Annotated in this window: 96 protein-coding genes and 4 pseudogenes (2 of these 100 only partly in view); 65 read left to right on the top strand and 35 right to left on the bottom strand. The window is 34.8% G+C overall.

Going from position 1 to position 115,343, the window contains the following annotated elements; all coding sequences use genetic code 11:
- Positions 1–371: pseudogene (locus A9G07_RS12010) on the top strand (hypothetical protein); its annotated part reaches 118 nt to the left of the window's first position; the annotation flags it as partial.
- Here A9G07_RS12010 and A9G07_RS07140 read toward each other — a convergent pair.
- Complete coding sequence (locus A9G07_RS07140; RefSeq protein WP_065734609.1) at positions 368–1,393, bottom strand: glycosyltransferase; 1,026 nt, start codon at positions 1,391–1,393, stop codon at positions 368–370. The pseudogene A9G07_RS12010 and the gene A9G07_RS07140 overlap by 4 nt on opposite strands.
- Before the next feature lie 305 nt (positions 1,394–1,698).
- Here A9G07_RS07140 and msbA (A9G07_RS07135) point away from each other — a divergent pair, with 305 nt between their 5' ends.
- From msbA (A9G07_RS07135) to A9G07_RS07125, 3 genes are all read left to right on the top strand, one after another.
- On the top strand, positions 1,699–3,435 hold the full coding sequence (gene msbA / locus A9G07_RS07135) for a lipid A export permease/ATP-binding protein MsbA (protein WP_065734608.1): 1,737 nt from the start codon (positions 1,699–1,701) through the stop codon (positions 3,433–3,435).
- A gap of 12 nt (positions 3,436–3,447) precedes the next feature.
- On the top strand, positions 3,448–5,217 hold the full coding sequence (gene msbA / locus A9G07_RS07130; RefSeq protein ID WP_065734607.1) for a lipid A ABC transporter ATP-binding protein/permease MsbA: 1,770 nt from the start codon (positions 3,448–3,450) through the stop codon (positions 5,215–5,217).
- Positions 5,218–5,284: 67 nt separating this feature from the next.
- Positions 5,285–6,406, top strand: a complete 1,122-nt coding sequence (locus A9G07_RS07125; RefSeq protein WP_065734606.1) for a glycosyltransferase family 9 protein — start codon at positions 5,285–5,287, stop codon at positions 6,404–6,406.
- A 495-nt stretch (positions 6,407–6,901) separates the two neighbouring features.
- On the opposite strand, the gene A9G07_RS07120 is transcribed toward A9G07_RS07125, so the two are convergent.
- Positions 6,902–7,858 carry a glycosyltransferase family 8 protein gene (locus A9G07_RS07120; RefSeq protein ID WP_065734625.1) on the bottom strand — a complete coding sequence of 319 codons (957 nt, stop codon included), beginning with the start codon at positions 7,856–7,858 and terminating at the stop codon, positions 6,902–6,904.
- A gap of 150 nt (positions 7,859–8,008) precedes the next feature.
- Here A9G07_RS07120 and A9G07_RS07115 point away from each other — a divergent pair, with 150 nt between their 5' ends.
- From A9G07_RS07115 to tsaB, 4 genes are all read left to right on the top strand, one after another.
- The gene (locus A9G07_RS07115) at positions 8,009–8,986 is read left to right on the top strand and encodes a glycosyltransferase family 8 protein (RefSeq protein ID WP_065734605.1); all 978 of its coding nucleotides are present in this window, start codon (positions 8,009–8,011) and stop codon (positions 8,984–8,986) included.
- Between the two features lie 11 nt (positions 8,987–8,997).
- Complete coding sequence (locus tag A9G07_RS07110; protein WP_065734604.1) at positions 8,998–9,972, top strand: glycosyltransferase family 8 protein; 975 nt, start codon at positions 8,998–9,000, stop codon at positions 9,970–9,972.
- Positions 9,973–10,254: 282 nt separating this feature from the next.
- Positions 10,255–12,183: an ATP-dependent DNA helicase gene (locus tag A9G07_RS07105; RefSeq protein WP_065562578.1), complete on the top strand. Its 1,929-nt coding sequence runs from the start codon at positions 10,255–10,257 to the stop codon at positions 12,181–12,183.
- Entirely contained in the window at positions 12,180–12,860 is a 681-nt protein-coding gene (gene tsaB, locus A9G07_RS07100; RefSeq protein ID WP_065734603.1) for a tRNA (adenosine(37)-N6)-threonylcarbamoyltransferase complex dimerization subunit type 1 TsaB, read from the top strand. The genes A9G07_RS07105 and tsaB overlap by 4 nt, the downstream gene beginning before the upstream one ends.
- Positions 12,861–12,906: 46 nt before the next feature.
- Here tsaB and A9G07_RS07095 read toward each other — a convergent pair whose 3' ends face one another.
- Positions 12,907–13,173, bottom strand: a complete 267-nt coding sequence (locus tag A9G07_RS07095) for a GrxA family glutaredoxin (protein ID WP_065734602.1) — start codon at positions 13,171–13,173, stop codon at positions 12,907–12,909.
- Between the two features lie 279 nt (positions 13,174–13,452).
- On the opposite strand from A9G07_RS07095, the gene A9G07_RS07090 reads away from it, so the two are divergent.
- The 4 genes from A9G07_RS07090 (at position 13,453) to A9G07_RS07075 (ending at position 16,364) form a co-directional block, all read left to right on the top strand.
- The gene (locus A9G07_RS07090) at positions 13,453–14,145 is read left to right on the top strand and encodes a DUF2884 family protein (protein WP_065734601.1); all 693 of its coding nucleotides are present in this window, start codon (positions 13,453–13,455) and stop codon (positions 14,143–14,145) included.
- Between the two features lie 63 nt (positions 14,146–14,208).
- Entirely contained in the window at positions 14,209–15,060 is an 852-nt protein-coding gene (folD, locus tag A9G07_RS07085) for a bifunctional methylenetetrahydrofolate dehydrogenase/methenyltetrahydrofolate cyclohydrolase FolD (protein WP_065562574.1), read from the top strand.
- Positions 15,061–15,127: 67 nt separating this feature from the next.
- The gene (gene ppiB / locus A9G07_RS07080) at positions 15,128–15,619 is read left to right on the top strand and encodes a peptidylprolyl isomerase B (protein WP_065562573.1); all 492 of its coding nucleotides are present in this window, start codon (positions 15,128–15,130) and stop codon (positions 15,617–15,619) included.
- Entirely contained in the window at positions 15,612–16,364 is a 753-nt protein-coding gene (locus A9G07_RS07075; protein ID WP_065562572.1) for a UDP-2,3-diacylglucosamine diphosphatase, read from the top strand. The genes ppiB and A9G07_RS07075 overlap by 8 nt, the downstream gene beginning before the upstream one ends.
- Here A9G07_RS07075 and modC read toward each other — a convergent pair.
- Genes modC through modA form a run of 3 tightly spaced genes read right to left on the bottom strand, consistent with a single transcriptional unit; the run spans position 16,343 to position 18,471 of the window.
- Positions 16,343–17,023 (bottom strand): molybdenum ABC transporter ATP-binding protein, encoded by a 681-nt coding sequence (gene modC / locus A9G07_RS07070; protein ID WP_065734600.1) that lies wholly within the window; start codon positions 17,021–17,023, stop codon positions 16,343–16,345. The genes A9G07_RS07075 and modC overlap by 22 nt on opposite strands.
- 5 nt (positions 17,024–17,028) lie before the next feature.
- A complete protein-coding gene (modB, locus tag A9G07_RS07065; protein WP_065562570.1) occupies positions 17,029–17,718 on the bottom strand; it encodes a molybdate ABC transporter permease subunit in 690 nt (229 codons plus the stop codon).
- Between the two features lie 12 nt (positions 17,719–17,730).
- Positions 17,731–18,471: a molybdate ABC transporter substrate-binding protein gene (gene modA / locus A9G07_RS07060; protein ID WP_218058406.1), complete on the bottom strand. Its 741-nt coding sequence runs from the start codon at positions 18,469–18,471 to the stop codon at positions 17,731–17,733.
- A gap of 208 nt (positions 18,472–18,679) precedes the next feature.
- Between modA and A9G07_RS07055 the strand changes: the two genes are divergently transcribed.
- The 9 genes from A9G07_RS07055 (at position 18,680) to amtB (ending at position 28,794) form a co-directional block, all read left to right on the top strand.
- Complete coding sequence (locus A9G07_RS07055; protein ID WP_065734599.1) at positions 18,680–19,456, top strand: TOBE domain-containing protein; 777 nt, start codon at positions 18,680–18,682, stop codon at positions 19,454–19,456.
- A gap of 15 nt (positions 19,457–19,471) precedes the next feature.
- Complete coding sequence (modF, locus tag A9G07_RS07050) at positions 19,472–20,932, top strand: molybdate ABC transporter ATP-binding protein ModF (RefSeq protein WP_065734598.1); 1,461 nt, start codon at positions 19,472–19,474, stop codon at positions 20,930–20,932.
- Positions 20,933–21,328: 396 nt separating this feature from the next.
- Positions 21,329–23,332 carry an excinuclease ABC subunit UvrB gene (gene uvrB / locus A9G07_RS07045; RefSeq protein WP_065734597.1) on the top strand — a complete coding sequence of 668 codons (2,004 nt, stop codon included), beginning with the start codon at positions 21,329–21,331 and terminating at the stop codon, positions 23,330–23,332.
- 24 nt (positions 23,333–23,356) lie between these two features.
- Positions 23,357–23,707, top strand: coding sequence for a RidA family protein (locus tag A9G07_RS07040; RefSeq protein WP_065562565.1), 351 nt, complete (start codon positions 23,357–23,359; stop codon positions 23,705–23,707).
- A gap of 152 nt (positions 23,708–23,859) precedes the next feature.
- Positions 23,860–24,360: a 5-(carboxyamino)imidazole ribonucleotide mutase gene (gene purE / locus A9G07_RS07035; protein WP_065562564.1), complete on the top strand. Its 501-nt coding sequence runs from the start codon at positions 23,860–23,862 to the stop codon at positions 24,358–24,360.
- A 7-nt stretch (positions 24,361–24,367) separates the two neighbouring features.
- Positions 24,368–25,426 carry a 5-(carboxyamino)imidazole ribonucleotide synthase gene (purK, locus tag A9G07_RS07030; RefSeq protein WP_065734624.1) on the top strand — a complete coding sequence of 353 codons (1,059 nt, stop codon included), beginning with the start codon at positions 24,368–24,370 and terminating at the stop codon, positions 25,424–25,426.
- Between the two features lie 24 nt (positions 25,427–25,450).
- The gene (dgt, locus tag A9G07_RS07025) at positions 25,451–26,929 is read left to right on the top strand and encodes a dGTPase (RefSeq protein WP_065734596.1); all 1,479 of its coding nucleotides are present in this window, start codon (positions 25,451–25,453) and stop codon (positions 26,927–26,929) included.
- 225 nt (positions 26,930–27,154) lie between these two features.
- Positions 27,155–27,493 (top strand): P-II family nitrogen regulator, encoded by a 339-nt coding sequence (gene glnK, locus A9G07_RS07020; protein WP_065562562.1) that lies wholly within the window; start codon positions 27,155–27,157, stop codon positions 27,491–27,493.
- Between the two features lie 20 nt (positions 27,494–27,513).
- Positions 27,514–28,794, top strand: a complete 1,281-nt coding sequence (gene amtB, locus A9G07_RS07015) for an ammonium transporter AmtB (RefSeq protein WP_065734595.1) — start codon at positions 27,514–27,516, stop codon at positions 28,792–28,794.
- Positions 28,795–28,876: 82 nt separating this feature from the next.
- On the opposite strand, the gene A9G07_RS07010 is transcribed toward amtB, so the two are convergent.
- From A9G07_RS07010 to fdhD, 5 genes are all read right to left on the bottom strand, one after another.
- Complete coding sequence (locus A9G07_RS07010; protein ID WP_065562560.1) at positions 28,877–29,347, bottom strand: hypothetical protein; 471 nt, start codon at positions 29,345–29,347, stop codon at positions 28,877–28,879.
- 1,244 nt (positions 29,348–30,591) lie between these two features.
- Positions 30,592–31,485, bottom strand: coding sequence for an EamA family transporter (locus A9G07_RS07005; protein ID WP_065734594.1), 894 nt, complete (start codon positions 31,483–31,485; stop codon positions 30,592–30,594).
- Between the two features lie 178 nt (positions 31,486–31,663).
- On the bottom strand, positions 31,664–32,890 hold the full coding sequence (locus A9G07_RS07000) for a nucleoside permease (protein ID WP_065734593.1): 1,227 nt from the start codon (positions 32,888–32,890) through the stop codon (positions 31,664–31,666).
- 47 nt (positions 32,891–32,937) lie between these two features.
- Entirely contained in the window at positions 32,938–33,756 is an 819-nt protein-coding gene (locus tag A9G07_RS06995) for a purine-nucleoside phosphorylase (protein WP_065562557.1), read from the bottom strand.
- A gap of 259 nt (positions 33,757–34,015) precedes the next feature.
- Positions 34,016–34,825 carry a formate dehydrogenase accessory sulfurtransferase FdhD gene (gene fdhD, locus A9G07_RS06990; RefSeq protein ID WP_065734592.1) on the bottom strand — a complete coding sequence of 270 codons (810 nt, stop codon included), beginning with the start codon at positions 34,823–34,825 and terminating at the stop codon, positions 34,016–34,018.
- A 177-nt stretch (positions 34,826–35,002) separates the two neighbouring features.
- On the opposite strand from fdhD, the gene A9G07_RS06985 reads away from it, so the two are divergent.
- Positions 35,003–35,533, top strand: a complete 531-nt coding sequence (locus A9G07_RS06985) for a DedA family protein (protein ID WP_065734591.1) — start codon at positions 35,003–35,005, stop codon at positions 35,531–35,533.
- Here the strand turns inward: A9G07_RS06985 and mscM are convergent.
- Positions 35,530–38,148 carry a miniconductance mechanosensitive channel MscM gene (mscM, locus tag A9G07_RS06980; protein ID WP_065562554.1) on the bottom strand — a complete coding sequence of 873 codons (2,619 nt, stop codon included), beginning with the start codon at positions 38,146–38,148 and terminating at the stop codon, positions 35,530–35,532. The two genes, A9G07_RS06985 and mscM, sit on opposite strands and share 4 nt — an antisense overlap.
- Before the next feature lie 7 nt (positions 38,149–38,155).
- A pseudogene (gene asd / locus A9G07_RS06975) lies at positions 38,156–39,001 on the bottom strand (archaetidylserine decarboxylase); the annotation flags it as partial.
- Between the two features lie 210 nt (positions 39,002–39,211).
- On the opposite strand from asd, the gene rhaB reads away from it, so the two are divergent.
- From rhaB to rhaM, 6 genes are all read left to right on the top strand, one after another.
- Complete coding sequence (gene rhaB / locus A9G07_RS06970) at positions 39,212–40,612, top strand: rhamnulokinase (RefSeq protein WP_065734589.1); 1,401 nt, start codon at positions 39,212–39,214, stop codon at positions 40,610–40,612.
- 40 nt (positions 40,613–40,652) lie between these two features.
- Positions 40,653–41,906, top strand: a complete 1,254-nt coding sequence (locus A9G07_RS06965) for an L-rhamnose isomerase (RefSeq protein WP_065734588.1) — start codon at positions 40,653–40,655, stop codon at positions 41,904–41,906.
- 10 nt (positions 41,907–41,916) lie between these two features.
- Entirely contained in the window at positions 41,917–42,741 is an 825-nt protein-coding gene (gene rhaD, locus A9G07_RS06960) for a rhamnulose-1-phosphate aldolase (RefSeq protein WP_065562550.1), read from the top strand.
- A gap of 53 nt (positions 42,742–42,794) precedes the next feature.
- The gene (gene rhaT / locus A9G07_RS06955; protein WP_065562549.1) at positions 42,795–43,829 is read left to right on the top strand and encodes an L-rhamnose/proton symporter RhaT; all 1,035 of its coding nucleotides are present in this window, start codon (positions 42,795–42,797) and stop codon (positions 43,827–43,829) included.
- Positions 43,830–43,841: 12 nt separating this feature from the next.
- A complete protein-coding gene (gene fucO / locus A9G07_RS06950) occupies positions 43,842–44,996 on the top strand; it encodes a lactaldehyde reductase (protein WP_065734587.1) in 1,155 nt (384 codons plus the stop codon).
- A 73-nt stretch (positions 44,997–45,069) separates the two neighbouring features.
- Positions 45,070–45,384: an L-rhamnose mutarotase gene (rhaM, locus tag A9G07_RS06945; protein WP_065562547.1), complete on the top strand. Its 315-nt coding sequence runs from the start codon at positions 45,070–45,072 to the stop codon at positions 45,382–45,384.
- 63 nt (positions 45,385–45,447) lie between these two features.
- Here the strand turns inward: rhaM and A9G07_RS06940 are convergent, their stop codons facing one another.
- Positions 45,448–46,296, bottom strand: coding sequence for a helix-turn-helix domain-containing protein (locus tag A9G07_RS06940; protein ID WP_065562546.1), 849 nt, complete (start codon positions 46,294–46,296; stop codon positions 45,448–45,450).
- A 29-nt stretch (positions 46,297–46,325) separates the two neighbouring features.
- On the bottom strand, positions 46,326–47,144 hold the full coding sequence (gene rhaS, locus A9G07_RS06935) for an HTH-type transcriptional activator RhaS (protein WP_081303373.1): 819 nt from the start codon (positions 47,142–47,144) through the stop codon (positions 46,326–46,328).
- Between the two features lie 289 nt (positions 47,145–47,433).
- Between rhaS and A9G07_RS06930 the strand changes: the two genes are divergently transcribed.
- A complete protein-coding gene (locus A9G07_RS06930) occupies positions 47,434–48,234 on the top strand; it encodes a DUF1266 domain-containing protein (protein ID WP_065734586.1) in 801 nt (266 codons plus the stop codon).
- 78 nt (positions 48,235–48,312) lie between these two features.
- Here A9G07_RS06930 and A9G07_RS06925 read toward each other — a convergent pair whose 3' ends face one another.
- Entirely contained in the window at positions 48,313–49,119 is an 807-nt protein-coding gene (locus A9G07_RS06925) for a helix-turn-helix domain-containing protein (RefSeq protein ID WP_065734585.1), read from the bottom strand.
- A gap of 249 nt (positions 49,120–49,368) precedes the next feature.
- On the opposite strand from A9G07_RS06925, the gene A9G07_RS06920 reads away from it, so the two are divergent.
- The 3 genes and pseudogenes from A9G07_RS06920 to A9G07_RS12200 all read left to right on the top strand — a co-directional run bounded on the left by A9G07_RS06920 (position 49,369) and on the right by A9G07_RS12200 (position 53,495).
- On the top strand, positions 49,369–50,937 hold the full coding sequence (locus A9G07_RS06920; RefSeq protein ID WP_065734584.1) for an alpha-L-rhamnosidase-related protein: 1,569 nt from the start codon (positions 49,369–49,371) through the stop codon (positions 50,935–50,937).
- Positions 50,938–50,962: 25 nt separating this feature from the next.
- Complete coding sequence (locus A9G07_RS06915) at positions 50,963–52,318, top strand: MFS transporter (RefSeq protein ID WP_065734583.1); 1,356 nt, start codon at positions 50,963–50,965, stop codon at positions 52,316–52,318.
- Between the two features lie 26 nt (positions 52,319–52,344).
- Positions 52,345–53,495: pseudogene (locus A9G07_RS12200) on the top strand (carbohydrate porin).
- Between the two features lie 75 nt (positions 53,496–53,570).
- On the opposite strand, the gene A9G07_RS06905 reads toward A9G07_RS12200, so the two are convergent.
- Positions 53,571–54,938 (bottom strand): sodium:proton antiporter, encoded by a 1,368-nt coding sequence (locus A9G07_RS06905; RefSeq protein WP_218060029.1) that lies wholly within the window; start codon positions 54,936–54,938, stop codon positions 53,571–53,573.
- A 247-nt stretch (positions 54,939–55,185) separates the two neighbouring features.
- Between A9G07_RS06905 and rlmF the strand changes: the two genes are divergently transcribed.
- The 4 genes from rlmF (at position 55,186) to A9G07_RS06885 (ending at position 62,792) form a co-directional block, all read left to right on the top strand.
- Complete coding sequence (gene rlmF / locus A9G07_RS06900) at positions 55,186–56,136, top strand: 23S rRNA (adenine(1618)-N(6))-methyltransferase RlmF (RefSeq protein WP_065562539.1); 951 nt, start codon at positions 55,186–55,188, stop codon at positions 56,134–56,136.
- Between the two features lie 580 nt (positions 56,137–56,716).
- Entirely contained in the window at positions 56,717–58,036 is a 1,320-nt protein-coding gene (locus A9G07_RS06895) for a hypothetical protein (RefSeq protein ID WP_065734581.1), read from the top strand.
- 1,054 nt (positions 58,037–59,090) lie between these two features.
- Positions 59,091–60,419 carry a hypothetical protein gene (locus A9G07_RS06890; RefSeq protein ID WP_065734580.1) on the top strand — a complete coding sequence of 443 codons (1,329 nt, stop codon included), beginning with the start codon at positions 59,091–59,093 and terminating at the stop codon, positions 60,417–60,419.
- Positions 60,420–61,466: 1,047 nt separating this feature from the next.
- A complete protein-coding gene (locus A9G07_RS06885; RefSeq protein ID WP_141677487.1) occupies positions 61,467–62,792 on the top strand; it encodes a hypothetical protein in 1,326 nt (441 codons plus the stop codon).
- Between the two features lie 343 nt (positions 62,793–63,135).
- Here the strand turns inward: A9G07_RS06885 and A9G07_RS06880 are convergent, their stop codons facing one another.
- The gene (locus A9G07_RS06880) at positions 63,136–63,990 is read right to left on the bottom strand and encodes an AraC family transcriptional regulator (protein ID WP_065734578.1); all 855 of its coding nucleotides are present in this window, start codon (positions 63,988–63,990) and stop codon (positions 63,136–63,138) included.
- Positions 63,991–64,222: 232 nt separating this feature from the next.
- Between A9G07_RS06880 and fsa the strand changes: the two genes are divergently transcribed.
- From fsa to A9G07_RS06865, 3 genes are all read left to right on the top strand, one after another.
- The gene (gene fsa, locus A9G07_RS06875) at positions 64,223–64,885 is read left to right on the top strand and encodes a fructose-6-phosphate aldolase (RefSeq protein ID WP_065734577.1); all 663 of its coding nucleotides are present in this window, start codon (positions 64,223–64,225) and stop codon (positions 64,883–64,885) included.
- A gap of 137 nt (positions 64,886–65,022) precedes the next feature.
- Positions 65,023–65,805, top strand: coding sequence for a siderophore-interacting protein (locus A9G07_RS06870; protein ID WP_065734576.1), 783 nt, complete (start codon positions 65,023–65,025; stop codon positions 65,803–65,805).
- A gap of 2 nt (positions 65,806–65,807) precedes the next feature.
- A complete protein-coding gene (locus A9G07_RS06865) occupies positions 65,808–66,395 on the top strand; it encodes an acyl carrier protein phosphodiesterase (RefSeq protein ID WP_065734575.1) in 588 nt (195 codons plus the stop codon).
- Between the two features lie 53 nt (positions 66,396–66,448).
- Here the strand turns inward: A9G07_RS06865 and A9G07_RS06860 are convergent, their stop codons facing one another.
- Both A9G07_RS06860 and ilvY read right to left on the bottom strand, forming a co-directional pair.
- Positions 66,449–68,482 carry a 3-hydroxybutyrate oligomer hydrolase family protein gene (locus A9G07_RS06860; protein ID WP_065734574.1) on the bottom strand — a complete coding sequence of 678 codons (2,034 nt, stop codon included), beginning with the start codon at positions 68,480–68,482 and terminating at the stop codon, positions 66,449–66,451.
- Positions 68,483–68,549: 67 nt separating this feature from the next.
- On the bottom strand, positions 68,550–69,449 hold the full coding sequence (ilvY, locus tag A9G07_RS06855) for an HTH-type transcriptional activator IlvY (RefSeq protein WP_065734573.1): 900 nt from the start codon (positions 69,447–69,449) through the stop codon (positions 68,550–68,552).
- 193 nt (positions 69,450–69,642) lie between these two features.
- Between ilvY and prfC the strand changes: the two genes are divergently transcribed.
- Positions 69,643–71,235 (top strand): peptide chain release factor 3, encoded by a 1,593-nt coding sequence (gene prfC, locus A9G07_RS06850; protein ID WP_065561949.1) that lies wholly within the window; start codon positions 69,643–69,645, stop codon positions 71,233–71,235.
- A 46-nt stretch (positions 71,236–71,281) separates the two neighbouring features.
- Here the strand turns inward: prfC and A9G07_RS06845 are convergent, their stop codons facing one another.
- From A9G07_RS06845 to A9G07_RS06830, 4 genes are read right to left on the bottom strand one after another with little or no spacing between them, the layout of a single operon-like run.
- Positions 71,282–72,394, bottom strand: a complete 1,113-nt coding sequence (locus A9G07_RS06845) for a hypothetical protein (RefSeq protein WP_065734572.1) — start codon at positions 72,392–72,394, stop codon at positions 71,282–71,284.
- Complete coding sequence (locus tag A9G07_RS06840) at positions 72,384–73,799, bottom strand: glycosyltransferase family 2 protein (RefSeq protein WP_081303371.1); 1,416 nt, start codon at positions 73,797–73,799, stop codon at positions 72,384–72,386. Before A9G07_RS06840 ends, A9G07_RS06845 begins: the two co-directional genes overlap by 11 nt.
- 33 nt (positions 73,800–73,832) lie before the next feature.
- On the bottom strand, positions 73,833–74,717 hold the full coding sequence (locus A9G07_RS06835) for a hypothetical protein (RefSeq protein WP_065734571.1): 885 nt from the start codon (positions 74,715–74,717) through the stop codon (positions 73,833–73,835).
- Positions 74,705–75,895, bottom strand: coding sequence for a YaiO family outer membrane beta-barrel protein (locus A9G07_RS06830; protein ID WP_065734570.1), 1,191 nt, complete (start codon positions 75,893–75,895; stop codon positions 74,705–74,707). The genes A9G07_RS06835 and A9G07_RS06830 overlap by 13 nt, the downstream gene beginning before the upstream one ends.
- A gap of 294 nt (positions 75,896–76,189) precedes the next feature.
- Between A9G07_RS06830 and ptrA the strand changes: the two genes are divergently transcribed.
- From ptrA to A9G07_RS06780, 11 genes are all read left to right on the top strand, one after another.
- The gene (gene ptrA, locus A9G07_RS06825; RefSeq protein ID WP_176713957.1) at positions 76,190–79,069 is read left to right on the top strand and encodes a pitrilysin; all 2,880 of its coding nucleotides are present in this window, start codon (positions 76,190–76,192) and stop codon (positions 79,067–79,069) included.
- Positions 79,070–79,169: 100 nt separating this feature from the next.
- Positions 79,170–80,042 (top strand): helix-turn-helix domain-containing protein, encoded by an 873-nt coding sequence (locus tag A9G07_RS06820; RefSeq protein ID WP_065734569.1) that lies wholly within the window; start codon positions 79,170–79,172, stop codon positions 80,040–80,042.
- A 30-nt stretch (positions 80,043–80,072) separates the two neighbouring features.
- Positions 80,073–81,353: a 3-phosphoshikimate 1-carboxyvinyltransferase gene (gene aroA, locus A9G07_RS06815; RefSeq protein ID WP_065734568.1), complete on the top strand. Its 1,281-nt coding sequence runs from the start codon at positions 80,073–80,075 to the stop codon at positions 81,351–81,353.
- A gap of 1 nt (position 81,354) precedes the next feature.
- Positions 81,355–82,035 carry a (d)CMP kinase gene (gene cmk / locus A9G07_RS06810; RefSeq protein ID WP_065734567.1) on the top strand — a complete coding sequence of 227 codons (681 nt, stop codon included), beginning with the start codon at positions 81,355–81,357 and terminating at the stop codon, positions 82,033–82,035.
- Between the two features lie 120 nt (positions 82,036–82,155).
- A complete protein-coding gene (gene rpsA / locus A9G07_RS06805; protein ID WP_065561941.1) occupies positions 82,156–83,838 on the top strand; it encodes a 30S ribosomal protein S1 in 1,683 nt (560 codons plus the stop codon).
- Between the two features lie 99 nt (positions 83,839–83,937).
- On the top strand, positions 83,938–84,228 hold the full coding sequence (gene ihfB / locus A9G07_RS06800; RefSeq protein WP_065561940.1) for an integration host factor subunit beta: 291 nt from the start codon (positions 83,938–83,940) through the stop codon (positions 84,226–84,228).
- Positions 84,229–84,427: 199 nt separating this feature from the next.
- A complete protein-coding gene (locus A9G07_RS06795; RefSeq protein WP_065734566.1) occupies positions 84,428–86,725 on the top strand; it encodes a DNA internalization-related competence protein ComEC/Rec2 in 2,298 nt (765 codons plus the stop codon).
- A 67-nt stretch (positions 86,726–86,792) separates the two neighbouring features.
- Complete coding sequence (gene lpxK / locus A9G07_RS06790) at positions 86,793–87,806, top strand: tetraacyldisaccharide 4'-kinase (RefSeq protein WP_065734565.1); 1,014 nt, start codon at positions 86,793–86,795, stop codon at positions 87,804–87,806.
- On the top strand, positions 87,803–87,961 hold the full coding sequence (locus A9G07_RS11895; RefSeq protein ID WP_081303369.1) for a Trm112 family protein: 159 nt from the start codon (positions 87,803–87,805) through the stop codon (positions 87,959–87,961). Before lpxK ends, A9G07_RS11895 begins: the two co-directional genes overlap by 4 nt.
- Positions 87,962–88,007: 46 nt before the next feature.
- On the top strand, positions 88,008–88,772 hold the full coding sequence (kdsB, locus tag A9G07_RS06785) for a 3-deoxy-manno-octulosonate cytidylyltransferase (RefSeq protein WP_065734564.1): 765 nt from the start codon (positions 88,008–88,010) through the stop codon (positions 88,770–88,772).
- Positions 88,773–89,462, top strand: a complete 690-nt coding sequence (locus A9G07_RS06780; RefSeq protein ID WP_065734563.1) for a DUF2461 domain-containing protein — start codon at positions 88,773–88,775, stop codon at positions 89,460–89,462.
- Between the two features lie 25 nt (positions 89,463–89,487).
- On the opposite strand, the pseudogene A9G07_RS06775 reads toward A9G07_RS06780, so the two are convergent.
- Positions 89,488–90,125: pseudogene (locus A9G07_RS06775) on the bottom strand (MarC family NAAT transporter).
- Positions 90,126–90,238: 113 nt separating this feature from the next.
- Positions 90,239–91,126, bottom strand: coding sequence for a DMT family transporter (locus A9G07_RS06770; RefSeq protein ID WP_065734562.1), 888 nt, complete (start codon positions 91,124–91,126; stop codon positions 90,239–90,241).
- 124 nt (positions 91,127–91,250) lie between these two features.
- On the opposite strand from A9G07_RS06770, the gene A9G07_RS06765 reads away from it, so the two are divergent.
- The gene (locus tag A9G07_RS06765) at positions 91,251–92,036 is read left to right on the top strand and encodes an AraC family transcriptional regulator (RefSeq protein ID WP_065734561.1); all 786 of its coding nucleotides are present in this window, start codon (positions 91,251–91,253) and stop codon (positions 92,034–92,036) included.
- Between the two features lie 99 nt (positions 92,037–92,135).
- Here A9G07_RS06765 and ssb read toward each other — a convergent pair whose 3' ends face one another.
- Positions 92,136–92,657: a single-stranded DNA-binding protein gene (ssb, locus tag A9G07_RS06760; protein ID WP_065734560.1), complete on the bottom strand. Its 522-nt coding sequence runs from the start codon at positions 92,655–92,657 to the stop codon at positions 92,136–92,138.
- A 206-nt stretch (positions 92,658–92,863) separates the two neighbouring features.
- Here ssb and corA point away from each other — a divergent pair, with 206 nt between their 5' ends.
- From corA to A9G07_RS06740, 4 genes are all read left to right on the top strand, one after another.
- Entirely contained in the window at positions 92,864–93,805 is a 942-nt protein-coding gene (gene corA, locus A9G07_RS06755) for a magnesium/cobalt transporter CorA (protein ID WP_065734620.1), read from the top strand.
- Between the two features lie 187 nt (positions 93,806–93,992).
- Complete coding sequence (locus tag A9G07_RS06750; RefSeq protein WP_065734559.1) at positions 93,993–94,952, top strand: glucokinase; 960 nt, start codon at positions 93,993–93,995, stop codon at positions 94,950–94,952.
- Positions 94,953–94,974: 22 nt separating this feature from the next.
- Positions 94,975–95,223, top strand: coding sequence for a YcgL domain-containing protein (locus tag A9G07_RS06745; RefSeq protein ID WP_081299438.1), 249 nt, complete (start codon positions 94,975–94,977; stop codon positions 95,221–95,223).
- Entirely contained in the window at positions 95,220–95,642 is a 423-nt protein-coding gene (locus A9G07_RS06740) for a YcgN family cysteine cluster protein (RefSeq protein ID WP_065561932.1), read from the top strand. Before A9G07_RS06745 ends, A9G07_RS06740 begins: the two co-directional genes overlap by 4 nt.
- Positions 95,643–95,669: 27 nt before the next feature.
- Here A9G07_RS06740 and A9G07_RS06735 read toward each other — a convergent pair whose 3' ends face one another.
- Both A9G07_RS06735 and A9G07_RS06730 read right to left on the bottom strand, forming a co-directional pair.
- A complete protein-coding gene (locus A9G07_RS06735; protein WP_065734558.1) occupies positions 95,670–96,227 on the bottom strand; it encodes a YggT family protein in 558 nt (185 codons plus the stop codon).
- A 36-nt stretch (positions 96,228–96,263) separates the two neighbouring features.
- A complete protein-coding gene (locus A9G07_RS06730; protein WP_065734557.1) occupies positions 96,264–96,965 on the bottom strand; it encodes a YggS family pyridoxal phosphate-dependent enzyme in 702 nt (233 codons plus the stop codon).
- A 36-nt stretch (positions 96,966–97,001) separates the two neighbouring features.
- Between A9G07_RS06730 and A9G07_RS06725 the strand changes: the two genes are divergently transcribed.
- The 4 genes from A9G07_RS06725 (at position 97,002) to A9G07_RS06710 (ending at position 99,845) form a co-directional block, all read left to right on the top strand.
- Positions 97,002–97,940, top strand: a complete 939-nt coding sequence (locus tag A9G07_RS06725) for a type IV pilus twitching motility protein PilT (RefSeq protein ID WP_256122104.1) — start codon at positions 97,002–97,004, stop codon at positions 97,938–97,940.
- A gap of 108 nt (positions 97,941–98,048) precedes the next feature.
- Positions 98,049–98,858 (top strand): pyrroline-5-carboxylate reductase, encoded by an 810-nt coding sequence (proC, locus tag A9G07_RS06720; protein WP_065734555.1) that lies wholly within the window; start codon positions 98,049–98,051, stop codon positions 98,856–98,858.
- A 293-nt stretch (positions 98,859–99,151) separates the two neighbouring features.
- Complete coding sequence (gene cspE / locus A9G07_RS06715; protein WP_034909833.1) at positions 99,152–99,361, top strand: transcription antiterminator/RNA stability regulator CspE; 210 nt, start codon at positions 99,152–99,154, stop codon at positions 99,359–99,361.
- 202 nt (positions 99,362–99,563) lie between these two features.
- Positions 99,564–99,845 (top strand): DUF5339 domain-containing protein, encoded by a 282-nt coding sequence (locus A9G07_RS06710; RefSeq protein WP_065561927.1) that lies wholly within the window; start codon positions 99,564–99,566, stop codon positions 99,843–99,845.
- Positions 99,846–99,864: 19 nt separating this feature from the next.
- On the opposite strand, the gene A9G07_RS06705 is transcribed toward A9G07_RS06710, so the two are convergent.
- From A9G07_RS06705 to A9G07_RS06695, 3 genes are all read right to left on the bottom strand, one after another.
- On the bottom strand, positions 99,865–100,335 hold the full coding sequence (locus A9G07_RS06705) for a thermonuclease family protein (protein ID WP_065561926.1): 471 nt from the start codon (positions 100,333–100,335) through the stop codon (positions 99,865–99,867).
- A 99-nt stretch (positions 100,336–100,434) separates the two neighbouring features.
- Positions 100,435–100,956, bottom strand: a complete 522-nt coding sequence (gene fabA, locus A9G07_RS06700) for a bifunctional 3-hydroxydecanoyl-ACP dehydratase/trans-2-decenoyl-ACP isomerase (RefSeq protein ID WP_065561925.1) — start codon at positions 100,954–100,956, stop codon at positions 100,435–100,437.
- 138 nt (positions 100,957–101,094) lie between these two features.
- A complete protein-coding gene (locus A9G07_RS06695) occupies positions 101,095–102,870 on the bottom strand; it encodes an AAA family ATPase (protein ID WP_141677486.1) in 1,776 nt (591 codons plus the stop codon).
- A gap of 178 nt (positions 102,871–103,048) precedes the next feature.
- On the opposite strand from A9G07_RS06695, the gene A9G07_RS06690 reads away from it, so the two are divergent.
- Positions 103,049–104,815 (top strand): DUF3413 domain-containing protein, encoded by a 1,767-nt coding sequence (locus A9G07_RS06690; protein WP_065734554.1) that lies wholly within the window; start codon positions 103,049–103,051, stop codon positions 104,813–104,815.
- 25 nt (positions 104,816–104,840) lie between these two features.
- On the opposite strand, the gene lipA is transcribed toward A9G07_RS06690, so the two are convergent.
- Positions 104,841–105,794, bottom strand: coding sequence for a lipoyl synthase (lipA, locus tag A9G07_RS06685; protein WP_065734553.1), 954 nt, complete (start codon positions 105,792–105,794; stop codon positions 104,841–104,843).
- Positions 105,795–105,804: 10 nt separating this feature from the next.
- Positions 105,805–106,425 carry a lipoyl(octanoyl) transferase LipB gene (gene lipB, locus A9G07_RS06680; RefSeq protein WP_065734552.1) on the bottom strand — a complete coding sequence of 207 codons (621 nt, stop codon included), beginning with the start codon at positions 106,423–106,425 and terminating at the stop codon, positions 105,805–105,807.
- Between the two features lie 374 nt (positions 106,426–106,799).
- On the opposite strand from lipB, the gene aceE reads away from it, so the two are divergent.
- The 3 genes from aceE to lpdA are packed head-to-tail and all read left to right on the top strand — an operon-like array spanning position 106,800 to position 112,511.
- Positions 106,800–109,466, top strand: coding sequence for a pyruvate dehydrogenase (acetyl-transferring), homodimeric type (gene aceE, locus A9G07_RS06675; protein ID WP_065734551.1), 2,667 nt, complete (start codon positions 106,800–106,802; stop codon positions 109,464–109,466).
- 12 nt (positions 109,467–109,478) lie between these two features.
- Positions 109,479–111,071, top strand: coding sequence for a pyruvate dehydrogenase complex dihydrolipoyllysine-residue acetyltransferase (aceF, locus tag A9G07_RS06670; RefSeq protein ID WP_081303367.1), 1,593 nt, complete (start codon positions 109,479–109,481; stop codon positions 111,069–111,071).
- Between the two features lie 15 nt (positions 111,072–111,086).
- Positions 111,087–112,511, top strand: a complete 1,425-nt coding sequence (lpdA, locus tag A9G07_RS06665; RefSeq protein WP_065734550.1) for a dihydrolipoyl dehydrogenase — start codon at positions 111,087–111,089, stop codon at positions 112,509–112,511.
- Between the two features lie 523 nt (positions 112,512–113,034).
- Here lpdA and A9G07_RS06660 read toward each other — a convergent pair.
- Entirely contained in the window at positions 113,035–114,213 is a 1,179-nt protein-coding gene (locus A9G07_RS06660; protein ID WP_065734549.1) for a carbohydrate porin, read from the bottom strand.
- A 347-nt stretch (positions 114,214–114,560) separates the two neighbouring features.
- On the opposite strand from A9G07_RS06660, the gene prfA reads away from it, so the two are divergent.
- On the top strand, positions 114,561–115,343 hold the 5' portion of the coding sequence (gene prfA / locus A9G07_RS06655) for a peptide chain release factor 1 (RefSeq protein ID WP_065561918.1). The gene runs 303 nt beyond the window's last position; the window shows 783 of its 1,086 coding nt (coding positions 1–783); the start codon lies at positions 114,561–114,563; its stop codon lies off the right edge, out of view.

The raw sequence follows: 115,343 nt of genomic DNA, 5'->3' as shown, positions 1-115,343 counted from the left end.
AAACAACCAATATTGAAAGTTTATCTCATATATCAGATTATTATAAACTTGGTAATAAAATTAGTTATTTAGATAATATTAAGAAAGTAAAACAGAGTGATATCATCTTAGAAATAGGACAAATGGGTCAAACAGGTGTAACCTTAAGAGCTATTGAAGCAATATTATTAAATAAAAGATTGATTACTACAAATAAATCTATAAAAAAATATGATTTTTATTCACCAGAGCAAATTTTTATCCTTGATGAAAATAATTACCATCAAATTAAAAAATTCTTAGAATCTCAATTCATTCCAATCAGTTTAGATAAATTATACAAATATAGTTCTAATGCAATGTTAGAAACAATTACAGATGCTTTCGATTAAAAATATAATTTTAATTTTTTCAAGCAATAAATTAAATAACTAATTAAACCCTCAATGACTTTATTTTGATGTAACTTATGTTTAGCACAATATCTCATTTGCCCCGAAGTGGTAGCTAATAATAAAGGTGTCGTTTGCCATGGAGAATTGTTTTTTACATCCAAAAAATATTTTGAACATTTATAATGTTCAGCCCATTTATGCCAAGGCTTTGTAGGTCCAATATAATGAATTAATATAGTTTCGTCCGTTACAGGGTATTTGCGAACTTTATTTGATTTATACTTTAACTCGTAATTAATGCTAATTTGTTGATTATACTTTCTATCAAGATACTTAACTTCATCCAATAATAATAGATTTAACACATCTTGATCTAAATGAGTAAATTTCATACGTAAGTTTTCGTTTGTCAGCAATTTTAATGCTTTTTCATTTATATTATTCTCTTTCCATTTTTTTAGATTAACTAGTAGAAAACCTGCGTTAAAATAACCATTCAATAATTTATTTTCATTAAGCCTTTTTGCACATTTTTCCCACCATATTGGGTCTTTTTCAGTAACTACATAAGCAATATTGTTATCAAATTCTAAGTTGAGCAATTCAACTAGGGACCCTTTACATACAATATCAGCATCCAAATAAAGAATTTTGTCTATTTTATTGTAAAAATAATCTGCGACAATGAAACGGAAATACGTAGCTAATGTCCAGTTTTTTGTGGTTGGTAAATTAGTAAAATAAGAATCTTCCACTAAATATATAGTTATCTGGGTTTTATATTTGTCTGTTAATTGTTGTAATTTTTGCTGAAAATCATCATTAATAGAATTTGTGAAAATATGAAAATTAAAATTGAGTTCTGAATTAGTTAATAAGATAGACGTAATTGAAATCGCACAGCCTAAAAAAAAGTTTTTATCAATTCCATAAGCAATGTTTAACTGATTGATATTAATATCACTAGTGGTTCCAATTGTAATTTTTTTTTTAATAACACTACTCGCATTAAAATACATTGCTAGTTTCCTGTTGCATTATTTGAACTAAATTAACTTCTATCTAATTTATTATTATTGTTATTGAGTTATAATAAATCATGTTTATTACTTATTGAAAAATCCACGAAAATCGATGTGTCTGTTCTTTTTAACTTAATATTATCTGTTGATCAGTTTAAATAGTGATAGTTAATTTAGATATTCTTTACATTATTATATAGGTTATAGAAATTATTTCTAGTTGAAAAAGAATTGCAATTAAATTTAAATTCACAAAGTATGTATAGTATAATTCGACTTCAAATAAACTTATTTACTTTCTTATGTCAAATAAATATAGCTCTCTGAATACCATTAAACAATTGTGGCCTTTTATTTATCCCCATAAAAAAGCTTTAATTGTTGCAATTTTTGCTCTTTTATTGAATGCCGCAACTGATGCAACATTAATTTCATTAACTAAACCTTTATTAGACAATGGATTAATGGATAAAAATTATGAATTACTTATTCTTTTTTCAGTTGGTATTATTGCATTAATCGCATTACGTGGTTTGTCTAACTACTGTTCAACCTATTGTCTTTCTTGGCTTTCAGGTAAAGTAGTAACTAAGTTTCGGCAATTAATTTTTGATCATTTAGTCAAAAGTCCTATTAATTTTTTAGACAAAAACCCAGTTGGTGAGCTTGTTACTGTTATTACATATAACACACAGCTGTTATCTAAAGCATCTTCTGATGCGCTTATCATATTAGTAAGAGAAATAGCTTATGCTATCGGGTTATGCATAGTGATGTTTTATGGGAATTGGAAATTGGCACTAGTCCTTATTATTGTCGTACCTTTAGTTATTTTTATTGCTCAATTTATTGCAAAAAAATTCCGAAATTCACTTCTTTCTATGCAAAAAGGGATAGGGAATATCACAACAGCTGCCGATGAAATGTTAAAAGGTCATAAAGAAATACTAGTTTTTAATGCTCAAAAACACGAAAAAAACAATTTTTATACAATCAATAAAATTTTTAGACGAAGCTTATTAAAAATCGTATTAGTGTCTGGATTGTCAACTCCTATAATTCAACTAGTAGCCACATTAGCGTTAGGTTTTATTTTATTTCTTGTGGCAAACCAAACTATAGATATTACTCCTGGATCTTTTACTGTTGTTTTTTCTGCTATGGTTGCTGTTATGAGACCTTTAAGAGAATTGACGAGTGTTCATCTTGAATTACAAAAAGGCTCTGTGGCCTGCGAATCGCTTTTTGGGCTTTTAAATTCCCCTTTAGAGGAAGATAATGGAACAATTGAGTTGCAGCGGGCAAATGGGGAAATTGAATTTCATCAAGTAACCTATACTTATCCTTCAAGAACTACTCCTTCTTTAAATAATATAAGTTTTAAAATCAAGCCAGGTGAAACAGTAGCATTGGTCGGTCGTTCTGGTGCAGGAAAATCAACTATAGCAAGTTTGATTCCAAGATTTTATGATGTAGAAAAAGGGGAAATATTGCTTGATGGTATAAATATTAAAAATTACACGCTAAAATCGCTACGTAATCAAATTGGATTTGTATCACAAAAAGTGCATTTATTTAATGGTACTATAGCTGACAATATTGTGTATGGTGCCAAAAATAAATATAAGAAACAAGATATTATTAATGCAGCAATTCAGGCTAATGCGATAGAATTTATCGAAAAATTAGAACATGGCTTTGATACAGAAATTGGCGATAATGGTATTTTACTTTCAGGTGGGCAACGACAACGAATTGCGATCGCCAGAGTGCTTTTGCGTAATAGCCCAATATTAGTTTTCGATGAGGCTACTTCAGCGTTAGATAATGAATCTGAAAGATTAGTTCAACAAGCAATAGAAAATTTACAAAAAAATCGAACTTCTATAATTATTGCTCATCGATTATCAACTATTGAACAATCTGATCGTATATTAGTTATTGATGATGGAAAAGTAGTCGAAGAAGGTCCACATAATAAGCTGGTACTTGAAAATGGTATTTATGCCAAAATGTACCAAATGCAATTTAATTCTTAATAAAAAAATTTTATGAAAAAAAATATTCAATCAGCTCATAGTGATATCGATAAAGATGCTTCAACATGGCAAACTTTTTCCAAGTTATGGCCTTATATTGCCAAACATAAATTAATTCTTTTATTATCAATAATTTTACTCGTTATTAGTGCTTTTGCTGATACTTCATTGATTGGTATGCTACAACCTTTATTGGATAAGGGATTTGTTGAAAACGATCAGCAATTTTTAATTATGGCTCCCTTCTATATTTTTGGGTTAGTTCTTCTGAGAGGAGTTGCTAATTATGGATATTCATTCTTTTTATCTTTTATTTCCACAAAAATCGTACTTAAAATTCGTCAACAACTTTTTAACCATTTTGTTGATGCACCAGTAAGTTTTTATGATAAAAACTCAACAGGAAGATTACTTTCACGTATAACCTATGATACCGACCAAGTCGCTTCATCTTCTTCTGATGCATTAATTACAATTGTTCGAGAGTCAGCCTTTATTTGTGGGCTTTTTTATACAATGTTTATCAATAGTTGGGAGCTATCTTTATCATTAATTATCATTACTCCCATTGTGATAGGTTTAATAACTTTTATATCGGTAAAATTTAGGAAATTAGCTAAAAACATGCAAAATTCGATGGGTGGGGTAACTATGTCCGTCGAGCAAATGTTGAAAGGGCATCGTGAAATCATTCTTTTTGGTGCGCAAGATGAAGAGTCTAAAAACTTCAATAAAGTAAATAATAAATTTCGGCGAGATGGTATGAGACTAGTCTCAATATCAGCTTTATCAACACCTATAGTTCAACTTATAATTTCCTTTGCCATTGCGTTTGTTCTATTAATGGCGAGTAACCCTGATTTGAATATTACACCAGGTCAATTTACAGTTGTTTTTTCTTCACTAGTTGCGTTGATGCAACCAATAAAAAGTCTAACGAGTGTTAATGCTGATTTTCAAAAAGGTATGGCTGCTTGTCAAACTCTATTTGCTATTTTTGAACAACCAATTGAAAAAGATGATGGCAAAATAAATATTCAACGGGTACAAGGCGCCATTGAATTTAAAAATGTCAGTTTTACTTACGAAAGCAGACAAGAACCAGCTTTACAAAATATTAGTTTTTCAGTCGAACCATGTAAAACCATTGCTTTGGTTGGTCGTTCTGGCTCAGGAAAAAGTACAATAGCAAGTTTGCTTACTCGCTTTTATGATATCAGTAACGGTGAAATTTTGATTGATAACCATAATATTCAAGACTTAACACTAAGTTGTTTACGCAATCAAATTGGTTTGGTTTCACAAAATGTACACTTATTCAATGATACTGTTGCAAATAATATTGCTTATGGCCGAGTTGGAGATTATTCACAAGAGCAAATAGAGGAAGCAGCTAAACAAGCCTATGCCTATGATTTTATAATGGGACTTGAAAACGGATTCGAAACTATTGTTGGTGAGAGTGGTGTATTATTATCTGGTGGTCAACGCCAAAGGATTGCTATAGCAAGAGCGTTATTACGAAACACTCCTATTTTAATTCTTGACGAAGCAACTTCAGCCTTAGATACAGAATCAGAACAAGCAATACAAAAAGCTTTAGATGATTTACAAAAAGGACGAACATCGCTCGTTATTGCACATCGCTTATCCACCATTGAAAATGCTGATAAAATATTAGTTATAGACAGTGGTAAAATTATAGAGCAAGGTACCCATAAAGAGTTGTTGTCATTAAATGGATTGTATGCAGACTTGTATCAAATAAATTTCACTAAATAGTATCAAAAATTAATAATAAATAATAAATAATTTGCTAAATTTTTCACTGTAGGATATTAAAAGGAAGATGATAAATAAATTTTTGGAGTTTATTAAATTCTTAAATAGGCAGCGGAATTTAAAAATTAAACCAATAAAACTAGCTGTTAAATTAGCTCTTTTAAATCGAAAAAAAAAGGTAAGATCGCAGTTAACTCCGAAACAGTACCATTCAGCAGCTATTTTAATGAATGATCAAGGTATTGGTGATGCAATCGTTACCTCTTATTTGATTAAATCTTTACGAGAAAATGGATTAAAAGTTTATGTTGTAGTCGAAAAAAGAATTGCATTTCTATTTGAACGATTTATTACTGTTGATGGTGTTTTATTGTATGATAAAAAGAAAGGGATAAAACAATTTAAAAAACAACTTAATAGTTTATCTATTGATGTTACTATTGATCTTGTTGATAAAGGTCATAATAGTATAAGACGTTCTCAAATAATTTTAGCCATTAATCCTTTACATACTATTGGTTTTAATCAAGAAAAATATAAATTGTATGATACATCGATTTTTTATGATCAATATACATCACATATTTCAAAGAGAAGTAAACAAATTTTAAAACTATTAAATATAGAAGCTGATTCAATTAAATATCATGTAAATCTTCCTGATGAAGCTCATGAATCTGTAGAAAAATTTATTAGGCCCTATTTATTATCAGGTAAAAATATTATTATTTTTAACCCTTATGGTTCCAATATAGCAAGAAGCTTTTCTGATACACAAATTGAAACTATTTTATCTTTTCTATCTCATTATGATAATTGTGTAACTATAGTAGTTGGGGAACCGAATAAAATAAAACATATTAAGACCTCAACAAATATCATTATTAATCCGTTAGGCTCATTTTTTGAAACTGTAGCTTTGATTGAGTTCGCAACTTTAGTTATTACCGTTGATACTTCAATTGTACATGTTGCATCGATATATGATAAAAAAATGCTTTGTATTTATAATAATCGAATAATTGACAATAAATTTATCAATAATTTTGTATGGGGACCGAACTACTCCAATGCTTTGCAGATCTTCACTGAAGATAATCTTGGTACAGGGCTTGGTGATCCAATTGCAAATCTTAATGCAAACATTGTACTTGAAAAATTAAAAGAAGAATTAATAAAATTAGAATGAAATAACGCTTTAAATAGAGATAATTTTAAATGGATTGAAATATAAATTTCAAGAATTCAATTGGAAATATAATTTTTTCCTAAAAATTAGGATATTCATCTAATTTAAATTTATTTCTATTTTAATTTTCTTATTTGTCAAAAGAAAGAATCAACTAAATCCTAAATTTGTTAAAAAAAATTTTTAATCTGAAATGATTATATTGGCGATATGATGGTCATAACTATTTTTAACATTAAGCATTTTCGGACATATTTAAAAATTCAAAGTCTTTTTATGTTTAATTATCAAATAATTTCAAATAGTTATAATAAAATTTGTTTTCAGATAAAAAATATATAAAAGATATCATTCAAATATGGAATTGTGAATAGATAAATATATTTGGTTACCAAATAATAATATGAGTAAACAAATAATTTTTTATGTTAGTAATATTAATACATTTAAGCCTGATAGATTAATGACAACTATGCATAAATATATTTAATTAAATTAAGACTGTTTCTTTATTTTCAAAACTAAATAAAGCAAATAATACTTTAAGCTACTAATCAAATTTTTATCTTTAAGATGAGATTTGGCATAAATACGATAATCATTTACCCGCATTTTATACTTATAACTTTTAAGAGGGGTATTTGCCCAAGGGGTGAAGTGTTTATAAAAATTATACAAATTTTGTGCAAGTCCAGTGTGTTCTTGATACCACATCTTTCTTGCACCAGTAAAATGAATTATGTATGGTAACGACTTTTTGTTGTAAAAAAATGTCTCTTTTTGTTTGTCATTTATCCAGGTAAATAAATAATTCCATTTAGGATCTATCCATAAAACTTGATTTTGTAATACGACATTTAAAGCATCTTGATCAGGATAGATTAGATGTTTTTTTTCAGACGATAGTAATATTTGATTAACTTTATTTTCAGTATCAAACTCAATCCAATTATTAACATTAATATACAAAAAACCAGAGTTAAAATAATTGTTTGAATTAAGTTTAAGCCTTTCCTGGTTTTTCAACATATTTTGTTTGTCTAATGAATCGGGCGTTACACCACAAACCACCGAATCTATATTAATATCCGAAATTGAAGAAATATCAGCAAAACATAAGGTATCAGCATCAAGATAAATAAATTTATCAACAACACCATTTAATAGTCTGGGAACGGATAGTCGTATATACATCGACCGATTGATATGTTTGACTTTGTTATTTTGAGTATCAGAATATTTTGTCAACTCCTCTACAGGAATTAAATATAGGGTAATTGAAGAGCTAAGTTGCTGTAACTTCTGTTGTTCTGCTTGCGAAACATCATACAAAAAAACATGAAAATGAATATTATTATTGAGATTATTATGCACTATAGAGCTTATCGACACGCCTACATGTTCAAGATAATTTGAATCAGTACAATATGCGATATTAATAATATTATTCATTTCAGACACTCTTAAATAACCTATCATGATATTTAGTCATTACCGAATTAATATGTCAATATAAAATTGATTATTACTTCATTGTTTAATTTAACGTATGTTACAATGTTATTTCAAATTTTCTAAAATCATCCTTAACTATTAGTAAAAATGAAAGAAAATCTTTTTATCAAAAAAATCACTACATTATTTGAAAATGCTCAAGCATCTTTAGAAACCACACATATTGCATTTTGTTTTGATGACAATTATGCAATGCCAGCAGGAATAGCGATGTCCTCAGTTATCTCAAATAATATGGATAAAAATCTGGTATTCCATTTATTTGCTAATAATGTAACTAATGAAAAAATATCAATGTTTAATCAACTAAACAACGATAATGTTAGCATAATTTGTTATGAAATAGGGGATGATTTTTCGATTAATCCTGATACATTAGTATTGCATGTGTCTGCCTCAACCTGCTTACGATTTGTCGTTCCTCAGATATTAAATAAAGTGACTTCGCGAGTTTTGTATTTAGATTGCGATGTACTTTGTACAAATAATCTTAATGAATTAATTCACACTGATTTAAATGATAAATATGCAGCAGTGGTACCTGATGTTGATAAAACGCAAGAAAAACAATGCCCAGCTTGTGATATCCCTTACGGTGAATATTTTAATGCCGGAATGATCTATATTAATACTGATATGTGGGTAGATAATAATCTTACTGATAAAGCGTTTGCTATGATAAATAGCGGTAAAGTATATAAGTTTGCTGATCAAGATGTTTTAAATATATTAATGCAAGGTAAAACTGTTTTTCTTCCTAAAATTTATAATCAACTTACATCACTTACCGTTGGTGGTAATGAAGATAATTTGTTAAGCGAAGATACTTTTATTATTCATTATGTTACCGGCAATAAACCATGGTATCAGTTATATTTAACTCCACTTTATCAAACTTATATTGCTTCTTCACCATGGGCTAATCAAAAATTATCATTGGCTAATGAAAATGCGCCTTCAACTACAAGACGGTATGCAAAATTGTTAGCTAGTCAGAAAAAGTATTTTTCGGCGTTCAAATATTATTTACTTTATCTTAAGCACAAAGTTACTAAAAAACGATAAGGATGTTCGTCGTGATTCAAGTTGATAGATTTATTAACAAAAGAAATGAATTACTGTCACATAATTTTGACAATAACCAGTCTGTTTTGCATATTTTATTATGCTTTGATGATAATTATGCATTATCAGCAGGTGTAAATATTTTATCTATTTTTGAAAATAATCCTTTAAGACCGATTCATTTTCATTTATTTACTCATAATCTATCTGATGAAAATAGACTTAAATTTAGTGAAATAAAGTTCGATACTATATCAATAACTGAATATATTATTAATGATCAGTTTAAAGTCGATCAAAAAAATACCGAACAATTTCCTCTTTCAGCCTGTGTTCGTTTAATAGCACCAATATTATTAAAAAATACTACTGATAAATTACTTTATGTTGATAGTGATACTTTATGTATTAATAGTTTATCAGAAATTGATAGTATTGATTTAAGTGGTATTTTAGTCGCCGCGGTTGCTGACGAACCATATATGCAACAATCTCAATGTACTAAATATCATATAGTTGAAGGCTCTTATTTTAATTCTGGTGTTATGCTGATTAATATTCCTCTTTGGTGCGAAGACGAACTTACTGATAAGACATTAGAACTATTGAATAGTGGTGAAAAGTACCAATATCCAGACCAAGATGTTTTGAATATTTGTGTCGGAGAAAAACGATTAATATTGCCAAGAAAATTTAATAATTTATTAGCATTATCGGTTAATGGTAATGAAGATGCAAATGTCCCTAGCGAAACTATTTTTATTCATTATATAACGAAAAATAAACCTTGGCATGAGCCTTATCGCTCTAAATTATTTGATGCTTATTTAGAAAAATCACCATGGCAGAATGACAGTTTACCTTTGTATAATCCTAAAAAAACTTCTTCAATTCGTGCTTATTCAAAGTTAATGTTTAAGCAAAAAAAATATTTATTAGGAATAAAGCATTATCTAATTTATCTAAAAACTAAGTTTAAAAAGTAATACTAAAATATATACGGTTAATAGATATAAGCTTATTTAGTCAATAGATTTGAAACTTAATCTATTTCTAACTAAGCTTTTTCTTTATAGTGAATATTCATGTATATATTTTTGTCTGGGTTATTGCTATAGTATAGCTTGTAATTTAGATAACTGTTTATTTATAATTTCATCTCAACTTTATGAATATTTTATTTTTTTCAAACGTTAGCTTATTTCTTAAATAAATTTTCCAATATACATAGACAAATTGGGCTTATCTTCTAATTAGGTGCATTTTAAGTGATTAATGATTTTGCAGAAAATGGTTTGCTTGCGACAGCTATAGATGGTTTTGTTGCTAGAGAACCACAAAGACATATGGCAAATAAGGTCACTGAAGCAATAAATGCACAAAAGTCATTGGTGGTCGAAGCGGGTACTGGAACGGGTAAAACATTTGCTTATTTAGTTCCTGCATTACGCAGTGAGAAAAAAGCAATAATCTCGACAGGCTCCAAGAATTTACAAGAACAGTTATATAGTAAAGACTTACCCATTATCAAAAAAGCTTTAAACTATACTGGTAAAATTTCACTTCTTAAAGGTCGAGCCAATTATCTCTGTTTAGAGCGCATGTATCATCAATATGCTGCTGCCGGAGATTTAGATAAGAATTTACGAACTGATCTGGTTCGGGTTAAAAATTGGTCAATCAAAACAAAAGATGGTGACATTAGTAAATGTACAACTGTTACCGAAGATAATCCAATTTGGCCAATTTTAACTAGCACAAACGATAATTGTTTGGGTAGTGATTGTGAACATTACAACGATTGTTATGTGGTTAAAGCTCGTAAAAGAGCCATGAACGCTGATATTGTTGTTGTTAATCATCATCTATTTTTAGCTGATGTTGTTGTGAAAGATACCGGATTTGGTGAACTAATTCCTAAAGCTGATGTGATGATATTTGATGAAGCGCATCAACTTCCTGATCTTGCGTGTCACTATTTTGGTGAGCAGTTAACAAGTCGACAACTGTTCGACTTAGCTAAAGAGATAAATTTGGCTTATCGAACAGAAGTCAAAGACATGTCACAACTCCAGCAGTGTGCTGATAAACTACAAAAATGTACACAAGATTTAAGATTGTTGATAAGCCAGCAAAATAATAAAGGAAATCTTCGTTATCTATTTAATCAAACCAATATTAAACAAGAATTATCTTATTTATTTGATGCGCTTGATTTTTGCAAAGAAGTTCTGTTATTAGCGATAGGGCGATCCACAACTTTAGATAATTGTTATGATCGAGTTAACCAATACCAGCAATTATTAAAAAAATTGTCCGAAACTCATGTACCAGGTTTCAGTTATTGGTATGAAAGTTCATACAGCTCTTTCCTCTTTGCATTAACTCCATTGTCGGTAACGGAAAAATTTGAGGAATTATTAATCCAGCGTAAAGGTGCCTGGATTTTCACATCTGCAACATTATCAGTTGATAATCAATTAGATTATTTTACCAAACGTTTAGGTTTAACTAATGCAGAATCATTAATTTTAGAAAGCCCATTTGATTATATCAATCAGACTATTTTGTGTGTACCACGTTATATACCATCACCAAATGAAAGGGGCAATGCTGAAAAACTTGTCAATATTTTATTACCGGTTATTGAGGCAAACAAAGGGCGTTGTTTTTTCCTTTGTACATCTTATGCAATGATGAATGCATTAGCTGAACATTTTCGCTTACATACCGAGTTACCGGTTTTAGTTCAAGGTGAAACAAGCAAATCAAAACTTCTTGAACAGTTTATTGAAAGTGGTAATGCGCTATTAATCGCAACTAGCAGTTTTTGGGAAGGGATTGATGTTAGGGGAGATACTTTATCTTGTGTTATTATAGATAAATTACCGTTTACCTCACCAGATGATCCCTTAATGAAAGCGAGAATGGAAGATTGCCAAATGCAAGGTGGCGATGCCTTTAATGAAGTGCAATTACCTGAAGCCGTTATTACCTTAAAACAAGGTGTTGGGCGATTAATCCGTCATCATAATGATCGAGGAGCAATTATTATTTGCGATAATAGATTAGTTATGCGACCTTATGGGGCAACGTTTATAAATAGTTTACCACCATCGCCAAGAACCCGAGATGTTAACAAGGTAATCAATTTTTTATTATCTAACAACCAATCAGATAATCTGGAAACCAAATGAGTACTATTTTAGCCATTGATACTTCGACAGAAGCTTGTTCCGTAGCTCTATTTTTTCAAAATGAAATCACTCATGATTTTATGATTTCGGCACGTGATCATACTAAAAAGATCTTACCAATGGTTGATAAAATTTTAAGTCAATCAGGTTGCACGCTTTCACAACTTGATGCTATTGCTTTTGCTCAAGGTCCTGGTAGCTTTACTGGAGTAAGAATAGGTATTGGTGTAGCTCAAGGATTAGCATTAGGAATTGATAAACCGATGATAGGTGTCTCAACTTTGATGACCCTAGCGCAAGGCGCTTATAGGAAAACAGAGGCAAAGAAAGTCATACCTGCGATAGATGCTAGAATGGGCGAAGTCTATTTAGGACAATATGAGTATCAAAACCAAAATTGGCAAACGATCATTCCAGAATGTGTCGTCAAACCTGAAAATGTAATAAATAAAATTCAAAAAAGTCATAATGATTATTACTCAGCAGGTACAGGTTGGCAAACTTATCCTGAAATGTTAACAGGAACTAAGCCTAGTGAAGTATTCTTACCAGAAGCACAAGATTTGGTGGTTATCGCTCATCAAAAATGGTTAAGAAATGAAGTGGTTAAAGTTGAAGATGTCGAGCCAACTTATTTGCGTAATGAAGTTACATGGCAAAAATTGCCGGGGCGTTAAGATAAACCACCGAAATGGTTTATCTGTATTTGATGTGCAAAAGTGTTTAGTCTTGAAATAATCCCAAATTAGCTTTGGCATATGCTTCAAAATCAGTACAGCCACCAATTGGTTTTTCATCAATAAAAATTTGTGGTACGGTTTCAACCGGTTTACCAACACTTTTAGAAAGATCTTCCTTGGTAATACCTTCTGCATTTATATCTACATATCGATATGAAAAATCATCACGTTTTTGAGATAACTTCTCGGCAAGCTCTTTAGCTCGCACACAATATGGACATCCTTGACGTCCAAAAATAACAGCGTACATATTTCACCTCTATGAGTTAAATTGAATAAAATTACTATACTTTAGTTTTGAATAAAAAAAAGTAGATAAATCTAGTTGATATAATAGATTATATCTATTGATATTACATCCGCATAGCGTGTAAGGTATACGTTTTAATCATTTAAATGATTAATTGATTATTTTATAGCTACTTTTATTAAAAAAAGTTGAGGAACGGGGTTTTTTAATTCTTTAAATTGATGCTAATTTGATATTACTCGCTATAATTTAAATTTCAACCATTAAATGGATGTCAAAATGCTAAAAAAAATAATAGTTATTTTTTCATTAACCTTATCAATAACAGTGTTTGCGGCACAAAAAGAGTGTGCTGTAAAACCCAATTACGATATAGTGATAAATAAAGACAACATCCAAATCGTAAATAAGTCGAATGATTTATCGATCAAGAATGATGGCAAAGTAATACTTAATAAGAAAACAATATCAGCTAGCCCTCAATTACGTAAAAATCTCAATGAGTTTCAAAAAAGTCTAAGATCACAATTACCACAACTAGAACAACAATCATTAGATTTATTATTGGAAGTAAAAGTTGCTTTCGATCTAGCAATAACAAGAAAATTAAGTGATGACCGAGAACTACATGGCGAATTAAATAAATTATATAAACGATTAGTTAAGTTGTTACATCGTTCAATTATTACTGAAAATGGAACAACAAAATTTTATTACCAAAACTTTAATAAATTAAAAAAAGATGGGCAAGATATCGGCGAACGTATTTTTTATAATGTTGTGGGGGGAAGTATTTTAGAATTTAACTTCTTTAAAAACTTCGGTGCCATCAAAGATATCTCAAAAAATGAATGGAAAGCTCAAAAACCTAAACTTAAAGCATTCGATTCACATATTTGTTCGGTAATTACTGATATAGACAAACAATATCAACAGATTTTAACAGAACTTAGTCAATCAACCGATAAGTGAATAGACAATAATAAAAACTTTTGCGAGAATACCCCATTCATTGGGTAAAAGAAGTAATCGCTTATGACTGCAAAAATAATTGATGGTAAAGCGTTAGCGCAGCAAATACGTAACGAAATAGCCAAAAAGGTAAAATCACGGACTGAACAAGGTTTATCTGTTCCAGGACTAGCTGTTATACAAGTTGGCTCTGATCCCGCTTCTAAAATTTATGTTAAAAATAAGCAAAAAGCTTGTGACGATGTCGGCTTTGCTTCTTTTGCTTATGATTATCCATCTTCAACCACTGAGGCATTATTAGCGTTGATCGATGAATTAAATCAACGAGCCGATGTTCATGGCATCTTAGTTCAGCTTCCATTACCAGATAACATTGATAAGACAAAAGTGTTAGAGCGTATCGATCCTCGTAAAGATGTTGATGGTTTTCATCCTTATAATATTGGTCATTTATTACAACGCGATCCGATATTACGTCCATGCACACCGTATGGTGTTGTTAAAATGTTAGAATCAACTGGCATTAATTTATCTGGCTTAAACGCAACAGTTGTAGGCGCATCGAGCATTGTTGGACGTCCTATGGCGTTAGAATTATTGTTATTAGGTTGTACCACAACGATTACTCATAGCAGAACTATTGATTTAGAAAAGCATGTTCGTAATGCTGATATTGTTGTTGCGGGTGTTGGAATCCCTAACTATGTTAAGGGAGAATGGATCAAACCTGGTGCTATCGTAATTGATGTTGGAATTAACCGTTTACCTGATGGCAAACTTGTTGGAGATGTAGAATTCGATATCGCTAGCCAACATGCTGGTTGGATCACACCTGTACCTGGTGGAGTAGGGCCAATGACGGTTGCAATGCTAATGAGTAATACATTAGAGGCATGTGAAAGATTTAGCGAGTAAGTCTAAGATAATAGACAGATTTGTATTATGATTTTTATGAATTAAAAAATGAAAATAAGGACATCTTATGATTATATTTCATACTTCTTTAGGTGATATTAAGATCAATACTTTTGATGATAAAGCTCCTGAAACAGTCAAAAATTTTGTTGAATATTGTAAAGAAGGTTTCTATGACAACACTATATTCCATCGAGTGATTAATAATTTTATGATTCAAGGTGGTGGATTTGAGCCAGGTATGAAACAGAAAAAAACTAAGGCTCCAATCAAAAATGAGGCTGCTAATGGTCTAAAAAATAGTCGTGGTACTTTAGCTATGGCACGTACAAGTGATCCTCATTCCGCGACGGCTCAATTCTTTATTAATGTCGTTGATAATGATTATTTAAATTATCGTTCTTCTGATATTAATGGTTTTGGTTACTGCGTATTTGCTGAAGTTGTGGATGGCATGGATGTTGTCGATAAGATCAAGGCCGTTAAAACTGGCCGTAATGGAATGCATTCTGATGTGCCAGTTGAAGATGTCGTGATTAAGAGTGTAACGGTTGAATAATCCTGTTCGCTTTTTTATCGCAGATATTCACCTCGGTGAAAACGAGCCTGCTGCACATCATTTTGATATTACAGCAGGCTTTTTGTCATTTCTTAAACAATTACCTAATGGCTGTGAACTCTATATTCTAGGGGATTTGTTTGACTATTGGGTGGGGGATGATGTTGATTCAACACTACACAAGCAGATTTCGGATGCTTTAAATGAGTTATCCTCAAAGCAAATTAAAAAGTTTTTTGTCCACGGTAATCGTGATTTTCTGATTGGTAAAGACTATGCTAAACGATGTGATATGACCTTACTAGGTGATATTAATTGTTTAGTCAATCAGGATAAAAATATTGTTTTTTTACATGGCGACCTGCTTTGTATTGATGATCATCAATACCAAAAATTCCGAAAAATCATGCATAAAAAGTGGCTACAAAAGTTATTTTTATTCTTACCATTATTTATTCGATTAAAAATTGCGACGAAATTACGAAAAGAGAGTAGTCAGCATAATCAAATAAAATCAGAAACTATCATGGATGTAAATCCACAAGCAGTGATTGATATGATGATTGAGAATAATGCCAATATAATGGTTCATGGCCATACTCATAAACCTGCAACCCATCATCTAACCATTAATGGTGAATCAGTAACCAGAATAGTATTAGGTGCTTGGCATGATGGTGTTTCATATATAAAACAAGAAGAGAATAGTACTACATTAAAGCTTTATAGCCAGTCTTTCAAATAGTTACTTTGTAATATTTGTTCTGTCGTACCAAAGTCTATTAATTTCCCCTGTTCTAACACGGCTACATGCTGAGCAATACGTTTGACTTCATTAATATTATGGGTGACATAGATAATAGGTATGTTCAAGTCACTCACTAGTTTATTAATATAGCTTAATAACTCCTTTTTACGGGGCATATCTAAAGCGGATAAAGGTTCATCCATCAATAATAATTTGGGGTTGGTTAATAAAGCTCGACCAATGGCAACTCGCTGTTTTTCACCACCTGACAGCATCACTGGATAACGATCAAGTAGTGAACCAATATTGAGCACAGTGACAATATCATCAAATTTTTCTGTATCTAACGATCGTGCCCCATAAGTTAAATTTTTGATTACTTTATAATGGGGAAAAAGTAGCGCATCTTGAAAAACAGTACCAATTTGTCTTTTCTCTGGTGTGACAAAAATATGTTTTTCTGTATCGACTAAACTATCTTGTTTTAAATTGATATAACCATTATCAGGTTTGATTAAACCATTAATAAGGTTGATAAGTGTTGATTTTCCCGAACCAGAAACCCCTAAAACAGCAGTCACACCTTGGCAGTTAATTTCATGTTTAAATTCGAAAACAAACGAGGCAAGTTTTTTGCTTACATTGATATTTAACATTATCGCTATCCTGTTAATTTCTTTTTATGCCAACGATTTAGCATCTCTGAAACGAATAAGGCAACTAAAGATAAAATGATCGAAACAATACAAAGTCGTAATGCTCCTGACTCGCCATCTGGGGTTTGTAATAAGGTGTACATTGCTAATGGAAGGGTGCGTGTTTCTCCTTGAATGTTTGATACAAAGGTAATTGTCGCGCCAAATTCACCCAAGCAACGAGCAAAACCGAGCACGACTCCCATTAAAATCCCAGGGAAAGCTAATGGTAACGTGACAGTCATAAAGACTCGAAATGGTTTAGCACCTAAAGTTCGAGCTACATTTTCTAAACGTGAATCTATCGATTCAATTGCTAATCGAATCGATCGAACCATAAGCGGGAACGCAACCACAGCAGAAGCTAAAGCTGCACCTTGCCAATTGAAGCTAAAGCTTAAATGAAAATATTTATCTAACCATTCGCCAATAAAGCCATGGCGACCCATTGTTAAGAGTAGAAGATAGCCTAATACTACTGGAGGCAACACTAAAGGCAAATGGACAATGCTATCAAATAGTGATTTACCGATAAATTGACATCTTGCTAAAATCCAAGCTGTCAACACACCTATTGGAAGGCTAAAGACAATTGCTGCTCCTGCTATTTTCAAGCTTAACAGCAATGTTTGCCATTCATACTCAGTTAACATCATCTTGTTTAAATTCTATTCAGTTATAAAACCATATTTTTGGAAAATCTTTTTGGCAGTTTCAGAACTTAAATATTGATAAAATTCTTTTGCTTCAGGTTTAAGTAATGTGATCGGATATTCAATTGGCGTAAATGTCTCAGCGGGAAAGCTACCAATAATTTTCACTTTATCACTTACTTTCGCATCAGTACTGTAAACAATACCTAATGCAGCTTCATTACGCTCAACTAACATTAATGCATCACGAACATTACTTGCTGGCGCCATTTGAGGCAATAATTTATCAAATACGCCTAAATTGGTTAAAGATTCCTTAGCATAAAGCCCTGCAGGTACATGGTCAGGATCACCAACAGCTAACCTTTCTCCTTTTGGTAAAATGGCTTGCCAATCAGTATTTGCATTAATTTCTACCTTTTCTAATTTAGATTGTTTTGGAGCAATCAATACTAATCCATTTTTTAACAAATTCTGTTTATCTGTTGCAACTTTGTGTTCAATAAGATAATTCATCCACTTTTGGTCAGCAGACATAAATATATCAGCAGGTGCCCCTTGTTCAATTTGTTTGGCTAATACAGAAGATGAAGCAAATGAGAAAACAATTTCTGCATCTTTGTAAGAAGTTGCAATATCTTGCATTGCATTAGTAAGTGATGCTGCTGCAAATACCGTAATTTTTTGGGTGGCAGATGTTGTTAAACTGACGAGTAAAGTTACTATAAATAGTGATACACCAATGATTCTACGCATTTTATTCCTCATATTCGTTATATAATGAACTATATAGCGATGCTATCAAAATTTATTAATAAAGTACAATCAAACTTTAAGCAGTACACTATTTTTATTCTTTACGAATATGGCTGAGGACATTTTTTGAAGGAAAAGAAAAAAACGTCTACAATAGATTTACTTTTTTATTGAAAGTAGCTTGTTTATTCAATTAAGGCATAAAGTAATGCTGTCACTAGAAATATTATTAACTTTAAACATAAATCAGCAATTATTTACTGATCCCAGACGAATTGCCTTATTAAAAGCAATTGAACTAACTGGCTCACTAACCCAAGCGGCTAAGAAAGTCGGTATTAGCTATAAAACTGCTTGGGATGCGATAAACGAAATCAATCAGTTATCACCAAAACCTTTTTTAATAACAGCAACGGGTGGTAAAAATGGCGGAGGCACAAAACTTAGCGCTTATGCGATAAGGTTTATTCAGCTTTATGATCTCTTAACTCAACTCCAATATAATGCTTTTAATATTCTAAATGACGACAATATTCCTCTTGATGATATATTAAAAATAACCGCTAAATTATCATTACAGACTAGCGCCCGTAATCAAATCTATGGCAATGTTTCGAGCATTGAAACTAACAATATAGCTGGGTTTGTAAAAGTAAAATTAAGTGATAACCAAACTGAATTAAAAGCTTATATAACTCAACAAAGTATTGCGCGTTTAAAATTGAATATTGATAAAACTGTTCTTTTGTTGATTAAAGCACCTTTGATTGAATTGAATGATTTAAATGAAAATCAATTAAGAGTTAAAGTTGAAAAAATAGTAAGCGATGGTCAATTATCTGAGATCTCATTTTCATTACCTTCCGGTTTGATACTTTATGCTAATAAATCAACCAGTGAAATTAATCATCTAAAATTAACCGAAGGCCAAAAAACTACCATATCCATCCATCCCCAGAACATCATTGTTGCCACATTAGTCTAGCAGTTTGAGGTATTTATGTTACAAATTGAAAATGCAGTATATAAAATAAGTGATTTCAACGTTTTTAAAATTGAATCATTGACTATCAATAGTGGTGACATTGTCGCTTTTGTAGGTCGAAATGGCTCGGGCAAGTCGGTATTGGCTAAAGCATTAGCTGGTAATCAACCGTTATTGTCGGGTAAAGTTATCAATCAATTTAAATCAATAGCGCATATCTCATTTGAGCAACTTCAAAAAATAATAGATGATGAATGGAAACGCAATAATACCGATATGCTTAGTGACAACGAAGATGATACTGGATTAACTACAGCAGAAATTATTCAAGAAGTTAATCAAGATGCCGAACTTTGCGAACATTTAGCCCGACAATTTGGTATTGAACATCTGTTAGATCGTCGCTTTAAATATCTCTCAACCGGTGAAACACGCAAAACATTGATATGTCGCACATTAATGAGCCGACCGGAACTGCTAATTTTAGATGAACCGTTTGATGGTTTAGATGTTGCATCTCGAGCAAACCTAGCTGAAAAACTTAAACAACTCGCTGAAAAAAATATTACGATTGTAATGGTGTTGAATCGTTTTAATGAAATCCCAATATTTGTAAAAAATATTGGAATACTTGCTAACTGCCAGCTATTGAAATTTGGACCCAAAGACACCATATTAAATGACGTAGCCATCAAGCAACTTGCGAATTTAGAACAGCTATCAAACTTTACTTTACCCGAACCGGATGAAACACCCATTCAACTACCCGATACATTAGACCGCATTATATTAAATAATGGTCATGTTCAATATGATGGAAAGGCAATTATTAATGGACTTAGTTGGTTGGTAAAAGCGAATGAAAATTGGCAGATCATTGGTCCTAATGGCGCAGGTAAATCGACATTATTAAGTCTAATAACTGGCGATCATCCTCAGGGTTATAGTAATGATTTGACGCTATTTGGGCGAAAACGAGGGTCTGGCGAAACAATATGGGATATTAAACGTCATATTGGTTATGTCAGTAGTAGTTTTCATCTTGACTATCGAGTTAGCTTGAGTGTGGAAAATGTATTGGTATCGGGGTACTTTGATTCAATTGGGGTCTACCAAGCGATTAGTGATAAACAAGCAAAGTTAGTTAAGCAATGGTTACAATTACTAGATTTGACTGATTTAGCCGATAAACCCTTTCAATCATTATCTTGGGGACAACAGCGATTAGTATTGATAGCGAGAGCTTTAGTGAAACATCCAACATTACTTATCTTAGATGAACCGCTACAAGGACTGGATCATCTAAATAGAGAACTAGTAAAAAATTGGATTGATAATTTAATCGATAAAGGTCGTACGCAATTATTGTTTGTTTCACATCATGCAGAAGATGCACCAAAATGCATCACTCATCGATTAACTTTTGTGCCAAATGATACTGTTGGCTATCAATATAAAATTGAGCGTATCAAATAATGGATTAGTTATAGACTATTAAAATAAGACTTAAAAATAGAAATAATCAATAAAAAAACTTTTTTTTAGTGGCGTTTTTTTAAGCTAAAAATTCAAAAAAGTCTATATTGATTATACTTAGCAAGTTATCCCCGTTGCCTGTGGATAAGTCTGTGAATAGTTAATTGAAAAGTGTGCTAACTTCAATGTCTATCAGGTTTTTATTTAATTTGATTACAACTTAGCCATGATTTTAATAATTATTATTAATCATAACGTTAAGATAAATCAAGGTATAGTTTTAATAATGTCTTAACAAACTTTTAACTTAACTGAACAAAAAATATAACATTTTTAAAGGTCAAGTGTTTTTGGGGATAATTTTTATTAATAGGTGAAATTTTAGGTTGCGATGTAATGAGAAAATTTAAATTATGTTCTGATTTTAAACCAGCAGGTGATCAGCCGGTAGCAATTGATCGTATAAATCAAAATCTTGATGATGGAATTGCGCATCAAACATTATTAGGAGTAACAGGATCTGGTAAAACTTTTACCATGGCTAATGTTATTGCAAAGCATAATCGCCCAACAATTATTTTAGCGCCTAATAAGACTTTGGCTGCTCAACTATATGGTGAAATGAAAGCGTTCTTTCCGGATAATGCGGTGGAATATTTCGTCTCTTATTATGATTATTATCAGCCAGAATCTTATGTTCCGTCTACAGACACATTTATAGAGAAAGATGCATCGATTAACGAGCACATTGAACAAATGAGACTATCGGCAACAAAATCATTATTAGAACGCCGTGATGTTGTTATTGTTGCTTCGGTATCGGCTATTTATGGTTTAGGTGCACCTGAAACTTACATGTCAATGATATTACATTTGGCAAGAGGGACGATTACTGACCAACGCGCAATATTAACGCGCTTAGCAGAATTACAATATACACGTAATGAAATTGGCTTTAGTCGCGGTACTTTTCGTGTTCGTGGCGATGTGATTGATATATTTCCAGCTGATTCAGATGAACATGCAGTGCGTGTTGAGCTTTTTGATGATGAAGTTGAAAGAATAGTCATATTTGATCCATTAACAGGTAATGCAATTAATGAAGTACCACGTATTACTATTTATCCAAAAACACACTATGTCACACCAAGAAACATCATGGATGACGCGATTGTTGAAATTAAGCAAGAGCTTCAAGAACGCCAAAGAGTATTGTTGGACAATAATCGTCTACTAGAAGAGCAACGATTAACTCAACGCACACTATTTGATATTGAGATGATGACAGAGCTTGGTTATTGTTCTGGGATAGAAAACTATTCTCGTTATTTAGCAGGACGAAATGCAGGCGATCCGCCAGCAACATTATTTGATTATTTACCGGCTGATGGCTTATTGTTTATTGATGAATCGCATGTAGCAATCCCACAATTGGGTGCAATGTATAATGGTGATAGATCGCGAAAACTTAATCTGGTTGAATACGGTTTTCGATTACCTTCGGCTTTAGATAATAGACCATTAAAATTTACAGAATTTGAAAATATCATGCCACAAACAATTTATGTTTCGGCAACACCTGCTAAATATGAAATTGAAAAATCAGCAGGTGAAATCATCGAACAAGTGGTAAGACCTACAGGATTATTAGATCCAATCATCGAAGTTAGGCCTGTGGCTACTCAAGTTGATGATCTTTTGTCTGAAATTAAATTACGCATAAACCAAGACGAACGCGTTCTTGTGACCACATTGACTAAGCGAATGGCTGAGAATTTGACAGACTATTTATCAGAACATAATGTCAATGTTAAATATTTGCATTCTGATATCAACACTGTTGAACGAATGGAAATTATTCGCGACTTGCGTTTAGGTAAGATTGATGTATTAGTTGGTATTAACTTACTTCGAGAAGGATTAGATATCCCAGAAGTATCATTAGTCGCAATTTTAGATGCTGACCGAGAAGGATTTCTACGTTCAGAAAGCTCATTAATTCAGACCGTGGGACGCGCAGCTCGAAATGTTAATGGTAAAGCAATATTATATGCTGATAAAATTACGCCAGCAATGCAACTCACTATTGATGAAACTGCAAGGCGTCGTAAAAAACAGGAAGATTTCAATCAGGAACATGGTATTACACCAAAATCAGTGCGTAAAGAAATCAAAGATATTTTAGATGCAGGTTTAAGCACTAAAAAATCAACGGCTAAAATTCAAGCATTTGAACAAGGTGGTCAGTATAATTATGTTTCAATAAAAGAAGTTCAGGCAAGAGTTAAAGAACTTGAAGCCATGATGTACGAAGCTGCTCAGAATCTTGAATTTGAAAAAGCAGGTGTATTACGTGATGAGATTAAAAAATTGCGTTCGGATTTTATAAAGGTATCTTAATAAATAGTCTTTAAGGAAAATATAATGACAATAACACGAATAGATCCTGCGGAAAGGTGGTCAGAAGCAGTAATTCATAACAATGTAATTTACTATACTAGTGTACCAACTGATTTGAGTGATGATGCTTATATACAAACTAAAAGTGCATTAGCTGAAATAGATCACATCTTGGCTAGAGCAAATAGTGATAAAACTCGCATTCTTGATGCGACACTATTTTTAGTAAATAAAAACGATTTCTCTGCCATGAACAAAGCATGGGACGAATGGGTAGCAAAAGGAAAAGCGCCTGTTCGTTGTACCGTTCATGCAGGGTTAATGAAAAAAGAGTATTTAATTGAAATAAAAATTGTTGCGGCAGTGAGTCCGTAATATACAGATAATTATCCGTCATAATCTTGGCGGATATTCTCAATCTGATAATTTAACTTATTGATAATCAACCTTACTTCTTGCTAGCCCATTCATTTAATTTTAGTGTATACTTTGAACACTTAATATTTTATATCTTCCTATAAACGTTTATGCATACTCAACCTAAAATTGCCATTGTAATGGGCTCGAAAAGTGATTGGAGTACCATGCAACATGCTGCGGATATCTTAGATACTTTAACCATTGCTTATCATGTCGAAATTGTTTCTGCACACCGAACACCCGATAAATTGTTTGAATTTGCGCAAAATGCCAAATCACGAGGTTTTGATGTGATCATAGCTGGAGCAGGTGGGGCTGCGCATTTACCTGGTATGTTAGCGGCGAAAACACTAGTACCAGTGTTAGGTGTTCCAGTTCAAAGTGCAGCGCTCAGTGGTATTGATAGCCTTTATTCTATCGTACAAATGCCTAAAGGTATTCCTGTTGGAACATTAGCTATAGGTAAAGCTGGAGCGGCAAATGCAGCTTTATTAGCTGCACAAATTCTGGCATTGCATAACCCAGAGATCTATCTACGTTTATCAAATTGGCGATTGAGTCAAACTGATGAAGTTTTGAATAATCCTGATCCGAGAGTCGATATTTAATATGACAATGCAATCTGTTTGTGTTTTAGGAAATGGCCAGCTAGGACGAATGCTTAGACAAGCTGGTGAACCTTTAGGAATCCATGTCTATCCAGTTGGCTTGGATGTTGATCCTGCAACCATCCCTTACCAAAGTTCAGTCATTACTGCTGAAATTGAGCGTTGGCCCGAAACAACGTTTACTCAACTCTTAGCTAGCCACCCCCACTTCATTAATCGAGATGTATTTCCAATAATAGCAGATCGTTTAAGTCAAAAGCAGTTACTTGATGAGCTTAACTTACCTACGGCTAAATGGTACCCGCTTAATAATGAAAATGATTGGCCGAATTTATTTAAAAATTTGGGTGATTTATTAATCGTTAAACGTCGAACAGGTGGCTATGATGGTCGGGGCCAATGGCGCATAACTGTTCACGATTCGATTCCAGACGATGTTTATCAACATGCTATTGTTGAACAAGCCATTCCTTTTGAAGAAGAGCTATCACTAGTTGGTGCCAGAAATGCCAAAGGCGAAACTGTCTTTTATCCATTAACAAATAATTTCCATCAAGATGGCATTTTAAAAATGAGTGTTGCCATTCCTAGTAAAAATAATACATTGCAGAATAAAGCTGAACAGATGCTTTCAAGCATCATGCATAAACTCAATTATGTAGGCGTTATGGCGATGGAATGTTTTGTTATTGGGGATAACTTACTAATTAATGAATTAGCGCCAAGAGTACATAATAGCGGACATTGGACCCAAAATGGGGCATCTATTAGCCAATTCGAATTACACTTAAGGGCAATTTTAGGACTACCAATGCCTAAACCGGATGTTTTTTGCCCATCGGTCATGGTGAATTTGATTGGAACAGATTTTAATCTCAAATGGTTATCAGTTGATTTAGCGCATCTACACTGGTATGAAAAAGAAGTAAGAGCAGGGCGAAAAGTTGGACACATCAACCTAACTCATAACTATAGTCCAAAATTAATTGAAGCATTAAACCAATTATCCTTTTTATTACCAGCGGAATATAGTCAACCAATAGCGTGGGCAAAACAAAAATTATAGCTGATTAAATCAAGGGACTGCGATATGATCGACTTTAGTAAAAAAATTAATTATCAACGATATGCAAGTAAACCGCGTGAAGCATTTGATGATTACTCGGTTTTACGCTTTTTCGAAAGTGATCGTGGTCGCATCCTCAATTCTGCTGCCATTAGGCGTTTACAACAAAAAACACAAGTATTTCCGTTAGAGCGTAATTCTGTCGTTCGAACACGCCTTACTCATTCAATGGAAGTACAACAAGTTGGTCGTTATATTGTAAAAGAGATTATTTATCGACTTAATAAATCTGGACAATTAAAAGCTTTTGGCCTTGAAAATTCAGTTATGTCAATTGAAAGCCTAGTTGAAATGGCTTGCTTAATGCATGATATAGGTAATCCACCATTTGGTCACTTTGGTGAAGCGGCAATCAATCATTGGTTTGGTATGCGTTTAGGTATAGATAAAACGTCATGCTACTCAGTGCTTAATATTCAGGATACTGATGATCAATCAACTCAATCATTAAAATTAAAAATACGCCAAGATCTCTCTAATTTTGAGGGTAATGCACAAGCGATTCGATTAGTTCATACGATTTTACGACTCAATTTAACTTACTCGCAAATTGCGTCAATTCTTAAATATTCGAAACCAGCTTATTGGTCTGATCCTATACCTGATGAATTTAATTACTTAATGAAAAAACCTGGGTATTATCTATCTGAAGAGTCTTTTATTAAAACACTTTCGGAACAACTTGATATCCAACCTTTCCATCGTTATCCGCTCACTTATATTATGGAAGCAGCAGATGATATTTCCTACTGTATCGCCGATCTTGAAGATGCTGTAGAAAAGAAAATTTTAACTGTTCAGCAGCTTTATCATTATTTAAAAGAAGCATGGGGACCCGTTAAAAAAGGTGATTTATTTGATGAAGTTGTGAATCGCCCTTATGAAAATTTGAAAAAGAATGAATTTGAAGCGATAGGTATCGACCAGTTTTTTATGTATCTGCGCGTAAATACCATTGGTCAACTCGTACCTCATGCAGCTGAACGATTTATCGAAAACATCGAAGCAATTTATCATGGTTCCTTTAATCATGCTCTACTTGAAGATCATGGTGCGGAATATAAATTACTTAGTATCTTCAAAACAGTTGGCTTTGAACACATCTTTAACCATGAAACGGTTGAAAATATCGAACTGCAAGGTTACCGAATCATTACTGGATTGCTAGAGATCTACAGCCCACTTTTAGCTATGCCTACTGATGATTTTATAAAATTAGTCAAAACAGGTAATCACAAAAAATATCCTATCGAAACTCGGTTGTATCACAAACTATCAGCAAAACATTGCGTAGCTTATCAACAAGCACTTGAGCAGATAGACAATCAACACTTTGATTGTTGGGAATTTTACTATCGTTGTCGTTTAATTCAAGATTATATCAGCGGTATGACCGACCATTTTGCTTATGATGAATATCGAAAATTAATGGTAACATTCTAATTTGGCACATTTAAAACAGCACCAAAAATAAGCACAAGCACCATATTAGTGCGACAATGAGGCTATTTTTAGCGTCAAAAACCCCGTTCCTCAACTTTTTTTTAAATAGCAACTAATAACCTTTACTCATTTTGAGTATTTCACAATATTAATCACCCTCTTTTTAATTTTTGGTACGCCCTTTGCATTAACTTTAATAAGATTAATAGTTATAAGGAGTAATGGATGAAATTTGTCACTGTAGTTATTAAACCTTTTAAATTAGAAGAGGTTAGGGAATCACTATCCAATATAGGTGTTACTGGTTTAACTGTTACTGAAGTTAAAGGTTTTGGCCGACAAAAAGGTCACGCCGAACTGTACCGAGGCGCTGAATACAATGTTAATTTTTTACCAAAAGTAAAAATAGAGTTAGCCATTAGCGATGAATTACTCGATGAAGTCATTAACACCATTACAAAAGCTGCGTATACCGGAAAAATAGGCGATGGCAAAATATTTGTTACGCCATTAGAACACGTAGTTCGAATTCGTACCGGCGAGACTGATGAGTCAGCACTATAACTATCAATAAGGATATCATTATGTTGAAGAAAATTATTCTCTCTTTAAGTTTAGTTTTAGCCAGTCCAGTCTTTGCCGACGAAGTGGAAATTGCGGATAAAGCCGATAATGGTTTTATGATGATTTGTACTGCATTAGTGTTATTTATGTCTGTGCCTGGTATTGCATTTTTTTATGGCGGATTATTACGATCTAAAAACGTGCTATCCATGTTATCGCAAGTCTTAGTCACCTTTTCTTTAATTGCTGTATTATGGATTACTTATGGGTATTCATTAGCATTTGGTGAAGGTAACTGGTTTTTCGGCAATTTTGAGCAATTCTTATTGGTTAATGTTGGTATTACTGATATTTCAGGTTCGATTTACGAACTAATTTGGATTGCATTCCAAGGTTCATTTGCTTGTATTACTTGTTGTTTGATCTTAGGTGCGTTTGCTGAAAGAGTTCGTTTTTCAGCTGTCCTTATTTTTATGGTGTTATGGTTTACTTTTTCCTATATTCCAATGGCACATATGGTATGGGGTGGGGGTATCCTTGGTGATGAAGGTGCATTGGATTTCGCTGGCGGAACCGTTGTGCACATCAATGCAGCTGTTGCCGGTCTATTAGGTGCTTATATGCTTAAAAGCCGTATTGGCTATAACCGTGAACCATTAAAACCATTCAACCTACCTTATGTTTATTTAGGGGCCGCAATATTATATATTGGTTGGTTTGGATTCAATGCAGGATCATCAACACACGCTGACGAAATCGCTGGACTAGCCTTCATCAATACCGTAGCTGCAACAGCCGCAGCCGTACTCGCCTGGACCATTGCCGAATGGATACTACGTGGCAAACCATCATGTTTAGGCGCTGCATCGGGTGTAATAGCTGGATTAGTTGGTGTAACACCTGCTGCTGGCTTTGTTGGTGTTGGTGGAGCAATGTTAATTGGGCTTGCTTGTGGTTTTGCAGGAGTATGGGGCGTATCATCTTTAAAAAGAGTCTTAAAAGTAGATGATACTTGCGACGTATTTGGCGTTCATGGCGTGTGTGGTATTGTTGGTTGTATATTAACTGGAGTATTTACCTCCGAATCACTGGGCGGTATAGGCTTTGCCGAAGGCGTTACTATGGCTAGTCAAGTTGGCATACAATTAATGAGTGTGATTACCTGTGTAATTTGGACTGCAATTATTGCCTTCATTGCTTATAAAATCGCTGATATTACAGTTGGTTTACGTGTTTCAGAAGAATATGAACGTGAAGGGCTTGATATTAACAGTCACGGTGAAAGCGCATTTAATAGTTAATATATAAAACTATAAATAAAAAAAATCTACAGTATGTTACTACTGTAGATTTTTAGCTTATTAATTATTGTTAAGTTTTTTTCTAGTCATCCCAAAGCATAATTGCATTATCTTCGGTTAAGACTAAAGGTGGAGCAAAAAGGTACTCTTTAAATTTAGTTGGTAATAGTTGAACATTATTTAAATTAAGTTGTATTTCTGGGTAAAATTTGGCAAATTCTTTTAAACGATCACTAAGTAATTCCATAACTTTATTGGACTCTTTGGCAATTAACATCTCTTCTTTTAACATGCCAATCTGTTTTTTATGGTGTTCTGATTCAAATATTTCAGGGAAAATAAATGAAAAACCTGATTTCTTATTAGTGTCATTATGATGTTCCCTGTATTCAGAATGGTGTAGCTTTAACTCCTTGATACGTAAACCAATAATTTCGTCGATGTGATCGGTATAATCATTTAATGTTGAATCTAAATAAGCTAAAGTTTTGTGTTCAGGAATAGCATCATTACTGTGCACTAAGGTAAATAATGGCTTTTTATATGTCTTCATTCTGTAACTTCCTTTTTAATTCAGGGTAAAAATAGAACAATAAATTTGATAATAAACACTCATTGCCAAGGTATATCTGTATAACTTTATGTTTATAAATAAAAATCAATTAAGATTTTTAAAATACTGCTATTTACTACTGACTATTAAAACTTGTGGTTTTTTTACAAAAAAGACCATACGATTACTATATGCCTATCAGACTAATTACTAGCTTATTTAAACCGGCTATTTTTTCAGTACCCTCCATAATATTTTGAAAAAACTAATTAAAAAAATACCAATTATGATCTACAAATCAAAGATTAACTAAATAAACTCTATCTGGATTAAAATAAATAAGACTTCTTACAACTAAACATTTATCACTCAGTCAAGCTATTCATCTTGATAAAATATTTGTCTTAGAATATAGATTAGGGGGCATATTGATACCTCAATCCAATCATTGGTTGATATAAGTCCATTTAAGAAGTATCAAATCTTCTTGAAAATGTTTGCAATAAAAGGGATAAACTCAACTACTAATTTATCGTATATCGGACTTAAACTCTTTCGTTATTACTCTACTAGAAAATATTTTTAGAAAATAATTAACTCTTGGTGATGCAAAATATTTTTAAGATAAAAATATATTACTTTATATTGGGACGATCAATAAATTTTTAAATACCAAAAGATAATATTACTTCATTTCTACTTTATTTAACTAAATAAACTAAATAACAAAATGTATCAACCTCGGTAAAGACTTTATTTTAAAGATGTAAAAAATACCTTAAAAAACATAAACTATTTTATCAATAACATTACTGTTTTTCAGGTTATTAAATACTAGTATTTTTTTATATTTTTGTCCAGTATTTGATAAATGATATATTGTTAATTTAATTTAGCGAGATTATTTAAACATTTCATTATTTTAATGGGCAGAATAACGGTGAAAAATATTATTGGCATTCTGATTATTTTTTTGCTCTTTTCACTCGAGCGATTTTGAGCTCAAAATTATTACAATATACTAATTGTTATCACGTCAAATATTCTTCAGGATAAAATAGTGGGGATCAGGGCAACTTATTGTATCTCCACGATAGATAAAAACAGTCTATGCTTAACGTTATAATATTTGTGAGTAACAAAAGAATCCTGTAAAGAATATTTAGACTATTGGTTAAAAAGTTAAGTACAAAACCTGTTTGAAGATAATTAAGTGTGGATAACCACACTTAATTTGTTGAATATTATTTCTTTAAATGTTTTAGATTTGGTAAGGCGATTGCAAACAAAATAATCACTACTCCAATCCATTGATTCAAATAGACCGATTCTTTTAAATAAAAATAAGAGCAGGTTACAGCTACAGGCAGTTCTGCAGCGGATAAAATCGCACTCAGCGAAATGCCGATTTTAGGCATACCGACTGAAAATAGAAAAGGGGGTAAGACTGTACCTAATAAGGCCAATAAAAATCCGAGTTGATAAATTTTATCGTCAATACTGAGTTCAAAGAAAAATAGTGGCGGAAAAATACAGAAAGTCACAATACAAGCACCGGTTATCATCAAGGCACTTTTCTCTAATTTTGGTAATTCATTGCCGATATTGCTACTAGTTGTAATAAAAAGCGAATACATAAGCGCTGCTAGAAAACCAAATAAACAACCTGTTAAATTTAATTCAATAGCTTGATTAAAAAGACCAGCAGCAAAACAACTACCAACAATTATGATAACGACTGTGACTAATTGAAGTGGTGAAGGTTTATTTTTAAAAATAACAAAATCAATAATGACACTAACCCATAAGTATTGCATAAGCAAAATAATCGCAATTGATGCTGGCACCAACTGTACACATTGATAATAGCAAATACCCACTAATCCGGGAAATATACCTACTGCACATACTTTCCATTTTGGGGTTAATGTTTTTTTATTTTTAATCTTTGATTGTTTGAGCGTTTTTACAATCAGATGGATCCCCCATAATATCAACATACCTAAAAAACATTGAACACCAGTAACTTGTCCTAGGGTATAACCTGATTGATAAGCGGTTTTTACAATAGAAGAGAGAACGCCAAAACTACACGCACCTAAAAAAACTAATAAACCACCAAAAAATTTTTCTTTCATACTAAAATCTCATTACTTTTAAAACTATATTTATCGCCAATAATTGGCGCATAAAACAATCATAGCCGACAAGCTATATCTTGCGGCTTTATGTCACTATTTTTTACGGTATGGTAATACTCAAAAAAACAGAGGATAAATAAGGGACGATGTATCCCTTATTTATATTGATAAGATGTTACTTCGCAGATTGTTTATAATTAAAGGTAAAATAAAAAACAAAACCTAAAATTAATGCGTAAGCCGCAAAAATTAACCATATTGAGTGCCAATCTTTTAATCCATCATGAGTATTGATATCAACGACAAAACCACTGATAAAAGAACCTATAATCGCACCAATACCATTAACCATCGTCATAAATAGCCCTTGGGCACTCGCACGTATATTAGAGTTAACTTCTTTCTCAATAAAGATAGAGCCTGAAATATTAAAGAAGTCAAAAGCACAACCATATACAATCATTGATAACATCAATAATACAAAACCAAATGGCGTTGGATCACCATAGGCAAAAAAGCCAAATCTAAGTGTCCAAGCGATTAAGCTGATTATTATGACTTTTTTGATTCCAAATTTCTTGAGAAAAAATGGGATCGTCAAAATGAAGGCAACTTCAGCCATTTGTGACACTGATAATAATATTGCTGGATGTTGTACAATCACGCTATCTTGAAATTCTGGGATTCTACCAAAATCTTTCAAAAATGCTCCGCCGAAGGTGTTGGTGATTTGTAATATAGCCCCTAATAGCATCGAAAAGAGAAAAAATATCGACATTACTGGGTTTTTCAATAATACAAACGCATCTAAACCAAGGCGTGAAATCCATGATTGTTGTTGATTAGTGATGACTTTAATATCAGGTAAAGTCGCACTGTAGATGACCAAAATAACAGACGCACCACAAGCAATATAGAGCTGTGCATTACTAATATCGAATTTTAGTAAACTGATTGTCCACATAGCAATAATAAAGCCTATTGTTCCAAAAACACGAATTTTTGGAAAAACGGTAACAGAGTCTAAATTGCTTTTATCTAAACAGTGATAACTAATTGAATTAGATAATGCAATTGTTGGCATAAAAGCCATTGCATTGATAAGCATCAACCAATAAAGTTGAATTGGTGTTGTTGCGGTTGCCGCATAAAATAGTGCAATAGCACAAACAGTATGGCAAAGCATAAATAAGTATTTTGGTGGAATAAATTTATCCGCAATTATTCCAATAATAAACGGCATAAATAATGCCGCAAAGCCTTTAGTGCTATAAACCAGACCGACTTCTGCACCAGAGAAATGCAACGTATTGATTAAATAAATACCAAAAGTTGTCAACCAGCTTCCCCAAATAAAATATTGGAAAAACATCATTACTTGTAATCTATGCTTCATGTTCATTATTTATATCCAAAATAAAGTGAACTGCTGATGTGAAATTATACAAATTAAAAACGCGCAATTGTTTTAGTTATCAATTGTAAGAAAGTTGATTTAACGCGTTCAGCTGTTTCAATCACTTCTTCATGCCCTAAAGGTTGATCTAAAATGCCACAAGCCATATTAGTTAAACATGAAATACCGATAGTTTTAATGCCAGAGTGATGAGCAATAATTGCTTCAGGAACCGTAGACATACCAACCGCATCAGCACCAAGGGTACGGATCATTCTGATTTCTGCTGGGGTTTCATAAGTAGGGCCTGTCCACCAAGCATAAACACCTTGTTGTAATGTGATATTTAGTTCCTTGGCTACTTCGCTAACTGTTGCTCTTAATTGCTTATTATAAACTTCGCTTACATCCAAAAAGCGAACCCCTAATTCAGGATTATTTGGCCCCATTAATGGATTATTAGCTGTTAAGTTAATATGATCAGTGATTATCATTAAATCCCCTGGCTTAAAGCTAGTATTGACTGCGCCACAAGCATTGGTAATGATTAGTTTTTCAACGCCTAGCATTTTCATTACACGCACAGGGAAGGTAACTTGATCTAATGAAAAACCTTCATAGTAATGAAAACGGCCTTTCATTGCGACAACAGTCTTATCACCGCATTTACCAATCACTAATTCATTTGCATGGCCAACAGCAGCAGATTTAGCAAAGTGAGGGATATTGTCATAAGGAATATGGACGGCATCTTCAAGAGTATCGGCAAAAGGACCTAAACCTGATCCAAGTATAATCCCGATTGTTGGTTTTTTGTCTGTGTGTTGTTGAATATAGTTAACTGCTTGTTGAATATCTGCTGTTTGATGCATAACACTATCCTTTCAAATTTTAGTAGATACTTAATTGATAAAACTGTGTGATCAAAATCATAAATAGAAAAAGTTCACGTAATCTATAATAAAAACAAAGTCATTTTTATTTTTAGCGTATATTATGATGGTCTTCGACCAATAAAGAAAGACGTGGGATGAGATATCTTCGTATAAAAAAGTTAATGTATTGTTTTTATTATGATAATTAATATTTGGTTTTGATTAATTTTGAATTAATTTAAGTAAAAACTGCATATTATTTGAGAATACGTTCTTTAGTCGAATAAATAACTCCTTGAGTATCTCTAAAAAATCCAACTAATGTTAACTGACACTGTTTAGCTTGTTCAATCGCCATAGAAGTTGCTGCTGAAACGGCAAAGAGGATCTCGACTCCACAACGGGCTGTTTTTTGTACCATTTCATAACTTGCCCGACTTGAAACAAGAATTACCCCTTTTAAATTTTCATTATGTTTTCGTAGAAATGTGGCACGATAGCCTAATAGCTTATCTAAAGCGACATGCCTACCCACATCTTCAAATCCAACAATAAAATTACCGTTTAAATCTAACCATACCGCAGCATGAGTACAACCAGTTTGGCTGCCCACAGTTTGAACCTTCTTCAGATAATTAAGGGACTGTTCAAAATCAGAAAGATGAATTTTATCGTTTAAAGAAAGGGGGGGAATAAACTGGCAAACTTGCTCTATCTGTTCGGTACCACAAATTCCACAGCCACTTCTACCAGTTAAATTTCGACGTTTTTCTTTTAATTGCATAAAACGTCGTGAAGATAGCTCAATATGGACTTCAATGCCTTGCTTAGTATCGATGATCTCAATACCATAAATTTCATCAACAGACTCGATGATTTTTTCTGTTAATGAAAAGCCAATAGCAAAATAATTAAGATCTTTGGGTGTTGCCATCATCACCACGTGAGAAATACCGTTATAAATAAGCGCAACAGGTTTTTCAATTGCGACAGTATCTTCTTGCAATGGTTGTAATTGACCTTGTTTAAATTTATTCACATTACATTTTTCAATGCCTACTGTCATGGTATGTCTCATCATTATTAGCAATTTAATTCCAATTATAATAACTGAGGTTGATATCAATAAAAAGCCTGTCATTTAACTTATTACTTTTGTTAGTTTCTACCAATGATTAGTCGAACTATACTGCTTTTGTTGTGTTAAAATGAGTTATTCTAAAAAAATAGAAGCTAAAAAATTATGTCATTAAATGAGATTACGCATACTATTATGCAATTTATTGAGCATCATCAAATTTGGGCATTGCCAATTATTTTCATATTAGCGTTTGGCGAGTCATTAGCGATTATTTCATTGCTGGTACCTGCTACAGCAATTTTATTAGGTGCAGGAGCATTAGTGGGAACAGGGGTGATCTCATTTGTTCCTGTTTTGATATCGGCATCATTAGGTGCCATTGTAGGGGATTTCATCTCTTATTGGTTAGGTAAACATTATCACCAACAGGTAATCTCTTCATGGCCTTTAAATAAATACCCAAAAATGATATTTCGTGCTGAACAATTTTTCCAGCGATACGGTACTTTCGGCGTGTTTATTGGTCGATTCTTTGGACCATTACGTGCAATCGTTCCATTAATTGCAGGAACAATGCATATGCCAGCAGCAAAATTCAATATCGCCAATATTGCTTCAGCACCAATCTGGGCATTTGTTTTATTGGCACCCGGTGCATTTGGGGTGCCATGGTTAGAAACCTTGTTTGGTTAAATGGTACCAATTGTATAACTACGACGCCCACTTTTGCGACCAAGCGCTTCTAAATTGGTTTGTAAAGGTGGGAATGGCAATGTCAAATTATGTTGGCGATAAGCTTCAAGAATCAATTTCTGTATTGAGCTACGTAATTTCATACGATGTCCCATTTCAGCTGCAAAAACACGTAGCTCAAATAATTGAATACCTTCTTGAATATCCACTAAAAAAACTTGCGGTTCAGGATCGTTAAGAACAAATTCACACTCCTCTGAAACTTGTTGTAATAGCTTCATAACCAGTTCACTATCGGCATCAATCGTAGCGGGTATAGTTAACACAATACGAGTAATTGAGTCAGATAAAGACCAGTTGACCAATTGTTCAGTAATAAAAGCCTTATTTGGCATAACAATTTCTTTACGATCCCAATCAACAATCGTTATTGCACGAGTATTAATTTTGGTAATATTACCTGTTAAATCACGAATAGTTACGGTATCGCCAATTCTTACCGGTTTTTCAAACAGAATAATTAAGCCAGAAATAAAGTTAGCAAAAATCTCTTGTAAACCAAATCCTAAACCAACACCTAATGCCGCTATTAACCACTGAATCTTAGACCAATCAATCCCGATAAATGAAAAAGCAATCATACAACCAACCATCAAAATAATATATTTTGATACGGTTGAAATGGCATATCCAGTGCCGGGTGCGAGGTCTAAATGTTGTAAAATGCCTAACTCAAGCAGCGCAGGTAAGTTTTTTACTAACTGAACAGTAATGGTCATAACCAAGATCGCGATACAGACAGCACCTAGGGTAATATGTTGTTCAATTTCGTTGCCATTAATAATGGTACTTGTTCCCCATAGCTTGATATTATTCATAAAGGCAAAAGCGGAATGAAGTTCAGACCAAAGTAAAATCATACTAATTAAAGCAATTAGCATAATAATTGACCTGACTAGTTGTAATGATTGGGCACTGATCGCATCTAAGTCGATAACAGGTTCATCCATATTATCATTTAATGGGGTGAGATCTTCTTCAATTCCTTTAGCGCGTTGCATACGTTCTAATCGACGTTGTTTTGTACGTTCAAATTCAATTCGTCGTTTTTGTATCCACATCCAACGGCGTATCATAAAATAGACCACTAACAAGCCAAACCAGATAATGACCGAAGCTTCTAATCGTCCTAATAACACTTCAGCTGTCGATAAATAACCTAAACAAGCAGCAATAATGGCTAACCATGGTGCACTCAACAACACAAACCACAGAATATGACTTAATAAATTATCGCCAGATCCTTTTTTATCGATATAAAGTGGAACTCCAGCGCGATGAATAGAATTAGTCATAAATACGAGTGCAAAACAGAGAATAATGAACGCAGTTCGACCGATAGTTGCTGCAAATTGACGATTGTTAAACTGATCAAAGCTCATTACTACCATTACTAAAGGGATAACCACCCAAACCGACAGTTGATAATATTTCATAGCTTGACGGACATTTTTCTTTGACCATCCAAAATGAGTAATAAATAGCCCATTTTGAGACGCAAAATGCGCGGTGATAATAAACACCCACAAAATTGGAGCAGCTGCATTAACGCCATAGCCTAGAGCAACGGCTACAGGATAATCCCAGTTAATTTGAAGAGCATAACCCAAAGCAGCCCATAAAATAGGAACCGGCAATGCCATAATTAATGATAAAACAATCACTTCCAAAGTAAGTGAATAACTATCTTGGGTGACTTTACCAACCCGAGCCGCCGATTTATTTAAGAAAGCGTTATATTTTCCTCGCATTTTGAAATGTACAAATACAAACAATAAAGATAATACTAGGAAAAACAGTGGTTTTGGCGCACTAAGCACTTCAACACCAGCATTATATAGTTGTGACAGCGTATCAATTTGAACGGTGACATAAACGACATCTCTGGCTAAATCAAGAATAAAACTTAATGAAACGGGATTGACGTCAGCAACCCAGAAAAAGTAACGGTGTGCAGCATCATTAACCTCATCGATAGCATTGGTTAGTTGCTTATTCGATATTTTTAATTTAGTTAGTTCAAGAATCGTGGTATCAGTACCCGAAATCAACGTTTTGATGAGCTCACTTTGTTCTCTTAATAAACGGCGATATTGACTAGCTGATTTTAGATTATTTAAATTACTTGGTAACGTAGGGTAACTATCTAGCCTAGCTAAGGTATTTGAATAATTGAGTTGCTGAACTTTGGCTTCTGCGATTTCAGCATCAAGGGGTTGTGATTTAGGTTTTTCAGGTAATCGTAATAACTGTTGGCGAAGGGTTTCACCTAATGCTGTTGAAAAACTTAACCATTCGCCCTGTTCAGCAAGGGTTGCGAGCGTATTTTGAACATGGGAAATTTGGGTATTAATATTATTTTGTTCATTGATGATGCTGGTTAAATGCGCTTTTTGATACTCCATATTCTGACGAAGATCTTCATTTTTTTCATTAAGCTTAGCAATAACTTCGGTAAGCTGATCTTCATTATCAATATTGGGTATTGATTCTTCAGCAAAAGCAAAGCAAGACAGAAGGAGTAATATTCCACCCAAAAAACCACGCATCAACATAAAGTTAGATCCTTTCAGCTAGTTTTTGACCTACACGAGTAACGTCACCAAGTTTAAGATGGCTGTCAAATTCAACAGCATTTGAAGCAAACAGCGTAATAACGGTTGAACCTAATTTAAAGCAACCCATATCTTCACCCTTCGCTAATTTAATCTGACCAGAATAAGTCCAACGTTTCATTATGCCGTCGCGAGGAGGCGTAATAACGCCTTCCCAATTTAATTCAATACTTCCTACAATCGTTGCCCCAACCATAATTTGTGCCATTGGTCCAAATTCAGTTTCAAATAGACAAATTACACGTTCATTTCGAGCAAAAATATTAGGAATAGTTTCTGTTGTTGCTTTATTAACTGAAAATAGCGAGCCAGGAACATAAATCATCTCACGCAATATACCATCACAAGGCATGTGAAAACGATGGTAGTTTTTAGGTGATAAATAGGTAGTTGCAAAAGATCCATTTTTAAAAAACTTAATCATATCAGGATGACAAGCAAGCAGTGATTCTAAAGAATAAAAATGTCCTTTAGCTTGCAAAAGAAGATTATCTTGAATGTTACCAAATTGACTAATTACCCCATCTGCTGGCATTACAATACTATTTGCCGCATCATCGATTGTTCGCGCATCTTCTTTTAGCTCACGAGCGAAAAAGTCATTGAACGTTTTGTACTCTTTAGCATCAGTCAATTTAGCTTCACTTAAATCGATTTTATATAATTTACAAAAACCGATAATCATCCATGTAGTGACTTTTCCTAAACGTCTGTTAGCTAACCAACCAAATAGGGTAGTTAATAATTGTTTTGGAAGAAGATACTGAATAATTGCTTTTAACTGATTTAACATAGATAGCTCTCAAATTATTTTCGAAATAATGCATTATATCAATATTTATTCTGAAAGTATAAATAGCACAACTTAATTCATATTTTGTGGCAAAGATCACAAGCATTTTAAAAATTTTGCCAAACTTCACTAACAATGGCAGTCAATTAAAAGTGTCTATCAAAATAGTTCTCTAGACTATCCCCATTAGCAAAATTGAGGGTAGTTATAATGGCAGATAGATATATTGCTGCAATTGATTTAGGTGCATCTAGTGGCCGAGTTATGTTGTCGAGTTATCAATCTCAAAAAATTACATTAACAGAAATCCACCGATTCAGTAATGGGTATAAAAGTGATGGTAAAAATTTTTGTTGGGATTTGAACTATTTAGAACAAGAAATCTTAAATGGATTAAACAAAATTATTCAACAAGGAATCAAACTCGATAGTATTGGTATAGATACATGGGGCGTTGATTATGTATTGCTTGACAAGCAAGGCCAAATCGTCGGACCGACATACTCTTATCGCGATCATCGTACTGACAATATCATGTCAAAGGTACAAGATGAAATTGGAACAGAAAATATTTATCAAAAAACCGGAATTCAATTCTTAACCTTCAATACACTCTATCAACTCAAAGCTATGATGCTTGAATCACCATCTTGGCTATCGCAAGTATCTGATTTTGTGATGATTCCTGATTACCTAATTTATCGATTGACCGGTGTTTTAAATCGTGAATATACCAATGCCACCACAACCCAACTTGTTAATGTTGCAACTCAAACTTGGGACAAAGATCTACTTGATTATCTAGGCATACCACGTAAATGGTTTGGTGATATTTGTATGCCCGGAAACCAAGTTGGATATTGGCAAAGTGCAAACGGCGATCGTATTCCAGTAATTGCAATTGCAAGCCATGATACTGCCAGTGCTGTTATTGCTGCGCCATTAATGGACCAACATAGTGCTTATTTATGTTCAGGTACTTGGTCACTTATGGGATTGGAATCTAAACAACCTTTCACTGGAAAAGAAGCGTTAAAAGCGAATATTACCAATGAAGGTGGTGTTGATGGTAATTATCGAGTGTTAAAAAACATCATGGGATTATGGTTATTCCAACGCGTTTGTTCTGAACACGAAGTCAAAGATATCAATCAATTAATCACATTGGCAAAACAAGAGCAACCTTTTGCTTTTCTCATTAATCCTAATGATCCAAGGTTTCTAAATCCTGATGATATGACAGAAACCATCAAACAGGTATGTTTAGAAAACATTGGTCAGGCGCCTAAAAATCTCCCTCAATTGGTGAGATGTATTTTTGACAGCCTAGCACATCTATATCGAGATGTATTAAACGAATTATCGATGCTAAGTGGTAAACCAATTAACACATTACATATTGTCGGTGGTGGTTGCCAAAATGCTTTTTTAAACCAGTTATGTGCTGACTTATGCAATGTCAATGTTACCGCAGGTCCTATTGAATCATCAGCCTTAGGCAATGTGGGTTACCAGTTAATTTCATTAGGTGAAATTGCTGATGTTAACGCATTAAGACAACTCATTTCACAGAATTTTGACACTAAATATTATCAACCCAAAAGTAATTAACCAATTATAGAAAAATTTTATATTTATTAAGGAGTATTTCATGAGCGCAATTGAAAATGCCTATCAGATCGCTAAAGCAAGATTTGCTGAAATCGGTGTGGATACAGATGCTGCTATAGCAGCAATGGCAAAATTACCGATTTCTGTACATTGCTGGCAAGGCGATGATGTTGCTGGTTTTGAAAAGCAAGAAGGTGAATTAACTGGTGGTATACAAGCGACAGGTAATTATCCGGGTAAAGCTCGTAATGCAGATGAATTAAGATCAGATTTAGATAAAGCCTTTAGCCTTATACCAGGACCAAAACGATTAAATCTACATGCTTCTTATTTAGAATCAGATCAAAAAGTCGATCGTAATGAAGTCAAACCAGAACACTTTGCCAATTGGGTCAAATGGGCTAAAAAACATCAGATTGGTCTAGATTTCAATCCAACATATTTTTCACACCCTTTGAGTAACGAAGGCACTCTTACTCATGTTAATCCAGAAATTCGTCAATTCTGGATAGATCACGGAAAAGCTTGTCGTAAGGTATCAGAATATTTTGGTAAAGAATTAGGTACACCATCAGTCATGAATATCTGGCTACCAGATGGAATGAAAGACATTACTGTCGATAAATTTGCACCAAGACAACATTTAGTTGAATCATTGGATGAAATTATTCGAGAAAAGATTGATCAAAAATATCACATTGATGCAGTCGAAAGTAAATTATTCGGTATTGGTCTTGAATCTTATACTGCTGGATCAAATGAATTCTATCTCGCTTATGCTACATCACGTAAAACTGCACTATGTTTAGATGCTGGACATTTCCATCCAACTGAAGTCATTTCAGACAAAATTTCTGCCGTAATGCCTTTTGTTGAACATCTTTTACTACATGTTAGCCGTCCAGTGCGTTGGGATAGTGATCACGTAGTGCTCTTTGATGATGAAACTCAAAATATCGCGAGCGAAATCATTCGAAACAAACTATTTGACCGAGTACATATTGGTTTAGATTTCTTTGATGCCTCTATAAACCGTATTGCCGCTTGGGTAATTGGCACTCGCAACATGAAAAAATGTTTGTTAAAAGCACTATTAGAACCTACCGAACAATTAAAAAAATATGAACACGATCGTGACTTTACTTCACGACTAGCATTACTCGAAGAACAAAAATCATTACCTTGGCAAGCAGTTTGGGATCAGTACTGTTTATTGAATGACGTACCAGTTGGTAGCCGATGGTTAGATGAAGTTCGTCAATATGAAACAACAGTTTTAACTAAACGATCATAAGGAAAACAAAATGCAACAGATTCTTTCTTCTTGGTTTGTAAAAGGGATGATCAAAGCCACTTACGATATGTGGTTAAAAGGATGGGATGAGCGTAATGGTGGTAATGTTAGCTTAAGATTACTTGAAAGTGATGTGGTCTCTTTTCAAAGTGACTTTTATAAAAATCCCCGTCACGTATCGTTAACACAAGATGTGACTAAACTTGCTAACCAGTACTTTATTGTCACAGGATCAGGTAAGTTTTTCCGCAATGTCATTTTAGATCCTGCTGATACGTTAGCCATTGTCAAAATTGATGAACAAGGCAAGGGTTATTACATCATGTGGGGATTAATAAATGGTGGATTACCGACTTCTGAACTCGCTGCTCATCTGCAATCACATATTGTAAGAATCGAACAAAGCCAAGGAAAAGACCGCGTGATCATGCACTGTCATGCGACCAATTTAATTGCATTAACTTATGTCCTAGAACTTGATACTGCGGTAATAACGCGATTGTTGTGGGAAATGAGTACCGAATGTTTAGTTGTATTTCCAGATGGTGTTGGTGTCGTTCCTTGGATGGTTCCAGGTAAAGACGAAATTGGTTATGCCACTGCAAAACAGATGGCAAAACATAGTTTAGTGTTATGGGCTTTCCATGGTGTATTTGGAACAGGACCAACGTTAGATGAAGCTTTCGGCTTGATTGATACAGCTGAAAAATCAGCAGAAGTTCTTGTAAAAGTCCTATCAATGGGAGGAAAACGTCAAACCATATCCACGGAAGAGTTCAGATTATTAGCTGAGCGTTTTGATGTGAACCCTATGGAAGAAGCATTAAAACAGTAAAAGCTACTAATAAAAAATATCAAATTATATTTCAAAAATATAAGGATAAATATATGGGTAGTTCAATTATTTTAGGCATATTTTGGCACTTTGTTGGTGCCGCTTCTGCCGCGTGTTTTTACGCACCACTTAAAAAAGTAAAAAATTGGTCATGGGAAACCATGTGGTCAATAGCCGGACTATTTTCATGGATCATATTGCCATGGTCAATTAGTTACTTCTTATTGCCTGACTTTTGGTCTTATTACGGATCGTTTAGTTCAGATATATTAATTCCAGTTTTCTTATTTGGCGCCATGTGGGGAGTAGGTAACATTGGTTACGGACTAACAATGCGTTATTTAGGCATGTCGATGGGCATAGGTATTGCGATTGGCATAACCTTAATCGTTGGTACGCTAATGACGCCAATACTACAAGGTAAATTTGGTGAATTATTGGCTTCAACTGGCGGAAAAATGACATTATTAGGTGTCGTTGTTGCTGTTATTGGTGTCGCTATCGTAACTTATGCGGGTTTATTGAAAGAAAAAACACTTGGAGTACAAGTTGAAGATTTTAATTTAAAGAAAGGACTTCTTCTTGCCATCATGTGTGGTATCTTCTCTGCTGGTATGTCATTTGCCATGAGTGCAGCAGTACCAATGCACGAAAAAGCTGCCGAACTTGGCGTAGACCATCTATACGTAGCTCTCCCAAGCTATGTCATTATTATGGGTGGTGGTGCAATTATTAATCTAGGTTTCTGTATTAGTCGACTCTGCGCTAAAAAAGAACTTTCATTTAAAAAAGACATCTCAGTTGCCAAATCCCTACTTATTAGCAACATACTATTTGCCATTTTAGGTGGCGCAATGTGGTATTTCCAATTCTTCTTCTATGCTTGGGGTCATGCAAATATTCCAACTGAATATGGTTTCATGAGTTGGATGTTACATATGAGTTTCTATGTACTTTGTGGTGGTATTGTTGGATTAGCACTAAAAGAGTGGTTTGGTACTGGCAAAAAACCAGTACGAATACTTTGTATTGGCTGCTTAGTTATCATTGTTGCAGCGAACATTGTTGGTTTAGGCATGACGAATTAAAAGGAAAACATTATGGCTTATAGAATGATTCTAAATGAAACATCTTACTTTGGCGCTGGTTCAATCAGCCACATCGTAGATGAAGTAAAAAAACGGGGTTTTAAAAAAGCATTAGTCGTTACTGACAAAGATTTAATTAAATTCCAAGTAGCAACTAAAGTAACAAAACTATTAGATGACAATGGCTTTGCTTATCAAATATTTGATGAAGTCATGCCAAATCCAACTATTGGTATTGTTCAAAAAGGGGTTGAAGTCTTCAAACAATCGGGTGCCGACTACCTAATTGCAATTGGTGGTGGCTCACCACAAGATACCGCAAAAGCGATCGGTATTATTATCAACAATCCAGAATTTTCTGATGTTCGTAGTCTTGAAGGGGTAGCGCCAACGAAAAAACCAGCAGTACCCACAATCGCTATTCCTACAACAGCAGGTACAGCAGCTGAAGTGACCATTAACTACGTCATTACCGATGAAGAGAAAAAACGTAAATTTGTCTGCGTTGACCCTCACGATATTCCCGTTGTCGCAATCATAGATTCCGATATGATGACAAGTATGCCAGCGAGTTTAAAAGCAGCAACAGGTGTTGATGCCTTAACTCACGCCATTGAAGGTTATATAACCAAAGGCGCTTGGGAACTATCAGACATGTTCCATCTTAAAGCAATAGAAGTCATATCTCGTTCATTACGTGACTCAGTAAAAGGGATTGCAAAAGGTTCTCAAGACATGGCATTAGGCCAATATATTGCTGGCATGGGCTTTTCAAATGTGGGATTAGGTTTAGTTCACGGAATGGCTCACCCACTTGGAGCATTTTATGGAACGCCTCACGGTGTAGCTAATGCGGTACTTTTACCTCATATCATGGCTTACAATGCCGAATTTACTGGTGAAAAATATCGTGATATTGCTAAAGCGATGGGAGTGGCTAAAACAGAACAAATGACGATCGAACAAGCAAGAAAAGCTGCTGTCGATGCTGTTAAACAACTTAACGTAGATGTTGGTATCCCTCCTACATTAAAAGATATTGGCGTAAAACTTGAGGATATCCCTGCGTTAGCTCAAGCTGCTTTTGATGATGTTTGTACCGGAGGCAATCCGCGTGACACTAACGTAAAAGAAATTGAGCAACTATATCATTCTATTTACCAATAAAAAATTGAATGTACACGTGATAATGAAATAGGTTAAATGCAAATTTAACCTAATTCATTAAAAAGGAGCTATTATGATAAGAAAAGCAAGCATAATGCAGGTCCATCCTGACAAACATGCTGAATATAAAAAACGGCATGACGAAATCTTTCCCGAGCTGGTAAAAGAACTAAAAGCCCATGGCGCTCACAATTACTCGATATTTTTAGACAGCAAAAGAAATCTACTCTTTGCTTATGTTGAAATCGAATCAGAAGAGCGATGGGATGCAGTAGCTAAAACAGCAGCTTGTCAAAAATGGTGGGCGTTTATGAAAGATATCATGCCAAGCAACCCAGACAACAGCCCAATTAGTGAATCATTAGCAGAAGTCTTTTATTTAGAATAAAACATTACTCTCTTTTAAAGCCTAAAAGAGAGTAAATTGAATATATATTTAATCTACCTTCACCTAGCACTTCTTATCATTAAATTTAGCCCGGTACTCTGAAGGCGTTTGATTGGTTTGCTTTTTAAACACTGAGGAAAAATAGTTACTATCATCGTAACCACACTCAGCAGCAATCATACTAATCGAATAGTTAGTATTACGAAGTAAAGACATGGCATCACATAATCGCCTTTTTTGTAAATAACCACTAATGGTCATCCCTGTTTGGCTTTTAAATAAACGACTAAGTGAACGGCTTGCAATATGATTTTCCTTGCAAAAAACATCAACATTAAATGGTGTTGCAATACTGTTATGGAGCGCGGTAAACAATAAATCCAACTGATGAGTAGCAGTCGGCTCCGTTACCTTTGGAGCTTGTTTTATCCGGTCTAACAAAATAACTAATTGCAGAAAAAGTGCCTCAGATAAATGTACGGAGGCTAAATTATTTTTCTTTGATTCGATAGCTAATTTTTCGATAAGTGGAGATAAAAGTTTAAGGTATGAAGGTTGAATTCGCCAAGAACGCTCATTATGTTTGGCTGTCACTTTAGGTAAATAAGACTCGATAGTCGATAATAAAAAAAGTGACTCTCTCAAATATAAAATATTATCCAATTTGAGATCATTAACTGACTCATAACCATGCACATCTTTGGGATTAATATATAAAATATCGCCACTGGTAATTGGATAAATATAATCATTCCAATAATGCAAACCATTACCTGAACAAACAATCACAATTTCATAAAAATCGTGATCATGTAAAGGAAAAGGGTGTTGATGATCACGTTTTTCGACAGTAACAGTATTCATCTTTGAAATAAAATAATCTTGTTTATATAAACGCAAACATCTTTCCATAAACTGTTCCTGACTTACTAGTAAAACAACTAATGATAACCTTTATCTGGGTTATTACGTAATGCTTGTGGCGAAAACGTAAATTCTTGTTTAAAACAGGTAGAAAAATAAGCACTATCATTAAAACCACATTCTTGCGCAATGGTTGTAATAGATTTATTGCTATAAATTAACTGAGTATAAGCATTAGCTAACCGCAACTTTATTAAATATTTTTGAGGCGTGATGCCAATCTCATTTTTCATCTTCCTATGAAAAGAGCGCAATGACAATGAAAATTGTGCCGTTAACTGTTCCCAATCAATTTGCTCCTTAAAATTGATCTGTAACCAACGCAACAACTGCTTAACGCGATTATCAGATGATCCAGAACCTTCATTGACATAAAAATTCTTATTAAAAATAAGTAGTAATTGTAAAAATAAACTTTCCTGTACAGCACTTGATTGATTTTGCGTCAATTGCTTAATAATCGATTGAATATTTTCATCAGATTTTTTATCAAAAAAGTAATGAGAATGAATCGGGTCAGGATTTGGAATTAACTGATTTATCCCATTAATAAAATGAAAATTCTCAGGATCTCTAAATAAAATATTGGTCAAATGTAGATTATTAACGTTCTCATACAAATGGCAGTCCGAAGCCTTAATATAAAACATCATACCTGGATATAAATCAAATAGTCGCCCATTTAAAATATGTTTTCCATACCCACTTGTCACAATAACGATTTCATTAAAATTATGCGTGTGTTCAGGGTAGACGGGTTGAGGCGCCCGAGGCTCAACGGTGATATTTTGATCGCTAGACGAAAAAAAATCTTTATCAAGTAACATCTCAATCATTTTGAACCTCACTCCTTATAAAAACCTACAACCACATTCTAAAAAGTAAATCGAAATCTCACCTTTAAAATTTGGACAGCTAATATAATATTTTGGCAATAAATTATAGCTATACAGGAATTTTTATTAAAAATGTGCGAAGCTTCACATTTTTTCAAACTACTTTGTTTAAAAAATGAGTGATATAAACAGCTTAATTTTTTTTAAATTTTCATCTTGTTGGAAGTTATTATTTGTGATATTTTTTGCGCACTTAAATTGATTTATGTCAAAAAATGAAGATACTCATATGGAAATCTTAATTGTAATTTTGATTCTTTTAGCGTCACTACTTGTACGATACAATAGAGTGATTACGATTCTCATTAAAACTTTAAAACACAAACCTTTTCCCCAAAATTCTCAAAAAACTGAACAACTGACAGTTGACCAGCAAAATGCATTATCAGCTGGACTTATTATTTCAGAGCAACATATGTTTTGTTGGGATAGCTTAGAAAGCGATGCCCGAAACTCTGGTAAAAAAGAACAGCGATATCGCTTAAGTACAGCTTGGGATGTAACTTCTCCACAAAGTGCTACTGAATGTTTATCCTCTTTTGGATCAGTTCACAAACTCATCGATGTCGCGATTGAAATTTATCTAAACGTTCCTAAAGAGCAGTGGCAAAGTTGTATTGATGACCAAGTTCCAGAAGATTACCGTGATATTATTACAATCTATTGCTCAAGATTAGATCAAGTATCTTCAATGTTAATTGAAAACAAAGTCGCTGAAGACCAAGACGAATTGCGTCAAATTCTACTACGAGGTTCAATTGCATGGGATTTAGGACGCCTAGTTTATATTGCCAGAGCAAGCTATATAGCGGGCTATATTAGCAAAGATCAAGCATGGCAATCGATTAACTCAGTTTTACCAACGGTTAAAGAAAATTTTGCCAATTGGAAAGAATTTGGTCAAAGTTATATGCTAGGTCGTGCTGTGTATCAGCCTGATGATGCATCGCTTCCTGGTCTATTTGATATCTACACTCAAAGCACCACTTCCGAAGAGAGCCCATGGCTCAAATATCCGTTAAATAATTAATTTAATGCTTGTGACAGTGTAAACTGTCACAAGTACTTAAATACTTAATCGTCATTTAAAACCCAACCATATTAAAATTTAGTTAAATTTTCGCTCTTCAGATGGCGTGATACCAAACGTTTTTTTATACAGTGTAGTAAAATGAGTACTATTAACAAAACCACAAAGTAATGATATTTCGGTAATAGTCATATCACTTTCTCTAATCTTTAATCTTGCTGACATTAACCGTAATCGTCTGATGTAATTTTCAGGAGTTAGGCCGGTTGCTTGTTTAATATGCCTAAACATGGTACGTGTTGTTAAATGAAACGTTTGCGCTATATTGTTCCAATCATATTCATCAAAGCAATTTTCTTGAAGATGGTTAAGCAAAAGATGGAGTTTATAGCGGGTATTATTTTGCTGTGACTGACGTTGATATTGCTTAATGATAACAAGCAATTTAAAAAATAAATACTCACGATGCTCAATTGAATTATTTAAATTAAATAACTGATCAATAACAGAATTACACTCTTTACGAATATTAGGCGCTAACCAAATATAAGAACTTAAATCACTTGCGGAGATAGGCCTTAATAGCTCCTCCATATTCTTCAAAAAAGTAAAATTCTGATTGGGATTAATCAGGATATTAGTTAGCTTTAGCGTTCCGAGATCATCATAAAAATGGTAATCATGCCCTCTAACTAAAAAAACATCACCTTGTTGAATAAATAAAGGCTTACCATTAATAACATGTAAACCATGACCGTGCTCAACAATCACTAACTCGTCGAACTCATGATTATGCTCGCAACCGTTGTCCTCAGGGTCACTCTTATAAAGGGCTAATTTATCTGATTTATGATTAAAATAAGTGTCAATTTTTAAAGTATACATATTGATTATATCCTTACAACGGTAACTTATTATCAAGGTATCCCGTTAAATAAAAGACAATTTTTATCCGTCATATAAATACAATAAAGTAATTAAACATGAGATAAAAAATAATATTCTTAAAAATGTGAACTTGCTCGGTATAAGCTTTTTAATATTGCCATTTATAAACGCAATCTGGCAGTATCTTAGTGGCTAGCTTTTGTTTTGCATAGCTATACTCCTAAATGTTTTCTATAGGAGAAGAATATGGCACAAGCAATTCAAAAAAATGTTGATGCAGTTATGGTAAAAGATAATGCATTTATTCTGAAAGCAAAGCAATTACAACCAAAGATTTATCAAAAAAAGATCTCACCCCAAAAGATTATTTCGCTCATCAATGATCCAAGTGCTATTCATCATTGGTCATCAAAAATAGTGAGTGATGCAAATGATTATCTCAATCAGAGTTTTCATTCAGGTGATAGTTTTATAATTGATTTTGGTCAACACAATGTTGGTTACCTCTCTTTCTTGTGCAAATCTACTGGTAGCCCGCCTGATGCTCCTGCGCATATAAAATTAACATTTGGTGAAACACTGTGTGAAATTGCTGAACCATTCAGTCAATATCAAGGTTGGCTTAGCAAAAGCTGGTTACAACAGCATGATGAATACATTGATATTTTACCCGCTAAAATCCACTTATCTCGACGCTACTGTTTTCGATACTTAAAAATAGATGTTGTCTCACTATCGCCAAAATACCAGATTTTATTTAAAGATATAACGTTTAACACAGTCAGTTCAGCACCAGAACACTATCTTAGCTATCAATCATCAGATCCGCTATTAGCGAAGATAGATCAAGTCTCCATTCACACGCTTCGAAATTGTATGCAAGACGTATTCGAGGATGGACCGAAAAGAGATAGAAGACTGTGGTTAGGCGATTTACGCTTACAAGCCCTAGTGAACAACGTCACTTTTCAACAGCACGATTTAGTCCGCAGATGCTTATACCTCTTTGCTAGCCATCGTCGGGAAGATGGTCTGGTTTCCTCTAATGTCTTTGTTAAACCTGACATTATTGCTGACGATACGTTCTTATTTGATTACTCACTTCTTTTTGTCGATGTCCTTTACGACTACTTTAATCAAACTAATGATCGACAAACGGTTAAAGAGCTATGGCCGATCGCATTACAGCAAATTGAAATAAATCTAAAACGTTGTGACGCGCAAGGATTAGTTCAAGATAGTGATGATTGGTGGTCATTTATTGATTGGCACGAAAAACTCAATAAACAAGGCGCTTCTCAAGGTGTTTTAATTTACTGTTTAGACAAAGCATGTCGACTTTCCCAACATTTTCAACCTGAAATAACTCAGGCGCTTAACCAAAAATTAGATTTGGTTAAAAGAGCTGCACAAACATTATGGGACGAGCAAGCCGGTTTTTACACCAGCGGCGAACAAAAACAAATTAGTTACGCCACACAAATTTGGATGGTTTTAGCTGATGTAGGCGATTTAGCTCATCAACAAAAATTATTAACGCAATTAATAACAACTCCACCAGAAATCGGCATGAACACGCCTTACTTACGACATCACTACATCTTAGCCTTGTTCAAAACAGGCATGAAACAACAAGCCATTGATGAGATTAAAGCATATTGGGGAAAAATGGTCGAATTTGGGGCAGACACATTTTGGGAATTGTTTGATCCAAACGACCTTAATTATTCACCATATGGTAGCAAAATCATCAATAGCTACTGTCATGCTTGGAGTTGCACACCGGCTTGGTTTATTCGACAAAATAAACTTTAACTAAAAATTTATAAGGAATAAAAAAATGGTCAATTCATTATTTTCTCTTTGGCGGCAACGCATAGGTTATGGGATTGCTGACTTATCTTGTAATTTAGTGTGGCAATTAATCTCACTATATCTTATGTATTTTTATACGGACGTAATGGCACTACCCGCTTATTATGTCGGTCTAATGTTTTTAGTTACCCGGCTGGTTGATGGTGTTGCTGATGTCTTAATGGGCTTAGTTATCGATAATACATCCACACGTTGGGGACGTTGTCGTCCATGGCTATTAATCGGCGCAATACCGTTTGGCATATTGTGTATTTTAGTTTTCTATGTACCAGATTTTGGTACGACAGGTAAACTAATTTATGCCTTTATCACCTATCTTTGCCTCTCTTTTATCTATACCTTGGTCAACATACCATTTAGTGCAATGTTGCCATTTTTAACTGCGGATTCATTAGAAAGAACAACCTTATCTTCAGTAAGAATTTTATTAGGTTCCTTAGGTTCAACGATTGTTGCAGGGGCAACATTACCGCTAGTTGCGACATTGGGAAATGGTGATCAAACACATGGCTTTTTATATACCGCTATTGTTTTTGGGATTATTGCGACTTTCTTTCTGATAGTCAGTTTTAAAAATGTTGAGGAAAAAATCACTATACAACAAGAGCGAATGACCTTAACTAGAGCATGGAAAGGTTTAAAAGACAACAACCCATGGAAAATCTTTGCAACTAACATCTTTCTTATGTGGGGCGCATTCTTTTTACAAACTGGCTCCTTAGTCTATTTCTTCAACTATTACGTACAAAGCGAAAACCTTACCGCAATAATTGCGGGAATATCAACTTTCGTCCCCTTAATTGGCACACTTACCGTACCATTCTTAGCCAATCGTATGAAAAAACGACATGTTTATCTATTTTCAAGCGCTATCAACTTAATTGGTATGGGAATAATGATGTTATCGGGTGTGAATCATCTTGGTCTTATCATCGGTGCGGTTATCTTATCACTCGGTGCTGGGCAACGCCTTGCTATCTATTTTTCAATGCAGGCTGACCCGGTTGATTATGGTGTATGGAAAACCGGTATCAATACTGCCGGAATTTTGACATCAATCAATGGATTCTTTGGCAAAGTGGCGATGGCTGGCGCTGGTGCTATTACCGGTTTTTTACTCTCATCTGGTGGATATGTTGCCAATGCAGTTCAAGTACCAAGTGCACTTTTTGCAATCAAACTCTGTTACTTATATTTACCTGCCATTTTAATTATTGCTTCGATGATTTGGATAGCTAAGTTCTACAAACTTGATGACAGTTATACTTCAATTCGAGCTGAATTAGATGCCAGAAATCTTAATGATGAACAAAAAGTTTAATCAATTGACATTAAAAGGAAATAACGATGAAATTAAAAATAATAGCTGGAGTCTGCTGTTTCTATTCTTTATCCGCATTAGCATCCATTGAATGGCAGACCGAACAAGGAACACTTAAACTTTATGGTGATGTCGAATTTAATATTGATGCTGCAAGCAAAAAAAAGCAGTTAACCTCACTTAGAACATCAGCAGACTTTGATGCTAATGACACAGATCAGTGGGATATAAATGGCCGTATTTTATTCGGCTTGGATGGGAAAAGAGAATTAGCGAATCAGAACTATGCAGGATTCTCGGTGCAACCGCTTGCTGACATGGGCGGTAAAGTTAACCTAGATGATGCTAGTTTCTATTTTGGTAAAAAAGATGACTGGCGCCTACGAATTGGTCGCTATGAAGCTTACGACATGTTCCCACTTGGGCAAGATACCTTCATAGAATATTCTGGCAATACTGCCAACGATTTATATAGTGTGGTTACATCTATATGATGAAAGAGGGTAGAGGGCGTAGCAGTAACGGCGGTGCAATCGAATTAACCAAAGAGTTGGGTGATTTGAACTTGCAAGTTAATGCAATGGTAAAAGATGGTACCTCCTTATTTGATCATAGCCGTTATCATAAATTGCAAAAAGATAAAAACGTCGTTTACTTACGTCCCATCATATCCTACCGAAATAATGATATATCAGCAGCTCTAGCAATGGAGCGTAATGTTGTTAATAACGCTTATCATGATATAAACGGCAAATGGCATGATCAGTCAAAACGTAATGGGTATGGCTTAACGATGAGTTGGAATAGTGCAGGTGATTTTGATAAATCATCTGAGGGATTACTGCTCAATAGCAGCATCTCCTATTTAGATGCCGAACAAGAAAAAGATTTTACCGCGGGTATCAATGGTATTTGGAAAGGTATTGGTTACATCTATGCTGCCAATGATATTAAAGCATTTAATACAAATTATCGAGGCGATGGTGAAATTTATGCTAAAGGCAAATATAAATTGCATACTGTCAATGCCTCATACTTAATTTCAAATGTGATGGATATGGATAACTTCAATATCTATTTAGGGACTTACTTATCTAGACTAGAGCGCGATGAAAAACAAGGAGGAGGTAACGATAATCGTTATGGCGCAAGGGTCCGTTTTAAATATTTCTTTTAAATAAGACTGATTAACATTCACCCCAAGTAAAAATAATATGCACTTTACTTGGGGAATTCTAAAAAGAGTCATTTTTTAAAAAAACACAAAAAACACCAAATTATCAATAATAAAAACCGGAATCAAAATCCCAACTGACCACTTCATATAACCAAAAAAGCTAGGCATATTGATTTTATTTTGGTCCGCAATGCTTTTAACCATAAAGTTAGGGGCATTACCAATATAACTTAAAGCGCCCATAAATACCGAGCCCATTGAAATAGCCAGTAAAGTGCTTTCAAACGTCGTCATTAAGCTACTAGCATTACCTGAAGCAAGATTGAAAAAGACCAGATAAGTTGGTGCATTATCTAAAAATCCGGATAGCAATCCTGATAACCAAAAATACATACTATTTATTGGCGCACCTTGGTCATTAGTCACCAATGAAATGACCGAAGCCAACGCACCATCATTACCCGCACGTAAAATCGCCAGCACAGGCACAATAGTTATAAAAATTCCAATAAATAACTTAGCAACCTCTTTAATCGGCTCCCAATTAAATTCGTTGCCTGCTCGAACTTGCTTCGGGGTAATCATTATTGAAATTATCGTAATAGCAATAAAAAGACCATCACGAACTAAATTTTGTAATGCGATTTGTGAACCTAAAATAGTAAAACTTATCGATGAATGCCAGACACCAGACAAAATCACGCTAGCAATAATAGCCAATAATAATACAAGATTATTTAGACCATATAACTTAACAGGCTTAGCACTAATTGGATTGCTATTCACACCATACTGCTTAACGTAATAGTAATGATCGATAAAATAATAAATAATTAACAATAACCCTGATGTAAACACAACAGGCAATAGCATATGCTTAACTGTCCAGAAAAAATCGACACCTTTTAAAAAACCAATAAATAACGGTGGATCGCCTAAAGGCGTTAATCCACCGCCAATATTGGCAACTAAAAAGATAAAAAATATTACCGTGTGTACAGCATACTGTCGTTGACGATTAGCTCGAAGTAGTGGACGAATCATCAACATCGCAGCGCCAGTTGTTCCCATAATTGAAGCAAGCACAACGCCAATCATCAGTAAAATAACGTTGGATTTTGGTGTGCTGATTTTATCACTCTTAATCAGAATGCCACCGGAAACCGTAAATAAAGCCAAAAGTAATAATATAAAAGGAATATACTCCTGAACAATGGCGTGTACTGTTAGCTCAATTGTTGTCGTTAAACCAAATGAAACCAGCGCAAACCCCAAAAATAATAACGTCCAAACGGCAACAACTTTACCGTAGTGATAATGCCATAATCGGGCTAAAAATAGTGGACATAAAGCAATCGATAACAAAATTCCAACGAAAGGGATCACCCAAAGTAATGATAACGCCTGTCCATTAAACTCACTCGCATAGGAATCAAAAGACATAAGCACTAAACTCAAAAAAGGGAATATCAAAAACTTTTTTAGATTTTTCATTGTATTATCGGTTGGATTTAAAGCGGATGATTATAACAAATTCAAAATTAATTTTCGAATCATCCACAATCGTATAACTTAACGATTATAAAAAAAGTTGAGGAGCGGGGTTTTTGAAGCATAAAATCTCTCGCTATTTTCACAAATTTGCTCAAAAACGTTATACTAGTGATTAATTCTCTATGTTGGATCATCCATGCAATCAATCAAAAAAACAGCTTTACACCACCGCAATAAGCACATTAATGGCTATCCATTTGATTTACTTATCAAAACATTGAACGAGCTATCTAATTTTGTAAAGCCTAATCAATATGGGCGGTTAACGATTGATTTTGCTGATCCTACTGCGGTCAAAATGCTAAATAAAGCGCTATTATTGCACTATTATCAACTTTCGTATTGGGACATTCCTGACAACTATCTTTGTCCGCCAATTCCGGGGCGAGCAGATTATATACACTATCTTGCCGATCTGTTAGCGCAAGATAACCAAATTCCTACAGGTAAACAGGTTCGCATTTTAGATATTGGGGTTGGGGCGAATATTATTTATCCAATTATTGGTTGTGCAGAGTATGGTTGGTCATTTGTTGGTAGTGATATCAATCCAACATCAATAAAAGTTGCTTCATTGATAGCACAATCTAATGATCTATTAAAAAACACATTACAATGTCGCTTACAACCTGACAACGAAGCTATTTTTGAAAATATCATTCAACCTAAAGAATTTTACCTAGCCACCCTATGCAATCCACCTTTTCACGCCTCCGAACAAGAAGCACATGCAAGTGCTTACACTAAACTTAAAAAGTTGGGAAAAGTAAATTCAACGAAAGATAATCTCATCCTCAACTTTGGTGGACAACACGCTGAACTCTGGTGCAAAGGGGGAGAAAGTGCATTTATCACTAGAATGATAAAAGAGAGTATCAAATACAAAACGCAATGCCTGTGGTTTACCTCATTGGTATCGAAAAAAGAGACGCTAAGCAAAATAAAAAAACAACTAAAAGTGGCAACTGAATATAAAATTGTCTCTATGGCTCAAGGACAAAAAATTAGCCGTTTTGTTGCGTGGACGTTTTTTGATCAAGAAGAGCGAAAAATGATAATCAAAAAAGTTGAGGAGCGGGGTTTTTGAAGTTTTAAATTTCACTTAAAAACTTTTAAATGATCACAATCACGAATTTAAACACTAAAATATAATTCTTGAGGATTAATTGCTCTAATTTTAAAGATTTGTAACTTCGATATATTCAATTAAAACAATAATTAAACGATTATAACCCAGATCCTTTTTAGATCCTATTTACAAAAGTTAACGTAAATGAGTGAAAAAAAGTGTTGCATCGTGTTTTTCCAATCACTATACTTTTTACACGGTTTTAGCTAATGGGCTAAAATTTGACAGAAAAGTATAAAATTGTAAATTAATCAAAAAATTACTTGACAGGGTAGTCTAAAATGCATTATAATTTTCAACAGGCAACAGGCAACAGGCAACCTGGCCAACCTATCTTTTAAATTCGTCTAAGTCCAGCACCCAGTTTAAATTTTTCACTGAAACTTATTTTTCCACGCAATCAAGTGAAATTCTGCGAATTTTCGCGCGATCGCTTCCGCGATCCTCTTTTCGATCCTTTTTCCGATCGTTTTCCGGATCCTGTTTCAGATCCTGTTTTCGATCCTTTTTCGAATTATCCCGGCAGATTGTTTTTTTCGTGGTCTTTTTTCTTCCTTTTTCGGGTCACGCATTGACATCACAGACAACTAGGAATGCGATACAGGGTAGTGCACCTTATCTGACTTTCGACGGTGGTCGTACACGTGCGGTCGATGCTAACGGTCTGCTTGGGATTACTCTATCTGATGGTACGCAATATACGCCTTCTACCAATTTATCATCTACAACCCCAATCGTCTTGCCGGTTGAGGGTCAGAGTTTTGCTGATATTCGTATGTTCGTTCCTACTGATACTAATTCAGTCGCTTTGAGTACACTTATCGGTCCTCCTAATAATTATTGGGGTGATGATGATGGAGATTCTGGCGTTAGTGCTACAGGTCGTTTAAGTTTATCTATCGTCGATAAAAGCGGTCAAACGGTATCACGTAGTACCGTTCCAACAATTTGTAAGGCACCTTATAAGGTTACGTTATCCAGTACTGACGGTACATTATCTACACGTTATGGTTTTCCTAATCGTAGTACTTTCCGTGAAAGTAATGTGATTTATTACGTTAATCCTAAGGCTTCGCCGGAGGTTTGTTTTGCCAGACCTAATTTGTTTTACGGTGCAAATTATTATGCTGGCCCAGCTTCGATGTGGGACCCTGATAGGGGGTTTCTCACTCAAAAAACAGACCCTCGCTATTACGGTCAAAACTTTCCTACAACTGGTGCTAACAAACTGTACTTTGATTTACTCATTAGTGGTGTTAGTCAGCCATTGTCTTGGTCTCCTGTTTCTCAGGGAGGTATCACAGTCACAATGTCTAATTCTACTGCTACAAGCGTACGCGTTACTTTAACTGGTCCTTACGCTACTCAATCCCAGATTAATTTATCCAATCCTGGTCCTCTTTCCCCTATTTCTTTGCCTCAGACTTTCGAGTTGGTCGGTCGTGACAGTCAAGGTAATCCTGTCGTTAAATATGGTTTTACTTTGAAGCAGTGGTTCGTGAACCGTGGTACTAACACTTACACTTATTCTGATACCTTATCTTGGTGTAATAGTCTTGGTTATCGTCTGCCTAGCGTAAAGGATTTAACCAACGCATCTTGTCCTAACAACGATTCTAGGTGTCCTGGTTCAGTCGGCGCCACCCCTTCCTCGCCGAGTAATCATTATATGCGTCATATAGATGCTGGTTTTTTCACGGAGTGGGGGATTATGTTCGATTACTCTGGCGTTGGCTTCATTGCATATAGTTACTGGACTAGTGACTCGAATGGTAGTCGCCAGTTTGCCGTGAACTCCGGCTCCGCTTATATAGTTTCGGACCGCAGCTACAACTCCGTGCTTTGTGCCTATCCTTAGTTCTTATTTCTTCGTCCTTAATCCTTAGACCGGGGGGGAGTGATAAAAAATAGTATTAGGTGATTAAAAGTAAGCTGACTCAAGGAGTCAACGTCGTTTAGCCATAAAAAGCGATTTTGTGGCTAAGCGACGCTTCAATTACCTGCCTCGGCGGGTTTATTTTTTAGGTATTTTGTCTCAAAAAAAGTTGAGGAGCGGGGTTTTTAGGGGTTCAAAATTCGCTTTGAAATATTGTCTAAAATAAATAATTCCGCTTTAAGTTGTGACGTTTTTTAGTGGCCGTTTTTTACATCAAAAAAAGTTGAGGAGCGGGGTTTTTGAGGTTCAAAATTCGCTTTGAAATATTGTCTAAAATAAATAATTCGGCTTTAAATTGTGGCGTTTTTAGTAGTCGTTTTTTTGCATCAAAAAAAGTTGAGGAGCGGGGTTTTAGGGGTTCAAAATTCGCTTTGAAATATTGTCTAAAATAAATAATTCCGCTTTAAGCTATGGCGTTTTTTAGTGGCCGTTTTTTGCATCCAAAAAAGTTGAGGAGCAGGGTTTTTGGGATGTTAAATTACACCTCAAACTCATACGTCACTAAAATCAAATGCTAAATTTTTCATTATTACAACTGTTAAATATTGTAAAGTCGATATTAACTAATTAAAACAATAATTAGCTATCATTTTTAGCATGTAAAGCGTTTTATCTTTACGAAAATTAGCAATAAAAGTGAAAACAGATATTGCGTCGTTTTTTTCTGTTCACTATACTTTTTCATCATTACATTAAAGAATAAATTTTAATCAAATTCACAATAAAATTAAAATAAATCATAAATTTACTTGACAGGATTGTCGATTATGTATTATAATTTTCAACAGGCAACAGGCAACAGGCAACTTGGCCAACCTATACTTTAAATTCGTCTAAATTAAGCTCCCAACGTCCTTTTTTCACAAAAGTTTATTTTTTCACTCGATTAAGCACAATTCCACCAATTTTCGTGCGATCTTTTTTCCGATCCTTTCATCGATCCAAATTATCCCGGCAGATCTTTATAGGGGGAGCGGTGGCTCTTTTACTTCCTATTTCTTTTTCTAGCCATGCATTAACTTCTAAAACATCAAGTGTTATTCACGGTAATGCCCCGTATTTAACCTTTGACGGTGGTCTTACACGAACAATTAATACTGATGGTCTGCTTGGGATATCTTTATCTAATGGCGTTAGATATACGCCGTCAACCAACAATTCATCAACTACACCAATAGAATTACCAGTAACAGGTCAAAGTTTTGCTGATATTAGCATGTTAGTGCCAGTAGATACTGATTCCATAGCATTGAGTACTCTTGTCAGTTCACCTTACAATTATTGGGGAGATGATGATGGCGATGGTGACATTACCGCTACAGGTAATTTAAGTTTATCTATCGTCGACAAAAACAACAAAGTAGTATCACGTAATACCGTGCCAGAAATTTGTAATGCACCTTATCGACTTAATTTAGCCAATACTTATGTTGCCTTAATCACACGTTATGGCTTTCCTAATACTCGTAGTTTTGACGCCAGTAGTGTGATCTATTATATAAATCCTAAGGCATCGCCGATGGTTTGTTTTGCTAAGCCAATTTTGATGTATGGTACAGGCTATTATGCTGGTCCGACTTCGATTTGGGATCCTGATAATGGTTTTCTTCCTCAATCAACTATACCATCATCTTATAGTTTAAATTTTCCGACTACTGGTGCTCATGGTTTGTACTTTGATTTAGATATTGGTGGTATTAATCAGTCCTTGTCTTGGGAACCAGTTTCTCACGGAGGTATAACCGCTACAATGAGCGATTCTACAAGTAAAAGGGTTCGAGTTACATTAAGTGGACCTGTTGCTACCTCATCTCAGCATATGTCTAGCAATCCTGGTAATATACCTAGGCCATCTTTGCCCCAGACATTCGAGTTGGTCGGTCGAGACAGTCGAGGTAATGCTGTTGTTAAATATGGATTTACGTTAAAGCAGTGGTTTGTCAACCGCGGTGGAATAGAAGACTCTTATTCTAATACCTTATCTTGGTGTAATAATATAGGTTATCGAATGCCTCTCGTAATGGATTTAACTAATGCTTCTTGTCAAGGAAGTGGTTCTCACCCTTACTGTCAAGGTTCAGTTGGAGCTACGCCTTCATCACTTAATAATTTATACCAGCGTCGGATTGGTGCAGGTTTTTTTACGGAATGGGGGCGAATGCTGAGTTACTCAGGAATTGGGTTTGATCGTTATGGGTACTGGACTAGTGATTCAAATGGTAGCTATCAGTTTGCCGTGTTCGCGGCCTACGGTGATGTTGGTTGGGCTATCGACGATAACAGCGTGATTTGTGCCTATCCTTAGTCCTCTTGTCTAAGTAAGCACAGAAGTTAGGGATGGGTAAAATAGCGTATTCCTGCAAAATAGTTTAACTAATGATTGTGAAGGTTCAGTCGGTGCAACCCCTTCTTCAAACGGCAATTATTATCAGCGTAGAATCGGCACAGGATTCTTTACCGAGTGGGGATTGATGAAAAATTACTCACAAGCCAATTTTTCCTTTGACAGTTATTGGACGGTTGATACTAATCCTTCATATAATCAGCCGTTTGTTGTGTGCTCGTACTTCGGTGATGTACTATTCGTGGACCGATTACGCAACTACAACGGACTTTGTGTTTCTCCTTAACTTTTATTCGATAATTCATATGACTTGAGTAAATAAACTGGCAATAGCAATAAGTCCGTTAGATAGTTGACTTGAAGTGTTTAAAACACAGTTTTAACTGGGAATAATTTATTTTGTTGTGTTTTATCGAAAAAAGTTGAGGAGCGGGGTTTTTGAGGTTTTAAATTTCACTTAAAAATTATTAAATGATCCAAATCACTAAATTTCTAATTCAAAGCACTAAAATAAAATTTTTTGAGGATCAATTGCTCTGATTTTAAAGATTTGTAACTGCAATATATTTAATTAAAACAATAGCTAAATAATTATAACCCAGATCCTTTTTAGATCCTGTTTACAAAAGTTAACCCAATTGAGCGAAAAAAAGTGTTGCATCGTGTTTTTTCAATCACTATACTTTTTACACGGTTTTAGCTACGAGGCTAAAATTTGACGGAAAAGTATAAAATCGTAAATTAATCAAAAAATTACTTGACAGGATTGTCGCGGATGTTCTATAATTTTCAACAGGCAACAGGCAACAGGCAACTTGGCCAAACTATAATTTAAATTCGTCTAAGTTCATCTCCCAGCTTAAATTTTTCACTGGTGTTTATTTTTCTGCTCAATCAAGTGAAATTCTGCGAATTATCGCGCGATCCTTTTCTCGATCATTTTACAGATCCTTTTTCGGATCCTGTTTTCGATCCTTTCCCAAGTTATCCCGGCAGATTGTTTTTTTCGTGGCCTTTTTCCTTCCTTTTTCGGGTCACGCATTGAGATCACAGACAACTGCAAATCAGATACAGGGTAATGCGCCGTATTTGACTTTCGACAGCGGTCGTACACGTGCGGTTGATACTGACGGTCTGCTTAGGATTACGTTATCTGATGGTACGCAATATACGCCTTCAACCAATTCTTCATCTACAACCCCAATCGCCTTGCCGGTTGAGGGTCAGAGTTTTGCTGATATAAGTATGTTCGTTCCTACTGATACAAATTCAGTCGATTTAAGTACTCTTATCGGTCCTCCTAATAATTATTGGGGGGATGATGATGGTGATTCAGACGTTACTGCTACAGGTTCTTTAAGTTTATCTATAGTCGATAAAAACAATCAAGCTGTATCACGAAGTACCGTGCCAGAGATTTGTAAGGCACCTTATAAGGTTACCTTATCTAGTACTAACGGCACATTATCTACTCGTTACGGTTTTCCTAATCATAGTGATTTCAGTGCGACTAGTGTGACTTATTATGTTAATCCTAAGGCTGAGCCGGTGGTTTGTTTTGCCAGACCAATTCTGTATCACTTTTCTTCTATCCAAAATGGTCCGTCTTCGATTTGGGACCCTGCTAATGGTTTTATCCCTCAGTCAACTGACCCATCGAATTATGATTTAAACTTTCCAACTACTGGTGCTAACAATTTGTTCTTTGATTTAGATATAGGTGGTGGAGGTTCGTTGTCTTGGTCTCCGGTATCTAAGGGTGGTATTACTGCTACTATGACAAATTCACCAGTTACTACAGGGGTACGTGTTACTTTAACGGGTCCTTACACTACCTCATCCCAACAACTTTCAGACAATCCTGGTCGTATTTCCAGACCTACTTTGCCTCAGACCTTCGAGTTGGTCGGTCGTGACAGTCAAGGTAATCCAGTTGTTAAATATGGTTTTACTTTGAAGCAGTGGTTCGTTGAACGTGGTCGTGAGATAGGACGTTATCCTCGTACTTTATCTTGGTGTAATAGTCTTGGTTATCGAGTACCTAAGGTAAAGGATTTAACCAACGCATCTTGTCCTAACAACGATTCTGACTGTCTCGGTTCAGTCGGCGCCACCCCTTCCTCACCTGGCAATTATTACCAACGTAGAATTGGTTCTGGCTTTGTTACGGAGTGGGGCCCCGTGTTCGGTTATACAAACGATGGCTCCGAGACCTATTGGTACTGGACTAGTGATGAATCCAATAATGGTAACCAGTTTACCGTGAGCACTACCGGCGGTGCTGTTGTGAATTTGTTCTCCAGCTACTGCCGTACCTTTTGCTCCTATCCTTAGTTTTTATTTCTTCGTCCTTAATCCTTAAAGCTTGGGGGATTAAGGAGTAGTTAAATCATTAAGAAATATTTGACTTAAAGAGTCAAGGTCGTTTTCAGATAAAAAACGATTTAGTCGTTTAGCCCCTCCGGACATCATCCCTCAACCGGAGGGGGATTTTTTTGAGCAGTAGTGGTTTGAGCGTTTAACATTCCGCTTTGTAATGTTGCCTGTATAGATAATCTGGCTCTAAGCGATGATATTTTTTAATTATTTTTATATCAAAAAAGTTGAGGAGCGGGGTTTTTGGGCTCCTTAATTGCTTGCAATTAGAAACTTCTGTTTTACTTTCAATTAACTGAGTTTACTTTTCCGATAATTTACTATGATATTGCCGTCGATATTCAGTGGGTGTTCGTTCGGTTTTTTTTCTAAAAATTCGGCAAAAGTAGTTACTATCTTTAAAACCCGCTTCAAGCGAGATTTCTTTGACGTTTAAGTCGTAATCTTTAAGTAGTGATTTTGCGTACTCTATGCGGATATGGTTGAGATATTCATTTAAGCCAATTTTGCCTTCGTTTTTGAATAGATAGGATAAATAGTTGGGTGAGATATAAAACATTTTAGCTAGAAATTCACGGCTTATATCTTCCCGAAAATGTGTATCAATATATTGGCGTATTGCTTCGAATAAGCTGGTGGTTTTTGATGCGGTTTTTATGTCGGCATTGAGTAAATCTAGAGTGTTACTAAGCAGGCTTTGAATCAAGTAGTAGCCAGTTTGAGTTTGTGGTTGATTTTGCCAAGTCAATTCAGATAGCGCTTGAATAATAAAGGTGCCAACTCGTGGACCTCGCCTTGGTATGTTAGTTTGTGCTAGCGGAATTAATTGGTTTCCGTCCCAATAAACTATGCTGATGCCAATTTGCTGTTTACCAAATAAGATGTTTAACCAGGTGATTGGGGTTGTGCGGATAGGTTTGTTCCAACTGTTAGCGGTAATGTAGAGCAGATCATTAACTTCAAGTTGTTGTGTCATTATTTTGCCATTGCTGTCAGCCCATTGCATAAGCTGTTGACCTTCTATAATCACTTCGATCCTCGGAAAATCAACTTGATAAGCATGTAGCGGTGCCGTTTGTTGGTTATTGGCAAAATAGAGGTGGTTGATTTGTTGGTTAGTGAGCTGAGTTAATACGTTTTTTAGGTTTGTGGTCATATTGTTAGTAAACCAAGTAATGTGCAGTTGGTTTAATTATAGCTTGTAGAGTTAAAGTTGAAAAATTTATTTAATTTAATGTGTTATTAATTATTATTAAAAATGTGATCGAGATCGCATTTTGCTATTTATCGTACAAAAGTCCAGTAAATAGAAATTTTGTCTTCTAGGCTTGAGTTAAATTTTTTTTTACTATGCTACTCATCAATTAAGCATTTAATTAGGAGTGGGTATGGAATTATATTTAGATACAGCCGATGTTGCAGCAATTAAGCGTTTAGCTGCAATTTTGCCAATAAAGGGGGTTACCACTAATCCAAGTATTGTCGCTAAATCGGGTAAGCCAATTTTTGATTTGTTATCTGAATTACAAGATTTGCTGGGTTCTGATAAGTTGTTATTCGCGCAAGTGCTTTCTCATAATGCTAAAGAGATGATTAAGGAAGCTGAGCAACTTCGTAAAGTCATTCCATCGATTGTGACTAAAATCCCGGTTAATGCCGAGGGGTTGATGGCGATTAAGGAGTTGACCAAGCAGGGTATTCCAACTTTAGGTACGGCCGTTTATGGTGCGGGTCAGGGCTTTTTGGCTGCGCTTGCTGGTGCAAAATATATTGCTCCTTATGTCAATCGTATTGATGCCCAAGGTGGTAATAGTAAAGATACGGTTTATGAGCTACAAGCGCTGTTAGATTTGCATTGCCCTGAATCGATGGTGTTAGCAGCCAGTTTTAGAACGCCAAGACAAGCTTTAGATTGTATGCTTGCCGGTTGTCAGTCAATTACGTTGCCGGTGGATGTGGCGGAGCTGTTTATTTCAGATCCAGCCGTCGATGCTGCTGTGGTTAAATTCGATCAGGATTGGTGTGGGGCGTTTGGGGCCTTACGCTTTTAATACTTGCTATTGATTTAGATTCCACCCATTTAGGGTGGTTTTTTTTCTCTTTCCCGCGATAAAAAAATTCCCCTTTTTTATTTCAATTATGTTGTATGATAGTGATGCGATATTAGAGGAATAGAAGAGAACACCAAATGCACGAAAAATCAAAAAAATACATTATTAATGCTTTATTGACAGTGATTAAAGTTGAAAGGCCGTCAGAGAGTTATTTTCGGTTACATTTTAGTTGTGATAAGCCTTTAGAAGTTAATCCAAATTGGATTTGTCCTCATTTAAAGTTGTTATTTGCTGATCCGTTAACGGGTGAAATTGTTTTTCCGATTTTAGATGAAAATAATAAGATTTCGGTGAGTGAAAGAGTTCGTCAATTTGCTCGCAGTTATAGTATTCGGGCTTATGATGAGTCGTCCAATCAAATTGTGATTGATTTTGCGATTCATGCCAGCGGGTTAGCGACGGTTTGGGCTCAACAGGCAAAAGTGGGCGATCAAATCGGTATAGTTGGTACAGCAGGTAAGTTAGAATTTGATAATCAATATTTGATTTTGATGGGTGATGTGTCTTCTTTGCCAACCATCTGTTATACCCTTGAACATTTACCTGCAAATCATAAAGCAGTTGCTTTTATTGAGGTTAATCATAAGAGCGATATCGTTGAACTGCCATCTGATTTATCTGTTCAATGGTTGATTAAAGATGCCAATTATCCTAATCAATTAGTTGATGCGGTGATGAGTTGGGATTTGAGTCAGCAGGATAATCTATTGTTTTGGGGCGGGTTAGAGTGTTCGCTTGCTCGGCAATTACGTCAGGCCATTAAAGATAAATATGTCGATTTGCAACCTAGTTCGGTCCACATTACTAGTTATTGGCGAGAAGGTTTTGCTGAAGGGGAGTTTAAACATCGAGATTAGCCATGAATATTCTTGCACATTTACATTTGGCAACGTTGGCGAATAGTTCGTTGATTGGTAATACAGTTGCTGATTTTGTTAAAGGTGATGCTTATCGACAATATCCTAAAGAGATTGCCGATGGGATTATGTTGCATCGTAGGATTGATCGTTTGATTGATAGTTTTGCTGAAGTTAAGCAAGCTAAATTGCTTTTTCGACAATCACATCAACGTGTTGCACCGATCACCTTGGATATTATTTGGGACCATTTTTTGTCAAAATATTGGGCGGAATTTAACGCTAAGCAATCTCTTTCATCATTCAATATCTTCACTAAGCGACAGATTCAGCCTTATATCGCAAATTATCCAATTGATTATCAAGATTTTATGGGCGCAATGTGGCGTGGTGAATGGTTGGTAAATTATGCCTCGGTGGATTTTATTGGTAACGTTTTAAACGGTATGGCAAAACGTCGACCTAAGCTCTATTTATTAAGCGATACCTTTATTGATTTTGAACAAAACTATACGCCACTAAAAACATTGTTTTTCGAGCTTTATCCTAAAATATGTTCATTTATTAAGGTATCGAATATAGATGATTAAATGACTATCGAATCGTACTTTGATTTGTTCGATAGTCATTTGTGAATTTGATTTTATTGCGGAAATATAATTTTGCCATTATCGACAGTGATTAGATTGTTGGTATCTGGAGTTTGCGATATTGGGACTAGATTTTCAGCCGTTGCTTGCGGTGCTTGCCCAATAATTCCACCTCTAGCTTTGGTGCGTATAACTTGACTTTCTGGTAAATTAACTTGGTTGGTTAGATTTGCCCATAACCATTCGATAGCTTCTTCACCATAATAGTCAATCGGTAATAAGGTGTTGTCAAAAGGCGCTTTGCCATCAAGATAACTCGCATTTTCAACTTCAATATAACGAAGTTGCGACTCTTTTCCTTCAACTTTACTATTTAATGCAACATAAGGTCGAGATGTGTGGTCGATAAGTTGTTTAGGGTTGTTTTTACCATGAACAATAAAGGTTTTGATTTTATTTAAATTACCTGTTGCTTGGACTTCTTCTAACCCTTTAATTACACGAGGCTCTTTTATTTTTTCTCTTAAGCAAATGGCTCCTTTAGTGCCATAATCTATTTGATGTTCAATGGTAGAACTTGAAAACCATTCACGTCGAGGCGATGTGACATCTTTATTTTCAACTAGGTCAATTGCTGTGGCATCATGGTTGGCCCAGATTGGTAATTGGCCATTAGATAATCCCCAAATTTCGGCAAAATTGACTTGTTTTAGTGGTTTTACTTCACCAGAATTAAAATAGGGGTCCTGTTGAGTACTTGCCACTGAAAAGTCACACATGTTTTCAGTTACATCATATCGACCATAGGCACTAATATATTTATAAGGGTAGGCAATTGATTCATTAAGATAGAAATAAGGTAATTGGATGCTCATTTCAGGCTTCCAACCATAATCATACAGTTTGTTCAATGCCTCTTTCGGTGTGCCGGTTGGTAGTATGTTGGCTTGTTTTAATGCATCACAACGGTTTTGTGAAAAAAGGTATTTAGAGGCTTCAGGGACGTATTTGTCCTGCTTATTGGGTTCAATTGCCGGTATGGCACAAGGAATATAAAGTGCCCCATAGGTACTGTAATCCGGTAGTGAATGATAGGATTTGTTTTCAATAGCGCTATCTTGGCGTGGCTGAATTTGTGGATTAACAGCTACTACACCATTAATTTTTCCCATCGCATCTGATTCAGCCGTTTTGAGCGCAGCTGTCGCACCATCCTCTGCTCCATAGATTAATATAAGGGTATTTGATTCGGAGAAGCTCAATTTACCAGGCTCAGGGAATAGCTCATTTAATTCATACATAGCGAAAATAATTGAGAAGAAGTTATATTTTGACCAACTTGCTTCTTGATTTTGCTTTGAATGGAGCTGTTTTACTGCATAACGGTGCGGATTATTTTTGATAAACTCTTTTTGATTTTGGATAGTTGGCTTGAAGAGTATGTTGTCCTTAGCAACTTGACCATCAACAGTAAAGCCTTGTTCGTTGGTAATATCATAAATACCAGTACCTAAACCTTTGTCGTTATAAACTACTGCGCAGTTATGTTTAAGCCCCCACAATCCACGGATTTGTATATCTTTAGCGTTATATAGTCCATCAGAACCAGAAGCCGGTACGGCAACAATACAGGGTTTTTTCTTATTAAAATCAACAGGAACTTGTAATAACAAGCCAACATTTTCATCTTTTATGGTGGCTAAAATCTCTGTGCCGGCAATTTTTCCGTCAAATAAAGGCGACAAATCCTCACGTTTAAATCCAAATAGCGAGCCTTCTCCCGTTTTTGTATCAATAAATCGATTTAGTTTTGCACGGCGCAATTCTTGGGGAGTTGGGTTTGATGGATCGGCATAATAGACCTTTTGTATCATTTTCGATAATGCAGTAAACCCCATTCCAGCGGTAACAAGATCATCACTTTCGCCATCATAGTAGTTTGAACTATGAATAACTAGCCAATGCGGTTTATAATTAATTGGGTTTTGCTTTGGAATATCACCCAATTCAGCACCACTAGGATTTGAAAATATTGTTAAAAAGAGTAAGGTGGATAACGTGCTTATTTTTTTTAATTTTATTGGCATTACATTCGTTCCCTACATTTCAATTAACTGCTATATACTAATTAACTTCAGTCTATTATATTATTTTTTATTGGGTTGGTAAATTTGGGTTACTAATAGACCAAAATGCTGAAATAATTTTTTCTGATAATCGTCTTTTTTGTACACAGATGCCAACATCAAACGGTTCCATTAAATTGGTTGACCATTCGGTGATGCGCTCTCTTACTCTTTCTGGGCTATTTTCCATTACTACTTTAGGCAATAAAGCCACGCCACAACCCAAAGCAACCATGGAGACAATGGCTTCGTGCCCAGCTACCGTTGCATAAATTTTGGGGCTGGTAATTTTTTGTTGTTTAAACCATAAATCTATTCGATGCCGGCTTGGGCCGTGCTCAGGCAATATGAATGGGATATTATGCCAATCTGGGGCTTTTTGATGCAATTTGTCACTGAATGAACTATTCAGTTTAGGTATGAGTAATACCATTTCAATTTCGCCTAATTTAATAAATTCAACACCAGATGGTAGTTGTTTGGGTTTTCCTGCAATAGCTAAATCAGCTTGATGAGATTGAATTTTTTCAACAGCATCGGCTGCATCTCCCGTGGATAGTTTAATTTCTACTAATGGGTAGTGTAGGCGAAAGCGATCAAGTATTTCAGGTAGATGGCTGTAAGCCGCTGTGACCGAGCAAAATAAGGTTAATTCACCAACTAATCGTTGATCGGCTTGGTCTAGTTCTTGTTTTAATTGTTGGTGTAGATTAATGACTTGTTGGGCAAAGTGTTTTACTTTTTCACCTTCGTGGGTAATTTGAACTTGTCGGTTGTCGCGGATAAATAATCGATGACCAAATTGTTCTTCAAGGCGCTGGATCTGCCTTGAAAGGGTGGAAGGGCTTACATGCATAGCATCGGCACTTATTCCAAAATGACATGTATCACATAGATGTAAAAACAATTTTAAGTCACGAATATTCATATCTATTTAATTATTGAGAAATATTTAGCGTAGACACCGTTATAATTGATTAATTATATCATCTTCGATTTTATTTGCTCTATTATGCATAGATATCAGGCAAATAGCAAAATAGCGTTCATCAATGGCAATATAGATAGAGACCTGCTAGAATACCGCATCATTTTTTTGCTTAGCTAAATTAATTAATTTTATGACAGAACAAGCTTATTTAGACGAAGTGAATGCTCGTCGTACTTTTGCAATTATCTCTCACCCCGATGCTGGTAAAACAACCATTACCGAAAAAGTTTTGCTTTTTGGACAAGCCATTCAAACTGCGGGCACAGTAAAAGGGCGTGGTGCTAATGCGCAGCACGCTAAGTCAGACTGGATGGAGATGGAAAAACAGCGTGGTATTTCAATTACGACCTCCGTTATGCAATTTCCTTATAATGACTGTTTGGTGAACTTACTTGATACCCCCGGGCATGAGGATTTTTCGGAAGACACTTATCGAACCTTAACCGCAGTTGATAGTTGTTTGATGGTGATTGATGCAGCAAAAGGTGTCGAAGACAGAACGCGTAAATTAATGGAAGTTACACGTTTACGAAACACGCCTATTTTAACTTTTATGAATAAGCTCGACCGTGATATTCGTGATCCGATGGAGTTGTTAGATGAAGTTGAAAACGAGCTTAATATTATGTGCGCCCCAATTACTTGGCCAATTGGTTGTGGTAAGTTATTTAAAGGGGTCTATCATTTAGCTAAAAATGAAACTTATCTTTATCAAACCGGTAAAGGTCATACCATTCAAGAAGTTAGAATCATTAAAGGATTAGATAATCCTGAACTTGATAGCACCATTGGTGATGATTTGGCCCAACAACTTCGCGATGAATTAGAATTAGTGCAAGGTGCATCAAATGAGTTTGATTTAGATGCATTTTTGTCTGGTGATTTAACGCCTGTGTTTTTTGGTACTGCGTTAGGTAATTTTGGTGTAGATCATATGCTTGATGGTCTAACTGCTTGGGCGCCAGCACCACAGCCTCGGCAAACAGATAAACGCGAAGTTGAAGCCAGCGAAGAAAAATTTACCGGTTTTGTATTTAAGATCCAAGCAAATATGGATCCTAAACACCGAGACCGTGTTGCGTTTATGCGCATTGTTTCAGGTAAATATGAAAAAGGTATGAAGTTACGCCATGTTCGTATTGCTAAAGATGTTAATATTTCTGATGCATTAACCTTTATGGCAGGCGATCGTGATCATGTTGAGCAAGCTTATGCTGGTGATATTATTGGTTTGCATAATCATGGTACGATTCAAATTGGTGATACGTTTACCCAAGGTGAAGATCTTAAATTTACTGGTATTCCTAACTTTGCACCGGAATTATTCCGTCGAATTCGTTTAAAAGATCCACTTAAACAAAAACAATTGTTAAAAGGTTTAGTTCAGCTTTCAGAAGAAGGGGCTGTTCAAGTATTCCGCCCAATTGCCAATAATGATTTAATTGTTGGGGCAGTTGGGGTGTTACAGTTTGATGTGGTGGTTGCCCGTTTGAAATCTGAATATAACGTTGAAGCAATTTATGAGCCAGTAAACGTCACCACTGCGCGTTGGGTTGAGTGTAGCGATGCTAAGAAACTTGAGGACTTTAAACGCAAATGTGAACAGAATTTGGCTTTAGATGGTGGTGATAATCTTTCTTATATTGCACCAAGTATGGTTAATCTAAATTTAACCCAAGAACGTTATCCGGATGTTGAGTTCAGAAAAACTCGCGAACATTAATATGCTATCTAATCTATGCTATGTAATAAAAGAGACTCTGTCTCTTTTATTTACTTTCCAAACCATTCAAAGCAAATCGTTCAAATGATGACCATTGAGAAAAATAGGTTGATAGCTGGTTAATCGTGCTAAATAATTTTTTTTCTTCCCCCATAAAGCTAATAGATTGATTTAAGCTTGTGGTTTGTGATTCGTCACTTTGTGGATATTGATTGTCATTTTCTGATGTTTCATCTTCAATAATGCTGCTTTCAAGAGCAATAACAATTTTTTTATTGTTGAGCTCCCCCCAAGTTAGCCATTGAGAACTAATCGTATAAATTTGTGCTAACTTTGTGCGATAAGCCATAATAATTAATTTTGAGCTATATGGTAGTGTCTTTTCGACTATATTTTTTCCGTCTTCTATATCAAGTAACCAAAATGGTAAGACTATTTCAATTTTATCATGCCAAGTTTCACTTAATGTTTTTATTGCATTATTCCATCTTTGCCAAATGTGACTTTTATTTTGTGCATATTCAGTCAATAAGTAAGGTTCAATATCATATTGAATTCCAGCAAGACAAGGATTGTGTATTTGGCATAACTTTTTAATGACTTTATTGCGTTCAATGGCATTTTTCAGACCCGAATCAGTAATCATATCAGGTGATCCTTCAACTGCAATAATGCTCATTTTCTTTTTTGCCGCGATATCAAGTAGCTGAAATAACTTATCTTGATTTTGAATATGCCCATTTACAATATTCAATTGGAGATAAACTTGATTAATACCTTTCTGTTTTAGTTTAGTCAGAAATTGACTTGGTGAATGAATCCAATTTTCCGTATGCCAATTCCACATCGAAATATTGATATCGGATCTATATTGATTGGGCAAAGAGGTATAATTTGACTTCATCTTATCTGCATTTAATTGATTAATATTTGGATAGACATTGGCATTTTTAAGAACCGAATTAGTGTTTATGAAATCTTTTTTTTCAAGTAGCTTTAATAGTAAGGTAACACTTTTTTTGATTTCAGGAATACTTAAATAATACCAATGTCTTACATTGATGGAACTCATATTTAACGCTAAATTTTCAGCAAATGTTGTAGGACTAATAAAACTTATCACAAATAATAAATAGAAGATTTTAAGTTTATTTGTCAAATTTTACCCTCTCCATTTTTCCCCAAGATAGATTGCCTTTTATTAATCTAGCATAGCCTTTAAGTTTCCAATATAGGTATAACTGTCGATATCCAAAGTTATCTAGTAATGCAGTAATAAATAGTTTTAGTAGATATCTAGTTTTATCTAAACCTGATAATAGCACACCATCAATCGCTATAGCAAAAGCGCTTATAAGGCTATTGTAACCAAAAACAATTAAAAAATAAGATAACATTACGTTGCTATCTATCATGTCAAGAGACCAAATCAACGGTATTAAAAAGTACCCTAGCAGTTCAGCAATTGGACCTAAAATATCGGTTAATATTGAAAAAGGTAATAGCATAAGGCTTAACTTTTTATATTTTAGTTTAAAAGTTAACGATTTAAAATTTATAAAAGTTTGTAGTGCGCCAATATGCCATCGAATACGTTGGTTTTTTAATACCTTCCATTTTTCAGGCACTTGGGTCCAACATATGGCGGTTGGGACATAATCAATTTTGTAATCAACATTAGAGTCATAAATATATTTGTGCAATTTTAGAGTGATATCATAGTCTTCACCAACAGAACCGACACAAAAACCACCGACCTTTATTGCAAAATCTCGTCTAAATAAACCAAATGCACCTGAAATTATCGGTAAAGTATTAAAATGATTCCAAGCAATTTTTGCCAAGAGAAATACTCTCATATATTCAAGAATTTGAATTTGTACAATGAATCTTTTAGATAAATTGATTTTAGATATTATTCCATTTCTAATAGAACAACTATTAGCAACTCGCACAGCTCCACCTACTGCAACTGTTTTAGGGTCGTCAATTAGAGGGACTACCGCTTTGTTAATGGCGTCAGGTGCTAAAATTGAATCAGCGTCAATAAGACAGATAATTGGGGAATTACTTAAATTAATTGCTGCATTATGCGCATCTGCTTTGCCACCATTTTCTTTATCTATAACTCTAAGCCGGCTATCTTTTCTTGATACGTAAACATCTCTTATTTTAGCATGAGAGAGTTGATTACGTTCATTTAAGTGATGCGCAATAGGTTGTAAATCAAAGTAGTCTTTCACTTTTGAAAAAGTGTTGTCTGTTGAGCCATCATTTACAACTATCATTTCAACATTAGGGTAATGAGTCGCTAATGTTGATTCGATACTATCAATTATAGTTACACTTTCATTATAAGCTGGTAAAATGATTGTAATTGGATGTGAAATACCATCATTTTCGGTCTGGATCTTTCTCTCTTTGTTCGGATTTTTGAGTAACACATAAATTGTTACCAATAGCTGCACAAAATAGATGAATATTTGCACTAATCCAATTAGCATAATCGTTATAACTAAGAATTTAACACCAAACATCATTATGTTGTTTATATAATCGCTCATTATTTTACCCACATCTCTTGCTTTAAGAATTATTTAATTTTTATCGATAAATAGTTTGCTTTTTGAATCAAAATGTTCTGTTATTAGTTTTTCAATGCTTAATGATTTCTTTATGTAACATTCTTCATTAATGAAATTAAGAAGATAACAACTGTGTATTATCCCTTGTGGCGTTGTTTGTAGTTCCAGTAATTTTTCAAAAAAAGTTTGCATATAAGTACGCTCATCTTCTTTTGCAAGAATAAGATAGGGGGTAATGTAGTTCTTAGAAATTTTTTTTAAGATAGTAAAAAATTGGTGATTGGCAAAATCTTCACAATTGATTAGCGATTCAAGCTCTAGAAATTTATTGGAAGGTAACAGCCTAAAAAAGCAAAATACGCCCTTTTGCGGTATCTTGTTAAATAGCGTAATAATTATTTGAATTATCGAAATATCTGAAGCGTTTTTAACTAGACTCAATGCTGCAGCAATGGCGACTTCTTGGCGAGAACTGTTACAAGCCTGAATTAATGCTTGATTCGTTTTTTCGCAAGGATAATATGCTAACATGTTAGCCGCATCGATTTTCTGTTTTATTGTGCCTTTTTTCAATAGTAACCTAAGTTTATTTTGGAATGGTTCCAGATCAAAATAAGTTAAAATGTATTTTTCGCGATGTTTCTCGAAAAAATAGGCAGCAATTATTGCTACGCAATTTAGCGATAATTTTTTTGTTATCTCTTGCTTAAAATAAGATTCATCACCTGTTTTCAATGCTTTTTTGTAAATTTTTAGCAATTTCAATTTTAATTTCTTGTGTCTTCTAAATTGAATTTCACGTTTGATGTAAATTGCAATGGTTACTATCAATACAATAAAGCTAATAAAAATGAAACAGGCATTATATAAATTTAGGTATCGAGTTAGAATGTCCATTTTATTCCACATCCTAGTGTTTTTTTAGTATATAACTTACGGCTGTGGTTGGTTTGAACTCTTTCTTCATTATTATAGTTTACAAACCCAGTTATTGAATTAGATATGTCATATGACAATCCAATAAAATGAGATTTGACTTTAATTAATGAACGATTAAATTTTATCGAACGGTCGGATGTTTCTTGACTATTTGCATATCCTGCAAAGAGATGTAATTCTTCTGTAGGTGATATGGTGGTTTTAAATAAATAACCACTCATATGATGGTTGTCTTGATCAAATGTGTTGTACCATTTACCTGCTATGGATAAACGATCATTAAAGAAAAATTGTTCAATACCCGGTGAAATAGTTTTAATGTTGCCATCGTTATAGTGGTCCAACTTTGCATCGAGGGTGATATGGAATGAATTTATTTGATCATTATACGGGGAAAATAATTGATAATCCCCACCGCTTGTTATTGTATATGTTGCGTAAAATTTTTTAGATGTGGCGACAGAACCTGATAGATAACCATACGCTTTATTGTTGAATGTGTGCCAATAAGTTAGGCCTATTTTTTGGTCGTTGCTATGAAAACGGTTTGCTTGGGTAAAATGGCCGGTTATGGTATTTTGCGGTGATAGCCGATAAGATAGTGCTAAATCCACTTCATTCCAATTCGGCAAAGATTTAGATAATCGACTATGTGTGCCAGATAGAACAATATTCCAGTAATGTGTATTTTTTTTTATGTTATCAATGTTTGCCTGTAGGGACAGTAATTGTTCGTCATTAGGTGTTAGATTTAAGTACTTATCAAGTAACAATTTGGCTTTTTCGGGATGGTTAGGATCTTTAGCTAAAACAACACTAACTAAACCATATTGCGCATCTATGTAATTGGGGGCGATAACAAGTGCGGATTCAAACGATTTTTTTGCTTGTTCTAACTGAGTTAGTGCGTAATAATTGAAACCTAGTTGGACAAGAATATCGGAATTATTTGGCTGTAGTTGATTCGCTTTTATTAATTTTGATATTGCTAATTCAAAATTTTGTGATTTTTTCGCATCAATACTTTCTTTTAATAATTGATCTGCTTTTATTGCATCATTATCTCTATTTGTGGTTGCGACTGTTTGATAACTGCAAAACAAAATACTGACAATTAAGACAAACTTATAGTACATATAATTACCTTAATCCATTAAATTATTTCTAAATATCAAAAACTAATGTGTATCTTTATGCGTCGATAAAATCGACAAATTTGGGAAAGTTTGGGACTGAGTAGCGTCTAACGTATTTTTACTAGATTAATACGATAAACGTATTGGGCCGAATTATATATGAAACAGATAATAAAATACATATAAAAATTAAGTATGTTTTTTGAAATTTGACATATGTCCTTTTATTGTTGGTTTTTAATCGTTTTATTTATTAATTCGGAATATAATGAACGCTTATTTGGAAAGAATTCTATGAATAATATGAAAACAAGAACACTATTTTTTACTGCATTAACTCTTTTTTCTTTTAACAATTCATTTGCTATTGAAAATAAGCATGATCATTCTGTTTTATTAGATAAAGTTCACCAAAGCGAACGAGATGATCGTCAATATGAAGTGATTGAACTTGATAATAAAATGCGTGTGTTATTAGTTTCCGATCCTAAGGCAACCAAATCACTCGGCTCTATCGCATTGCCTGTTGGTTCATTATATGATCCAGCCCTTCAACAAGGCTTAGCCCATTACACAGAACATATGGTGTTAATGGGTTCGAAAAAATATCCTCAACCATCAAGTTTTACAGAATTTTTGGCTCGACATGCCGGTAACTACAATGCGACAACTAGCGGTAATCGCACCGCATTTTTCTTTGAAGTTGAAAATAGTGTAATTGATAAGGCGTTAGATTATTTAGCCGATGCCATTGCTGAGCCAATTTTTGATCCTAAATTTGCTGATAAAGAACGTAATGCTGTTAACGCTGAGATGACGTTATACCGCTCTAGTGATGGTTTTCGAATTCAGCAGGTTGATGCTGAGACGATTAATCCGGATCATCCGGCATCACAATTTTCTGGTGGGAATTTAGAAACTTTACGTGATAAAGATAATAGTAAATTGCAAGATGCATTGGTTAATTTTCATGATAAATATTATTCAGCTAATATTATGGTTGGGGTTATTTATAGTAATCAACCGATCAAAAATTTAGAGGCGTTGGCTGAATCTACTTATGGTCAAATTCCTAATAAAAATATAACTGTGTCGCCAATTACTCAACAAGCTGTTACTCAGGAGTTTACTGGTAAAGAAATTACTATGATACCAGCCCAACCTAGAAAAATGTTGTCGTTAAAATTTCCGATTGAAAATGATATCGACAAATTTTCTGATAAGACCAATGAGTACCTTATTTATCTCATCAGTAATAATAGTAAAAATACTTTAGCTGATCAGCTACAAAAACAGGGCTTGGTTGAAGCTATTCAAGCTACTAGTGATAGTAAATATTATGGTAATAGTGGCACATTTAATATTAATGTTATTTTAACCGATGAAGGCTTAGCTCAGAAAGATAAGGTTATTGCAGCCATTTTTAATTATTTACAATTAATTGAAAAGCAGGGTGTTTCAGACGCGTATTATGATGAGATAAAAAAAGTCTTTGCTTTGTCTTTTAAGTATAAAGATGTTAACCGTGATATGTCTTATGTAGAATGGCTATCCGATCAGATGCTTCTTTACCCGGTTAAAAATGTATTAGATTCTGATTATATTGCTGAACATTTGAATAAAGATGCTATCATCAATCGACTCAAAAGTTTTACGCCTGAAAATGTTCGAGTTTGGTTAATTGCGCCAAATCAAACTACTGACAAAACGGCTTATTTCCTTAATGCACCTTATAAAGTTGATAATATCACTGATGAATTAAAAACAAGTTGGGCTGATTTAGGTAGAGCGTTTTCGTTTAGTTTGCCTGAGCTAAATCCATATATTCCTGACAATTTTAATATTGTCAGACAAAATAATGATCAGATTCAACCCGCGACATTTAGTAAACGTGGTAATCATATCCATTTTGTTAGTCGTCATTTTAGTCACGATCCTAAGGCTGTAATTGCTGTTTCTTTACGCAATAATCAGGCGTTTAAAGATGCAAAATCGTCAGTTTCTTTTGAGTTACTTGATTACATTGTAAGTCGAGATTTGACGCAATTACAATTTCAAGCAGGTAATGCTGGAATGTCACTATCAACCGGTCTTGATAATGGTTTAATGATAACCGCTAATGGTTTTAATCAACATTTACCAGATATGGTTTTAGCCATTCTTAATAGTTATCGACAAGTGACCATTGATGAGCAAAATTTACAATTAGCTAAATCATGGTATCTTCAACGACTTGATGGGGCTGACCATTTTGAAAGTGTACGTTTAGCGTCAGAGCCAGTTCTCGCTTTATCTAAAATGCCTCACTATTATGAGCGAGGTGAAAGACGACAAATTACCAATAATATCACTGTAAGTGATGTTCAAGCTTATCGCGATAGTTTGATGACTCAATCAGTTCCTTATATGATTAGTTTGGGTAATATCTCAAATGAAGATTCATTAGATCTTTATCATGCCATTCAAAAGACTTTAAAGCGTGATGTTGAATTTACACCATTAGATGATATTAAAATTAAAACTGCCTTTACAGCTAGAATAACCCAACAAGCAAAAAGCACAGATAATGCGTTGTTAATGACCTATTTTCCAATCAATTATGATTCCACTAAGAGTCAAATAGTTGGATATACTTTAGCTAACATTATGTATTCTTGGTTTTTTGATCAACTGCGTAGCAATGAACAATTAGGTTATCTGGTTGGTGTTTTTCCATCATACATAAGTGAATCAGTAGGACTAGGGTTTGCTGTTCAAAGTAATCAATATGATCCTGCTTATTTATTAAAACGTTACCAAGCGTTTTATCCAACAATGTTAACTAAACTAGAAGCATTATCTAATGATGATGTTGAGGAGTATAAGAGAAGTATCATCGAAGAGCAGACAATGCCACCACAATCTTTAGATGAAGAGTTTGATCGTTTGAGATCAGACTATCGCTTATCTCGTTTCCAATTCGATTCGCGTGATAAAAAAATAGAGTTACTTAAGAAACTCACTAAAGAGGATTTAATTGAATTTTATAAAAATGCAGTTATTGAACAAAAAGGTTTGGTAATAGCATCGCAAGTATTAGGTCAACCTGAGGATGGTAAAAAACAACCTGAAGCGATTACCGATTATACGGAGTTCAAAAATGCATCATCGTTACAAGACGAATTGTTAAAATAATATTCTAAAACATAGATTCGATCTGAAATATCATTACATTAAATTGGCATTGTACTTATCATATGGTACACTGCCGAAATCCCAATAGTTTGAGTAAATTATGATTACTGGATCGACTGATTATTTTGCTATCGGACAGCGGTTACGAGCTTATCGTATCGCTGCCTCTCTTAGGGCTGAAGAGGTTGCTGAAAGTCTTAGGATCTCAAGAGCTGCGGTTTACCGTTTAGAAAAAGGCGAAATCGTTAAAATAGAAACGCTTGAACGATTAGCTTCTTTGTTAGATACGTCATTTGCTAGTTTACTTGGCATTGATACAGAATATTATTCAAGTGGTGATGGTTTTTTTGAGCGTATGCGTCAACTCGAAGAGCAGTCCACTCATATCTTTTCTCATTTCGATCCCTTTTCTTTTCTTTTAACTTCGCCTGATTATTTGTCTCATTTAGGGATGATGTTAAGAGAATCGAGTGATAATATTGAGGCTGAAAGATATGCGACTTCTTTGTCTATTTTACATGATCGCAAAACTCAGTTTTATCAATCTGTCCCTAAAGTAATTAATTTAATTAGCTTACGTAATGTTGAACGGTTTTTGCATATCGGCTTAGTTGGCAATCTGACTATTTCGCCGGGTAAAAAGTCTGAAAGAATGTTGTTGGCGCGCAAGGAGGTCTATCATTTAATCGAATTAATTGAAGATCAAGCTTATGCACCAACAATTGCTATTACTGAGCAAGCTATTCCATCTATTGCTTTCCAAATATTTTATCAAAATGATAATGCGTTAGCTTTAGCTATGAGCCCGTTTAGATTAGGTGAGTTACCTAATATTACAACGGGTATCGCCTCAATAACTTCATCAGAAGATGCGATTAAGCGTTATCGTCATTTATTTGATAAATTGTGGCAAGATAGTGCCAAAGATCAGCAAGCGATAAATTTATTGAAAGCCACCTTAGATAAATTCTAAAGAATATTGAAATTATTAAAGAGAGTTACTATGTTATCTTTAACATTACAACCGATAAAAAAATTTAGTGGTACGATTAATCTACCTGGTTCTAAAAGTGTTTCAAATCGTGCCTTACTTTTGTCTGCACTTAGCAATGGTAAAACACGATTAACTAATTTACTTGATAGTGACGATGTGCGCTATATGCTTGATGCTTTAAAAGCTTTGGATATTAAATATCAATTATCAAGTGATCGAACAATTTGTGATATTGATGGAGTAGGTGGCAAATTACACTCTAGTCATCCATTAGAGCTATTTTTAGGTAATGCTGGGACCGCTATGCGTCCATTAGCTGCTGCGTTGTGTTTAGCTGATAACAATATTGTATTAACCGGCGAACCTCGTATGAAAGAGCGTCCAATTGGCCATTTGGTTGATGCTTTGCGTCAAGGTGGGGCTAAAATTGATTATCTTGAAAACGAAGGTTATCCTCCATTACATATCCATGGTGGTTTTACCGGTGGAAAGATTGAGGTAAATGGTTCGGTATCAAGTCAGTTCTTAACCGCACTTTTAATGGCTGCACCGCTAGCTGCCAACGATACTGAAATTACTATTATTGGTGATCTGGTTTCTAAACCTTATATTGATATCACGATAAAAATGATGGAGATGTTTGGTGTTTCGGTTATTAATGAAAAATATCAAAAATTTATCATTAAAGCTAATCAAACTTATCAATCACCAGGCCATTATTTGGTTGAGGGTGATGCCTCTTCAGCCTCTTATTTTTTAGCTGCTGCAGCAATCAAAGGTGGCACCGTTCGCGTAACAGGTATTGGTAAAAAGAGTTTACAAGGCGATACCCAATTTGCACATGTGCTTGAAAAGATGGGCGCTAAAATCACTTGGGCTGATGATTATATTGAATGTACTCGCAATGAATTAAATGGCATTGATATGGATATGAACCATATACCTGATGCAGCAATGACCATTGCAACTACTGCGTTATTCGCTAAAGGTCCAACGACTATTCGAAATATTTACAATTGGCGTGTTAAAGAAACGGATCGCTTATCAGCAATGGCAACCGAGCTACGTAAAGTAGGTGCGACCGTTGAGGAAGGGGATGACTATATTACAATTATTCCTCCAATTAAATTAAATCATGCTGATATTAAAACTTACAATGACCATCGTATGGCAATGTGTTTTTCATTAGTTGCACTGTCTGATACTCCAGTCACAATTTTAGACCCAAAATGCACAATGAAAACCTTTCCTGATTATTTTGAACAATTTAAACGATTAAGCGAAATATAACATGACTAAAAATATTCCGGTTATTGCTGTTGATGGACCAAGTGGAGTTGGCAAGGGCACTTTGTGTCAAGCATTAGCGAATCATTTTAAGTGGCACCTTTTAGATTCTGGTGCAATTTATCGTGTGCTTGCACTTGCTGCTTTGAAACAAAATATTGCTTTAGATGATGCTAAACAATTAGCAACATTGGCTCTTAACCTGCCGCTTACGTTTGATACCAGTAGTGATGATGTGAAAGTTTTGTTAGATGATGTGGATGTTTCTCGCGAGATAAGAACAGAAGAGACTGGTGGAGCCGCTTCAAAAGTTGCGTCAATAAATGAAGTTAGAGTTGCTTTATTACAGCGACAACGTGACTTTAGACAGATGCCTGGGCTAGTTGCTGATGGTCGTGATATGGGGACAGTGGTATTTACTGATGCCCCAGTTAAACTATTTCTTGATGCTAGTGCACAATCAAGGGCAGAAAGAAGAATGAAACAGTTGCAAGATAAGCAAATTCATGCTAAATTCGCCGAAATTTTGCAGGAGATAACCGCGCGAGATGAACGAGATCGTAATCGAGTTGTTGCGCCATTAAAGCCTGCGGTTGATGCACTAATAATTGATACAACATCGCTTTCAATTCAAGATGTTTTTAATCAATCTGTTATGTATATTAAAGAAAAACTTGCGCTGTAAGTTTATATTTAAACTTTGGCGTGAACCAAGCTCCATTACAAGGATGAGTGGAGTATCGTAAACAACCCCACAAGACATGAAGTAATGTGGACGTTAAATTAAACTTAAAGTAAATAAAATATGACTGAATCTTTTGCTCAACTCTTTGAAGAGTCTTTAAATCAACTAGACACTCGTTCTGGTAATATGATCCGTGGTACTGTCGTTGCAATCGACAAAGATGTTGTTTTAGTTGATGCTGGTTTAAAATCTGAATCAGCAATTCCAGTAGAGCAGTTTAAAAATGCCCAAGGCGAATTAGAAGTTCAAGTTGGCGACGTTGTTGACGTTGTTCTTGACTCAATTGAAGATGGCTTTGGTGAAACAATTTTATCTCGTGAAAAAGCTAAACGTCATGAAGCGTGGCTAACATTAGAGAAAGCAGTTGAAGATGCTGCAACCGTTTTAGGTGTTATCAATGGTAAAGTTAAAGGTGGCTTTACGGTTGATCTTAATGGCGTTCGTGCGTTCCTACCTGGTTCGCTTGTTGATGTTCGTCCATTACGCGATACTTCTCATATTGAAAATAGAGAAATCGAATTAAAAGTTATTAAATTAGATCAAAAACGCAACAACGTAGTTGTTTCTCGTCGTGCAGTAATTGAATCTGAAAATAGCGCAGAAAGAGAACAACTTCTTGAAAATCTACAAGAAGGTTCTGAAGTTAAAGGTATCATCAAAAATCTTACTGATTACGGTGCATTCGTTGATCTTGGTGGGGTTGATGGTTTACTTCATATCACTGATATGGCTTGGAAACGTGTTAAACACCCAAGTGAAGTGGTTGAAGTTGGTCAAGAATTACTTGTTAAAGTTCTTAAATTCGATAAAGATCGTTCACGTGTTTCTCTTGGCTTAAAACAATTAGGCGAAGATCCATGGGTTTCAATCGCTAAACGTTACCCAGAAGGTACTAAAGTAACTGGTAAAGTAACTAACTTAACTGATTACGGTTGTTTCGTAGAAATCGAAACTGGCGTTGAAGGTTTAGTTCACGTTTCTGAAATGGATTGGACTAACAAAAACATTCACCCATCTAAAGTGGTTAGCTTAGGTGATGAAGTTGAAGTTGTTGTTCTTGAAATTGATGAAGAACGTCGTCGTATTTCTCTTGGTCTTAAACAATGTAAACCAAATCCATGGTTACAATTTGCTGAAGCACACAATAAAGGTGATAAAGTTAGCGGTAAGATCAAATCAATCACTGACTTTGGTATCTTCATTGGTTTAGATGGTGGTATTGATGGTTTAGTTCATCTTTCTGATATTTCTTGGAATATGCCAGGTGAAGAAGCAGTTAAAGCTTATAAGAAAGGTGATGATATTGAAGCCGTTGTTTTACAAGTTGATGCTGAGCGTGAACGTATCTCATTAGGTATCAAACAACTTGAAGACGATCCATTCAGCAGTTTTGCATCTAACTTCAAAAAAGGATCAATTGTTAAAGGTAAAGTTACCGCTGTTGATGCTAAAGGTGCAACAATCGAAATTGCTGAAGGTATCGAAGGTTACTTAAAAGCACAAGATATTGCTCGTGAACGTGTTGAAGATGCAACTACTGCATTGAACGTTGGTGATGAAGTTGAAGCGAAGATTGTAAATATCGATCGTAAAACTCGTGCAATTTCTTTATCTATCCGTGCTAAAGATGAAGCTGATGAGAAAGAAGCACTTGCTGCTGTAAATAATACTGCACCTCAAGAAGATGCGTCATTTACTAACGCAATGGCTGAAGCATTCAAAGCTGCGTCAAAAACTGAGTAAAAAATATCTATTGAAAGAGTAAAGAGGGCTTGCCCTCTTTTTCTTTTGTGGTATAAAATGAATAAATTATATACTACATAAATTAAATTAGGAGTGACCATGAACAGATCCGATTTAGCTGAAAAAATAGTCAACTGGCGGGCACACCTTCCTGTGCAACTGGTTGATGATGCTGTTAGAGATATTATTGAGCAAATCGCATTAGCGATGGAGACTAACGATCGTGTGGAAATCCGCGGTTTTGGTAGTTTCAGCTTAAATTATCGTGCTCCACGTAAAGCAAGAAATCCTAGAACAGGTGGAAATGTTGAAGTTAAACACAAATATATTCCTCATTTCAAACCAGGGAAAGAGCTACGTGAACGCGTAAATAATGCAGCTAAAGCATAATTAAATTTAGTTAATTAAAAAAAGCCTTTGAGTAAAATCAAAGGCTTTTTTGTTATTGAATAAATCATTTTCTTTAATATAAAAAGTGAAAGAGTTATCTGTAAATTGGAATAGAGATCTAATATTAATTATAAATTAACTTCAAAAAAGTCTGAGCATGTTAGATTGGCTGTTTAGTCAATATAAGAAGTAGAAGTTGATGCGGTGTTCAATAGATTTAATGGCAATAGCAATTTCATTAGGTAGCATTCCATTAATTTTTTTACCATCGTTACCCAATGATCAAGATTGGTATATTTTAGCTTTTATACTCATTATTTTAGCGGCTAAATTTCAACGTTATTTTACTTTTATCATCATCCTTGGATTAAGCTTTCTCTGGTCGACCGCTATAGCAAAGCAATATCTCAGTTCAATTGAACCTTATATTGACCAAACATTAGCAATAACGGCAAAAGTTGAAAGTATTAATACACAGGCTCCTGCTAAAATTCAAACAATGACTCCCCATTATGTAAAATTTTCAATTACCAATATTTCCGATCAACCTTTGCCTTCACCCATACCCGTCATTATCTATTGGGAACAACCCGAATTAATAAAAGCTGGACAAATTTGGCAATTAACCATAAAAACTAAAGTAGTCCATAGTTATTTAAATGAAGGAGGATTTGATAAACAACGATTTGCGATAGCCAATAAATCTTTATTAAAAGCAAAAGTCATCAAATCAGTTTTACTCGAGGATAAATCTAATTTTCGACAACTCATTGCAGATAAATGCCTACCTTATATTAATTTATTTAGTTATCGAGATATTTTATTAGCACTTGGTTTTGGTGATCGCTCACAACTTGAAACTCATAATCGAATAACAATGATGCAAACAGGTGTTGCTCACTTAATGGCTATTTCTGGAATGCATATTCTATTAGTTTTTTATATTTGCTTTGGAATAACTAAAGGATTCGTTTTTTGCTTACCACAACGTTATATTTATTTCTTTCTACCGATTATAGTAGGTTGGTTGTGCAGTATAGGTTATACGTGGTTAACCGGTTTTAATCCACCAACATTACGAGCGATTTTTGCTTTATCGATTTGGATATATTTACGTTATAAGAATAATCAAATAAGTGCGTGGCAAAAAGTTAATCGTATTATTGCATTACTATTAATTATTGATCCGTTAATGATATTGTCCGAAAGTTTTTGGTTGTCTTGTTATGCTGTGGTTAGTTTAATTTTTTTGTTTGATTGGTTACCACTACCTAACGCGATGAAAAATAAAAAACGGTGGTATTTATTTAGATTATTACATTTACAATTTGGTTTGATACTATTACTTCTACCAATCCAATTGTATGTTTTTCATGGTATAAGCGTTGTTTCACTGGTTGCTAACTTGATTGCTATTCCTATTATCTCTTTAATTACTTTCCCAGCAATTTTACTGGGACTATTATTTAGTTTAATCAACTGTTTTTATCTTGCTTTATGGTTCTGGTTTGTTGCCCAATATTCGCTTGAATGGTTATTTCATTGTTTAGATTGTCTAAATTATATGTGGTTAACTATCTCAATGGATTTTTACTTTCTAAGCTTTATTGGTTGGTTAGCCTTTATAATAATAAGAGCAGCAGTTTGGCGAAGGTTTAGTTTTACACTTTTCATTATTTTGACGCTGGCTTTTTCTCCTTTCTATAAACAACCAGATTATCTTTGGCGAATGGATATGCTAGATGTTGGGCATGGTCTTGCTATTGTAATTCACAATGGTCAATCAGCTATTTTATATGATACGGGTGCAAAATGGGAAAACAGCTCAGCAGCAGAGCAAATTATTACTCCTTTTCTGCAATGGCATAACCTCCAGCTTGAAGGAATTATTATTAGCCATAGTCACAATGATCATATTGGAGGATTATCCTATTTAAAACAACGTTATCCCAATGCCTGGCTTATGAGTTCATCTTTAAGTTTACGCAATGATTATAATTGCTTAGCCAAGCATAATTTTTATTGGAAGCACTTAAATCTTAAAGTGCTATGGCCGACTAAATTAGTTGATAACACGGAAAATGCTGATTCGTGTGTAATACAACTTACTGATGGTCGATTTTCAGTGCTGTTAACCGGTGATTTAGAACGAAGGCAAGAGTATGATTTAGTTATGCAACATAAGAAAAATCTATCTTCAACAATATTACAGACTCCACATCATGGTAGTAATACTTCGTCAAGTTACCCATTTTTAAACTACGTTAATCCAGTTAATGCATTAACTTCAACCTCACGTTATAACCCTTGGCAACTCCCTTCAAATAAAATCACTGCTCGTTATAAAGAGTTAAATATTAATTATTTTGTTACAGGAAGAGAAGGGCAAATAAGTCTGTTTTTTTATCCTACTTCATGGCAGCAAAAAACGTTGCGACATGACATTAATCCAAGATGGTATCATGATTGGTTTGGTAGTTTACCGTTTTATGAGTAAAATAAGGGAAGTACTTTAAATAGGGTCACTAAAGGTTTAAAAATGATTGAAAATAGCAGGCGATATGATGATTGAAAAACTGTGGTATGGTAAAAATAAATCATTTTGGTTGCTACTGCCATTTTCATTATTATATGGATTTATTGCTTCCGTTCGTCGTCAACTATACAAACTTGGTGTATTAAAATCATGGCAGTCTCCTGTTCCAATTATTGTTATTGGAAATTTATCGGCGGGTGGTAATGGTAAAACGCCACTTGCCATTAGTTTAATTGAGGCGTTGAAATCTAAAGGGCTAAAAGTAGGATTAGTTTCGCGAGGTTATGGTGGAAAATCTGATCACTATCCATTAGTCTTAGATGAACATACTGGAACTGAACAAGCCGGTGACGAGCCTGTATTAATTTTTCAGCGAACCCATATACCGGTAGCAGTCGCGCCAAAACGAGTTGACGCAGTTAAAGCGTTATTAGAATCTTATCAATTGGATGTGATTTTAACCGATGATGGTTTACAGCATTATGCGTTAGCTCGTGATATTGAAATTGTTGTGGTCGATGGGAAACGCCAATTTGGTAATGGGTGGTGGATACCTGCTGGACCTATGCGAGAAAGAAGAGAAAGATTAAAATCGGTTGATTTAATTATTATCAATGGAGATAGTACAGGTGATATAGTAAATCAATTTTCAGATAAAACCTTCACCATGCAATTATTACCTGGTCATGTAGTAAATCTCTTAACTAACCAACAATGTGAATTGTCATCACTTCATCATATTTGTGCAATTGCAGGTATCAGTAATCCAAAGCGTTTTTTTGATATGCTAATTAAAATGAAAGCTGATTTAGTTCATACAGAATCTTTTGCTGATCACCAAAATTTTACGCTTCCGTTATTAGAGAAAGTAGTGGAAAATAATCAAACACTTTTAATGACTGAAAAAGATGCAGTAAAATGTCGTCAATTTGCATTACCTAACTGGTGGTATTTACCCATTGATGCAGTAATACCTAATCAAGCTATTGAAAAGATTTATTCACTGTTTGTAGAAAAAAAATCACTAAGAGAAAAAAAATGATTCTATTAAGCGCTATTGCTTGTCCTATATGCCATGGTCAATTGGAGTATGATAAGCAAAATCAACAATTAATTTGCCAAAAAGATCGGCTGGTTTACCCGATTAAAGATGGTATTCCGGTTTTATTAGCAAGCGAAGCAAAGCAAAGCAATTAGTTCCATCTCATTGTGATAAAGAATAAAAAAGTTTAGAGGTAATTTTATGAGTTTTACGGTAATTATTCCTGCAAGATATGCTTCAAGCCGTTTGCCAGGAAAACCGCTTGCAGATATTCATGGCAAACCAATGATAATTCGAGTTATGGAGCAGGCTAAAAAATCGTCAGCTAATCGAGTAATTATTGCAACTGATAACCAACAAGTATTTGATGTAGTCAAAAGCTATAATGGTGAAGTAATTCTGACTAGCGATAAGCATAATTCCGGTACAGAACGGTTAGCGGAAGTAATTGATAGTTACAAATTTGCTGATGATGAAGTTATCGTTAATGTTCAAGGTGATGAGCCTTTGATTCCCCCAGTTATTATTGATCAGGTAGCCGAAAATCTAGTGAAATTCAAAACTGGCATGGCAACGTTAGCTGTTCCTATTGATAGCGTTGAAGAGGCGTTCAATACGGGAGCAGTAAAAGTCGTGACAGATAAAGATGGTTATGCACTTTATTTTTCAAGAGCGACTATTCCTTGGGAGCGAGACCGTTTTGCTAATTTAAATGAGCAAGGTAAGGTAGATCAAATTGGCGATTTTTATTTACGTCATATAGGAATTTATGCTTATCGAGCTGGTTTTATTAGGCAGTATATAAAATGGGCACCTTCGGCATTAGAGTCAATTGAAATGCTAGAACAACTGCGTGTACTTTGGTATGGTGAAAAAATTCATGTCGCTGTAGCTAAACAACCTCCAGCAATTGGTGTCGATACTCAAGAAGATTTAGAAAAAGTAAGAACATTATTTAAGGAGTAGATGATGGCAACGTTTACAGGTTTTACCCAGGCAGGATTAAACTTTTTACAAGATGCATGGATTAATAATAGTAAGGCTTGGTTTGATGAGCACCGAGCTATTTATGACAATGATTTAGTAAAACCTTTTAGATTATTAGTTGAGCAGTTAACGCCAGCTATGCTAAAAATCGATGAGTGGTTTGAAACGCGTCCCGCTATTGGTAAAACCATATCTCGTATTCATCGTGACACTCGATTCTCAAAAGACAAATCGTTATATCGTAGCCGACTATGGTTAACTTTCAAACGCCCAAATCGTGATTGGAAAGAGGCGCCAGCCTATTTTTTTGAAATCAGTCCAGATTGTTATCGTTACGGATTAGGTTATTATTGTGCATCGAAACAGACTATGGATATATTTCGTGAAGAAATTTTAAATGATACCGAAAAATTTCTAAAAGTTATTCGCTGTGTTAAAAAGCCATTTGAATTAGTTGGTGAGTCTTACAAAAGACCTTTAATCAAAGATGAAAAAATATCGACATGGTATAACCGAAAAAATCTTGCCGTGATGGTAACCAATAATCATATTGAAGATGTATTAGATGGTAACTTAGCGGATAAACTTACTAAAGGTTTTAAACAACTATTACCACTATATGATTATTTAATGCGGGTTGAAATGATTAAAAACATTCCAAATCTGTAAAATAGATATTAAAAAATAGCGCTCCTCAAATATTTTGAAAGCTTAAAATTAATTCTTTAACACCATTTATAATAAACTGGGCACCCACACAAACTAATAAAAAGCCCCTAATTTTTGAAGTGGCTTCAATGCCACTTTTTCCCATAAACCGCATTATGCTGCCTGCACTATGCATACAGAACCATAAAATAATACATAATAGTAATGGAATAGATGATGCATAAACTACCCAAGTTGATACGTTATACCCACCACTTTTCACAGTTGAAGACATACTGATAATCATCGCAATGGTTCCTGGGCCAGCGGTGCTTGGCATAGCTAGGGGAACAAATGCAATATTATTTGAAATTTCTTTTTTCTTCTCATCAGCTTCTAACGTTTTGTGAGAGAGTTGTTGAGGAAATAGCATTCTAAAACCAATGATACCAACAATCATTCCGCCAGCGATACGTAATCCAGAAATAGAGATGCCGAATCTACTCATTACTAATTGGCCACAATAAAACGACACACTCATAATGATAAAGACATAAATACAAGTCATTTTTGATTGGTAATCTTCATTGGTCATATCACCTGATAGACCTAATAGTAATACAACGGTAGTCAATGGAATGGTATAAACAGAATCAAACCAACAGTTTGTATAAGTTCCAGCATAAAATGAATCTAAATCATAATAATAGTTTTAATTAGGTATATATGAAATATAAAAAAAAGATACATCAACCAGCAGTTGATAATTGATATCATCGTTGCTAAACACGGCTTAATTAATCACTTTCATTAGATGCTTTTTTAAATAATGGTGATTTTAGGTTTTGAGCTAATATCACGCCAATTATTGACATACCTCCACCGATTATATGGTAGCTATAGAGTGTTTCATGCAAAAATATTATTGAGATTATAGCGGTAATAAATGGAGTTAAATTTAAGAAGAGGGCAGTTTTATTTGCGCCGAGTTTTTTTATACCCATTATCCAAACAAATGGTGCAATTATAGAAGCTGGAATGCCTGCGTAAAGGACCAACCAAACATTATCCGAATTTATAGTTATATTATCGCTTAATAAAAAACCGGGTAATAAAGCTAATGTACCAAAAATAATTTGGACATAAACTGACTGCCAATTGGTTATAGGCATAGTCCATTTTTTAGTTAACACACCATAAAGTGCATAAGATAGTGCCGCCAATAACATCATTATCTCGCCTTTACCAATACCAAGTTTGAGTAACGGATGACCTCCACTAATCAGCCAAATTAATCCCATAAAAGATAAAATACTACCAATTAGCACGCCTTGGGTGGGTATTACTTTTAAAATAAATAGGCTTAATATAATGGTTAATAATGGAATTATTGACATAATAATTCCCATAGTTAATACACTAATAGTTGCAGCAGCATAATAAGCCAGGCATTGATATGAAGCCATACCAAGTAGACCTAGCACCATTAATTTAAAAACATGTGGGTAGATTTGCTGTAAATTTTTAGTAATACCTTTTAGCAAAAATGGGGTTAATAAAATGAGAGCGAGAAGCCAGCGATAAAATGAGATAACTGCCGGATCAATCACGCCAACAGATAATTTATTGATAGCGGCATTGCCTGCCCAAATAAATACTGCAATAAATGGGTATAAATAAGCCATATATTTTTTGATAAATCAACGAGTAGAAAAATAAATCTAGTTTATCTTGTCTTATTTAATAAATATTTCTTTAATCAGACAAAATGATCTAATATAAGACAAAATTTATTCTATTTAACTATTTATGAATGTCAAAAAACAATCAATTTTAACTACTTCTAATCTAAAACCATTACTCTTTTTCCATCATGAATCGTTCAATGCTGATAATGAATATTCATCACATCATCATCCTTGGGGACAGGTTATTTGTGTAAAGTCAGGAATTTTTGTTTTAACGGTTAAAGATCAACGTTATTTGGCGCCATCGGGTTTCGCATTATGGATTCCACCCTATACCGAACATGCTTGTTTTAATAAAAAATCTGCATGGTTTCGTACAATTAATATTAATAGTTATCAAGCGATGCCTAAAAATACTTGTTTGCTTAACTTGAGTAAGCTTAGCCAAGCTATTATTGATTCCTTTTTTGACCGAAATATTGTACAACCAGAAAGTGAGCAAGATTTGAGGTTAGGGCAAGTATTGATTGATCAGATTTCAGCAGAACCTTACCATAATATGTATCTACCCAATACTAAAGATAAATACTTAGCCCCGATTTTAAATGAGTTGGAACGTAATCCTGCTGATAATAAGACACTGGCACAATGGGCTAAAAAAGTTTTTAGTACAGAACGAACTCTTGCAAGGCGTTGCCAGCAAGAATTAGGCATGTCATTTAGTATGTGGCGACAGCGACTACGGTTTTTATATAGCATTTCGCTTTTAGAACAAGGAAAATCGATACAAGACATCGCGTTTTCTGTCGGTTATAGTTCAGTATCTGCTTTTATTACTATGTTTAAAAATATTTCAGGCGTTACACCAGAGCTTTATCGTTCTAATACCGGCTATAAGAAAAGCTAGGCACAATAGGTGGGGGATTTTTGAAGAAGATTGTAAAAATGCTATTTGAAAAAGGCGTAATTTATACGCCTATATAATAATGAATCGAATACATAACGATTAAAATGGAATATCGTCATCGAAATCCATTGGTGGTTCAGGCATAGCTGGTTGACTTGCTGGTGCAGTTGATGAAGCACGAGATGCTGCAGGAGTAGTTGGCGCAGAGGATGTATTATTTGCACTTTGTCCCCAACTTTTTGAACCTTCATTATAAGAGTCATTATTAGGGCGGTTACCTAAAATTTGCAATACGCCACCAATAGGGTTGATAACAACTTCTGTAGTGTAACGATCTTGACCTGATTGGTCTTGCCATTTACGAGTTTGTAGTTGCCCTTCAATATAAACGAGTGTTCCTTTTTTAATGTATTCACCCGTAATTTCAGCTAATTTACCAAATACGACAATTCGATGCCATTCTGTTTTTTCTCGATTCTCGCCAGTTTGCTTGTCTTTCCAAGTTTCTGATGTAGCAACATTAAAATTTGCGACAGTATTACCAGTTGACATGACACGTACTTCTGGATCTTGACCTAAATTACCAACTAAAATGACTTTATTAATTCCTCGGGTTGCCATTATAAACTCCTAACAATTGCATAGATATATAATTGCGCTATTGTAACATGAGACTGAAATAACATCACCGAATTTAATTTAAATTTGGAAGTTTGTATCCAAATTTTAAAAATTCAGAAAGATTGGCTTAGACATAGGAATTTTTGCCTATAACGAGTATAATGCCACCCATTTCATATCTTAAACATTTTTCTGCTGGAGGCCTTATGATTAATGCGTTTGGATTAAAAAACAAACAATTAGTAAAAATTAATGAAGGCGATATAAAGAATGCGACTTGGATTGACTTGATCGAGCCGGAAGAAGCTGATCGTGAATTCATCTTGACCAATTTAGGTCAAAATTTAGCAACAAGTATCGAATTAGACGATATTGAAGCATCAGCTCGTTTTTTCGAAGATAATGAAGGACTACATGTTCACTCCTTCTTTTTTTATGAAGATGCAGAAGATCGCGCCGGTAACTCTACCGTCGCTTTTACCGTGCATAATGGACGTTTATTTACATTGCGTGAACGCGATTTACCTGCGTTTCGACTATACCGAATGCGTTCTCGTTATCAGGGAATGAATGATGGAAATCCGTATGAAGTTTTATTAGATTTATTTGAAGTTAAAGTTGAACAATTAGCCGATCAAATTGAAAATATCTATAGTGAGCTAGAAGAATTGAGCTTAATTATCATGGATCGTTCTGCTCAAGAGCATTATGATGAAGCGATTACTTCCTTAGCTGAGCTCGAAGATACGGCGTGGAAAGTACGCCTCTGTTTAATGGATAGTCAGCGTGCGGTTAACTATTTAGTTCGTCGTGCTAAGATGCCTGTTGAACAGTTAGAACAAGCGCGAGAAGTTATTCGAGATATTGAATCATTAGTACCCCATAATGAGTCATTATTCCAAAAGGTTAACTTTTTAATGCAAGCAGCTACTAGCTTTATAAATATTGAACAAAGCAGAATAATTAAGATTTTCTCGGTTGTTTCTGTGGTATTTTTACCGCCAACAGTAGTTGCATCAGCATATGGTATGAACTTTGAAAATATGCCTGAGTTAAAATGGGAATATGGATATCCATTATCTTTATTGTTGATGTTAATAGCAGGGGTCGCTCCTTACATTTACTTTAAACTCAAAAAATGGCTTTAGTGGTTATTTTCCTTTCAACTTTTTAAAAATTACCCGCTAACAATTTTGTTAGCGGTAATAGTAAATTCTGTTAAAGCAATCTAGTTAAATCATTATAAATAGTCCATAATATTGCCAGTTTTATTTTTAATATTTATTGAACTATTGTTCATATAGAAAGATTTTATTTTTAGAAAAAGGGAATAACATGAGTCAATATGCACTAGTTACCGATATTGGTGGAACCAACGCTCGTTTTGCACTTTATGATTTAGCAACTAATGAATTATCCGCAATAACTAAAATCCTCATTTCAAAAGATGATGTACTACTTGAATTAATTAAAAACTATTTGAAATCCCAAGCGGTAACAGTGGATATGGCTTGCATTGCCATAGCTTGCCCAATCAATGAAAGTGATTTGATTGAAATGACTAATAATAATTTGTCGTTTTCTCGTTCAGAACTTATCAAAGAACTTAAACTAACTAAGTTAGAAGTAATTAATGACTTTACTGCAGTTTCAACATCTATTCCTCAATTATCCGCGCAAGATGTGGTTAAAATTGGTGGTGAGGAGCCGAATCTTGATTATCCAATAGCAATCTATGGTGCCGGAACGGGGTTAGGGGTTTCTCATTTAGTTAAAGTTAATGGTCATTGGATTAGCCTATCAGGCGAGGGTGGTCATACAGAATTACCTATGGTTAATGAACAAGAAGATCGAATTTTAGCTCAGTTAAGAAAAAAATTTGGTCGAGTTTCTTCAGAGCGTTTTTTATCGGGTAATGGTATTGTTAATATCTATCAAGCTTTGTTACAGATCAATAATCAACCAGTTGAAGATATCACCCCAGATATTATTGTGAATAAAGCATTATCAAATAGTTGCCCAATTTGCTCAGAAACATTAACTCATTTTTGTACTTTTATGGGGCGATTTGGGGGTAATTTAGCCTTAACACTTAATACTCAAGGCGGTGTGTATATTGCTGGTGGTATTGTGCCTAGATTTATAGAATTTTTTAAATCATCACCATTTAGAGAAGCATTTGAACATAAAGGTCGTATGTCTTATTTAGTTAAAAAAATTCCTGTTTATGTGATTACTCATAAAGATCCGGGATTATTTGGTGCAGGTGTCTATTTGCAAAATAGCCTGAGATAATTGAGAAATAGGATTTTAGTTTATGATGTGGTGTTATATTTATAGAAGCACAAAAAAAGAAAATTGTTATCTCTATATGGAAAAAGAGAACGATTTCTCTCCAATTCCTGAAAAAATTATGTCAATTTTTGGCACGCCAGCTTTTGTCATGAAAGTCTTACTCGATGGTAAACGGCGTTTTGTGGTAGGAACAGCACAGGAAATTGAGGAAAAAATTAAAGCGGATGGATTTTTCTTACAAATGTTAAATGAAGACGATTTTAAAGTATGATTGAACCATTTTGGGAATATAAAACTTTAGATCAAATGAGTGATGACGAGTGGGAACAACTATGCGATGGTTGTGGCCAATGTTGCCTAAATAAATTACAGGACGAGGATACTGACGAAATACTGTATACCAATGTTGCATGTAATTTGCTTGATTCAAATACCTGCCAGTGCAGACATTACCACAACCGTTTTAAATATGAGCCTGATTGCATCAAGCTGACAAGGGAAAATTTACTGACAATTGAGTGGTTACCAGCAACTTGCGCTTATCGTTATTTTTCAGAAACAGGGCAGTTACCGCAATGGCATCCATTAATTGTTGGAAATAAAAAGTTAATGCACAAATTAAAAATATCAGTCAAAAATCGAATTGTGTATGAAAAAGATGTGATTTGTTGGGAAGATCATATTATTTAAAAAGAGAGCCTAGGCTCTCTTTTATTTTTATAGTATAAGCCATAAATTTCCAAGAAAATCGACAGCTAACAAGTTTAAAAACATTAATATAAAAACAAATATCATAAATGAAATATCAATCATACCTAATGGCGGTATAATGCGCCGAATAGGTGCAATAAGTGGTTCTGTTAATTGAGCAAGTAATTCATCAGTATAAGATTGTCCACGACTAACCCAACTTAAAATAGCTCTAAATAATAATAACCAAAAAATGAGGTGTCCAATCGCATGAGCCATTGCAGCCAAGGCGAATAATAGGTAATAAGGGCTAAACAACGGTGCGTTATATCCCTCAAAACGGAAAATAAACATAATTTTTAGTAATGCAACTGCATAAAAAAGAATCCATGTCGCCGTGTCGATACGACCAATAGATGGAATAAGTTTTCGCATTGGACCAATAATCGGTTGGGTAATACGAACAATAAATTGAGTAAAGGGATTATGAAAATTTACTCGCGCATACTGCATCCACAAACGTAGAATAAGTATGTATAAGCAAATAGTGAAAATAGCCCTTCCTAAGAAGATTAACGAAATCATTTAATACTCCTAAAATCTAAAATGATCTGCAATATATCACACATATTGCCGTGCACCAAAGATTGCACTACCAATGCGAACCATTGTACTGCCTGCAACAATAGCTGCTTTCATATCGCCTGACATGCCCATTGATAATGTATCTAAAAAAGGATAATCCGTTTTCAATGATTCTAAAAGCTGAGTCATCTGTTCAAATACCTCAAGTTGTTTAGCGTAATCATTTTCTATCTCGGGGATGGCCATAAGGCCACGTAACCTTAAATTAGGTAATGTAATTATCTGCTTAACTAAATCGGCGACTTCATCTACTGCAATTCCAGATTTACTCTCTTCATTACTAATATTTACCTGAATAAGAACATTTAGCTTATCCATATCTGTAGGTCGCTGATCATTTAAACGCTGAGCAATTTTGAAACGTTCAATGGTGTGCATCCAATCAAAATTTTCAGCTACTAGCTTAGTTTTATTTGATTGCAATGGCCCGATAAAATGCCAAGTAATCGGGGTATTCGGCATATTTTTATTAAAGTAAGCAATCTTTTCAACACCTTCTTGAACATAATTTTCACCAAAGGCTAATTGGCCTGCATCAATTGCTTGAGCGATTAATGTGACCGGCTTGGTTTTACTTACTGCAATAAGTTCAATTGTATTGGGATTTCGATCGCAATCTAAGGCAATTTTATGTATTTCATTTTTAATCTTGATTAAATTGTCATGTACTGTATTCATATTAATTCCCAATAAACTAATGGATAGTGAGTGAAAATGATAAATTCAATGTTGGCTTTTAGTGTAACGCAAAAAGCTTCTGATTTGCATCTTTCTAGTGGTGAAAAACCGTGGATTCGTATTAATGGTGAGCTAAAACCTATTGCACAAGATAAATTATCGCCACAAAAACTTGAAATTGATTTATTTAATCTATTAAATGACGATCAAAAGGGGCTATTACAACAGCATCAACAAATTGATTTTGGTTATCATCTTGAAGATATAGGCCGTTTTAGGGTAAATATTTTTTATCAAAAACGTGGTATTTCAGCCGTATTTCGAATTATTAAGCAACAAATACCAAGCTTAACTGATATTCAGGCACCTGATGTACTAAATGAATTAGCAAAAGCAGAATCTGGAATTATCTTAGTTACTGGCGCAACAGGTAGCGGTAAATCGACAACTTTAGCTGCATTAATTGATCATATAAATCAGACGTTAGCTAAACATATTATCACATTAGAAGACCCTATTGAGTTCATTTATCAAAGTGATAAATCACTTATCCAACAACGCGAAATTAACCATTTTGGTGATGCAATTGATAGTTTATTAAGGCAAGATCCAGATATCATTTTATTGGGTGAATTACGCAATAAACAGACCATTCAAGCTGCATTAACTATTGCTGAAACCGGCCATTTAGTTCTTGCAACATTGCACACTCGTACTGCAATACAGACAATCAACCGTATTATTGATGTCTTTGAAGAGGGGACACGTGCATTAATTCGCACTCAGCTATCAAATAGTTTAAAAGCGATAGTCTGCCAAAAATTAATACCTTATAAACAAAGTCGAAAAGCTATTTTTGAAGTTCTGATCAACACCCCAGCCGTCAGCAATTTGATCAACGAAGGTAAAACAAGGCAGATATTATCATTAATGCAAACAGGTCAACAAGTTGGTATGCAATTAATGATTGATTAAGTTAAATAGTAAAAATTTCGTCTTCTTTTCATTCGTAAATTTTATAAGTTTTATTCAAAAATTTATTTTATAATCTTTATAGTATTTCATTCATAAAGGTATAAACAAATGGAACAGCGTATAGGTCTTATCGGTATTGGTAATATGGGTAATGCTATTTTACAAGGTATTTTAGCAAGTAATATTGTGCCGGGAACGCAAATTTACGTTTATGATCCTCATCCCGAAAAGGGCCAAGCACTTAATCAAGCTCATTCAATAAATAATTTAGGATCGGCAAAAGATGTTGCACGAGAATCAGATATTGTTTTCATAGCAGTTAAACCCAATGTTATTGTGGATGTATTAAATGATATTCAAAAGGAGTTAAAAAAGGATACCATTGTCATCTCGATTGCTGCTGGTGTAACAATTAAAACTATTGCGCAATGTGTAGGCTATGAACAAAAAATTGTTAGAGTTATGCCAAATACTCCAGCTTTAGTTAATGCCGCTATGTGTTCTATCACACCTAATACAGAAATTACTGATCAAGAATTAACAATGGTTGAAACTTTATTAAATTGTATTGGTGAAACAGAAGTTGTACCTGAATACTTAATTGATGCCGTAGTTGGGGCAAGTGGCTCTTCTCCTGCATTTGTATTTATGTTCATTGAAGCATTGGCTGATGGTGCAGTTAAAGGTGGTTTATCTAGAAAACAAGCTTACAAATTTGCGGCACAAACAGTGATGGGTTCAGCTAAATTATTGCTGGAGACAGGAAAACATCCAGGTGAATTAAAAGATATGGTTTGTTCACCAGCGGGTACTACAATTGAAGGCGTGCAAGTACTTGAGGAAAAAGGCTTTCGAGCAGCTATCATTGACGCAGTAGAGGCTTCAATTCAAAAATCCAAAGATTTGTCAAAAAATTAAAGATTGTTAACATGAACAATAACAAATAGTTATTGTTCATTTCATTTTTAATTGTAAATAATAGCAAATCATTGCTTGTATTAGTCATCTATTTATGAGTTAATAGTCACCAGCATATTACATGCAGATATATTTTGTAACATTTAGATTTATGCAGTTTGTAGTTTACTTTAATCACATTTGTATTAGTTCTCTTCAGTCTTCTCTTCTGTTTGTTAATAAGTAGTCTAGGTTTTATGTTCTAATGTTTCGCCTTTGATGGCTGTAATTAATTTATTTATAGGAAGATTTTTATGTCTAAAAAAACTGGTCAAGTTAAATGGTTCAATGAAAGTAAAGGTTTTGGTTTTATTTCACCTGCTGATGGAAGTAAAGATGTGTTTGTTCATTTTTCTGCAATCTCTGGCGATGGATTTAAAACTTTAGGCGAAGGTCAACAAGTTGAGTTCTCTATCCAAGATAGTCCTCGTGGTCCTGCTGCTGCTGATGTTACAATTATCTAATTTGTAATTTTTAAATTATCTTATCGATATTGATTATTGATAAGATTTTTCATATTATCTTATCAGTATTAATTATTGATAAGATTTTTTACATTTAATTAATAGACTTTCCTTACCAATTCTTATATTATCCCTTCAAAGTAATTCAGTAATAAACATACTTTTATGTTCTAAATATTTATAATTTTAAGGAAAAGAAACAATGAAAAAATTAGTATTATCTGTTGCATTATTAGGTTTATCTTCTGTTGCTATGGCTGAGTTATCAGAATCTTGCAAAACTTACTTTGAAAAAGTTGATAGCTTTGTTAAATCTATTCCTGATGATGCTGCTACTAAACAACAAACAGACATGATCAAACAAAACTTAGAAACAGCTAAACAACAAATTTCTGCAATGCCTACTGCAAATCAAGAAGAAGGCTGTAAACAAGCAACTGAAGTATTAAAACAACTAGAAGCTTCAATCCCAGCTAAAAAATAAAGTCATTGTTTAGACGCTATTATTTCTTACGATAGCGAAAATCCCAAGGGGCTATTGGATGTTTATCTTTCCATAGTCCTTTTTTGTTTTGTTTAGCTTTTAATTCGAGCTTTACCATATTCTTATTACTAGCAACGCCTTTGAAGCGGTAAGCCCACGCAAAGCCATTTTCCACCATCTTAGCATTAATGTTGACTTGTTTTAGATAGATGACGCCTAATGTCCGTTGATAAATATCCTTTTTATTTTCTTTAACATAAACAGTTTTACCCGCAATCAACGATGCTAAGTATTTTCTTGATGCATTACCATACGCTTGGTGTCTTTCTGGAGCATCAATATCGAGTAGCCGGACGCGAATTTTTTTATTTGTTAATATATCAACGGTATCACCATCAATTACTTTTACAACTTTACCATTAAAGTCTGCTTGTGCTTGACCGATTACAACAAATAAGAGGATTAGGAGAGATTTTCTTAAAAAATACATTACGGATTGTTTCTTAAAATAGTAGCGCAAAAAAAAGCTACTCCTTGCTAATTATCAGTAATTAATAATAGTGAGCAAGGAGTGTAAGATTATATTGAATTAAAATTCAGACGTGTCTTTAAATAAACCAACTTTAAGATCAGTTGCTTCATAAATTAATTTACCATCAACGTAAACTTCACCATCGCCGATTCCCATGATTAATTTACGATTAATAACACGTTTAAAATTAATTTTATAAGTCACTTTTTTGTTATTAGGTAATATTTGACCTTTTAATTTTAATTCACCAACACCAAGCGCTCGGCCTTTACCTTTACCGCCAATCCAGCCTAAATAAAAACCGACTAATTGCCATAAAGCATCAAGACCAAGACAACCAGGCATTACCGGATCGTTTTTGAAATGACATTTAAAAAACCATAAATCAGGATTAATATCAAACTCAGCTTCAACATAACCTTTACCGAAACTACCACCGTCTTCATTCATTTCAATAACGCGATCCATCATTAGCATCAAATCAGACGGTAATGGCGGTCCATCATGACCAAATAATTCACTATTACCTGATTTAATTAGATCTGCTTTATCATACGAAGATTTACGTTCAAATGTCATAAAAAAACCTTTTATTTTGTTGTCATTACATAATTGCTTATAGAATCATTATTGATTAAAAAACTAATAATTAACCTAAGCTGTAAAGTTTTACATGATTATTTCATTAATCGCATCAATGAAATTTTGGTCTCAAGTTTATTGTGTATTGTTACTTTTTGCAATTTTTTTCCAGCGACTAAGCCAACCATCACGTCTTCTATCTTGAATTAGCATTGATTGCATACGAGCATGAATCAACTTATAAAGACTAATATTATTCTCATCTTTGTAAGGAATACCTGTTAACAAATAGAGCGCATCGGCGACATGTTCGACAGTCCAAATAGAGAATTTATCATTATTAATTGCCTCAATAATGTCATCGCTTAAGCTTAAATGGCGCTGATTACTAGCAGGAATAATAACACCTTGTTGGCCTGTCAAACCTTGGTGCTGACAAACAGCAAAAAATCCTTCTATTTTCTCATTAACGCCACCAATAGATTGAACATGGCCAAATTGGTCAACAGATCCTGTCACAGCTAATTGCTGATCGATAGGTTGATTAGATAGCGCACTAATCAGCGCGCAAAGCCCCGCTAGTGAAGCGCTATCGCCATCAATCTCATTATAGGATTGTTCAAATACTAATGACGTAGAAAATGGAAGTTGATGATTGATTGCAAACTCCGACATAATAAACGCTTGCATAATCATCATCCCTTTAGAATGAATATTGCCAGCAAGATCGGTTTTACGTTCAATATCAATTAATTCACCGTCACCAAAATGGACAAGACAGCTTAACCGTGTTGGCTCACCAATCGCTTTTGGATAACCGGGGTATTCAATAACTGACAACCCATTAATCTGCCCAACCACTTGTGACTGAGTATCAATCAAAATTTGATTGGTAAAAATCTCATCATGGAACCGCTCAGCTAAATAATTTTCTCGCCATGCTTTTTGTTCTAAAGCCTTTGTGACGGCTAAAGCATCAATATTCTCATTTTGTATAAAATAAGATGAATTTAGCAGAATCGATTGCACCCATTCAACGCTAAGTGGTAAATAATATTGATCACCCGTATATCTTGTTGCGTGTTTATAAATTTTAGCAAAAGCAGATTGCTCAATTTTGGGTAGCGCTAAGTGGTGGCTTATAAATTGTAAATAATTCATCCAATCATTAATTCGCTGAGGTTCAGTGATATGCATTTCACTTTCAAATTCAGCGTAAATAGATGATGAATAAAATTCTGGTTCAAATTCCTGCAATTCAGCTAGAGAGAGCCTATCTCCTACTAAAATAATGCGTAAATCCAACGGCATGGCAGGAATAGATAATGGTAATGGATGAGAATCATCAGCTGAAAACCATTCAAAAGTTTGTGACAGAACCATCTGTTTTAACTTAGCCCAAACTACTGGTTGCGCAAGCAGTGAACGCAATCCTAAAATTAAAACACCACCATTAGCATCATGAACTAAACCAGCTTGTAATTTGATTGGACTATTTTCAGGTTGCCTAACACAACCAAATAGTTTTTCCATATCAACGATTGTTGCTGATAGACAATTATCTTGGGATGCAAAATTATCTTGCTTACTTTTCGCTTCAGTTAAGGTAATTTTATTATCACTAAAGTAATAGCTATAACCTAAATGGGTCGTTGTGAGATTACGCTTTACCGACTGCTTTAATAAATCAAAAAAAAGCTCGCTTTCAGATGCTTTTAAAAGCACAAAGCGAGAACGATACTGCGTATTATGATTTTTGCACAATAAGGATACAGCAGCAGCAACGCGAGGTTGCCACGATAACAAATTGGTTAATCCATCACTGCATAAATTTGTTTTAATATCGCTATTATTTACAATGTCATTTACGTTAGGTTGGACTTCTTGAGAGTTGAGTTGTTTGATTGCCAAAGTTAGTATCTTTTTAATTAGCTATATTATTAAAGCAAATTATAACAAGTATCGATAGCAACGCCAACAAATAACCAAAGGCTTTATGCTAAAAAAATTACGGAAAGATTTTAAAAAATCAGTTAAACTGTGACGTAAATTTCAATTAAGTTTTTCTTGGTAATTACTACAATTAAATATGCTCAAACTCAAAAACAATCATATCAAAGACGATAAAACCTCGCAGATAGTTAGTTGGGGGCATTGGTTTACGCTATTTAATATTCTGGTAGTCATTTTACTTGGTAGCCAATATTTGCTCATTGCTGATTGGCCCCGAACATTCATGGGGCGTTTTTATGCAATTATTAGTGCGATTGGGCATTTTAGTTTTCTTACTTTCATTGTTTATTTGATATTGCTTTTTCCGTTAAGTTTTCTTATTCACTCTTCACGATGGCAAAGGATTATTGCAACTATCGTTGCAACCATAGGAATTAGTTTACTGCTTATTGATGTTGAAGTTTTCTCGCATTTTAGAATGCATCTAAATTTATCTATCTGGCAACTATTTACCTCGGATAAAGCATCTTTTCTCAATAGTGCATTTATATTAATACCCTTTATTCTTTTGGTTGAAATATTATTCTCGATTTGGAGTTGGAAAAAACAACGCAGTTTAAGTAAACGCAAACGTTTTGCCAGACCTGTAGTAATAGGTTTTATTCTATGCTTTGTCTCATCACATTTGATTCATATTTGGGCCGATGCTAACTTCTATCGTCCAATTACGATGCAACGATCAAGCTTACCGCTATCGTATCCGTTAACGGCGCGTCATTTTCTTGAGCGCTATGGATTTATTGAAGAGAATGGTTATCGTAATCGCGCAATTCAAGAAGGTAACCCATTTGCGATCGCTATTGAATATCCACTCGATAAAATTTCATTTAATGAAAATCAAGATAAACCGAATATCTTGATTATTGATATTAATGGCTGGAATGATCGACTATTAGCCAATAATATGCCTTGGCTGAAAGAATTTGCTAGCCAAAATATACAATTTACTAATCATTATGGCGCAAGTAGCCAAGCCTACTTAAATAACTTCTCATTATTCTATGGACTTGACCCGAATTATTATAATAGTATCTTGGCAGGGCATAAGCCATCGGTATTATTCGAAACTGTAACGAAACAACATTATAACGTTGGTCTATTCTCTGCTGATGGTTTTTCTGAACCACTTTATCGTTATGCATTATTGTCTAATTTCACCACCCCAGATGGTAAAAAGCAGTCTAACAAGCAAACCACTGATAATTGGATGGCATGGCACGATGAACAAAATCAACTCGAAAACCACGCTCCTCTATTTTCTGTCATCCAATATTCACTGGGTGCCAAAAATAAAAAAATGCCAATAACCGAATTAGAGACAGATGCAAAAAAACTCGACCAATATTTAGAATCTTTAATTGCATATTTAACATTATCTAATGCATACGAAAACACCATAATTATTATTACCGGTTCTAATGACATAAAAATAGATGATGCTAAAAAATCTGCTTTACGTAATGATGAAGTTAGCTTTAATCGAAATACCTTAAAAGTACCATTAATTATTTCATGGCCAGGTAAAGAGGCAAAAGAAGTTAATAATATAACTTCTGAAACGGATATATTAAGAACATTAATGCAAGATGCTCTCAACGTCACTACACCTGCAAAACAGTATAGCCAAGGTCAAAATCTATTTCAAGAGCGTGAATGGATTCTAGCTGGAAGTGAAAATCAGGTTGCAGCGCTTTATGGTAATAAAACCGTGGTAATTGATGCGTATGGACGATCTAAAATCTATGATCTAAACGGTAATCAATTGAAAGATGAAAAGATAAACTTACCTACATTCTTACAAATTGTCACCGAAAATCGTCATTTTATTGTGGTAGATAATTAAACAATTTTTTCCAAAGAGGTGAATATTACTTCACCTCTTTTCCCATTGCTTGTAGATCAGCATGATAAGATGAACGCACAAATGGTCCGCAAGCTGCATGGGTAAATCCCATAGCCAGCGCCATCTGTTTTAATTCATCAAACTCCTCAGGTGAAACATAACGTTCCACTGGCAAATGATACTTACTTGGTTGTAAATACTGACCTAAAGTTAGCATGGTAACACCATGGCTACGCAAATCTTTTAAAACCTGAATAAGTTCTTCATTGGTTTCACCTAATCCGACCATTAATCCTGATTTTGTGGGAATTTCGGGATGTTTTTGTTTAAACGTTTCAAGTAATTGTAACGATCCCTCATAACTTGCTCCTGGGCGTATTTTTTTATACAAACGAGGAATATTTTCCAAATTATGATTAAACACATCCGGAGGGTTTTCACTTAAAACCGCAACGGCTTCATCAACACAACCACGAAAATCAGGAGTTAAAGTTTCAATTTTTATATTCGGGCTTAATGAACGAATCTCTTGAGTACATGAAGCAAAGTGACTTGCGCCGCCATCTTTCAAGTCATCACGATCAACAGAGGTGATCACAACATAACGCAATTTCATCTCTTGAATTGTTTGCGCAAGCTTATTCGGTTCCTCACGGTCTGGTGGCAAAGGGCGACCATGAGCAACATCACAGAAAGGACAACGACGAGTACAAATATCCCCTAAAATCATAAAAGTCGCGGTCCCATGATTAAAGCACTCCGCCAAGTTAGGGCATGAAGCCTCTTCACAAACCGAATGTAATCCATGTTTACGCATCGTATTTTTAATATGCGTAATATTTTCTGTATTTGCCGACAACTTAATTCTCATCCAATCAGGTTTTTTTAAAGGAGCTGTATCCTCTATAGTGATTGAGGGAATTAGACGCGTTTTTTCGGCATCACGATATTTTGAACTGCGGATTTCAGTATTTTGCATAATTCACATCTTAATAGTTTGGTAGCTGATTAATAAAATAATCAGTCAATAAATGGTTAATCTCTTGGCGATCAATTTTTGAAACATATTGTTTCAACTGCGTCATTTCTAATCCAGCATAACCACATGGATTAATATAATTAAAAGGAGTGAGATCCATATCGATATTAAGGGCTAATCCATGTAAGGTACAGCCACGCTTAATATGTAATCCAAGAGAACAGATCTTCTGTTGATTGACATAAACGCCCGGAGCGTCTTGTTTTGAATAGGCGACTATCTCATAGTGTTTTAATGTTTGAATAACACTATTTTCTAAATAATTGACGACATCACGAATACCTATTTTACGCCTTTTTAAATCCAATAAGATATACATAATTTGTTGTCCAGGCGCATGGTATGTAATTTGACCACCACGATCAGTTTGCACAACAGGAATATCCGTTTTAGTAAGCAGGTGCTCAGGTTTTCCAACCTTACCTTGAGTAAAAACCGGAGGATGTTCAACTAGCCAAATCTCGTCTTGAGTTTGCTTATCACGCTGCTGAGTAAAATCATGCATAGCTTGATAAGTATGCCAATAAGGCATAGTTTTTAACTCTTTAATAATGACGTTTTTACTTGGCATATTATCTGTCAATTCAGTCTTAATTTAACAATAAATTAACAACTATATAGCAGATTTTACTATAACTTGACAACCGCTAACTATTCAAGGTATAACTCAAAACGCAGTATTCTTTCCAATCTCATGAGTTAAATTTGACTTATATCAAATAATTATCTTTTTATTTATATTAATAATTGAAATAGTTGATTAATTTAATAGGAATTAACATTCTTTTCAGAGCGGTGGTTTGCTTTACTTTTTAATGGAAACTGGCAGACTGATATCAATTAAGCATCCGTAATGCAAAGTTGAAGCTTATAATTTTAGTTATGGCGTCTGTTATAGCTAAGGATAGCAAAAACTGCATTTTTTAAACAAAAAAGAGGTTTTATATGTCGGACATGCAAATGAATGATATCGATCCAGTCGAAACAAAGGATTGGCTGGAAAGTTTAGATTCTATTATTCGAGAAGAAGGCGTCGAACGTGCTCAATATATTATTGAACAGATTGTCAATAAAGCTAGAGATGGTGGTGTACCTTTACTATTTGGTTCTTCAACCAGTAACTATATAAACACAATCCCTGTCGAAGAACAACCAGCATATCCAGGTGATTGGGAAATTGAAAGACGAATCCGTTCAATTGTTCGTTGGAATGCAATTATGATGGTCTTACGAGCTTCTAAAAAAGATTTAGAGCTTGGTGGTCATATGGCATCATTCCAATCTGCTGCTACATTTTATGAAGTATGTTTTAACCATTTCTTCCGTGCTCGCAATGAAAAAGATGGTGGGGATTTAATCTATTTCCAAGGTCATATCTCACCGGGTATCTACTCACGCGCTTTTATTGAAGGTCGTTTAACTGAAGAACAGCTTGATAACTTTAGGCAAGAAGTTCACGGTAAAGGTTTATCATCTTATCCTCATCCAAAATTAATGCCGGAATTCTGGCAATTCCCAACCGTATCAATGGGGTTAGGACCAATTAGTGCAATCTTCCAAGCTCGCTTTTTAAAATACTTAAACCATCGTGGTTTAAAAGATACCACTGAACAAACGGTTTACGCGTTCTTAGGTGATGGTGAAATGGATGAGCCAGAAGCAAAAGGTGCAATCACAGTTGCAACACGTGAAAAACTTGATAATTTAGTCTTTGTTATCAATTGTAACTTGCAACGTCTTGATGGTCCGGTAACCGGAAATGGCAAAATAGTGAACGAACTAGAAGGTGTGTTTGCTGGTGCTGGTTGGAATGTGATTAAAGTACTTTGGGGCGATCGTTGGGATAAATTATTGCAAAAAGATAAATCAGGAAAATTAATTCGTTTAATGAATGAAACTCTTGATGGCGATTATCAAACCTTCAAATCAAAAGACGGCGCTTATGTACGTGAACACTTCTTTGGAAAATATCCTGAAACGGCTGAATTAGTCAAAGATATGTCTGATGAAGAGATCTTTAGACTAAACCGTGGTGGTCAAGACCCCGAAAAAATGTTTGCTGCATTTGCAAGAGCAAAAGAGACAAAAGATCGCCCAACAGTTATTTTAGCCCACACCATTAAAGGTTATGGAATGGGTGAAGCCGCAGAAGCGAAAAACATTGCACACCAAGTCAAAAAAATGAATATGGATGGCGTTCGCCATGTTCGTGACTTCTTCAACATTCCAGTTACTGATGAAGCACTCGAAAAATTACCTTATATCAAATTCGAAGAACATAGCCCGGAATACAAATATATTCATGAACGACGTCAAGCATTACATGGTTATGTGCCTTCACGACTAACTAAATTCTCAGGAACGGTTTCTATCCCTCCTTTAAGCGAATTTGCGCCATTACTTGAAGCACAATCTAAAGAAATCTCAACCACTATCGCTTTTGTGCGTGCGCTTAACATCATGCTAAAAGATAAAGATTTAGCACCGCGACTAGTACCAATTCTCGCTGACGAAGCGCGTACGTTTGGTATGGAAGGTCTCTTCCGCCAAATTGGTATATATAACCCACATGGTCAACAATATACCCCACAAGATAAAGAGCAAGTTGCTTACTATCGTGAAGATGAAAAAGGTCAAATTCTCCAAGAAGGTATTAACGAATGTGGTGCGACTGCATCATGGTTAGCTGCTGCTACTTCTTATAGTAATAACGATTTACCGATGATTCCTTTCTACATCTATTACTCAATGTTTGGCTTCCAACGCATTGGTGATTTAATGTGGGCGGCGGGTGACCAACAAGCTCGAGGCTTCATGATTGGAGGAACCTCTGGTCGCACAACATTAAATGGTGAAGGCTTACAACACCAAGATGGTCATAGCCATATTCAAGCATTAACTATCCCTAACTGCTTATCATACGATCCAGCCTACGCTTATGAGGTCGCGGTTATTATGCAAGATGGCTTACGTCGTATGTATGGTGAACAAGAAAATGTTTACTACTACATCACCACACTAAATGAAAATTATGCCCAACCTGCAATGCCGGAAGGTGCAGAAGAGGGGATTCGTCGTGGTATTTATAAGTTAGACACAGTTGAAGGCCAGCAAGGCAAACCAACCGTTCAACTATTAGGTTCTGGATCAATGCTACGTCATGTTCGTGAAGCGGCTGATATCCTTGCTAAAAACTATGGCATCAGCTCTGATATTTACAGTGTAACGTCATTTACCTTACTTGCTCGAGATGGTCAAGATTGCGAACGTTACAACATGTTACATCCAAGCGAAGAAGCGAAAGTTCCATATGTTGCTCAAATAATGAATAATAATCCTGCGGTTGTTTCCACTGATTACATGAAACTTTATGCAGAACAAATTCGAGGATTTGTACCAGCAGAAAGCTACCGAGTACTCGGAACAGATGGATTCGGTCGTAGTGATAGCCGAGAAAATTTACGTCATCATTTTGAAGTCGATGCATCTTATGTTGTGATTGCAGCACTAGGAGAACTAGCTAAACGTGGTGATATTCAGCCAAGTATTGTTGAAGACGCGATTAAAAAGTTCGAAATCAATGCTGACAAACTCAATCCACGTATTGCATAAGAGGTAAAAATAATGAGTATTGAAATAAAATTACCTGATATCGGAAGCGATGAAGTTGAAGTAACAGAAATCCTAGTTAAAGTCGGCGACAAAGTTGATGTAGATCAATCACTATTAACTGTCGAAGGCGATAAAGCATCGATGGAAATACCGGCACCACAGGCTGGTATTGTGAAGTCAATCATTGTCAAAGTTGGCGATAAAGTGACTACAGGTGTTAGTATTATGGAATTTGACGAAGAGGGCGCAAGCGCGTCAAAAACGCCTGCTCCAGAAGTTTCAGCTCCAGCTCCAGCTTCTGCGCCAGCACCAGCACAAAATAGTAGCCAAGTCGTTGATGTCAATGTCCCAGACATTGGTGGCGATGAAGTAGAAGTGACTGAAATATTAGTTAAAGTTGGTGACTCTGTTTCAGTTGATGATTCACTCATCACCGTTGAAGGTGACAAAGCTTCAATGGAAGTACCGGCAACCCTAGCTGGTACAGTAAAAAGCATCTCTGTAAAAATTGGTGATAAAGTCAAAACTGGCTCCAAAATAATGGAGTTTGAAACGAATAGTGCACCCGTTAAAGCTGAACCTGCGCCAGCTCCAGCTTCATCACCAGCTCAAGCTCAAGCTCAAGCTTCTGCGCCAGTTGCTGAGACTGCTAAACTTGCACCAACTGCAAATGAATTTGTAGAAAACGATGCTTACGCACATGCCACACCATCAGTTCGACGATTAGCAAGAGAATTTGGTATCAATCTTGCAAAAATCCAACCTACAGGCCCTAAACATCGTGTACTTCGTGAAGATATCCAAAACTATGTCAAAAATGCCGTAAAACAAGTCGAAAACGGTGGATCATCTGGTGCATTCCCTGGATTATTACCATGGCCAAAAGTCGATTTCAGTAAATTTGGTGAAATTGAATCTTTACCATTAACCAAAATTCAAAAAGTTTCTGGTGCAAATTTACATCGAAACTGGGTGATGATTCCGCACGTCACTGAATTTGATGAAACAGATATCACTGAATTAGAGGCATTTCGTAAGCAACAAAATGCTGAAGCAGAAAAGAAAAAACTCGACCTCAAAATTACACCGCTTGTGTTTATCATGAAGGCCGTAGCGAGTGCTTTAACTGCTTATCCGCGTTTTAATAGTTCATTGTCAGAAGATGCACAAACTCTTATCATTAAAAAATACATCAACATTGGTGTGGCAGTTGACACGCCAAATGGTTTAGTTGTTCCTGTATTTAAAGATGTAAATAAAAAAGGCATTATTGAACTTTCACGTGAACTTGCTGAAATCTCCAAAAAAGCGCGAGACGGTAAACTCACAGGTAGTGATATGCAAGGTGGATGTTTCACTATTTCAAGCCTTGGTGGCATCGGAACGACATCATTTACCCCGATTGTAAATGCGCCAGAAGTGGGCATACTTGGTGTATCTCGCTCAAGTATGAAACCAGTATGGAATGGTAAAGAATTTACACCACGCTTAATGTTACCTTTATCATTATCCTTCGATCATCGAGTGATTGATGGCGCAGATGGTGCACGCTTCTTAAGCCATATTGTTAATGTTTTATCCGACTTACGTCGACTAGTGATGTAAGGGGGGAAATCAGTTATGAGTCAAGATATCAAAACACAAGTTGTTGTATTAGGTGCCGGGCCAGCGGGTTATTCCGCTGCATTCCGAGCGGCCGATCTTGGATTAGATGTGACATTAGTCGAACGCTACTCAACCTTGGGTGGTGTTTGCCTTAATGTTGGCTGTATTCCTTCTAAAGCATTATTGCATGTTGCAAAAGTGATGGATGAAGCAAAATCCCTCACCGAACATGGTATCCATTTTGGAACGCCAAAGCTAGAACTCGACAAAGTTCGTGCTTGGAAAGAAAAGGTCATCAATCAGCTTACTAACGGGCTGGCAGGCATGGCCAAAATGCGTAAAGTTAATGTGATTCAAGGTGAAGCGCAATTCACCGGTAGTCACACAATGGATGTCACTTCTGCCAAAGGTATAACTAAAATTACCTTTGATAATGCTATTATTGCAGCAGGATCTCGACCAATAACCTTACCATTTATTCCTCATGACGATCCTCGTATATGGGACTCAACCGATGCGTTAGCATTAACCACTATTCCTAAAAAACTACTGTTAATGGGTGGTGGTATTATTGGTCTGGAAATGGGTACGGTATATCACGCATTGGGTTCAGAAGTGGATGTGGTTGAAATGCTAGATCAGGTGATCCCAGCTGCGGATAAAGATGTGATAAAAGTCTTTACCAAACAAATTCAAAAGAAATTTACCTTACGCTTAGAAACTAAAGTAAATACGGTCGAAGCCAAACATGATGCAATCTATGTCACCATGGAAAAGAAAGATGGAACCATCGAAACTCACACTTACGACGCAGTACTAGTGGCGATAGGTCGAACGCCAAATGGTAAGCTTATCAACGCTGAAAAAGCAGGGGTAAATGTGACCGATCGTGGATTTATTGAAGTGGATAAACAGATGAGAACTAACGTTCCCCATATCTACGCGATCGGTGATATTGTGGGTCAACCAATGCTGGCTCATAAAGGCGTTCATGAAGGTCATGTTGCAGCTGAAGTGATAGCTGGTAAAAAACATTATTTCGATCCGAAAACCATACCATCCATTGCATACACCGAGCCAGAAGTTGCTTGGGTAGGATTAACTGAAAAAGAAGCGAAAGCAAAAGGTATCGATTATGAGGTCGCTATATTCCCATGGGCAGCATCAGGGCGAGCAATTGCATCTGATTGTTCAGAAGGGATGACTAAACTAATCTTTAACAAAGCCGATAATCGCCTTCTTGGTGGCGCGGTAGTTGGAGCGAACGGTGGTGAACTACTCGGAGAGATCACTCTTGCTGTGGAGATGGGCTGTGATGCAGAAGACATTGCACTAACCATCCACGCTCACCCAACCTTACATGAATCAATCGGACTCGCGTCCGAAGTGTATGAAGGTACGGTTACCGATCTACCTAATCCAAAGGCCGTTAAAAAATAAGTAAAATCTATTCTTATCATTAAAATAATGCCGTTTGCTTACTAACGGCATTTTATTTTTCTTGCTTGAGAACATTCACTTCCCAAACTTCCGATTAAATGAGTAAAATAGGGGAGATAACTATCTAATTCATCAGAATAATCTAACCTACTTTTATTATCCTGCGATTTTTAACCGCTAAATCTTTTCACATTATCGGAAAAGTACGAATAAAAAATTACAATTTCGACAATCCTATTTATAAAAAATGATCTAATTATTCGCAAAATGATAAATCACGATATCAAAAAAAGTTGAGGAGCGGGGTTTTTGAAGGTGTTTTTTGCAAAATCATAGAAAATAAAATTGTAGCTATAATTCTTTTTTATAATGAGAGTCTTCTAATTGATAAGAAAAAATTGATTTTAATATAATGAATAATTATTAATTGGTTGATCATTTCACCAACTAGCCAAAAGCAATAAAAAAGCCAGTTTTAAAAATAAGTATTAAACTGGCTTAATCGAGAATTTACTTCAACTACTTAAAAGAAGTATTTAAATCTTACACGAGCACCATAACGATCATCGGTGTTATCGCCATGAGATTTACTTCTATCAAGTAATGACCAATATGCACCTAAATAGATATTAAAATTATCCATATCTAACACATCATCAATTAGATATGAGGCATTAACAGTGTGAATTTTATATTTACCTTTGTTATTTATATGGCCATCTTTAACACGATTATAGGGGTTAAATTTTTTGATATCATTATTCGCAAACAAATAACCTAAGCCAATTTTTTCCCAAACAATATTTGTGCCAATAGTCATATCTTTTTCATCTTTAGCATTCATATAAGCAAAGCTGGCATTAAATCTGAATCCTGCTGCGTCCCAATCCCCTTGATTGTTCCATGAAAAAGTTGCGCCATAACCAGTTCTTTGTGATTGATCGCGGAATTTACCGTCATCATCATGATAACCGTAAGCATTTTTTACCACATTTGTTTCGGCAGCAATTGCGGTTGAAATGCTTTCATTTTTCCAAGATAGAACGGGACGTAAATAGACCACGTTTTTCTTTTTATCGATTTCATAACCATGATAAGCCGATTTATTAAACATTTTCTCGCCATTATTGACCAATGCATTTAACTCAAAATTGACATTATCAAATAGCGGTGTATTTAATTGAATACCCCCACCATTATTACTACGGCCACGACCTTCTTTCAACATATAGATATAGCCAAAGCCATCTTCATATAAATCATTGGCTGTATTACCTGAATATTCAATAAAGGTATCTTGTCCAAGCGGGAACATATCATAAGCTTCATAACGACCAATTTTAATATTCCACTCATTTTTTTGACCAAAATAAAATGCCGCATCATCCAGATTCATATCACCACCTAAATCTGCTAATGGTTGCACTACGAATCCAGCATAGTTTTTGTTGTTAATTTCACGATAGCCATCTAAACCAATCAATATACGACCATTGATATCCCAACGATCTTTGTCAGAAGGTTTATTTTTTTTATCAGCAGTCTCCCTCAAAGAGCTAAGTTGCTGTTTGCTACTAGCGGCATCCACATTGAATTCGACGTCTCCATATAACTTTAATTGTCCTTGCGGAGTATCCCATTGAATAGCCGCATTTGCCATTGAACTTAACCCAATCAGACTACACATAAACATCTTCTTCATAAAATTAACTCCTTGAATAATTATAATATTTAACAACATTTTTATGTATGCGATAACAATATTTAAAGCAAAAAGGTGGTTCAGTATGAATAAAAGGTTTATTGATTCGTGATGACATCGTTTACAAATGATGTTATATGGAGTTAAGTAATTTTAAAACGACCAAAATTAAAATCTGTGACACGTGTAACATTTTTTATTCAATCTAATAATCATATCCTCACCAATATGTTGCTATTAACAATCTTGTTTAGCTTAGGTATAAGTAAGTAGAAACTGTATTTTAGAGGCAATTGAGTATATAATGCCGGGCAAATTCAATTAATCATTATCAAACATATAGAGTTATGAAACCTTCAATTATTAGTAAATTGGAAACGCTACAAGAGCGTTATGAAGAGGTTCAAGCATTACTATCTGATGCAACGGTTATTGCCGATCAAAACCGATTTCGAACCCTTTCAAAAGAATATGCACAATTAACCGATGTGGTTAAGTGCTTTGCTAATTGGCAGCAAACTCAAGAAGATATCGAAACTGCCAAGATGATGTTATCTGATCCTGAAATGAGTGAAATGGCTCAAGAAGAGTTAAATGAAGCCATGGCTCAAGTTGAACAGCAAGAAAAACAATTACAAGTACTTTTATTACCGAAAGATCCGAATGATGACTACAACTGTTTTGTTGAAGTTCGAGCGGGTACAGGTGGTGATGAAGCTGCAATCTTTGCGGGTGATTTAGCCAGAATGTACACAAGATATGCCGAATCTCGTAACTGGCGTGTTGAAATCATGAGTGCAAATGATGGTGAATATGGCGGTTATAAAGAAGTGATCATGTTAGTCAGTGGTGATGGAGTTTATGGCCACTTAAAATTTGAATCGGGTGGACATCGTGTTCAACGCGTACCTGAAACTGAGTCACAAGGTCGTATTCACACATCTGCTTGTACTGTTGCTGTTTTACCTGAGATTCCTGAAGCAGAAATGCCAGAAATCAATCCAGCGGATTTAAAAATTGACACCTACCGTTCATCCGGTGCAGGTGGTCAGCATGTTAATACCACTGATTCAGCAATCCGTATTACCCATATTCCAACTGGGATTGTGGTTGAATGTCAGGATGAACGT

The sequence above is a fragment of the Gilliamella sp. wkB72 genome, assembly GCF_001693745.1.
Classification (GTDB): Bacteria; Pseudomonadota; Gammaproteobacteria; order Enterobacterales; family Orbaceae; genus Gilliamella; species Gilliamella apicola_E.
The sequence above is the reverse complement of the archived record's forward strand: the minus strand, read 5'-3'. Positions and strand labels throughout refer to the sequence as shown.

Coding starts and splice junctions, on each gene's coding strand:
- A9G07_RS07140 (WP_065734609.1), bottom strand. CDS start 1,393: ATGTATTTTAATGCGAGTAGTGTTATTAAAAAAAAAATTACAATTGGA.
- msbA (WP_065734608.1), top strand. CDS start 1,699: ATGTCAAATAAATATAGCTCTCTGAATACCATTAAACAATTGTGGCCT.
- msbA (WP_065734607.1), top strand. CDS start 3,448: ATGAAAAAAAATATTCAATCAGCTCATAGTGATATCGATAAAGATGCT.
- A9G07_RS07125 (WP_065734606.1), top strand. CDS start 5,285: ATGATAAATAAATTTTTGGAGTTTATTAAATTCTTAAATAGGCAGCGG.
- A9G07_RS07120 (WP_065734625.1), bottom strand. CDS start 7,858: ATGAATAATATTATTAATATCGCATATTGTACTGATTCAAATTATCTT.
- A9G07_RS07115 (WP_065734605.1), top strand. CDS start 8,009: ATGAAAGAAAATCTTTTTATCAAAAAAATCACTACATTATTTGAAAAT.
- tsaB (WP_065734603.1), top strand. CDS start 12,180: ATGAGTACTATTTTAGCCATTGATACTTCGACAGAAGCTTGTTCCGTA.
- A9G07_RS07095 (WP_065734602.1), bottom strand. CDS start 13,173: ATGTACGCTGTTATTTTTGGACGTCAAGGATGTCCATATTGTGTGCGA.
- A9G07_RS07090 (WP_065734601.1), top strand. CDS start 13,453: ATGCTAAAAAAAATAATAGTTATTTTTTCATTAACCTTATCAATAACA.
- folD (WP_065562574.1), top strand. CDS start 14,209: ATGACTGCAAAAATAATTGATGGTAAAGCGTTAGCGCAGCAAATACGT.
- ppiB (WP_065562573.1), top strand. CDS start 15,128: ATGATTATATTTCATACTTCTTTAGGTGATATTAAGATCAATACTTTT.
- modC (WP_065734600.1), bottom strand. CDS start 17,023: ATGTTAAATATCAATGTAAGCAAAAAACTTGCCTCGTTTGTTTTCGAA.
- modB (WP_065562570.1), bottom strand. CDS start 17,718: ATGATGTTAACTGAGTATGAATGGCAAACATTGCTGTTAAGCTTGAAA.
- modA (WP_218058406.1), bottom strand. CDS start 18,471: ATGCGTAGAATCATTGGTGTATCACTATTTATAGTAACTTTACTCGTC.
- A9G07_RS07055 (WP_065734599.1), top strand. CDS start 18,680: ATGCTGTCACTAGAAATATTATTAACTTTAAACATAAATCAGCAATTA.
- modF (WP_065734598.1), top strand. CDS start 19,472: ATGTTACAAATTGAAAATGCAGTATATAAAATAAGTGATTTCAACGTT.
- uvrB (WP_065734597.1), top strand. CDS start 21,329: ATGAGAAAATTTAAATTATGTTCTGATTTTAAACCAGCAGGTGATCAG.
- A9G07_RS07040 (WP_065562565.1), top strand. CDS start 23,357: ATGACAATAACACGAATAGATCCTGCGGAAAGGTGGTCAGAAGCAGTA.
- purE (WP_065562564.1), top strand. CDS start 23,860: ATGCATACTCAACCTAAAATTGCCATTGTAATGGGCTCGAAAAGTGAT.
- purK (WP_065734624.1), top strand. CDS start 24,368: ATGCAATCTGTTTGTGTTTTAGGAAATGGCCAGCTAGGACGAATGCTT.
- dgt (WP_065734596.1), top strand. CDS start 25,451: ATGATCGACTTTAGTAAAAAAATTAATTATCAACGATATGCAAGTAAA.
- glnK (WP_065562562.1), top strand. CDS start 27,155: ATGAAATTTGTCACTGTAGTTATTAAACCTTTTAAATTAGAAGAGGTT.
- amtB (WP_065734595.1), top strand. CDS start 27,514: ATGTTGAAGAAAATTATTCTCTCTTTAAGTTTAGTTTTAGCCAGTCCA.
- A9G07_RS07010 (WP_065562560.1), bottom strand. CDS start 29,347: ATGAAGACATATAAAAAGCCATTATTTACCTTAGTGCACAGTAATGAT.
- A9G07_RS07005 (WP_065734594.1), bottom strand. CDS start 31,485: ATGAAAGAAAAATTTTTTGGTGGTTTATTAGTTTTTTTAGGTGCGTGT.
- A9G07_RS07000 (WP_065734593.1), bottom strand. CDS start 32,890: ATGAACATGAAGCATAGATTACAAGTAATGATGTTTTTCCAATATTTT.
- A9G07_RS06995 (WP_065562557.1), bottom strand. CDS start 33,756: ATGCATCAAACAGCAGATATTCAACAAGCAGTTAACTATATTCAACAA.
- fdhD (WP_065734592.1), bottom strand. CDS start 34,825: ATGACAGTAGGCATTGAAAAATGTAATGTGAATAAATTTAAACAAGGT.
- A9G07_RS06985 (WP_065734591.1), top strand. CDS start 35,003: ATGTCATTAAATGAGATTACGCATACTATTATGCAATTTATTGAGCAT.
- mscM (WP_065562554.1), bottom strand. CDS start 38,148: ATGTTGATGCGTGGTTTTTTGGGTGGAATATTACTCCTTCTGTCTTGC.
- rhaB (WP_065734589.1), top strand. CDS start 39,212: ATGGCAGATAGATATATTGCTGCAATTGATTTAGGTGCATCTAGTGGC.
- A9G07_RS06965 (WP_065734588.1), top strand. CDS start 40,653: ATGAGCGCAATTGAAAATGCCTATCAGATCGCTAAAGCAAGATTTGCT.
- rhaD (WP_065562550.1), top strand. CDS start 41,917: ATGCAACAGATTCTTTCTTCTTGGTTTGTAAAAGGGATGATCAAAGCC.
- rhaT (WP_065562549.1), top strand. CDS start 42,795: ATGGGTAGTTCAATTATTTTAGGCATATTTTGGCACTTTGTTGGTGCC.
- fucO (WP_065734587.1), top strand. CDS start 43,842: ATGGCTTATAGAATGATTCTAAATGAAACATCTTACTTTGGCGCTGGT.
- rhaM (WP_065562547.1), top strand. CDS start 45,070: ATGATAAGAAAAGCAAGCATAATGCAGGTCCATCCTGACAAACATGCT.
- A9G07_RS06940 (WP_065562546.1), bottom strand. CDS start 46,296: ATGGAAAGATGTTTGCGTTTATATAAACAAGATTATTTTATTTCAAAG.
- rhaS (WP_081303373.1), bottom strand. CDS start 47,144: ATGATTGAGATGTTACTTGATAAAGATTTTTTTTCGTCTAGCGATCAA.
- A9G07_RS06930 (WP_065734586.1), top strand. CDS start 47,434: ATGGAAATCTTAATTGTAATTTTGATTCTTTTAGCGTCACTACTTGTA.
- A9G07_RS06925 (WP_065734585.1), bottom strand. CDS start 49,119: ATGTATACTTTAAAAATTGACACTTATTTTAATCATAAATCAGATAAA.
- A9G07_RS06920 (WP_065734584.1), top strand. CDS start 49,369: ATGGCACAAGCAATTCAAAAAAATGTTGATGCAGTTATGGTAAAAGAT.
- A9G07_RS06915 (WP_065734583.1), top strand. CDS start 50,963: ATGGTCAATTCATTATTTTCTCTTTGGCGGCAACGCATAGGTTATGGG.
- A9G07_RS06905 (WP_218060029.1), bottom strand. CDS start 54,938: ATGTCTTTTGATTCCTATGCGAGTGAGTTTAATGGACAGGCGTTATCA.
- rlmF (WP_065562539.1), top strand. CDS start 55,186: ATGCAATCAATCAAAAAAACAGCTTTACACCACCGCAATAAGCACATT.
- A9G07_RS06880 (WP_065734578.1), bottom strand. CDS start 63,990: ATGACCACAAACCTAAAAAACGTATTAACTCAGCTCACTAACCAACAA.
- fsa (WP_065734577.1), top strand. CDS start 64,223: ATGGAATTATATTTAGATACAGCCGATGTTGCAGCAATTAAGCGTTTA.
- A9G07_RS06870 (WP_065734576.1), top strand. CDS start 65,023: ATGCACGAAAAATCAAAAAAATACATTATTAATGCTTTATTGACAGTG.
- A9G07_RS06865 (WP_065734575.1), top strand. CDS start 65,808: ATGAATATTCTTGCACATTTACATTTGGCAACGTTGGCGAATAGTTCG.
- A9G07_RS06860 (WP_065734574.1), bottom strand. CDS start 68,482: ATGCCAATAAAATTAAAAAAAATAAGCACGTTATCCACCTTACTCTTT.
- ilvY (WP_065734573.1), bottom strand. CDS start 69,449: ATGAATATTCGTGACTTAAAATTGTTTTTACATCTATGTGATACATGT.
- prfC (WP_065561949.1), top strand. CDS start 69,643: ATGACAGAACAAGCTTATTTAGACGAAGTGAATGCTCGTCGTACTTTT.
- A9G07_RS06840 (WP_081303371.1), bottom strand. CDS start 73,799: ATGAGCGATTATATAAACAACATAATGATGTTTGGTGTTAAATTCTTA.
- A9G07_RS06835 (WP_065734571.1), bottom strand. CDS start 74,717: ATGGACATTCTAACTCGATACCTAAATTTATATAATGCCTGTTTCATT.
- A9G07_RS06830 (WP_065734570.1), bottom strand. CDS start 75,895: ATGTACTATAAGTTTGTCTTAATTGTCAGTATTTTGTTTTGCAGTTAT.
- ptrA (WP_176713957.1), top strand. CDS start 76,190: ATGAATAATATGAAAACAAGAACACTATTTTTTACTGCATTAACTCTT.
- A9G07_RS06820 (WP_065734569.1), top strand. CDS start 79,170: ATGATTACTGGATCGACTGATTATTTTGCTATCGGACAGCGGTTACGA.
- aroA (WP_065734568.1), top strand. CDS start 80,073: ATGTTATCTTTAACATTACAACCGATAAAAAAATTTAGTGGTACGATT.
- cmk (WP_065734567.1), top strand. CDS start 81,355: ATGACTAAAAATATTCCGGTTATTGCTGTTGATGGACCAAGTGGAGTT.
- rpsA (WP_065561941.1), top strand. CDS start 82,156: ATGACTGAATCTTTTGCTCAACTCTTTGAAGAGTCTTTAAATCAACTA.
- ihfB (WP_065561940.1), top strand. CDS start 83,938: ATGAACAGATCCGATTTAGCTGAAAAAATAGTCAACTGGCGGGCACAC.
- A9G07_RS06795 (WP_065734566.1), top strand. CDS start 84,428: ATGCGGTGTTCAATAGATTTAATGGCAATAGCAATTTCATTAGGTAGC.
- lpxK (WP_065734565.1), top strand. CDS start 86,793: ATGATTGAAAAACTGTGGTATGGTAAAAATAAATCATTTTGGTTGCTA.
- A9G07_RS11895 (WP_081303369.1), top strand. CDS start 87,803: ATGATTCTATTAAGCGCTATTGCTTGTCCTATATGCCATGGTCAATTG.
- kdsB (WP_065734564.1), top strand. CDS start 88,008: ATGAGTTTTACGGTAATTATTCCTGCAAGATATGCTTCAAGCCGTTTG.
- A9G07_RS06780 (WP_065734563.1), top strand. CDS start 88,773: ATGATGGCAACGTTTACAGGTTTTACCCAGGCAGGATTAAACTTTTTA.
- A9G07_RS06770 (WP_065734562.1), bottom strand. CDS start 91,126: ATGGCTTATTTATACCCATTTATTGCAGTATTTATTTGGGCAGGCAAT.
- A9G07_RS06765 (WP_065734561.1), top strand. CDS start 91,251: ATGAATGTCAAAAAACAATCAATTTTAACTACTTCTAATCTAAAACCA.
- ssb (WP_065734560.1), bottom strand. CDS start 92,657: ATGGCAACCCGAGGAATTAATAAAGTCATTTTAGTTGGTAATTTAGGT.
- corA (WP_065734620.1), top strand. CDS start 92,864: ATGATTAATGCGTTTGGATTAAAAAACAAACAATTAGTAAAAATTAAT.
- A9G07_RS06750 (WP_065734559.1), top strand. CDS start 93,993: ATGAGTCAATATGCACTAGTTACCGATATTGGTGGAACCAACGCTCGT.
- A9G07_RS06745 (WP_081299438.1), top strand. CDS start 94,975: ATGATGTGGTGTTATATTTATAGAAGCACAAAAAAAGAAAATTGTTAT.
- A9G07_RS06740 (WP_065561932.1), top strand. CDS start 95,220: ATGATTGAACCATTTTGGGAATATAAAACTTTAGATCAAATGAGTGAT.
- A9G07_RS06735 (WP_065734558.1), bottom strand. CDS start 96,227: ATGATTTCGTTAATCTTCTTAGGAAGGGCTATTTTCACTATTTGCTTA.
- A9G07_RS06730 (WP_065734557.1), bottom strand. CDS start 96,965: ATGAATACAGTACATGACAATTTAATCAAGATTAAAAATGAAATACAT.
- A9G07_RS06725 (WP_256122104.1), top strand. CDS start 97,002: ATGATAAATTCAATGTTGGCTTTTAGTGTAACGCAAAAAGCTTCTGAT.
- proC (WP_065734555.1), top strand. CDS start 98,049: ATGGAACAGCGTATAGGTCTTATCGGTATTGGTAATATGGGTAATGCT.
- cspE (WP_034909833.1), top strand. CDS start 99,152: ATGTCTAAAAAAACTGGTCAAGTTAAATGGTTCAATGAAAGTAAAGGT.
- A9G07_RS06710 (WP_065561927.1), top strand. CDS start 99,564: ATGAAAAAATTAGTATTATCTGTTGCATTATTAGGTTTATCTTCTGTT.
- A9G07_RS06705 (WP_065561926.1), bottom strand. CDS start 100,335: ATGTATTTTTTAAGAAAATCTCTCCTAATCCTCTTATTTGTTGTAATC.
- fabA (WP_065561925.1), bottom strand. CDS start 100,956: ATGACATTTGAACGTAAATCTTCGTATGATAAAGCAGATCTAATTAAA.
- A9G07_RS06690 (WP_065734554.1), top strand. CDS start 103,049: ATGCTCAAACTCAAAAACAATCATATCAAAGACGATAAAACCTCGCAG.
- lipA (WP_065734553.1), bottom strand. CDS start 105,794: ATGCAAAATACTGAAATCCGCAGTTCAAAATATCGTGATGCCGAAAAA.
- lipB (WP_065734552.1), bottom strand. CDS start 106,425: ATGCCAAGTAAAAACGTCATTATTAAAGAGTTAAAAACTATGCCTTAT.
- aceE (WP_065734551.1), top strand. CDS start 106,800: ATGTCGGACATGCAAATGAATGATATCGATCCAGTCGAAACAAAGGAT.
- aceF (WP_081303367.1), top strand. CDS start 109,479: ATGAGTATTGAAATAAAATTACCTGATATCGGAAGCGATGAAGTTGAA.
- lpdA (WP_065734550.1), top strand. CDS start 111,087: ATGAGTCAAGATATCAAAACACAAGTTGTTGTATTAGGTGCCGGGCCA.
- A9G07_RS06660 (WP_065734549.1), bottom strand. CDS start 114,213: ATGAAGAAGATGTTTATGTGTAGTCTGATTGGGTTAAGTTCAATGGCA.